This is a genomic window from Ruficoccus amylovorans, from assembly GCF_014230085.1.
Lineage (GTDB): Bacteria > Verrucomicrobiota > Verrucomicrobiia > Opitutales > Cerasicoccaceae > Ruficoccus > Ruficoccus amylovorans.
On the sequence record NZ_JACHVB010000020.1, the window covers coordinates 346,029 to 437,272 of the forward strand.

Consider the following 91,244-nt stretch of genomic DNA (forward strand, 5'->3'; position numbering starts at 1 on the left):
CCAGCTCACAGGTCGGGATGCCGCGCGGTTTGAAGACCGTTTCTCTCAGTTCGCAGCGGATGCAACGGTGTTTTTTCGGACGCATGAGACGGCTTTCGTATCGGCAGTCAATTAGTGTTCATTATCCAATAAATCCCTGGCATCAGGAAATGTTGCTTGACCTTTATCAAGCCGCCTTTTATGAGCATATGCTCAATTCTTTCAAGTCAAAACCATGAACATCTGCCTGCCGGTTCTCGAAAATAACGGCCTCCTGAGCGCGGTTTCGCCGCACTTTGGCCAAGCCCCCGCTCATCTGGTCATCTCCCCTGAGGGAGAAATCGTCCACTACGCGGAGAAAACCGCCTGCGGCCACGCGGGCTGTACCCCGGTCGATATTCTCGCCGCGCACGCCGTCAAGGCCATCGTCTGCCAGGGACTCGGACGCGGGGCCTTTTTCCGACTGCGAGAGCTTGGGATCGACGTTTTCCAGACCGACTGCGAGACAGTCGATGAGGCACTGGTCGCCTATCGCCGTCACACACTCGCCCCCATGAGCGAAGACGGCCTTTGCCAGGGACACGAGCACAGTGACCACGACCACGACGGCCATCCCCACGAGCACGGACACAATCACTGCCACTGAAAACCAGCCGTACCGCGCACAGCCGGAGACATCCATCATGGCCGAAATCCGCCTCACCCTGTTGACTGAAAACACCGCCAAGGGACGAAAAATCCTCGGCGAACACGGGCTGGCCTACTGGATCGAAACCCCGGCGGGAAACGTGCTCTTTGACACCGGGCAGGGGCAGACGCTTTTTCACAACGCGGCCCTCTGCGGGGCCGACCTCGCCCAAACGGCGGCGGTCGTGCTCAGCCACGGCCACTTCGACCATACGGGCGGTCTGGAGCAGGTTCTTGACGCCGCCCCGGCGGCCAGCGTCTATTTCCACCCCGACGCGATCCTGCCCCGCTATTCTGCTGCTCCCGCCGGCGGCACCCGCACCGTCGCCGTCCCTTTTATGCACAACGGGGGTGTTTTAAAAAAGGCCGCCACCGTGCGCTACACCCGTCAGCCCACCCCGATCCTGGGCGGGCTCGTCGCCACCGGCGAAGTCCCCCGCCACTACGCCGACGAGGACACGGGCGGAGACTTTTTCCTTGATGCCGACGGCCACCGGCGCGACCCCATCAACGACGACCAGTCACTCTACTTTGAAAGCACCGAAGGGCTCGTGCTCATCCTCGGCTGCGCCCACGCCGGAGTTGTCAATACCCTGCACCACGTGGCCAGGCTGACCGGCACGCAGCGTATCCACGCCGTCATCGGCGGAATGCACCTGCTCTATGCTGATCCGGCCCGGTTGGAGCGCACCTATGCCGCGTTCCGCGACTACGACGTGCGCCTCATCGCGCCCTGCCACTGCACCGGTATCCGGGCCGTGGCCGGGTTCTGGAACCACTTCCCCGAGCGCTGCGCCGAGGCGCACGCCGGTAAACGCTTCACCTTCCGCCTGCCATGAAAACGAGCATCGACTGTTTCAGTTGCTTCATCCGCCAAGGGCTGCGGGCGGCCCGGCTGGCAGGCGCGTCCGAGAAGCAGCAAGACCTCGTGGTGCGCGCCATTATGGGGCACCTGCTCGGCGGCAACCCCGACGAGTCCCCCGTCGAGCTGGCCCGCTCTGTTCAGCAGATCGTGAGCGAGATAACCGGCCAGAGCGACCCTTACGGCGACCTCAAATCCCTCAGTAACGCCCAGGCTGCCGCATGGGTCGAAAACCTCAAAAACACCCCGAGCACGCCTCAGACCGACCCGCTCGATCATGCCGTCCGGCTGGCGGTGGCCGGGAACGTCATCGACTACGGCCCGCAAACCCCCTTCAACCTGGAGAGCACGCTCGAACGCTGCCTGCGCGAGCCCTTTGCCATCGACCACCTGCCCTTGCTCCGGGAGCGCCTTCAAAGCGCCCGCACCCTCGCCTACCTGGCCGACAACGCGGGCGAAATCATCTTCGACCGCGTGCTGCTGGGCGAGTTGCTGGCCCGTTTCGGGCTGGAGAAAATCCTTTTCGTCGTGCGCGAGGAAGCATTCCTCAACGACGCTCTGGCTGAAGATGCCGAAACCGCCGGCATCCTTGAGCTCGACCAGGTCGAACTCGTTCGTATGGGCCCCGGCATCCCCGCCCCCGGCACGCCGGGCCGGGCCGTCTGGGAACAGGTCCGGCGCTGCGATGTGCGCCTGGCCAAGGGGCAGGCCAACGCCGAATGCTTCGACACCGAACCCGATTTTTTCCTCCTTTTCATGGTCAAGTGCGAGATGGTCATGCGGGCGCTGGAGGAAAAGGGGCTGGGCACGACCCGGTTGGGAGACATTGTGTTGACCCACAGCGGATATTGAGCCACATTGGGCGCTTTGACACCGCTCCCGCGCCAACGCGGGACACCGCTTTCCCACCCCGGTAGCGGATTTTTTTTACGAACCAATTGCGTTGTCGGGTTACCCCTTATACCTTGTTTAACTGCGAATTTGAGTATGAGGCTACGCTTGATCATCCTGTCAGTTCTCTGCGGACTGACCTCCCTGCACGCGTTCGAACGCCGCGAAGTCAATCTGGACTACGTCACCGGACTGGCCCGCGAACTGGCCGCCCAGCCCTACGTCCCGGCCAAACCTGAGCTTCCGCCTGAACTGGCTGCGCTGGATTTCGACGGCTACCGCAAGATCCGCTTCAACAAGGACAAGGCCCTCTGGAAAACCGCCAATCTGCCCTTCCAGGTCGATTTTTTCCACAACGGGTACATTTTTCCGGAAACCGTTGAGATATTCGAATACAGTAACACGCACACCCAGCAGATTCCCTACGTCAAGGACTTCTTCAACTTCGACATCAACGGCATCAACCCCGACGAATGGGACCTACAGGGCTACGCCGGACTGCGCGTGCGCACCCCGCTGAACAAGCCCGATGTCTTCGACGATGTGCTCGTCTTTCAGGGAGCCTCGTATTTCCGCGCCCTCGGCCGGGACCAGTACTACGGCCTCTCCGCCCGCGGACTGGCCATCGGCACTGGCGGCCCCAATGAGGAATTTCCCCGCTTCAGCCGCTTCTGGCTGAAAAAACCCGCTTCCGATGCCCGCTCGCTGGAAATCCTTGCCCTGCTGGAGGGCCAGAGCGTGACCGGGGCCTACCGCTTTGTTCTCACTCCCGGCGAAAATACCCAGGTCGAAGTCACGGCCCGCGTCTTCCGCCGCGAGGGAGCCCGCGGTGACATCTACTTCGCCCCGCTCACGAGCATGTTCTGGTACGGCGAGGCCCGCGACAACCACATGGGCGACTGGCGACCCGAGATCCACGACTCTGACGGCCTGCTCATCCACAACGGTGACACCTGGACCTGGCGCCCCCTCACCAACTACCCCGGCAACCACCTGACCGCCTTTCCCGTCGAGCAGCTCCACGGCTTCGGCCTGCTCCAGCGCGACCGCGACTTTAACAACTATCAAGACCTCAGCGAGCACTACCACCGCCGTCCCTCGGCCTGGATACAGACCCGCGGACAATGGCCCACGGGCGAAGTCGTCCTCTTTGAATTCCATCAGGACACGGAAACCGTCGATAACATGGGCGCGTTCTTCCGCCCCGACACGGCCCCCGAAGCAGGCCAACCCTACGAAATCGCCTACACGGTCAATTTCCAGCTGGCCGATCCCGACAAGTCGCTTAACCGGGTCGAAGCCACCCGGATCGGCAGTTCCTGGCAGTACGAGGGAGCCACCCGGTTCATTATCGATTTTTCCGCGCCCGAGAACTTCAAACCCGTGGAAATCCGCGACCTGCAAGCCAACCTGAGCGTGGAAGGAGCCGAGATCATCCAACAGGCGCACATCATTTACAATACCGTCACCTCCGGCCTGCGCGTGCACTTCGACTTGCGCGCCGATCCCGACACCGAACTGGCGAATCTTAAACTCCAACTGACAAAGGCCGACAAGCCGCTCAGCGAGACCTGGGTCTATCAATGGCGACCGTGAACCAGCCCGAGCACGACCTCGAAGCCTGGGACCGCGCCTATCGTAAAGTCGCCTCCCTGCTTCGCGCCTATCAGGTCCGCAATGCCTACCTGCGTCACGAACTGGCGCGCGACATCGTACGTGAGTCGCTCCAGTTTTACCTGGAGGGGCAGGAACCGGAAGCCCTCGCGGTCGAGAACCTGCGCCACCGGCTCTCGCTCTGGCTCAAGCGGCTCAACGACGCCACCTCCGAGCCGGGCCGCAACGGCTACACCGAGGCCCGCATGCTGACCATTGTGCAGGCCTCCCGCATCATCCAGCGCTGGCCCCGACAGTTTCTCTACACCGGCGAGTTCGAGCCCGCGCTGCTGGAAGCCGTCAAGAAAGCCCGCATCATCGGCGTGCCCAACCTGCATCGAGCCTCCATCGGCGTGCCGCAGATCCAGTTCGAAACCGTCAGCGACATGGCCGAAGGCACCCGTCGCCTGTTCAGCAACTCGATCCTGCGCATCTGCCTTTTCACCGCCGCCGTCCTCGCAGGGATACTCACCGTCATCAGCCTGGCCCGATGAGCAACGCCCCCCAACCATCCACCACTCCCGCCGGAGGCTGCACACGGCTCGTTTTTTTCGCACTGCACGGGCTGCTGACCATCGCCGCCGGGGCCATTTTCTGGGATCTGCTCAACCGCACCGGTTTCACCGTGACCAGCTTTCTCCTGCTGGTGCTTTTCGTCATCCTTTTCGCGCACATCGCCTTCGGTTTTCTTCAGCCGCTCTTCGGGCTGTTTGTCGCACTGCGCCGGGACGATCCGCGCCGCATCACCCGCACGATCGATCTCGACCAGGACCCGGCCTCGATCAAGCTCGCCAGCCGCACGGCTCTGATTTTCCCCATCTACAACGAAGACCCGGAGCGCTTTTTCGCCGGGGTGGAAACGGTCTATTCCCGCCTCAAACAACTCGGCCAGATTGAGCATTACGATGTCTTTGTCCTGAGCGACTCGACCGACGCCGACAACTGGATCGCTGAGGAAATCGCCTGGAACGAAACCGCCCTGCGCCTCGGCGCGCACGGCAAGCTTTTCTACCGCCGCCGCCGCAACAACATCAACCAGAAGTCCGGCAACGTGGCCGACTTCTGCCGCCGCTGGGGCGGCTCCTACGACTACATGCTCTGCTTCGACGCAGACAGCCTGATGAGCGGCGAGTGCATCGTGCGCATGACCGAGATGATGGAGCGCAACCCGACCGTTGGCATCCTCCAGACCATGCCCGGCCTCTTCAACGGTCGAACCCTGCTGGCGCGGCTCCAGCAGTTCACCAACCGGGTGCACGGCTATCTCTCCGGCGCGGGTCTCAACGCCTGGCAGCAGGACTACGGCAACTACTGGGGCCACAACGCCATCATTCGCCTGAAGCCGTTTCTGAAATACTGCACGCTGCCGGAACTTCCCGGCGTGGAGCCGCTGGGCGGACGCGTGCTCAGCCATGACTTCGTCGAAGCCGTGCTCATGCACAAGGCCGGTTACGAGGTCTGGCTCGCCTACGACCTGGAGGGCAGTTACGAGGAGATGCCCCCCACCCTGATCGACCTGGCCAAGCGTGACCGCCGCTGGTGCCAGGGCAATCTCCAGCACGCCTGGCTGGTGCTCTTTGGAAACATTCCCAACCAGAGCCGTATCCACATGATCAATGGCATCATGGGCTACCTGTCCTCGCCGTTGTGGCTGCTTTTCATCGGGCTGACCACGCTGGGCACCTACCGCTGGGTCGGCAGCGACCTGACTCTTGTCGTGCGCGGCAGCAGCCTGCCGTGCATGCCCCAGTCGCTGGCCGATCAGGGGCTTCTTCTGCTGGGGCTGACCGCTGTCATGATCTTCGGCCCCAAGCTCATGACCATTCTCTGGCTTGCCCTGCGCCCGCAGCGGGCAAAGGGCTTTGGCGGGTGGTTCCGAGCCACGGCCTCGATCCTGCTGGAGGTTTTCGTTTTCACACTCATCGCCCCAGCCATGATGCTTTTTCACAGCGGGTTCGTCGTCACCATTTTACTTGGACAAAAGGTCCGCTGGGCCACCCAGGTCCGCAACTCCGGCGACGGGACTTCGCCCGAACAGGCAATCTCCGCTCACGGCGGTCACCTGACGGTCGGCCTGCTCTGGGGCGTGCTGGCCTGGACGATCAGCCCGGTACTATTCTGGTGGATGAGCCCGGTGCTGCTGGGCTGGGTACTCGCCATTCCGCTCTCCATCTACACCAGCCGTGAGAGCGTGGGTCGGTGGTTCCGGGCGCGGGGGCTGCTCCTGACACCGGAGGAAACCCGACCGCCGCGTGAGGTCCGCACCCTGCGCGCGCTTGCCCGCGACAGCGAAAAGCTTCCCGACTCGGTTGAAAGGTTTGAAGACATCGGACTGCTCGGCGTCGTGCTAGACCCGTACATTAACGCCCTCCACGGCCTGCTCCTGCGCGAGAAATCCCAACCCGACCCGACGGTGCGCGAGGTCCTGCTGAAGCTCGAAGACAAGCTCCTGCAGGAAGGAGCCGAGTCCCTCAGTAACGCCGAAAAAATGCGTCTGCTCCTGGACTACGAATCCAGCGTCCGCCTGCACAAGCAGGTCTGGTCTCAGCCCGACAATAAACTCAGCCCCTGGTGGCGGCAGGCCAGTAGGAGCTTCAATTACCGCAGCCTCTTTCACCACCGCAGCGAATAGCCACCGCAGGACAACGGCGGCAATCAGGGCACGGAAGTCTCTCACGCAAGGGGAGCTGCGCGCGAGCCAACGTATCCACTTTCCGATACACAGGCTCAGACATTCCCGGCGCTGTCATGGTTTTCTCGGTCCATGCGGGCGCTTGTGTGTCTAAATTTTCACACACCCTTCAGTCAGCCGTCCTGCCCACCCCGGCTCCATCCGAAGCAGCAGGCCTTGCGAGCGTCTTTCTTATCGTATCCATAAGTCAATACACTGGTTACAGTCAGAAGGCATTCGTGGCGGAGCGTGCGGGAACGACGCGCCACTTTAACGCGAATTCCTTGCATTATTAACGCAAACTCCATCTGTGGGTAGCATCGTGCGTTTAGTATTAGCAGCGAGCCGGGGCGGGTAAGCTCCGGCGCTCCAACGCCTATCATTCCTTAACCCATATTAGCGAATACCATGTACACCAAACAGCTGCTTCTGGGGCTACTCTGCTCGACCGCCGCGCTACAGGCGGAAGTCAGCCTCAACTGGATCGGGGGAGACAACACAGTTCACGCCGAGTTCAACTACTACTCGACCTTCTCCTCTAACGGCACCGCCACGGGAGCCGATTCCTACGTCGTCAAGGACAACGACGGCAACGTCGTCTCCGGCGGCCTCGCCGGGCTTGACGGCCCCGACATCATGAGTCTCAACGGCAAGACCCAACGCTTTAGCGATGGGTCCGACCACTGGCTCGAAACCACCGCGAACTGGGACCTGAGCATCTGGATGCCCGGCATCTCCGGCTATGAGACGCAGGAGTTCTGCGTGCAGATCTCGTACTTCGCCTACTTCGATGGCTCCAGCTATGACTACGCCTGGCGGCAGAACTACGACCTGGGTATCAGCACCTACAACCTCGACGCCGACACCGCCAGCTCGATCCTTGGCACCATCCACAGTGACAGCTTCGTCGATACCGATAACGGCATCGTAACCGAAGTCTTCACCTTCACCGTGGGCAACGCCGCCGATGGCGTTTTTATCGACATCGGCGCCACCCCCGGCCTGAGCGTGGACAACCCGTCCTACATCACCTGGATCGAGATCGATTCGGTTTCCTACGACGCCGTCCCCGAGCCCTCCACCTACGGCATGCTCACCGGCCTGGCCGTGATCGCGCTGCTGGTTTTCCGCCGCCGTCGCCACGCCGCCGCCTGAGCCTTTTCCGCGCTTTTTAGTTCTGCTTGCAGAGCTATTCCAGAACACCATCCTAACTGTTAAGTCACGCTATGAACAAGTTCTTCCAAACCTGCGCGATTGCCGGCCTGACCGCCGCTGCCGCGTTCACCGCCACGAGCCTTGAGGCTCGTCCCAGCCGTGCCACCACCGGCGCGAAGTACATCATCTTCCTCATCGGCGACGGCATGTCGTCTGTCCAGGTCCAGGCTACCGAAGCCTTCCTCGCCGCCAACAACGGGCTCGACCCGAATGTGGCCACCGAAATGGACAATGCGGAAAACCTCCTCAACATGAACCTGCTGCCCGTGCGCGGCATCAACACCACCTACGCCTCCAACCGCTTCATCACCGACTCGGCGGCAGCGGGCACCGCGCTGGCCACGGGCTCGAAGACCAACTACGGCGTCATCGGCAAGGACACCAGCCTGACCCAGTCCTACATGAGCATCGCCGAGATGGCGCAGGAAAAGAACTACAAGGTCGGCATCGTCAGCAGCGTCTCGCTCGACCACGCCACACCCGGCGCCTTCTACGCCAACGTGGACTCGCGCAACTCCTACGAACTGATCGCCGTGCAGGCTGCCCAGTCGGGCTTCAACTTCTTCGGCGGCGGCGGCTGGCGACGTGCCTCGAACAACGCCTACCCCGCCGCTTTCCCGGCCATGAGCGGTAATACGCTGACCGAGATGTTCACGCTCGCCGGCTACTCCATGCTCAACGACGAGACCTCGATCCGCGCCCTCAAGTCCGCCCCGCAGGACATGGTCGTGTGCACCGTCCCGGTCCTTCAAAGCAGCGACGCCATGCCCTACGAGATTGACCGCGCTCCGGGCGCCATCTCCCTGGCCGAAATGACCGAGATTGCCATCGACTGCCTCTACGCCAACAACACCACGGGCTTCTTCCTCATGGTCGAAGGCGGCAAGATCGACTGGGCCTGCCACGCCAACGACCCGATGGGCACCATCGGCGACATGGTTGACTTCGACAACGCCGTGGGCAAGGCCATCGAGTTCTACAACCAGCACCCGGACGAGACCCTGATCGTCGTCACCGGCGACCACGAAACCGGCGGCCTCACCATCGGCTTCTCCGGCACCGGCTACGAAACCTCCTTCGCCAACCTGCTCAACCAGGCCAGCTCCTATGAAGCCTTCGGTGCCGTCCTTGCCGCCTACAAGACCAACCGCAGCTTCTCCGATCCCTACGACCCGGTCTCAGAAAACATCGACTCGGCGATGAAGACCCAGATCGTCGACTCCTTTGGCATCGACTACGACAGCCTCAGCGCCTACCGCCAGCAGCGCCTCGAAGACGCCTTCGACCGCAGCATGGGCGGAGTGCCGCTCACCGGCACCAGCGCCCCCTCCGGCTACGTCGGCGGCAGCACCACCATCGACTCGCTCAACTACGGCGGCTACGACGCGCTCACGATGGAGCTTTGCCACCAGTTCAGCCAGGACACCGGTCTGGGCTGGACCAGCTACGCCCACACCGCCGTGCCGATCCCTGTCATGGCGATGGGCTTTGACGACTACCGCTTCGCCGGTTTCTACGACAACACCGACATCGCCAAGAGCATTGCCGCCGCCATGCGTGTCTCGCACGACCTGCCGCACGTCGTCGCGGTCGAGGACTGATTCCCGCCACCTGTACTGCTGCATCAACCATCAAGGTTACCGCAAAAAAACACGGCGTGGCGGGTTCATCCCCGCCACGCCCTTTTTGCATGAATGATTACGGGCTTACGTAGCCCGCCCCTGTCTTCAAAACCAAACACTCACCGCATGCCCACGCCGCTCCATAAAAAACTGCTCAGCCGCGACGCGCTCTTCTGCGCCTTTTTCGCCGTGCTGTGCCTCGTGCTGTGTTTCGTCGATCTGAACCACTTCCGCGACGACGAGGCGCAAAGTAACCTGCGTCACCACCGCGCACGTGTCCTCGAGGCCGACGATTCCGGCATGCGCGTCAACCTCATGCTGCGCTCCGGAGCGCAGCGGCTCCAGGTCGAGCTTTTGAACGGCCCGAACAAGGGCGAGATCATCACCGCCGACAACATGCTCACCGGGCAGCTCGCGCTCGACGAGTACTTCCAGCCCGGCGACGACCTGCTTCTGCAATACACACTCGGCCCTGATGGCAAGGCTCGCGCCGGAGTCGCCCGCGGCCACTACCGCGTGCGCGGCGAACTGCTGATGTGCGCGCTCTTTGTCGCGTTGCTGCTGGCCGTGGCCGGGAGCACCGGGGCCAAGGCGCTGCTCTCGTTCGCCTTCTCCGCGCTCATGATCTGGAAGGTGATGATCCCGCTCTTTCTCGACGGCAAGAACCCGGTCCTCATCGGCATGGCCGTCGTCCTCGTCCTGACTGCGTGCATCTGCTTCCTCGTCGGCGGGCTCAGCCGCCGGGGCTTGGCCTCCTTTCTGGGGGCCGTGCTCGGGCTGGCCGTGACTTGTGTACTGGCGCTGTTTTTCACCGACGCCTTTCGTATCAGCGGCGCGGTTCGCCCGTTCAGCGAGACGCTTCTCTACTCGGGTTTTTACGACCTGAAGCTGACTCCGATCTTCATCGCCTCCATCGTCATCGGCTGCTCCGGGGCGATGATGGACCTGTCGATGGACATCGCCAGCGCGATGCACGAGATCAAGGACAAGAGCCCTGCGCTGGGCCTGTGGGAGCACATCAAGTCCGGCCTCTCCGTCGGACGGGCCGTCACCGGCACGATGACAACGACCCTCCTGCTCGCCTACTCCAGCAGTTACATCACCATGCTGATGCTTTTCGCCTCGCAGGGGATGCCCCTGGCCCGCATCGCCAACATCAACTACGTCGCGGCGGAGTTTCTCAACATCATGGTCGGCAGTTTCGGCCTCGTGACTGTCGCTCCGTTCACCGCGCTAGTCAGCGGTCTTATCTGGCGAAACGGCCCCGCTTCTAACCCCAACACCACTCCTCCCGCCACCGGCCAGCAGCCCGCCTGAGCGGAATATCTCTCCGGCCTTTATGTGAAACGGGTTCGAAGAAGCGCTGCCGGCCTGATGTTAGATATATTTTGCATACGCCCAAAAAGGACAGCTTGACCGATACGCACATTCGGGCGTAATTATAGGTGCTTTTCAGGGGTAAAGCATGAGATTTCCAACCTTCCGGCCTCGACTGGTCGAGTGCCTCCACGGGTACAACTTCGGACAATTCAGGACAGACCTGATCGCCGGCATCACAGTTGGCATTGTCGCCCTGCCGCTGGCCATGGCCTTCGCCATCGCTTCGGGCGTGCCCCCGCAGGCGGGTATTTTTACCGCCGTCATCGCGGGCTTCATCATCTCGGCCTTCGGCGGCTCACGGGTACAGATCGGCGGGCCGACCGGCGCGTTCATCGTCATCGTCTATGGCATCCTGACCGAGTACGGCGCGGCCAACCTCGCCCTGTGCACGATCATGGCGGGGGTCATCCTGCTCATCATGGGCTTTGCCGGACTGGGACAGGCCATTAAATTCATCCCCTATCCGGTCACGGTCGGGTTCACCTCCGGGATCGCGGTGCTGATCCTGAGCACGCAGATCAAAGACTTCCTCGGGCTCGACCTGGCCAGCGTGCCCTCGGGCTTTCTCGATAAGTGCGCCGCCCTCGGCGGAGCCATCGGCACCACCCACCTGCCCACGGCAATACTGGCCACGGCCTCCCTGCTGCTGATCATTTTCTGGCCCAAGGCCTGGACCCGTATCGTGCCCGGTTCGGTCGTCGCCCTCGTGCTCGGGACGGTCGCGGTGGCGCTTTTCGAGCTCCCGGTCGAGACCATCGGCTCGCGCTTCGGCGGCATCCCCGAAGGGCTCCCGCCCTTGCAGGTGCCGGAGTTTTCCTTCTCCGGACTGACCGCCCTCATCCAGCCCGCCACGACCATTGCGCTGCTCGCCGCCATCGAGTCCCTGCTCTCCGCCGTCGTCGCCGACGGTATGATCGACGACCGTCACGACTCCAACCAGGAGCTCAAGGCCCAGGGCCTGGCCAACATCATCTGCCCGCTTTTCGGCGGGATCGCCGCTACCGGCGCCATCGCCCGCACCGCCACCAACGTCCGCAGCGGCGGGCGCACACCGATTGCCGGGATGACGCACGCCGTCACCCTGCTGCTGATCCTTCTCGTGGCCGCCCCGCTGGCCAAGTCCGTGCCGCTGGCCACGCTGGGCGCGGTGCTCGTCATGGTGGCCTACAACATGGGCGAATGGCACCAGTTCAAGCGCCTGCTCAAGTGGCCCCGTAGCGATGCCGCCGTGTTTTTGACCACTTTCGCGCTGACGGTGCTCTTTGACCTCACGCTGGCGGTCGAGGTCGGGATGGTGCTCGCTGCCATGCTCTTTATCAAGCGCGTGGCCGACACTTCGCAGATCACCCCGGTCAGCCCGGAAACGGACACCGAAGGCGTGCAGCACAGCCTGCAAGGCAAAGACGTGCCCGACGAGGTGCAGGTCTTCCGTATCCTCGGGCCGTTCTTCTTCGGCGTGGCCGACCGGCTGGAAACCGCGCTCAAGCGCGCCCAGCGCGAACCGCAGGTCGTCATCCTGCGCATGCGCAAAGTCACCGCGATGGACGCGACCGGTCTCAACGCGCTGGAAAATCTTTACGAGAAGCTGACCCAAAAACACCGGCATCTCGTCATCAGCGCGCTCCAGCCCCAGCCCTACCGGGCGATCAAGAAAGGCGGTCTGCTCGACCGGCTCGGCCCGGAAAACGTCTGCCCGGACATCGACGCCGCTCTCGCCCGCGCCAAGGCCATTCTCAGCCAAAAGTAGGCGGCTTTAGACCGGTTCCAGGTAGCTTTGAGGGTTATGTGAAAGGGTGTCTTCTTCAAAGACACGCTCTCACCCACTCTCCAAAAAAATTTGAGACGGAACTTTGTTCCTTCGCAAGAGCGAGTGACCTTCGACTCCGGAAAGAATCGGTATTACCCGCCTGGCGGGAGACGCAAATCAGGATAAGAAATCCATCCCGATCAAGCCGCAGTCGTTGCGTGATTTGAACATCAAAAAGGCCGTCTCACAATGGAGACGGCCTTAATGGTATGGGGTGTGGGCTTGAGAAAATGATAGAACTTTTATTCGCGTAGCATTCGCATCAAGTGCGAGAATTAAGGTCAGTGTACATCCCGGACTGGCCTTGCCAAGTGTTTTTTCCCGGTTTTTCAAATTTTTATCGAAAAACCGGGAACACACTTAAATTCAGCCCTCGGACTTGGTCTGGGCCGCAGCGGCTTCGACCAGCTTGGCGAAAGACTTGGCTTCGAGAGCCGCCCCGCCAATGAGGCCGCCATCGATATCCTTTTCGGCCAGCAGTTCCGCGGCGTTGGCGGGCTTCATGGAGCCGCCATAGAGCAGGCGGATCTTGTCGGCCGCTTCGGCGCCGAGTACGTCAGCCAGCATCTTGCGGATGGCGGCGTGGACTTCCTGCGCCATTTCCGGCGTGGCGGTCTTGCCCGTGCCGATGGCCCAAACAGGCTCGTAGGCCACGACGATGCTCTCGGCGTGCTTCTTGTCCACCCCGGCGAGGCCGCCCTTGACCTGCTCCTCGATCACGGCGAGGGTCTGGCCAGCTTCGCGCTGCTCGATGGTTTCACCGACGCAGAGGATGGGCTTGAGGTTATTTTCCAGCGAGGCGAGGACCTTCTGGTTGATGAAGGCGTCGGTTTCGCCAAAGTACTGGCGCCGCTCGCTGTGGCCAAGGATGACGTAGCTCACGTAGAAAGTCCGCAGCATGGAGGCGGAGATTTCGCCCGTGTAGGCACCGTCGGGTTCGGGGTGCATGTTCTGCGCGCCGAGCTGGATGTTGTTGGCTTCGGACAGGGCCTTGGCCGCGCTTTCGAGCGCGGTGAAGGGGGGGCAGATCGCCACTCCCACCTCGGTCTGTGTGCCGATTTCAGCGAGGATGCCTTTGATGAGTTCCACGCCGTCGGGCGCGGTCTTGTTCATCTTCCAGTTCCCCGCGATCAGATATTTACGCTTTGTAGCCATAATGTTTTGAATTGGGTAAAAATTTAAGCCTGCTCAAGAGCGGCCACGCCCGGCAAGGTTTTTCCTTCCAGGAATTCGAGGCTGGCGCCGCCGCCGGTGCTGATGAAGGAGACCTTGTCCCCGTAACCGCTCTTCTTGATCGCCTTGACGGAGTCGCCCCCGCCGATGATCGAGATGGCGTCGGCTTCGGCCACGGCCTCGGCCACGGCGAAGGTGCCCTTGGCGCATTCCTTGATCTCGAAGACGCCCATCGGGCCGTTCCAGAGGATGGTCTTGGCCTTGGCCACTTCGCTCTTGTAAAGCTCGATGGTCTTCGGGCCGATGTCCACACCCTGCCAGCCGTCGGGGATGTCCCCCTCGACGATCTTGGTTTCGCCGACCTGGGCGTTGCCGAAGTCGAGTTTGTCGGTGACGAGCGTATCGACGGGCAGCAGGAAGTTCACGCCCTTGGCTTCGGCCTTGGCCAGGCAAGCCTTGGCGGTCTCGATCTTGTCGGGCTCGGACAGGCTGTCGCCGACCTTCTTGCCCTGCGCGAGCGCGAAGGTGTAGGCCATGGCACCGCCGATGAGCATGGTGTCGCACTTTTCGAGCAGCGCCTCGATGACGGTGATCTTGTCAGAGACTTTGGCCCCGCCGAGGATGACGGCGAAGGGGCGCTCGGGCTTGGCGGTCTTTTCGCCGAGGAAGTCCAGTTCCTTCTCGATGAGGAAGCCGGAGACCTTCGGGCCGGAAATGTACTTGGTGATCCCTTCGGTGGTGGCGTGGGCGCGGTGGGCCGTGCCGAAAGCGTCGTTGACGTAGGCGTCGGCCAGCTTGGCCAGGGCCTGGCAAAACTCGGGGTCGTTCTTTTCCTCGCCCTTGTAGAAGCGGGCGTTCTCCAGCAGGATGACACCGCCGTCGGCCAGCTCATTGGCGGCCTTTTCGGCTTCCGGTCCGATGCAGTCGGGGACGAAGAGCACGGGCTGTCCGAGGCGCTCGGAAAGGGCCTTGGCTACGGGGGCCAGCGTGTACTTCAGATTCTTTTCACCCTTGGGGCGACCCAGGTGGCTGGCCAGGATGACCTTGGCGCCTTGATCGACCAGGTGCTTGATGGTCGGCAGCGCGCCCACGATGCGGGTGTCGTCGGAGATGTTGCCCTGCGCGTCGAAGGGAACATTGAAGTCCACGCGCACGAACACGCGCTTACCGGCGAGGTTGACGTCCTTGATGGTTTTGACGGAAGCCATGATGAAAATCAGGTTTGAGAGTTTGAGCGTTTGAAAGTTTGAAAGTCTTTCCCAAAAGGCGATGCGCGGCCTGACAAATGCAGGCGTCCGGATGGACCGACAATCGTCCTGCTTCCGGGAAAGCGAGGCCGCCCACATATGTGGGCGGCCCGCCGGAAAATCCGTTAGCGGATTGGCTTAGAGGAACTTGCTGACCTTTTGCAGCAGTTCGACGCAACGGTTGGAGTAACCCCATTCGTTGTCGTACCAGGAAACCAGCTTCACGAAGTTATCGTTGAGCGAGATACCGCTGGTGGCGTCGAAGATCGAGCTCAAGCCGCAGTGGATGAAGTCGCTGCTGACCACTTCGTCTTCGGTGTAGCCGAGGATGCCCTTGAGGGAGCCTTCGGAGGCTTCCTTCATCTTGGCGCAGATGGCTTCGTAGGAAGCGGGCTTTTCGAGGCGGACGGTGAGGTCAACCACCGAAACGGTCGGGGTCGGCACGCGGAAGGACATCCCGGTCAGCTTGCCCTTGACCTCGGGGAGGACGAGGCCGACAGCCTTGGCGGCGCCGGTGCTGGAGGGGATGATGTTGATCGCGGCGCTGCGGCCACCCTTCCAGTCCTTGCGGCTGGGACCGTCCACGGTCTTCTGGGTCGCGGTGTAGCTGTGGACCGTGGTCATGAGGCCTTCGACGATGCCGTAGTTATCGAGGATAACCTTGGTGATCGGGGCCAGACAGTTGGTCGTGCAGGAGGCGTTGGAGATGATGTTGTCCTCGGCGGTCAGGGTGTCGCAGTTGACACCCAGCACGACGGTCTTCACGCCGTCACCCTTGCCGGGGGCGGAGATGATGACCTTCTTGGCGCCGGCGTCGAGGTGGCCCTGGGCCTTCTTGTCCTCGACGAACAAACCGGTGGATTCGATCACGACGTCCACGCCGAGTTCCTTCCACGGCAGGGCGGCGGGGCCTTCCTTGACCGAGAGGGACTTGATCGTGTGGCCGTTGACGATGAGCGTGTCTTCGTCCGGAGCTTCCACAGTGCCGTTGAAGCGGCCCTGAATCGAGTCGTACTTGAGGAGGTACGCGAGGTTGTCGGCGGGCACGAGGTCGTTAATCGCGACGACTTCGATTTCGCTGCCGAGCAGACCCTTGTCCACCAGCGCTCTGAACACCAGCCGTCCGATGCGGCCGAATCCGTTGATACCTACTTTGATTGCCATAATTAAACCGTTTAGTATATGTGTGTGTTCGTAGCCGGGGCGCTGTTGGCCCCTTTCCGAAAAGCAGACAGACCATTAAGCGCCCAGTTCCATGCAAGGCAAGCGTTAAGCCGGAGTTTTCGCAATCCTGAAATAAATAAAGCTAATGCTAATCCGGTTCCCCCGCCCCGCTTATAAAGCGCATAACCATCAAGGTTACAGGCCCGAAACACTCCCCATTATATCATCAGGGGAAGCCCCGCCCGCGTCAAGCGTTTCTGATGGGTAGAAACGTTCAATCCGAACGCTACTCAAACAAAAATAAGACCGAAAGCACCGAACATTAGAAAAAGAAGTAATCCATATAGCCAGAAATGCATACTGTAGCGGAATCGAATCCAAAAACGACGGCCCTTTGACAACTTATACGCATCGGTCATCCACACCATAGCCATTTCAAAATCAATCGTCATATGGTTTTCATGTGCGCCAAGGATCGAATCATAATCCTTAATCACCCTGAGATATGATTTACCGTGCGTGTCATTTGGTTGCGAATAATAATGTAAAACCCTATAACATAAACGATTGATATCGAGAGCACATCTATGCATACGCTCAGCCCTTCCACTATAGTCATTTGCACTCATTTGAAGTGAGACAATTAGTACAAACAAGGCCAATACAATCTGCACAAACTGCTGCTGCTCAAAGGTCATACTTGCGGTGATTCCAATAAGGGGCATTATCGACAAAGCAATTAGGCCCGCTGAGTAGATCGATAAGCTCCATGTTGAGAACCGGTGATGGTACATCAAGCGATTCGATGCATTAAACCGCGATGTGGCAGTTTTCTTCATCTTTCGATGAAGAACCATTAATGGTGAAATACTAAAATCATCCCGCGACGCATCTTCCATCAAGGAATACTACAAAAGGCACAAAAAAATCCAATAAAACAATTTCCGCCCCACCCTACTTTTTAATCCACAAGGCGCAACTGAGCGGCGGGAGATGCAGACAACCGTCTTCCCAGCGAACGAGGCCGCTGCGGAGGCCTTTTTCCTCGAAGCGTTCGTGGTCGGCGAGTTGGGAAAACTGCTTCGGGTCCAGGCCCGGCACCGGCAGCGGATGCCCGTCGAAGTGCGGGTTGGCCACGAAGAGGATTTGCTCCGAGCCATTGGTGTGGTCGGCGTTGTAGAGGACGCCGATGGCCGAGGTATCGCCGTCCTCGAAGAATTTTAAATAGCCCGCGCTCTGACGGCCGTTGAGCCGGAACAGCCGCCCGGCGTGCGAGCGGCGGAAGGCGATCCAGCGGCGGAAATAATCGGCGGTCGAGGGGTACTGGCGCTGGCGCGAGTAGTCGAGCGCGTTGAGGTCGCCGCGCTGGTAGGAGTTATTCACCCCCTGCTTCGAGCGCAGGAGGTCCTGCCCCTGCGCCAGCATGGGAATGCCCAGCGAGACCATCAACAGGGCGCACATCAGGTGCGTGCGGCGGCGGTCGTTAGCGGTAGGCCAGGTGCCGTTGTGGTCGGCGTTTTCGGTGATTTTGTCCAGCCAGCAAAGGTCGTCGTGCGAGGCGGCGTAGTTGACCGTCTGCGCCGGGAACATGGCAAAGTAGTGCGGCGAGCCGGACACGAAATAGCGGAACTGGTCACGGTTGGCCTCGCCCCGCACGTAGCGCCCCACGAAATCGCGGTAGCCATCGTTCCAGGAGGAGTAACCGGTGTGGCGCAGGGCCTGCGCGATGTGCCCGCGAAAGCTCCACGGCTCGGCGATGAGGATGATGGAGGGCTTGACCGCCTTGAGCGCCTTTTCCACGTCGCGCAGGACATCGACCCCGATCAGCTCGGCCAGGTCGAAGCGGAAGCCGTCCACATCGTAGGTTTTCACGAAATGCACGAGGCTGTCGATAATCAGCCGGCGGCCCATCGGCGTGTGCGCGCTGAAGTCGTTGCCGCAGCCGCTCCAGTTCATGAGGTTGCCCTTGTGGTCGGTCTCGAAGTAATAGAGCTTGTCGATAAAGAGCAGGTGCGCGGGCTCGCCGACGTGGTTGTAAACCACGTCGAGGATGACGGCCATCCCCTGCTCGTGAAAGGCGTCCACCATGTCCTTAAACTCGTGGATCTGCGAAGCCTTCTCCGGCTCGGTCCCGTAGGAGCTTTCCGGGGAGAAGTAGTTGCAGGTCATGTAGCCCCAGTGGTACTGGTCGCGGCTGCGGGCGTCGTTCTCCTGCACGGGCTGGAGTTCAACCGCGTTGATGCCGGTCTCCTTCAGGTAGCACTGGCCGGAGCGCAGCCACTTGGTCAGCCCGGCGAAGCCCTCCCGCTCGGTCGGGGCCAGGTCGATCTCGGCCTTGGCCAACAGGTCGCGCACGTGCGTCTCCATGATGACCAGGTCATGCCAGGCCGGGGGCGTGAACCTCCGGTGCGGGCGCGGAAGCTTTTCCGGGTCGTAGATGATGCCCGGCCCCACGTGGCTGACCGCGGCCAGCGCGTAAGGGTCGAGTATCTTGAAGTCCGGGTCGAAATGGCTGAAATTGCTGTCGCGCTGCCCGTCCACGCTGTAGTGGTAATACCAGCCGTGCAGGTTGCCGGGGTGGACGCGCTCCCAAATGTTGTCGTTGACGCGGACGAGGTCGTGGCTCTGCGCGTCGGAGGCGTCGAGATTTTTATAAACGACCACCGTGACCCGTGTCGCCCGCGGCGCGAAAATGCGGAAAATGGTCTTCCCGGCGGCCATGAGAACCCCGAGTTGCGCATCCGTCCCGAGGGCCAACAGGAGGTGGCCGTAGTCAACGGGGCACTCCTGACGGGTGTTTTTGTCCTTCCAGAGCAGCTTCTCGTGGCCGAGGATGTGGTGCTGCTGCGGAGGCTCGAAGTAGAAAACGTGCTGGCCGGTGCGCTTGGGATCGAGAAGAAAGGGGTGTGTACCGTCGCCATTGACCTCACGGTTGGGGGCGTCGAGCGGGGTCATCTGCCACTCGTTGTCACCCGTCACGAACTTGAACCGCACGGCTTCGCCGGGGCAGACTTTGCTGAGGGGGACGCTCAGCGTGAAGCACAGGCGACCCTGATAACGGTCACGCTGCATCTGCCAGGTCTTTTTGCCGATGGCCTTCTCCCAACCGTTGAACTCGCCCGCGACGTAAAAGCTTTTCTCCTGCCAGTCGAGGTTCGGAAAATGCTCGGGCCAGAGAAAAAAGACGACTCTCTTGCCCTCGGTGTAATAGCCGGAAAGCTTGGCGTACTCCTGCGGCGCGGCCCGTTCGATTTTCTTGAGCGACTGCCTGCCGGGATTGAGAAACAGCGGCGGCATCTCCGTGCCGGTCCAGTCTTCATTTAAAAACACAATTCCGCGCTGATGGTTCTCCCACCGGGCTTCAAAAAATACGTCCGCGCACATAAGATCGGCTCAAGCTAGCCATTAGGGGCCCCCTTGACACGCAAAAACTGGGAAGAGAGTGGGAATAGTTGAGATGTGGAAGGGGTAAATGGTCAAATGGCTGAATGGCTAAATGGTTGATTGTTGAGACGAGATGCGTTCGCGGGAAGAAATCCGGGCGATAACGGCATTGGCTGGGAGGAAAGGGGGACGTTTGCGCAAAGGGCCGTCTGCCCACTCCATCAACTGAGCCTCAACAATCAACCATTCAGCCATTTGACCATTTAACAATCCATTAGCCATTTCCAAAAAAATATGCCTGTATGCCCCGATGGCGAAAATCCTGGTAGCCCTTTCTGGCGGCGTTGACAGCGCGGTGGCCGCGCTCCTGCTCAAGCAGCAGGGGCACGACGTGTCTGCCGCCTACATGCGCACCTGGATGAACGAGGAAGGCAGCGCCATCCTGGCCGATTGCCCCTGGGAGGAGGACATCCGCCAGGCCAAGGCCGTCGCCGCGCACCTGGATATCCCCTTTGAGGTTATCAACCTGATCGAGGACTACCGCCAGCACGTGGTCGATTATCTGATACGCGGCTACAGGAGCGGCGTCACCCCGAACCCCGACATGATGTGCAACCGCGAAATGAAGTTCGGTGTCTTCGCCCGCTACGCCCGCGAGCACGGTTTCGAGTCGGTGGCGACGGGGCACTACTGCCGCCTGCGCGAAGCCCCCGACGGCACCCGCCAGATCCTGCGCGGGCTGGACCGCAACAAGGACCAGTCGTACTTCCTCGCCCTCGTCCGTCAGGAACAGTTGAAAATGGCCCGCTTCCCCATCGGTGAGCTGGCCAAGCCCCGCGTGCGCGAACTCGCCCGCGAGCACAACCTGCCCAACGCCGCCCGCAAGGACAGCCAGGGCATCTGCTTTCTGGGCAAGGTGGACATCAACGCCTTTCTGGGCGCGTACATCCAGGACCGCCCCGGTCAAATCGTCCGCGCCATCGACGGCACCGTGCTGGGCGAACACGCCGGGCTGCACCACTTCACGCTCGGCCAGCGCAAGGGGCTGGGCATCCCCAGCAACACCGACTTCAAGAACTATGTCGTCGTGGGCAAGGACTTTGAAAAAAACCGCCTGCTGGTCGCCTTTGACGAGCCCGACGCCCCGGGCCTCTACGCGACGGATTTCACCCTGCGCGAACTAAGCTGGACCGGCCACCCCGTCAGTGCGGCGGGCCAGATCGACATCATGCCCCGCTACCGCGACCCCCTCATGCGGGCTGACTTCGAGCCCCTGCCCGACGGCACCGCGCACATCCGCTTCCACGAGCGCCAGCGCGCCCTGGCCCCCGGCCAGATCGCCGCCCTCTACGACGACGAAGCCCTCCTCGGCGGCGGCTTCTACGCCTGAGCGCCACTCTACCGCCCACCCCCGGTTCGCCTCTGGGGTGAAAAACCTGAAAAAACACTAGATTTTACAGCACGGGGCCTCTAGCCTATGGCTCACTTCGGCACCGACGCCGATTCCGTTACCCCGACACTCCGAAGCATGACCCTGAACGAGTTACAGCGCTGGATTCTCAACAACAGCCAGGAAGACACCTGGTGGGTCGCCATCGACGGCGATGTGCTTGACAACCTGATGGCGCTCCCGGACGTGGGCAAGGTCAAGGACCAGAACCCGGACCGCGAAATCTCTGTCCTGCACGCCAGCAAGGCCGAGGACGAAGACGCCGAGTGGATCATTTTCGAGAAAGAGGTCGCGCAGAAGTTTCGGGTCATCTCAGAGAAGAAAATCGCCAGCGGCTTCCAGGTTTCTTCCAGCGCTCCCGTCAAGGAGGCCCCCGAGCCCGCCAAAGCCGAGCCGGAGCCCCAACCTGTCGAAGCCGAACCAGCCACCGCCTCCCCCACCCCGGCAGCCTCCGCGCGCCCCGACAGTGAGCAGTTCACCCTCTACAAGGCCGAACTGGACGCGCTCAAGCTCGCCGTGGCCAAGCTGAGCGAGGAGGTTGCCTCCCTGAAAAACCTGGCCAAAGAGGTCAAGGCCCCGCTGGCCGAGGCCAAGGCCATCCTCGAAGAGCGCGAGCAGTTTCTGGAAATGAGCGAAAACTCGCTCTTTGAAAAAGCCCAGACGCAGGAAGTGATGCAGAACGAGCTGGAGCAACTGCGCGAGGAGCTTCAGGACAAGGAGCGCAACCTCAAGGCCCGCGAACAGGCCCTGGCCGAAAAAGAAACCGCCTCCTGAGCGGGTTTCGCTTTTCTTCACTGGTGCGGCCATCATCCGCGACGCACATCCCCCTCCACACGATAGTTTTTACCCCTCATGTGATAATTCGTCATAGCCAGCCTCATCGCCATGAAAAACAACCTCCTCCCGTTCATCCTTGCCCTGCTCTCCTTCTTCGTCGCTTCCCACCTCTCCGCCGCTGATGGCCTCAGCGTAACCGGTAAAAGCATCGGAACGGACGGCAACGGCACCCTGAATCCCGAACGCTGGACACTCGACGCCGACAAGGGAACGGTCACCGCTTTGCACGAACTCCCCTTTACCTGGAGCCCCGGCAACGGCGACGAGACAGAGCTGGTCGTGGGCCTCAGCGTTACCTACGAGAAACGCGACGGGCAGCTTTACCTCGAAGTCACCCACACGGAATTTCAAGGCTTCATCGAGATCGCGCCGAAAAAGTTCACCCCGCTCATTAATGCGGCTCAAGCCAAGCTCGTCCTGCCCACCCCCGACGGTGAACCAGTCACGGTCAAGCTCGACGGCCAGGAGGAAATTGTCTTCCGCTGGAGCGAAAACGCCGATCCGCGACGAGTCGATTGGTAAGGCCGGGAGGCTTTAGCCAGTCAGTCGGAGCGATGCTCAAACACGGAAGTGGCGTCGGCGGAACCAGAACGCGAGGTTGACCAGCGCGATCATGACCGGGACTTCGACCAGCGGGCCGATGACAGCGGCGAAGGCCACCCCGGAGCCTATCCCGAAGACCGCGACCGCCACCGCGATGGCCAGTTCGAAGTTGTTGCTCGCGGCGGTAAAGCTCAGGGTGACGCTCTGCCGGTAATCCGCCCCCACCCACTTGCCCATGAGGAAGCTGACCACGAACATGACGCCAAAGTAAATGGTCAACGGCACGGCGATCAGGAGCACGTCAAAGGGCAACGCCAGAATTTGATCCCCCTTGAAGCTGAACATCAGGACGATGGTGAACAGCAAAGCAATCAGGGTGATCGGGCTGATCCGTGGGATAAAACGCTCCTCGTACCAGACGCGCCCCTTGAGCTTTACGCCGATGAAGCGCGTCAGCATGCCGCCGAAAAACGGAATCCCCAGGTAGATGAGCACGCTTTGGGCGACTTCGCCCATGCTGATCGCCACCACGCTGCCCTCCAGCCCGAAAATACCTGGCAGCCAGGTGATGAAAACCCAGGCGTAGAGGCTGAAAAAGACGACCTGGAAAACGCTGTTGAAGGCGACCAGCCCGGCGGCGTATTCGCTGTCTCCCTCGGCCAGTTCGTTCCAGACGATGACCATGGCAATACACCGGGCCAGCCCGATCAGGATCACGCCCGTCATGTACTCGGGGTGATTGGGCAGAAACACAATCGCCAGCACGAACATCAGCACCGGGCCGATGAGCCAGTTCTGCACCAGCGAAAGCGCCAGCACCTTGACGTTGCGGAACACCCGGTGCATTTCCTCGTAGCGGACCTTGGCCAGTGGCGGGTACATCATCAGGATCAGGCCCACCGCGATGGGGATGTTGGTCGTGCCGACCTGGAAGCGGTTCAGGAAATCGTCCGCCCCGCTCCAGAGTGCGCCGATGGCCACCCCGGCCGTCATGGCCAGGAAAATCCACAGGGTCAGAAAACGGTCAAGGAAGCCCAGCTTTTTCTTGCAGGGCGGGCAGACGGGAAGCGTTTGAGTGTTGTCCATGATAGCAAGTGTTGCGGGGATCAGCGTGAAGTCGCCAGCGCCTGCCGGTAACCGCTGGCGTAGGCGGAAAAAACGTTGCGAATCTCGTCGCGGATACGGCGGAAGGCATCCAGTTCGCTCTCACCTGGGCGAACGGCCTTGGGCGGGTCTTCAAAGCCCCAGTGGTAGCGCGTGACCTGGCCGGGAAACAGAGGGCAGTCCTGGTCGGCGTTTGCGCATACCGTGATAACGGTGTCGATCCCGGCTTCCATAAATAGCGCGAGGGGTTTGGAGGTGTGCGCGGAAATATCGATCCCGATCTCCCCGAGCGCCTCGATGGCAAGCGGATGGACGTACCCGGCAGGTTTCGAGCCCGCACTGAAGACCTCGAACAAGTCCCCGGCGATATGCCGGAGAATACCCTCGGCCATATGACTGCGGCAGGAATTACCCGTACACAGGATCAGAACTTTCGGCTTACTCATGACCATGAACGCAAAGATGACGCCAACGAACATGCGAAATCAAGCATATTCCATTAAAAGAATATAAAAATCAAAAACCATCACCCGCTACATCGGGTAAAGCTACCCCTCAAAACCAAAACCACGGAGACTCTCTCCCTTTGCGTCTTTGCGCCTTTGCGGTTAATCAAATAAAATCCATCCCCTCGTCATCCAACGCCGACGACCGCTTAACCGTAACCATTGCCTCTCCAACCCCCAAAAGCCCGCGGCCAACCCTTCGCCGCGTTCAGCGGTCGATCATGCGGAAGGTGTACTTGATCGTCTCGGCCCGGCCCGTGGGAGAGCCGCCGATATTGCGGGCGTTTTTGACGGCGGCCAGGATCGAGTTGTCAAACGCCCGGTCGCCGCTGGGCGTGACCAGCACGACGGGTCGGAGGGTGCCATTGGGCTGCACCGTGACCTGCACCACGGCAAAGGTGTCCCTCCCCGTTGCAGCCTCGGGCTTGTTCCAGGCCAGTTCGATCTGGCGGCGCAGTTGGGCGATAAAATTCTGGAGGGCCTGTTGTTCGGCCGCGCTGGATTGCCGCGACGAGGTACTGGGGCCGGTAACAACCACGTCGGAGACGTTGATCTTCGGGGCCGGGGTCGGAGCCGTGTTGCGCTTGGGCGGCGTGGGCGTGGGCTGGCCGTGCTGCTTGCGAAAGTCATCAATCGACATCGGCTTGGCCTTCGGCTGCTCCTTGGGCTTGGGAGCCGGTTCCTGCTTCGGCGTCGGAGTCGGCGTCGGAGTCGGTGTCGGCGCGGGCGGAGGCGGCGCGGGCTCGGGTTCCGGCTCAGGGATGTTGATATCGGGAATTGTCACCGGCTCGGAGGGCGCGATCTGCGGCGCGTCGATGGAGGGGATTTCGGGCGCGGGGTCAGGCTCCGGGGTGGGCGGCGTTTCCTGCACCTGAGAGGGTTGCTCGGACGGCACCTCGACCAGTTCAAAGATGACCGGCTCAGGCTCGCGGTGCAGACGGTTCCAGGCGATCATGAGCAGCACCGCGCCGAAAAAGAGCACGTGAACCGTGACCGATCCCCAGAAGCCGCGTGTGGTGTTGCCCTTTCTCATTTCACCTGCGTGTCCAGATTGAGGCGGGAAAGTTTGTGCTCCTTGATCAGGTTGACCACGTCAATCACCTTCTGGTAGCGGATGGTGCGGTCAGCGCGGAGGCTGATCACGGGCGGGTTCGGTTCGGCGGCAAGGCTGGCCAGCAAGTCGTTGAGCTTGGGCATGCTGACCGGGTCCTGCCCCCAGAAGACCTGTCCGGCGCCGTCGATGGAAATCACCTGGAACTGCACGTCCTCGCGTGAAACCTGGGGCCGCTGCGACTCCACCGGCAACTCCAGCGGGATGGTCTGCTCCAGCAGTGGCGTGGTTATCATGAAGATAATCAGCAACGAAAAGGCCAGGTCGATGAGCGGAGTCACGTTGATCTCCGAGACCGCCGTCATGCTTTTCCTGCGCCTGAAAGTCCGTGCCATCTTGTCTGTTTCTGTGAAGCGTTACCGCGTTTAAATTATTCGTTGGTGTCCGCGCGGGGGCTTAGAATCCGCTGCCAGGCCGGGGCGACGAAGGCCGTTCGTCCTCGTCGGAGGCGGCGTCCTGTTCGAGAGCGACCTCGACCTCAAGTTCGATCCGGTCGGCCAGCGAACTGGCGAAGTTTTCCAGCTCCGTGATAAGGAGCTTGCACTGGGTGAGGAGGAAGTTGTACCCGAAGACCGAGGGGATGGCCACGAGCAACCCGGCCACCGTGGTCAGCAGCGCGCCGGAGACACCGGGAGCGAGGTTTTGCAGGGTGGCGCTGGCTTGCAGGGCCATCGAGCCAAAGGCATCCATCACGCCCCAGACCGTCCCGAGCAGCCCGAGAAACGGCGCCCCCGTCACAATCGACCCCAGCAGGATCATTTTCGATTCGTACTTGATCGTCTGCTGGGCGACGCCGCGCTGAAGCGCGTTCTCCACGTGGCCCATCCGCACGCGCAGGCTGCGCTCGCTGCCAGCCCCCTCGTAGCGGTGAAAGGCGTCCACCGCGCTCTCCACCAGCACGGCGTAGGGGCCGAGGGCTTCGGACTTGCGCCCGAGGTTGAGCTTGAGCAGGCCCTTGCTCTGCGCCAGCCGCGATTCGAAGCTCAGGTTGAGCGAGCGCAGGCGCGAAAGGTCGAGGTACTTGCCGATCATGACCGTCCACGCGATCAGGCTGAAGACCACCAACGCGATCACGATGGCCTTGCCCGCGACGTTGGACTCGCCGAAATAGGTAAAAATGGTGGGCTCCTCGACTTGCGCCAGCAGGAGCCATGCGGTGGGTAAATTCATGGCTGGAGAGAATCAGGGGCCGCCGATCGACCCGCTCACATAAGGGAAAAGCGAAAATGCCGAAGGTTTCAAGCAATCCCTCGTTTACGGCAAATTAATCTCCCCCATCCCCACCAAAATCCCTAACAGGGATATAATCGCTTACGTATTGCGTGAAGGTTCCGCCACTTTCTATAAATCCAAGGCTCGGACCCCGTCCGCCTCCGGTCATGCCCTGCCCGACCGTGCTAAAGATTTAGCCGGGCCGGTGCGAAGTGCTTGCTTTTGCCGGGCCGGTGTCGCAATTTGCCTGCGCACAGACTATGGATTACCTCGAAAAAACCTTGAAAGAACTGGCCGACAAGGCCGCTTCCGCTTCCTCACGCCATGCCGTTGTCGGCTTCGACGGTTTCGTGGACAAGATCGTCCACCCGGTGGACCAGCGCTTCGGCCCCGGTGACGATTACCAGGCCATCGAGACCATCGCCGAATTCGGCAGCCGCATCTCGGCCGCCGCCGGCAAGAGCGCCAACATCGAGATGTACCAGGAAATGGAAAAGCTCGGCGGCAACGGCCCGATCATGGCCAACGCCGTGCTCAGCGCCGGATTCCAGACCCGCTACATCGGCGCGCTGGGCAAGCTGGCCATTCACCCGGTTTTCGAGGAGTTCGCGAAAAAGACCGAAGCGGTCTCAATCACTGATCCGGGCATCACTACCGCCGCCGAGTTCAAGGACGGCAAGATCATGCTCGGCAACATGGCCGCGCTCGACGAAGTCACCTACCCGAACATGGTCGCCGCCATGGGCGAAGGCCCGCTGTTGGACATGTTCTCCCGCGCCGACCTCATCGCCATGGTCAACTGGACCATGCTGCCCTACCTGACCAACGCCTTTAACGACCTGCTCGAAAAGGTCTTCCCGAACCTCGGGCCGCACGAGAACCGCCGCTTCTTCTTCGACCTGGCCGACCCGGCCAAGCGCTCCGAAGGCGACATTCGCACCGTCATCAAGATCATCAGCCGCTATCAGGCCCACGGGGCTGTCACCCTCGGACTCAATCTGAGCGAGGCGCAGCAGATTTTCAAGGTCCTCAGCCACTCCAAGGTCGGCACCGACGAGCGCGACCTCAAGCTCATGGCCCAGACCATCCGCCAGGAGCTGGACATTTCCTGCGTCGTCGTCCACCCGACCCGCTGCGCGGCCTGCGCCACCCGCGACGGCCTCTACTTCGTCGAAGGCCCGTACTGCGAGCACCCGAAGATCACCACCGGCGCGGGCGACCACTTCAACGCCGGGTTCTGCGTCAGCCAGGTGCTCGGCCTCTCGCCCGAAGCCTGCCTGACCGTCGCGGTCAGCTTCTCGGGCTCCTATGTGCGCACCGCCAAGAGCCCCAGCCTGAGCGACGTTGCCAACTTCATCCACGGCTGGGCCAGTCACGAATAATCGTGAGCGGACGCTTCATCACCTTCGAGGGCACGGAGGGCTGCGGTAAATCCACCCAGCTCTCCCTGCTCGCGGGGCGGCTCCGTGCCGGGGGCGCGGAGGTGCTCGAAACCCGCGAGCCCGGCGGCACCCCGCTGGGGGAAGACATCCGCCACCTGCTCATCCACGCCGCTTCCGGCCAGGGTATGTGCCCGCAGGCCGAAGTCCTGCTCTTCGCCGCCAGCCGCGCCCAGCATGTGCGCGAGGTCATCCGGCCCGCCCTCGCGGAGGGCAAGACCGTCCTGTGCGACCGTTTCCTGGACTCGACCACCGTCTATCAGGGCGCGGCCCGCCAGCTCCCGTCCAAAGAGGTCAACGCGCTCAACGCCTTTGCCGTGGACGGCTGTCTGCCGGACCTGACCCTCGTGCTGGACATCCCCGCCGAGGTCGGCCTCCAGCGCGCCCGCCAACGCGCCTCCGACGCCCCCGACCGCATGGAGCAGGAGGAGCTTGCCTTCTACCAGGCCGTGCGGCAGGGTTTTCTGGACTTGGCCCGCGCCGAGCCGGAGCGCTTCGCTGTCATCGACGGCACCTCCAGCGTTGAGGCCGTGACCACCGCCATCCAATCCGTAATCGCCGAAAGATTCCCCGAAAAATGAGCATCCTCGCCGACCTCCCGCCCGAACTGGCCGAAAGCCGCCCGGCCGGAGTCCTGCGCCAGTCGCTCGAACGCGGACGCCTCCCCCACGCCATCCTCCTGCAAGGCGCTTCGCTGGAGGGCCTGGAGGCGATTTGCCTGGCCTTCGCCGGGGAGCTTCTCCAGAGCGAACACCCGCAGCGGCACCCGGACTTTTTCAGCATTCGCCCGGCCAACAAGATGCGCCAGATCAACGCCGAAGGCACCCGCGCCCTGATCCGCGACATCCAGCACTCCTCCAATCAGGGCGGGCGCAAGGTGGCCGCCGTTTACGAGGCCGACCGGATGAACACCGCCGCCGCCAACGCCTTTCTCAAGACGCTGGAGGAGCCGCCCGCCGACACCACGATTTTCCTCCTCTCGACCCGCCCCTACGACCTGCTGCCAACCATCCGCAGCCGCTGCGTCTCCCTGCGCCTGCCGCTGGAGCTAGACCGCGTGAGCGCCCCCGACTGGCAGCAATGGCTGGCCGACTACACCGAGTGGCTGGATATGGTCAGTTCGGGCCACGCGGCCCGGGGCGGAGCCGCCGAGTGCCTGATCGCCGCCTACGGGCTGGTCACGCGCTTCAGTGGGATCTTGCAGCAAATGTCCACCGAAGCGTGGAAGCAATACCGGGAAACCCTCCCCGACGGCCTGACCGACGAGCAGGTGACCGCGCTGGAAACCGGCTACCTCAAGGGCCTGCGGGGCCGCCTGCTGGCCGAAATCGAGACCCAGACCCGGCACTTTGCCCTGAAGAAGCCTTCAGAAATCCCTTCGGTCAAGCTCGCCCAAAGCGTCGCCGCCCTGGAAAAAGCCGCCGGACTGCTCGAACTCAACTTCAACGAATCCGCCGCCATCGAAGCGTTTCTGCTCCAGTCCCTGCGCCTCTGGGCCAGAGCCTAGTGTGGCGTTAGCTTAGTATCTTGCACTAATTTTTGGGGGCTGTGCGCCCCCAAACCCCGCAGCAGGCATAGCCTGCACTTTCGATGCTACGCATCGCGTCAGGGATTACGGCTTTCAGTTTCACTGAAAGCCGTAATCCCTGAGAGGCATCCAAACTGAGTTGCACCCCCCAATTTATGCCAGGAACTTGGCTAACACCACACGAGGGTCTATTTAAAAATTCCTTTTCGCGGCGGCATCGGTTTCACCGGTACCGGAACCAATCCCGTACAATCATCAGCACCGTCCGCAGCGCGAACCACAACCCCGGCATGAGCAGCAGGATGGTGAGCGGATTCGGCAAACGGGCCAGGCTCCGCCAGCGGGCATCATTAAAGACGATCAGCAGAAACACCCCGATGAGCGCGGTCACAGCCCCGCAGAATCCGTAAAGCATAATCGGGGCGTTGAGGACAAAGCCCGGCCCGCCCTCGAAACGCTCCGGCGGCAGTGTGACAAGCACGCGGTAAGCGGTATAAGTCACCACGCACGCCCCGAACGACACCCCCGCCACCGCCAGACACACACAGCGCAGCAGAAAAGCGGAGAAATCATCAATCGGGGGCGGCCTTCTCACAGCAAGAGTTTGCGCAGATAAGCCGCCCCGCGCAAGCCCATCCGGCCGCTCCGGGCAAATCGGCGTTCCATTCAGCCAATATCAAAACGCGATCCGTCTTTCGGGACAGGAGCCTTTCTCGACTCCCTCAGGGCGATTGCGGGTCCAATCGCCCCACCCTTTACCTGCCTACGCTGGCTACCCGCCGGCGAACCGTTTGTCACGCGCCCGCGGGGGCGCTTCGGCGGGCCGGGACCGGTTCAATGGTGCCTTCGGCGCGTTCGGTCTGGAGCCGGAGCTGGCCGCAGGCCGCGTTGATGTCGTGGCCCTTCTCACGCCGGATCGTGACCGAGACCCGCGCCTGCCGCAAAACGTCCGCGAAGGCGTCCTGCCGGGGGATTTCGGGGCGCACCCAGGGCAGGCCCTCCACCTTATTGTAAGGGATGAGATTGACGTGGGCGTGCAGGTCGCGGGCGATCCGGGCCAGCGCCCGCGCCTGCTCCAGCGTGTCGTTGATCTCGCGGATGAGGATAAACTCCAGCGTAATCATGCGCCCGTGCCGCTCGGCAAAAGCCTTGGCGGCGGGCAAGAGCTTTTCCAGCGGGTACTTGCGGTTGACCGGCATGATCTGCTGGCGCACCTCGTCCGTCGCCCCGTGCAGGCTGATGGCCAGCCGCAGCCCGATGGGCTCCTCGGACAAGCGGACGATCTGCGGGGCCAGGCCGCTGGTCGAGACCGTGATGCGCCGCGCCCCGACGTTGAGCCCCCACTCGGCGTTGACGATGCCCAGCGCGCGCAGGAGATTGTCGTAGTTGGCCAGTGGTTCGCCCATGCCCATGACCACGATATTGTCAAAAGAGGCCAGTTCCTCGCTGGCGCGGGGGGTGTCCGGGTCCTCCTGATGGCAGACCTGGATCAACTGATGGACAATCTCCCCGGCCGACAGGTCGCGCTTCCAGCCCGCCAGGCCCGAGGCGCAGAACTTGCAGCCATAGGCGCAGCCGACCTGAGTCGAAATACAGACCGTCTTGCGCGAGCGGTCCTGCCCCACCCCTTCCTGCGGGGCGCGGATGATGACCGTCTCGATGAGCGAATGATCCCGCAGGCGCAGCAGGAACTTGTCCGTCACGTCGGAGGACGTTTTCGCGCCCAGCCGCGAGGTCGGGGCGAAGTCGTAGGTCTCCTCCAGCCAGGTGCGCAGGGGCTTGGACAGGTTGGTCATTTCCTGCGGCCCGGCAGCGCGTTTTTTATACAGCCAATCAAGGATCTGCCGGGCACGGAACGGCTTCTCGCCGCGTTCGGCCAGGGTGGCGGCGAGCGAGTCGAGCGTCTCGCCGTGAATCGGCGGTTTCCCGGTAAATCCCTTCATCCGCCTATCAAGAGCGCATCGCCCGCCGGGGCGCAATAACGAATGAACCCGCCCCCGCGCAAAAGCCGCGCTTAACCCCTGCTGCAAGCCCCCTAATAGCGTCTGCAACAGCTTCCCGCGCTGTCGCCGTGGCATTTTTCCTGCTAATTTTCAGACGAGCCAGGCCAGATGCGATCTGGGATTATTGGCAGGTACAACCGAAGACCGGGACACCTTTAAACGCTACGCGATATGTCCAAAGCAAACGTGGAAAAACTCCTGACAGACGGCTGGACCGACAAGGCCCTCCGCGCCAAGTACAATGTCATCGAGACGAAAGAAGATTTCGTCGCCTCGGCCAATACCGACGGCTACGACTTCACCCTTGAGGAACTCGACGCCGTGCTCAAAGAGGAAGAACTCGACTTCTCCTCCTCCGGCAACCCGCGCTCCCGCGCCATCTGGCTGCACTGACCGGGCCGACTCAGTCCAGCCAGCGACGAAGGCTGCGCTTCTCCTCCGGGGTGCAGTGACTGAGGAGTTCGCCCACCTGCGCGAGGAAGTCCTCCGGCTCGTAGTTGGCGGTGCGCAGCAGGTACAGCAGCACGCCCTCGCGGTGGATCTGGTAACGCTGGCGTTTCTCATGGCGGAGTCCGGCCCGGCCGTTGGCGGTGTGTCCGAGGATTTTCTGGTTCAGGAAGCAGTCCCGCACAAACTGGTCGGTCTTGCCGATAACGGCGGCCACCTCTTTGGGGCTGAACCATTCCTGCCCCGGCGGCAGCAGGCGCTCGAAGTGCGCGTTCATTCTCATGGCGGGACGGACTTAAAGGACACGGGAAAAGCCTGCCCGCGGCCTGCGCCGCTGCCGGGCATCGCGGTAGCCCTGCTGGTAGGCTTCGCGGCGGGCCTGTTCGACGGCATCGCCGAGACGCTCGCCGAGGCGGTTGGCCATCATCTGGGCGTGAAAGACATCGCTGCAAAAGACCTTGGCGTAGGCTTGCCAGGTCTTGCCGCTGCGTAGCGGCAGTCCGGTGTCGATCACCAGTTCGGCACAGCGGCCATCGGGCTGCACCCGGATCAGCGGAGTGGCTCCGGCGCGAGGATCGGCGGGAGCGGGAAAAGTGGCCGCAAAGGCCCGGGAAGTAGATTCGGTCGTGGTCATATTTTTTCCTGGTTGAGGATGACTGGTCAGTGTTTGGTCGGATAGCGGGAAGCAGCACGCATCAGTGGCGCGGGACGGGTACGCAGTCGGTTTCGGCGTCGAGGTAACCCTCGCTGCGGAGGTGTTTTTTCAGGGCGCAAGCCACAAGGCTTGAGACCGAACGGTTGTCGTCAAAAGCCGCCTGGCGGGCGATCTCCCGCAAGTGTGGAGGCAGGCTCACTGAGACGTTGACAGTCGATATGGTTTTCACTTTCATAGTGAACATAAGATCACTCAAACACCCTCCATTCGCAAGTTGATTTTCAGCTTTTTACTATTTTACTATTATTTATTATTCATCGCCATTTATCAGCCACTTAGCCGTTCCATCCATGTCAGAAGACCAGAAACACAAAACCGTGGGCGTCAGCTTTCCGCCCGAACTGCGCCAGCGCGCCTCCGAACGGGCTCGGGGGCTGGGCTTGTCTTTTTCCAAGTACGTGACGCTCTGTGTCGAGGCCGAAGTCAGCGGCAAGCCGCCCCAACTGGTCATGGAAAACCTGCTCCCGGCGGGCGCGCCCCCGCTCAACCTTGAAGCGGCCCTCGAAGAAGGCTCCGACTACGGCGCGATGAAAGCGGCCTCCATCGGCTTCGAGGACGATATAGAGGAAATCCTGCGCCAGGAGGACATCTGCTACAGCCGTTTCGCCCAGGTGGCGCATCTGCGCACGGACTTCCTCGTCCAGCACGTGGACCCGGCCACGGGCCGCAACCTGCGCATCGCTCTGGAGTGCAAATACAATGTGCGCAAGCGCGCGACCGTCACCCTCGGCCAGTGCATTATCCTCAAAAGCCTGCCCGGCGTGGATGCCGTCATGCTGTGCGTGCCGTACCTGAAGCACTTTGACCCGCACCTGAGCGACACCTTTGCCCAGCAGGGCATCCCCATCGTCACCCCCGACTCACTCAACCCCGGACTCGAATCGCTGCTGGCCAGTCTCGCCCCGGCTTGATTCGCCTCTGGCGAGCCAGAGGGCTTACGGCTGGGCTGGCATCGCCATTCCGTTGGAGTAATAGAACAGAAAAAGCGGCACGAAAACAACCAGCCCGAGCACAAAAGACAGGCCGCTCACAATGAGGTTGACGAGCAGCCCCTTGGCAAAGCCGATCGGATGGTGGTTGCGCGTGAACCAGATCCCAAACAAGTAGGAGTACAGCAACAGCCAGATCAGGAAACTCAGCGGAGCCGTCACATAGACCAGGGAATCGCTCAATTGAGCCAGTTGCCCCAAAATCACGTTAATCACCGTTCCGATCAGCGTGATTTTGAACACGATAACATATGCTTTACCGTAGGCGGGCATGCGCCTGACCACGATCTTCATGGCCCACTGCGCGAACAGGGCAGTCATAAGGCAGACCAAGGCGCAAATACCGACCGCAATCAACAGCCCGAGAATCAATCCTATCGCTTCCATCGAAAAAGAACGTCCATCTGAATAGGCAATTCTCCCTATTTACAAGCTGTAAATTCACTCTTTTACTCCGTGCTTAAATACCCTCCACCCCCAGGAAAAGCCCGCAACATCAAGAGGGCCCAGTGACAGATACTCCGCTTACCTCACGGCATCATACATAGCCTTATCTTCGTGTCCGGCCAGAAGTTCACCACGGGCGAGAAGATCATCCCGGCACGAGCTGACTGTTTTCGCAAAATAAAATTGCCCCGCCGGGGTGGTTCGGTGTTGCTTGTGCGGCATCCATGCCGGTCAAAATCCACGACACCCTCAGCAAGACCAAACAACCGCTGGCCCCCGCCGACGGCCAAACTTTCCGTTTCTACTGCTGCGGACCGACCGTTTACGGCCCGGCCCACATCGGCAACTTCCGCACCTTCCTCGTGCAGGACGTCCTGCGCCGCACCCTGGAGGTTGACGGGCTGAGCCTGCGCCACGTGCGCAATATCACCGACGTGGACGACAAGACTATCCGCCAGAGCCAGGCCGAAGGCCGCACCCTGTCCGAGTTCACCACGCACTGGACGGACAAGTTTCATGCTGACTGCTCCGCGCTCAACCTCCTGCCCCCGCACGAGGAGCCCCGTGCCACCGCCCACATCGCCGAACAGATCGCCATGATCGAGCAGCTCGTCGCCGGGGGCCACGCCTACGCCGCAGCCGACGGCTCGGTGTACTTCAAGGTCTGCTCCTGCGAGCACTACGGCGAACTCTCCGGCCTCGACCGCTCCAGCCTGCGCACGCAGCATGTCAACAGCGCGGGCGACGCCAACGACGCCGACGAGTACGACCGCGAGAGCGTGAGCGACTTTGCCCTCTGGAAGGCCCGCAAGCCCGAGGACGGTGAGAATTTCTGGTCCAGCCCCTGGGGCGAAGGCCGCCCCGGCTGGCACATCGAGTGCTCGGCCATGAGCGTAAAGTACCTCGGCGAGGGCTTCGACCTGCATGGCGGCGGGATCGATTTGTGCTTCCCGCACCACGAGAACGAGATCGCCCAGAGCGAGTGCGCCACCGGCACCCGGCCCTTTGCCCGCCTGTGGTTCCACAGCGCGCACCTCATGGTCGAGGGCAGCAAGATGTCCAAAAGCCTCGGCAACCTCTACACGCTCGAAGACCTCTTGCAAAAGGGCTTCCGGCCGATGGATATCCGCTACGCGCTGATCTCCGGCCACTACCGCCAGCAGCTCAACTTCACGCTCAACGGCCTGAAGGCCGGCCGTTCCGCGCTGGAGAAGATGGAAAAAACCCTCCGTCCGATCCTCGGCCGCCTCGGGGTTTCCGAAGAAGACTTCCGCCACTGGATCAAGCCCTCCCCGCTCGTCACGACGGGGATGTTTGCCCGGGCCTGGGAGAAGCTTTCAGACGACCTCAATGTGCCCGCCGCCCTTGGGGAAATCTTTTCCGTGCTCGGCGACCTGGCCGACCCGACGCTCGACTCCGCCGCCGTCGCCGGGCAGGTGGAGTCCTTCGGGGCGCTGCTCTACGCGCTCGGGCTCGATCTCTTCACCGCGCAGGATGCCCCCGCCGCCGCCGACATCCCCGAGTCCGTGGCCAACCTGGCCGAGGCCCGCTGGGAAGCAAAAAAAGCCCGCGACTGGGCCAACGCCGACGGCCTGCGCGACGAGCTTCTCCAGCTCGGCTGGAAGATCCTCGACCGCAAGGACGGCTACGATCTGGAAAAGGTGTAGCACGCGCGCGCTTTATCCAGGGGCCGCCCTGAAGAGCATTGAGAAGGCCCGCGGAAACTGACCCGCCGATACAAAAAAGACCGGGCATGCGCCCGGTCTCTACCTTTTTCAGGTGATTTGACAGCGGTAGTATATCGAAAGTCAGCGGCTCAGACGGCGGCGGGCAAAAGCCCAGGCGAACACCAAGAGGCCCAATCCGAGAGCCACGGTTGAGGGCTCGGGAACTGGCGTGAGGTCGGCGGTGGCGAAAGTCACACCGTCCGACTGAATGGCCTGAAGCACAAGCCATTGGTCGTCGATCTGTTGCGCGTTAAGCCTGACCGTCGTACCCGGCGTTCCGCCCGCGTAGCGTCCGGTGATAACCAGCGCGAAACCGTCCTCGGTCCCGGCCGGGGAGGATATCTGAGTGGTCGTAGTGGAGCTTCCGCTGTGGTTGGTTCCCATCCAGAAGCCCGCGAATTGGCCGTTGTAGGAGGAGACGATGACCGCCACCTCTTCAAGCGCGATGTTGGTATTGGTGATGCTGAACGCGTCCAGGCTGCTCAGGTAGAACTGCCCCGCCCCGGACTGGGCGAAGTCCGCCGTATCCACCGTAAAGGCGTAGCTGCCGCTGGTCGAGGACGGGGCGTACGAAGCGTACTGAACGGAGAAATCCCCGTAAAAAGTGCCCGAAATCTGGACCAGCTCAGCCCGTGAGGACACGGCTAAACCGCTCATGACCAGCCCCGCCAGGGCCAGTGTTTTTAAACGCACAGAGAGTCGCTGCATAGTTGTTAGCAAGGGAGGATACGGAAGCGGCCGAAAACACCTTGTCTCCGGTCGGAGTGAGAAGGGCCGCATTATACCCGTAAACGCCGCGCATGACTATGGGCAATATTACCACCACCGAGCAGTTCGGGGATCGTCAGCCAGGGCGCGTAGCGGGCGATGACCCGCGTACGGCAGTCGATCCCGAGCTTTGTCAGGACCGCGCTGACGAACTTGTCCACCGTCCGGGTGGAGACGCCCATGCGGGTCGAAATCTCCGCGTTGCTCATCCCCTGGCAGATCCATTCGAGCGTCTCGAATTCCCGTCCTGTGAGCTGGCGGCGCAGCCGGGCGCTGACCGCTTCGGCCTCCCGGAACAGCGCGTTGTAGCGGTTCTGCATGGCGTGATACTTCGCCACCAGATGCGCGCGCACGATAGACGCCTTCAGGCACTCAAGCTCGGAAAAGGGCCGGTCGGAGTGGAAAACGAGCATAATGCCGTTGCCCTCTTCCACGATGATCTGCATGACCAACTGGTCTTCGATCCCGAGCTTCGATCCGACCTCCTGGTAAAAGGGCGATTGGTGATACTCCTCCGGCGTAATGAAGTCGAGCGTGCGCTCGATCCCTCCGAAGCGCCGCACCTGTCCGGTCTCGAAATCCACACACCGCCCGAAAAGCGGATGCGTCGGCAAGGTGCGGTTAAGGCTCTCCACCAGCGGTTTCACCCGGTTATCGAACTCGGGCGAATTGACCACCTCCAGCATGACCATCCCGGGGTCGTGGAGATTCCAGCTCGCGAAGCGCGCCCCGATAAAACGCGTGACCGGCCCCAGCACGAAATCCTCGAACTCGCCGCCCGATTCGATCTCGTGCAGTTCCCGCGTCAGCTCGTCAAGCTGTGCCCAGTCTTCCTGCAGTAGCATATGCTCAAGTCCTTGAAAATCCAACCCTTCACGAGCGTCGGAATACGCCTGTCCTTTTCACATAAGAATCTGCCTGAGACGTTCAAGTCCACCGTTGGCTTAAGTCAATCTTTTACAGTCGATTAGCGAAGCAACCATACTCCATGTTTGCGGGCGAAAAAACATTGCCCGGACATCGGGGGCGAACCGGCACCTTTTTCCCCCTTCAAGAACGCCTACCCCGCTGCAGAGATGCAGGTTTCCTTTTGACACTGGGTCTAAAAACGGCACGATGATCCGTTTTCGGATACGGCATTTCCGCCCCCCGAAGCCCAGATTTTGCCATGAAAGCGATGACTCCGCTCGAAGAACTCCGCCACTCCACCTCACACGTGCTGGCCACGGCCGTGCTGCGTCTCTTCCCCGAGACCAAGCTCGACATCGGCCCCCCCACTGACAGCGGCTTTTACTACGACTTCGACCTGGAGCACAAGTTCACCGCCGAGGACCTCGAAGCCCTCGAAGCGGAGATGAAAAAGGTCATCAAGGAAAACCAGCGGTTCGAGCGCATGGAGTGCTCGCGCGAGGAGGCCGAGAAGATCATCCGCGACTTCGGCCAGGCCGAGTACAAGCTCGGACGCCTCGCCGACATCCCCGAGGGCGAAGCCATCTCGTTCTACAAGAACGGCGACTTCATCGACCTGTGCGCGGGCACGCACGTCAACTATACCAAGAAGATCAAGGCCTTTAAACTGCTCAGCGTGGCCGGGGCCTACCACCGCGGCGACGAGAACAACAAGCAGCTCCAGCGCATTTACGGCACCGCCTTCGAGACGAAGGACGAGCTGGAACAGTACCTCAAGAACCTCGAAGAAGCCCGCAAGCGCGATCACCGCAAGGTCGGACGCGAGATGGGGCTGTTCGAGATCAGCGAAGCCGTCGGCCAGGGCCTGATCCTGTGGAAACCGGCGGGCGCGGTCATCCGCCAGGAGCTTCAGGACTTTATCTCCGAGGAGCTGCGCAAGGGCGGCTACAGCCAGGTCTTCACGCCGCATATCGGTCGCCTCGGCCTTTACCGCACCAGCGGGCACTTCCCGTACTACCAGGACTCGCAGTTCACCCCGCTGGTGGACCGCGAGGAGATGGAGCACCTCGGCCACGAGGGCTGCTCCTGCGCCGAGCTTTCCAACAAGCTCAACGAAGGCGAGGCTGACGGCTACCTGCTCAAGCCGATGAACTGCCCGATGCACATCGAGATTTTCAAGAGCAGCCCCCACAGCTACCGCGACCTGCCGGTGCGCCTGGCCGAGTTCGGCACGGTGTACCGCTGGGAAAAGTCCGGCGAGCTCAACGGCATGACCCGCGTGCGCGGCTTCACCCAGGACGACGCCCATATCTTCTGTACCGAGGACCAGGTCCGCGACGAAATCCTCTCCTGTCTCGACCTGGTGAAGACGGTCTTTAACACACTCGGAATGAAGGACTACCGCGTGCGCGTCGGCCTGCGCGACCCCGACAGCAGCAAATACGTTGGCGAGGCCGACAAGTGGGACAAGGCCGAGAACGCCCTGCGCGAAGTCGCCCAGACCCTGGGCGTGCCCTTCACCGAGGAGCAGGGCGAAGCCGCCTTCTACGGCCCGAAGATCGACTTCGTGGTCAAGGACGTGATCGGGCGCGAGTGGCAACTCGGCACCGTGCAGGTGGACTACAACCTGCCCGAACGCTTCAAGATCGAGTACACCGGCGCGGACAACCAACCGCACCGCCCCGTCATGCTCCACCGCGCCCCCTTCGGCTCGATGGAACGCTTTGTCGGGGTGCTGATCGAACACTTCGGCGGAAACTTCCCGCTCTGGCTAGCCCCGGAGCAGGTGCGCGTGCTGCCGATCTCGGAAAAGGTCAACGACTACGCCAACGAGGTCGTCAACCAGCTCAAGGCCGCCGGGATGCGCGCCGGGCTCGACCGCCACGACGAAAAGCTCGGCGCCAAGATCCGCCGGGCCGAACTGGACAAGGTGCCCGTCATGCTCATCTGCGGTGAAAAGGAAGCCGAAGCCGGCCAGGTCTCACTCCGCTCGCGTGTGGGCAAGGACCTCGAAGGCACCGCCTCCGTCGCCGACACCGTGGCCAAGCTCAAGGCCGAGATTGACGCCAAGTCTCTTCCGCGGGCTTAGGATCTGTTTTGAAAATCCCTTTCCGGGGCTGCACGCCCCGGAAAGGCGGCAGGCAAATTGCTGGTCCATCCGCTTGACAGGGACGCGCTTTGCCTTTCCCTGAACGCCATGTGTCCGGTAAAAGCCATTCACCGCCTGCGCGTCGTGGGTCTGATCGAAGGAATCTCCTTTCTCGTCCTGCTGGGGATCGCCATGCCCCTTAAATATTTCGGTGACATGCCGGAGGCGGTCAAGGTCGTGGGCTGGGCGCACGGGCTGCTTTTCATCGGGTTTGTGGCCCTGCTGCTGACGGCGATGATCCTCGCTGAGTGGAGCCTGCGGCGGGCGGCGGTATTCTTCGCCGCCGCGCTGGTGCCCTTTGGCCCCTTTCTGGTGGACAAGCACCTGCGCCGCTGCGCCGAACAAGCCGGAGCGGCTACCGCCCAGGCCTGAGCCACAGGGGTTTTAAAAACCGGGTCAGCCGGCCCGTGACAGGACATAATAAGACTTCCCCAGCCAAGGGAAAACTGTATATCGTGGGCGCATGTCAGAAAACGCATCCCCTCAACCTCCTGTGCTGAAGTTCCTCGGGCTCGACCCCGAAAAATCCCAGAAATACGCCGGTTGGCTGAAGTTCGAGGCCATCCTGTTCATCATTCTCGGCGTGGCGGCCATTATGCTGCCGGGGCTGTTTTCGTTGGGGCTGAGCCTGTTTCTGGGCTGGCTGTTCCTGTTCGGAGGCATTTTCGCGACGGTGGGAGCCTTCCAGGCCGCCAAATCGAAGGGCTTCTTCTGGCGGCTGGCCTCGGGCGTGCTGACCGTGGTGGTCGGGGTCATGGTCATTTCCAAGCCGATGGAGTGGATGGCCATTCTCACGCTGATCGTGGCCGGGTTCTTCCTCGTGGACGGGATTTTTAAAATCATCTACGGGTTCCAGTCGATGGGCGTCCCCGGCGCGGGCATGGCTATCGTGAATGGCATTTTCGGCCTCATCATCGCCTGGATCGTGTATTCGCGCTGGCCGCTGTCCTCGGAGTGGTTCCTCGGGCTGCTCATTGGGATCAATCTGCTCATGGCGGGGCTTTTCCTGCTGCGCGTCTCCGGCGGCATCAACAAGCACGTCTCCCAGTAAACCTTTTTTTTTTCGCCGGGCCGGGTCGCAAAACCCGGCCTTTTTTGTTGCCCGCGAAACCACGCGAAGGAGCGCGAAGAGGATGAAGAGAGGACGAAGAGATTTAACAGGAAGGCCGCAAAGGGCAGAAAGAAATACCGATAAAAACGTTTCCCATAAAAAACCAGTGTTACGTTACTCTTTAACCACGGATTTCACGGATGAGCGCACATTCTTTATAATACAGATGCCCGTGTTTGCCCGGCCTTCCTTCACGTGGCCTAATCTACCGCTCTTTCCGGCCTTCCTGTTAAATCTCTCATCCTCTTCGCGTTTCTTCGCGTGACTTCGCGGGTAAACCTCTTCCCAAATATTTTTGGCCCATCGGGCGTCGCTTTTTTGTTAAAATCGCCAGTTTTTAGAGTTTTTCGGTGATTTTTGGCCATTTTCAAGGCTCAAACGGGCAAAACCGAGGTCAGCAGGGCTTGGGGAGACGGGGCTGCACCGAACATTGACGTCGGGCGGTTGGACCGTCACGCTGGAAGAGAATGAACTTTTTGCATTCGTATTGGCGCATGCCCTACATCGAGGTTCCCAAGCCGGAAGGCGGGGAGCACAATCCTTTCGTGTCGATCCCACTGGAGGAGGACGACCGCAAGGTCTTGATCGTGCTCCGCTCCAGCCTGTGCTATCTGGTGTTGAACAAATTCCCCTACAATGCCGGGCACCTGCTGGTGGTCCCGTACCGGGAAGTCAGCCGTCTGGATGAATTGACAGCGGAGGAAAAAGCGGATTTCTTCGAGACCATCATCAAGGGGCAGCAGATACTCGAACAAGCCATCCGCCCGGACGGCTTCAACGTGGGCTTCAACCTCGGCCGCGCCGCGGGCGCGGGCATCCCCTCGCACATCCATTGCCACATCGTTCCGCGCTGGAACGGGGACACCAATTTCATGCCCGTTCTGGGAGAGACCAAGGTTTTACCCGAATCGCTCGACGCCATGTGGCAGCGTCTGCGGCAATTCGTCACCGAGTAATGCGCGCTGTCCGACACGGCATCCGCCCTGCTTACACCACCCGAGAGACTCACGCGCGCACGCATTTCGTGTATGGCCACTGAAACCCTCACTTTCCCGAGCCCGCGGCATCTGGCCCAGCTCTACTGCTCCAACGACGAAAACCTCGCCAAGGCCGAACGGGCGCTCGACGTGACCCTGGTCTCCCGCGAGGACTGGCTCAAGATCGAGGGCGAGGAGGCCGCAGTGGCCGCCGCCGTCGAGCTGTTCCAGCTCCTGGACAAGCTCCGCGGTCAGGGCATCCAGATCGGTCGCTCGGACTTCGACAACATGCTCTCCGCCATCGCCCGGGGCGAGGCCGACGACATGCGCGAGGTTTTCAATAACCCGCTCGTGATCCAGTTGCGCCGCAAGAGCATCGTCCCCAAGACGATCAACCAGAAGCGCTACCTCCAGTTTATCAACAAGAACGACATCGTCTTCGGGATCGGCCCCGCCGGCACCGGCAAGACCTATCTGGCGATGGCCGCCGCCCTCCAGGCCCTACAGGAGAAAAAAGTCCAGAAGCTCATCATCACCCGGCCCGCCGTCGAGGCCGGGGAGGCCCTGGGCTTCCTGCCCGGCGACCTCAAGGAAAAGCTCCTGCCCTACCTGCGCCCCATTTACGACGCGCTCAACGAGATGGTCGGCCCCGAAGAGACCGAGCGCATGGCCGAAAAAGGCCTGATCGAAATCGCCCCGCTGGCCTACATGCGCGGGCGCACGCTTTCCAACGCCTACATCATCCTCGACGAGGCCCAGAATACCTCGCCCGAGCAGATGATGATGTTCCTCACGCGCCTGGGCGACAGCAGCCGGATGATCGTCACCGGCGACATCACCCAGGTGGACCTGCCCCGCGCCCAGCAATCCGGGCTCAAGCAGGCCGTCGAAATCCTCGCCTCGGTGGAGGGGATCAAGCTCTTCTACTTCGACCATGCCGACGTGGTTCGGCACCCGCTGGTCAGCCGGATCATCCATGCTTACGAAAAGCATCTGAACGACGACCGTCCAAAGAAGTCCAAGTAATTCAGCTTAGAGATCAATAAGGGCTCGCCCGCCCCAGGCGACCCGAGCCTTTTCCATTATGGTATTCAAGAAAAAGACCAAGAAGGAGCAGACCGTAGAAGCCCGGCGTCGTCGCCGGGACGAGGCCCGCCCCACCAACGTCCGCGAAGCCATCGACTCGAACCAATGGGTCGCCACCGGGCTGATGGTCGCCCTGACCCTGGCCATCGTGCTCATCTGTTTCGTGGGCCGCTCGCCGACGGGGCCGCGCGTCCTGCCCGGCCAGACGGCGCGTATCCGGGTCACAGCCGAGATCCCGTTCACCTACACCAGCCAGATCCAGACCAACCGCCTGATCGAACAGCGCAAGCTCCAGATCGGTCCCTATTACCAGATCAACCCGGATGTTTTCCAAAGCTTCAGCCAGCGTATCGACCAGCTCGAAACCGGCATCAAGGAAGAACTGCTGCCCGAGTTGCAGGAGCTTCCCGCCGAGGACCGCAAGCTCGCCATCGACACCTTTACCCAGCAGTTCAACCAGTTGACCGGGATGGGCGTGAGCAGCGAGGACATCACCCTGCTCATTGACCGCTGCACCCCCGAGCAGCTCACCCGCTACCTCAACGAGGGCAAGCTCATCCTGCGCGACATTCTGCGCGACGGTATTTACCAGCCCAGCCTGCTCCAGCCGTCCACCACGAACGCGGACGGAATCGTCTCCTACGAGATCATCGAGCGGGCACAGGGCACACGGCTCCAGTCCGAGGAGGACGCCGGACGCCTCCTGCGCATCAATCTCGCCGGACTTGATGCGGACACCGGGCTCTCGCGGGCGCTTTACCGGATTTTCAGCAAGGGTCTGCGCCCCAACCTCGAATACGACGAAAAGCGCACCTCCGAACGCAAGGAAGCCGCCGCCGCCAAGGTGCAGCCGGTCGTGATCAAATTCGCCGCCGGAGACGTGCTGACCGAGCCGGGCACGAAGCTGACCGCCGAACAGGTCGAGGCGCTCAACGCCTACCGTCAGGCCCTGAGCAAGAGCGAGCGCATGATCTGGGGCTTCAACCTCACGCTGGCCGAGCAGACCGGCCTGACCTTTATCCTCATCCTGGCCACCATGATCTACATCCAGGTGGCCATGCCCGAGTTCCGCCGCTCCAACCGCCGTATCCTGCTCACCGCCCTGATCCTGCTGGTTAACCTGGTCCTGATCCGCATTGTCAACATGATCGGCGACCTCGACTTCCTCAGCCGCAGCCCGACCATCCAGGCCACCGTCACCTACCTGGCCCCCGTGGCCTTCGCCGGGATCGTCCTTTCCATGCTGATTGGGGCGCGCGCCGCCGTCATGGTGTCACTGCTCATTTCCGCGCTCTTCGGCATGATGGAGGGTAACTCCATGGAGGCGTTCCTGATCTCCATGCTTTCGTCACTGGCCGGGATTCACTACTGCCGGGATATCCGCCTGCGGGCCAAGGTCGTCAAGGCCGGGGCTATGGCCGGGGTGGCCGTCGCCGTCGGCGCGCTTTTCTTCGGGCTGATGGACGACCTGAGTACCCGCACCCTTATCCAGCAGGCGGTGGCCGCGTGTCTGGTCGGCGTGCTTACCGGGATGCTCGCCATCGGCGTCTTACCGCTGCTGGAGCATACCTTCCGCTTTACCACGGACATCACGCTGCTGGAGATGACGGACTTCAACCACCCGCTCCTGCGCAAGCTCCAGATCGAGGCCCCCGGCACCTATCACCACAGCCTCATGGTGGCCAACCTCTCCGAGCGTGCCGCTCTGGAGATCGGGGTCAACCCGCTGCTTTGCCGGGCGACCTGCCTCTTTCACGACATCGGCAAGATAGCCAAGCCGGAGTACTTCGTCGAGAACCAGCAGGATGGGTACAACCCGCACGATGACCGCAACCCGACCATGTCCGCGCTCATCATCAAGAACCACGTCAAGGAAGGCGCGGAAATGGCCCGCGAGGCGAAACTGCCCGCCGTTTTTCTCGACGTGATCCGCCAGCACCACGGCACCACGCTGATCAAGTTTTTTTACAACAAGGCGCTCAACCAGAAGCAGCAACCCTCGCTCCCGCTGGGCGGCGGCAGCAACCCGCCCATGCCCGATCCGACCGAGATCGACGAGAGCAGCTTCCGCTATGACGGCCCCCGCCCCCGCAGCAAGGAGGCGACGATCATCTTCTTCGCCGACGCCATTGAGGCCGCCTCGCGCAGCCTGAAAAAAGTCACCCCGCAGAACGTCGAGGACCTCGTCAACGCGATCATCAACGAGCGCATCGAAGACGGCCAGCTCGACGAGTCCCCGCTCACCCTGCAAGAGATCAGCCGCATCCGTGACAGCTTCATTTTCACCATCCTGAACATGCTCCACAGCCGGGTCGAGTACCCGAAAATGGCCAAAAAAGAGGCCCCCCGGCGCGATTCCCACACCCAGCCACCCATTCCGCCACGCGATGCCAAGACAGATCCAGCTAAGTCAGCCTTCGTCTGAACTGCTAACTTATGACGAAGAGGCCGTCGCCGGCCTCTTCCACCGTCTGGATCAATGGCCCGCCCACCGGGTCCCCGACGGTGAGATTTCCGTCGCCTTTCTGGAGCACACGGCCATGGCCGAGGTCCACGGGCAGTTCCTCGACGACGCCACTCCGACCGACGTGATTACCTTTGACGGCGACCCGGAAATGGACTTCGGCGGCGAGATCTGCGTCGGTGCCGAGCAGGCTATGGAAACCGGCCCCGAGCACGGGAACACGCTTTCGCAAGAGCTGTCCCTCTACCTCGTCCACGGCTGGCTGCACCTGGCCGGGCTCGACGACCGCAACGAAGCAGACCGCGCCCAAATGCGCCTGGCCGAGAGCCAGGCCCTCGCTTACCTGGAGTCCACCGGCGGGCTGCCGGAGTTCAGGCCCATTCTTTAGCACCCATTCATGTACCGTCGCTTACGCAATTCTTTTATCGCAGGCCTTGTCCTGCTGGCCCCGCTCGGAGTCACGCTTTTTGTGCTGGATTTCCTGCGCTCGAAAATCGGCTCCCGCGTCACCGCGATGATCCCCGCGAACATCCTGCCCCCGGAAATCCGGCGGCTGCCCATCGTGGACTTCGGACTGGATATGGCGGCGGTTGTCATCGTCGTGCTGGCCATCACCCTGCTGGGGCTTTTCTCCAACTACTTTTTGGGCAAGGTCTTGATTATCGGCACCGAGCGGGTGATCGACCGCGTGCCCTTCGTCAACACCGTGTACCGCACGGTCAAGCAGATCGTCGAGACCTTCAGCAAGCAGCAGAAGGCGGTTTTCCAAAAGGTCGTCTTGACCGAATACCCGCGCAAGGGCGTTTACGTACTGGGCTTTGTCACCAGCGTGGCCAAAGGCGAGGTGCAGGACAAAACCGGGGCCGAAGTCATCAATGTCTTTGTGCCAACGACACCGAATCCGACCAGCGGCTTTCTGCTCATGGTGCCCAAGGACGAGATCATCGAGCTGAACATGACCGTAGCCGACGGGATGAAGCTCATCGTCTCCGGCGGCGCGGTCATCCCCAACCACACCCAGCGCCCTCCGCAGATCGCCGCCGAGCCGGTCACCATCAGCAACCCCCGCGCCGCGGACATCCCACCCGCCTCTGGCGATGCCGGCTGAGAGCGTTCAGTTGGAGGCGCTCGTGCTCGGGCGCGAGCAAACCGGTGAGAACCACCTGCGCTTCTCCCTGCTGGACCCCGAATCTGGCCGTCGCGAAGCCTTTTACCGACAGACACAAGCGGGCAAAGGCACCCCGCCCGACCTCTTCGACCGGGGGGAGTTCCACCTGGAGGCCGCCCGCAGCGGCAACGCCTGGTTCGTGCGCGAGTTCCGGCTCCGGCAGCGTCTCAGCGGCATCAGCCGCCACTACGCCAATTTTCAGGCCGCTGCCGAGTGGGCACTGTTTTTGCGCCACAACGCCGTCCACTGCCACATGCCCGCCACCGTCTTCGACATCGCCCAAAAAACCTTTTCAGCCCTCGAAAACACCGCCCAACCCGAGGCCGCACTGCTGAAGGGCTTCTATCTTTTCGCCCGCCAGGAGGGGTGGCCCGTGCGCGAGGAGTGGCTGCGCAACCTCCCCACCACCGAACGCGACAGTGCCGCCCACATCCTCAACTCTCCGCTTGAGGTGCTTGCCGCCAGCCCCGAAACCGCCCGCCGGCTCGCCCGCACACTCAAGAATTGGCTCGCCGCCCGCGACGAGGTGCGCCTAAGTTAACCGACATGCTGCCGGCCTTTTCATCCGCGTCCCGGACTGCCCGGTGGGCCGCGTTTTTGCTCGCTTCGTTCGCGGCGGGATGGCCGTTTGCGAACGGGATCGAAGGCGAAAGTAATGCGCGCGACACGGCCAGCGCAGCCAACGCCCCCGACCCGCGTCTGGTCGAGCCCATCCCCGCCGCCACCGACGCGGGTTCGCGCAAGGTTATTGAATACCACTTGAAAGCCCTCGGTGGGCAGGAAGCGCTTGAAGCCATCCACGCCGTCCGCACCGTCCAGCAGATCAGCACGGGACGGCAGGAGTTCGAGCTGGAAACGGTCGAGGCCGCCCACCCGCACCGCTTTTACGCCAAACGCTCGCAAACCCTTCTGGGCAAAACCACCAGCAGCTTCGAGGGCTTTGACGGGGAAACCTACTGGACCCGCGAGAGCGAACAGAAAAACGTACGCCCCGTAGCCGTCACCGGGGAAAAGCCCGCCCGCGCCCGCGAATCCTTTTTCCTGGACCCATGCCTGGACTGGGAGGCCAACGGCTACACCTTCGAGTATCAGGGCGAGGCCAAGTCCAAAGGCCGCAAGCACTACCTGCTCAAGCTCTACTACCCCTCCGGGCTCACGGCCTACCTGTACTTCGACGCCAAGACCCTGATGATTACGCGCCTGAGTTCGGAAATCGTGCTCAAGGGCACCATCGTGGAGATGGACATTTACAACACCGGCTTTGAGAAGGTTGACGGCGTGTGGTTTCCCACCGCACTGGAGACCTGGATCGGCGGGCAGAAGCTGGGCGAGGCGAAAACCTCGCTCGTCGAGTTCAACCCGCCGGTCGAACCCGGCCTGTTTGAGATGCCCAAGGTCACGGAGCGCTGGCTGCGCCAGCAACAGTAAGTCATGCGCGCAGGGGTATCGGGGGGCAAGCAGTCATGATGGTGCACGAGGAAGAGCGGCGCGCCAGCCTTGGCATATCCGAATTTGCGCAGTTCCGGCTGGGCCCGCGCGGCAACCGCGCCGGAGCCGGGGGCCTGTGGCGCATGCGCACCGGCCTGACCTGGCACCAGAATATCCAGCAGGCAGATGAAGCCGCCCGCTCCGGTGTCAGCTCGGAGATCGCAATCTCGGGCCTTTGGATGCAGGACGGCTGGACGCTCCACCTGCACGGGCGTATCGACCAGGTGGAGGAGACAATGGTGGGCTGGACCCTGCGCGAGATAAAAACCCTCGAAAGCCGCCTCCCCCAGCCCGCCGCCGACCTGCGCGAGCGTTACCCGGCCTACTTCTGCCAACTCGCCGCCTACGTACGGCTGGCCCGCGTGCTGCCGGAGTTCCGGGGGCTGCCCGTCAAGGGTGAGCTGGTCTTCGTCGAGATCAGCGAAGGGCTGCGCCAGGTCGTCCCGCTCGAAGGCCACGACGAGGGCATCTTTGATCGGCAGGTCGAGACCGTCTGCGCCTTCCTCAACGAGCGCCGCGAATCCGCCCGCCGTCGTCACAGCCTGAGCTTCGCGCCCGCCTTCGAGACTTTCCGGCCCGAGCAGGTCCGCGCCCTCGACACCCTCAGCGCAAAGGCCGCCAGCGCCCGCACGCTTTTATTGGAGGCCCCCACCGGCTTCGGCAAGACCGGGCTCGTACTCCAGTACGCGCTGGGCCAGCTCCGCGACGGCCTTTTTGACAAGGTCATTTACTGCACCGGCAAATCCACCGGCCAACTCCAGGTGGACCGCCAACTGCGCCGCATGGCGCAGGACCCGGAAGCGTTGCGAACGCTCGTCTTCCGCAACCGCTCCGAGCACGCCATCGCCACCGCCCGGCACACCTGCGACGCCACCGGCGGCAGTTGTCACGAGGGTATCGAGGAGGCCTGGGCCGCCAGCGGCATTGTCCCGTGGGAACTCTGGGCCGAGGGCCAGCCCGACCTCGAACGGGTCCGGCTGCTGGGGGCGCGCACCGGCGTCTGCCCCTACGAAATCTCCAAAAGCCTCCTGCCCCACGCCGATGTCTGGGTGGGTGACTACAATTACGTTTTCTCACCTTGGCACCAGCAGGTTTTCCTCGAAAGCGCGGGCTTCGACCCCGCTCGCACCCTGCTCATCGTGGACGAGGCCCACAACCTCGCCTCCCGCGTGTCCGCGCTGTTTTCCTTTGGCGAAACTGCCGCCGGGGCGCGTTACCAGTTCGACAGCCTGCGCTACCTCGACTGCTCGGCCCGCTTTCTGGCCCAGTGCGAGGAGTGGGTCGATCTGCTCGACAGCCTGCGCCCGCGCGACGCGCTCGACATCAGCACCGAGTACGAGATCGCGGACCAGCTTGAGCGCCTCGCCCGCAGCGTCTATAGCGAACGCCTCCCCTGGGACGACCTGAGCCCGGCGCTGGCCGAGTCCCTGCACCGACTCCCGCGCCTGCACGCCATTATCAGCTCAGAGGGGCTTGACCGGCTCTGCTGGTCGCCCGCCCGGGGCGAGCTACGCGTCTCCTGCCTCGACGCCGCCGGGGAAATCGCCGCCCGGCTGGAGAGCTTCGGCCAAAGCCTGCTCATGTCGGCCACCCTCAGCCCGCTGGAGGATTTTTGCGCGGAAACCGGACTGGAACCGTCGGCGGTAACGGCTATCCGTGCCGACGCCCCCTGGCGCGACCACGCCTACCGCGTGGCCGTCGATGCCCGCGTCGATACCCGCCTGAATACCCGTGGCCGTCACATGACAACCACCGCCACCACCATCGACGCGCTCTGCGCCGCCGACTCGCGCCCGACCGCAGTGTTTTTTCCCAGCTACCAGTACGCCGAAACCATCCGCGCCTACCTGGAGCAAATCAACCCGCAACGGGTCGTGGCCATGCAGCCGCGCGGGATCGACCTGGACGGCCAACTCCACTTCATCGAGGAAAGCCTCCTGTGCGCCCATGCCGTGTTTTTCGTGCTCGGGAGCGGATTCAGCGAAGGCATCGACGAGCTTGGGGGCCGCATCGGACAAGCCATGATTGTCGGCCCCGCCCTGCCCGAGGTCAACGCCGAGCAAAAGGCCCGCCTGGCCCGCTTCGAGCACCTGGGTAGGCCGGAGGCGTTCCGGCGCGTTTACCAGCTCCCGGCCATGCGCAAAATCAACCAGGCGCTCGGGCGACTCGTGCGCGGCCCCGGCCAGCAAGCCCGCGTGCTCCTGCACTGCCGCCGCTTCGCCGACTCCTCCTACCAGCGACTGCTGGACCCGGTTTTTATACCCGAGGAGACACTCAACACCGACCAGGCCCTGCGCGAGTGGATCGAAACCACTTCGATGGCCTGAAAAGCTTACGCGCGAAACACATCACCAAAGGGCAAAAAAACATCGTCTCCGAGTGGTAATCTTCCCCGGACTGCCTAAGATAAGTCCCGACTCCCGTTTTCACGGCAGCACACATGAGAAATTTCCCCATCTATTTTGCCTTCGTCGCGGTCACACTTGGCGGCGGCCTCCTCATCGGCTACGCCTGCCGCCCCGGCGAATGGTACGACCAACTGGAGAAGCCTTCGTTCAACCCGCCGGGTTGGGTTTTCGCACCGGTATGGAGCCTCCTTTACATCTTGATCGGAGTGGCCGGAGCGCGTGTGTTCCTGCGACCGGGGTTGACTGCGGCCCGCGCGCTCTGGGTCGGGCTGCTGATTCTGAATTTCCTGTGGACACCGACCTTCTTCGGTCTGAACTGGCCCGGCGTTTCCCTCGGCATCACGGTACTGATGGTCGCGGGCATCCTGCTCTTCATCGCTGCCTGCTGGGGCCGCGAACGTCCCAGCTCCTGGCTTTTCGCCCCCTACGCACTGTGGACGTCCTTCGCGTTTGTGCTAAACGGAGCTATCGTCCACCTGAATCCCTGATTCCGGCCTTGTCTGCCCACTTTCCTCGTGGGGAAACCCACGGACCGGGTTAAAAAATAATGGAGCCATCCATCGGACTCGAACCGACGACCTGCTCATTACGAGTGAGCTGCTCTACCAACTGAGCTAGGATGGCCCGTTTAAAGAACGGGTAATCAAACGCTCCCGGCGCAGGCGTGCAAGCCCTTTTTCATAAAGAATGCCGGGAGTTATCATTAGGCCTGCCCTCCGTCAACCCGCCTTGCAAGTCTGACGGGCGAGCCATGACAACCGTGGGAATCAACCGCCGGGTACGCCTCCCCGAACTCCTTCTCCCCTCTCCCCGATTCCAAACAAAATGACGCCGGCTGCACGAGGGCGAACCGGCGTCACTTGTCTGGGGTAAAGTTTGCTAAAACCTAGATAGCCTTGCCGAAGAAATGGCGGATGCGCGCCCCCGCGTAGTCGCGGTTCATCTTGGCGATGAAGTCGAGTGTGATCTCCTTCGGGCAAACGGCCTGACACTCACCGTAGTTCGTGCAGTTGCCGAAGCCTTCGGCGTCCATGGCCTTGACCATGGCCAGGGTACGGCGATCCTTCTCCGGCTGGCCTTGCGGAAGCAAGTTGAGCTGCGAACACTTGGCCGAGGTGAAGAGCATGGCCGCACCGTTCGGGCAAGCCGCCACGCACGCGCCACAACCGATGCAGGCCGCCGCGTCCATCGCCTTGTCCGCAATGGGCTTGGAGATGAGCTGCTGGTTGGCGTCCTGCGCGCTGCCGGTACGGGCCGTGATGAAGCCACCCGCCTGGATGATGTGGTCGAAGGCGGTACGGTCCACGATCAGGTCCTTCACGACCGGGAACGGCTTGGCGCGCCAGGGCTCGATCGTGATGGTGTCGCCGTCACTGTAGTGGCGCATGTGCAATTGGCAGACCGTGGTGGCCCGCTCGGGACCGTGGGCCATGCCATTGATGACGAGCGAGCACATCCCGCAGATACCTTCACGGCAGTCGTGGTCGAAGGCCACCGGCTCATCGCCCTGCTCGATCAGTTGCTCGTTGAGGATGTCGAGCATCTCCAAAAACGAAGAATCCTCGCTCACGCCCTTAAGCTCGTAATTGGCGAACTTACCGGGCTCGTCGCTGTTTTTCTGTCTCCAGACTCTCAGGTGCAGATCCATAGCTAAATACTTGGCTGATGATTAATGCCTTACTTGTACGAGCGGGTCGTGAACTTCACTTCCTCGTAAACGAGTTCTTCCTTGTGCAGGGCCGGGGCTTTATTGTCGCCCTGGTATTCCCACACACCGACAAAGGCGAACTTGTCGTCGTCGCGGACGGCCTCGCCCTCTTCGCTCTGGTGCTCGGTGCGGAAGTGGCCGCCGCAGGACTCGTCGCGCATCAGCGCGTCGCGGCACATCAGTTCCCCGAATTCGAGGAAGTCCGCCACACGGCCCGCGCGTTCCAGCTCCTGATTGAGCTCGGCCTCGCCACCGACAACCTTGACGTTGGCCCAGAACTCTTCGCGCAACTGCGGGATAAGCTCGATGGCCTTTTCCAGTCCGGCCTTGTCGCGAGCCATACCGCAGTGGTCCCACATGATGTGGCCCAGGCGCTGGTGGAAGCTGCGCGGGCTTTCCTTGCCCTTGATGCTCATCAGGCGCTGGATGCGGTCCGTGACTTCCTGCTCAGCCTCGGCAAAACCGGAGGCGTCGCTCTTGATCGTGCCGGCGGAGTGGATGCCGCAGCGGCCCAGGTAGTCGCCCACCGTGTAGGGCAGGACGAAGTAACCGTCGGCCAGGCCCTGCATGAGGGCGGAGGCCCCGAGGCGGTTCGCACCGTGGTCGGAGAAGTTCGCTTCACCGCCGACGAAGAGGCCGGGGATATTGCTCTCAAGGTTGTAGTCTACCCAGAGGCCGCCCATCGTGTAGTGAACGGCCGGGTAAATCATCATCGGCGTCTTGTACGGGTTGGCCGCAGTGATGCGGTTGTACATGTCGAAGAGATTGCCGTAGCGCTCGGCGATGACGTTCTCGCCCAGACGGTTGATGGCGTCACGGAAGTCCAGGAACACACCCAGACCGCTGCCGGGGGCGATCCCGCGTCCGTCGTCGCAGGCTTCCTTGGCCGAGCGCGAGGAGATGTCGCGCGGGGCGAGGTTACCGAAACTCGGGTACTTGCGCTCGAGGTAGTAGTCGCGTTCCTCCTCGGGGATGGCGTTCGGGTCGAGCTGGCCGGTGCGTACCTTTTCGGCGGCATCCTTGCTCTTGGGCACCCAGATGCGGCCATCGTTGCGGAGCGACTCGGACATCAGGGTCAGCTTGCTCTGCTGGTCGCCGTGGACCGGGATGCAGGTCGGGTGGATCTGCGTGTAGCAGGGGTTGGCGAAACCGGCGCCACGCTTGTAGGCGCGGTAGGCGGCGGTGACGTTGCAACCCTGCGCGTTGGTCGAGAGGAAGAAAACGTTACCGTAACCGCCCGTGCACAGGACCACGCAATCGGCCGCCCAGCGGTCGATCTTGCCGTTGACCATGTTGCGGGTGATGATGCCCTTGGCGTGCCCGTCCACGAGCACGAGGTCGAGCATTTCGTGGCGGTTGTACATCTTGACCTGCCCCAGGCCGATCTGCTTGCTCAACTGCTGGTAAGCACCGAGCAGAAGCTGCTGGCCGGTCTGGCCGCGGGCATAGAAGGTACGCGAGACCTGCGCGCCCCCGAAGGAGCGGTTGTCCAGCATGCCGCCGTATTCGCGGGCAAAGGGAACGCCCTGCGCCACCATCTGGTCGATGATGTTGTTGCTGACTTCGGCCAGGCGATAGACGTTGGCTTCGCGGGCGCGGTAGTCGCCACCCTTGATCGTGTCGTAAAAGAGCCGGAAGACGCTGTCGCCGTCGTTCTGGTAGTTCTTGGCGGCGTTGATCCCGCCCTGGGCGGCGATAGAGTGCGCGCGGCGCGGGCTGTCCTGGTAGCAGAAGCAGGAAACCTGATAGCCCTGCTCACCCAGCGAGGCGGCGGCGGAAGCGCCCGCCAGGCCGGAACCGACCACGATGACGTGGTATTTACGACGGTTGGCCGGGTTGACCAGCTTCAGGTTATGCCCCTTGTGGTTGGTCCACTTTTCACTGAGCGGACCCTCGGGAGTTTTTGAATCGAGCTTCATGCTTAGCGTCCTTCGTTCAAAGTTACGAACTGCGTGTTGGCGGCCTGCGCGTCATTGACGGAGACCTCAACCGGGGCCTTGGCCCACTCGGCTTCCTTCTCGGCCAGGTAAGCCTTTCCGTGGCCGAAGAAGAGCACGGAGGCCGGGATCGAGGCGAAACCGATAAAAATGAACAGCCCGTAGGCCGAGGCGAGGCACTTGAGGCGACCGCGCCAGACTTCGTTGCGGAAGCCCAGGGACTGGAACATGCTCGTGACCCCGTGGGTCAGGTGCATGCACAGCAGGCCGACGGCGATGATGTAGAAGATGGAGACCACCGGACTGGAAAAGCCCTTGGCCATCATCGCGTAAACGTCAAAGTACTCCAGATGCACGTGGGAGACCTCGATCGGGGCCTGCCCGATGGTTTCGTTGTAGTGCTCGGGCACTACGCGGGCCGTGTACTGCAGGATGTGGAAGATGATAAAGGCCAGGATAATCAGCCCGCTCATCGGCATCGTACGCGCGGCGTAGTCGGTTTCACGGAAACCCTGCTTGGCGTAGTTTTGGGGGCGGGCTTCCCGGTTTTCCTTCACCAGCAGGACTGCCATGGCAATGTGGACGACCACACACGCGAGCAGGAAAAGCCGGATCAGCCACAGCGTGACCGGCGCTCCGGGCAGGTGATGCAGATGGTAGGCATAGGCGTTGATCATTTCCGGGGGACCGAAGAATTGCAGGTTGCCCAGCATGTGTCCGAGGACGAACAACACCAATATGATGCCTGATCCAGCCATCAGGTATTTTTTGACCAGTGAAGGGAGAATTACTTTCTTGGCAGCACTCATGGTTCTCGCGACGGCCATGGGCGCATCCCATAACCTTTGCTTATGCTGCAACTTGAACGACACATCCAGTGGATGCAACTGTACTCAAGCAATCAGGTTCGGTATAAGTTTATAATTTTCACAGGATTAGATACGTTAATCAAAACCCAGCATTAGAAACGCGAATGGGTCTCAATTCTATCTTCACCCGACTCCCGGCGAAGCAAATTCCCGTGCGGGGTGGACAGCGGTCAGCCGCAAAAAATCCTGAAAAAGACATGCCGTTCAGATGAACTCGATCCGCCCTCGTCCCCGATATATAATAAGCAAACGCGATAATCGCCCCGTCAAATGAAGCTTGAAAAATTCTAATATTACGCAGCAATTCGGAACACAACAAATGTCCGTTATTCCGGCTTCACCGACTTCGCATCCACGCGATCCAAAGAAGCGTCAAAAATCCGGCCGCAAAAAACGGCAACTACGCTTGTCAGCAAAAAACACGTCAGGATGGCTGAAAGTTCAAAACGAATGCCAGCTCACGGGCATTTTCAGCGACGTTTCATGGCTCTGGCACTCTCCCCCGAGAGGGTGGATGAATCTTCGAAGCTGGCCACCTTCCAGGCGGAGTTGACCTTCATCAGCGTGACGTAATGCCGGTCGCGGCGGTCCTCCTTCCCCCAGTACGTGTCCTCACCTTCGGGATCAACCCGCACATGGCACAAAACCACGAGCTGCACGGTTTTGCCATCCGGCGACTCTTTACGGCTGATGAACTCGTACCAGATCAGTCGGGGTGTCCCGCCCAGGTGCTGCATGCGCTCAGCATGCGTATCGAAAGCGCGCAAGGCCTCATCATTGACAATATCCCCCCGCGCCTGCGAACGGTCCCCTTCGATCAGTGCGGAGACGTAGCTCTTGTAAGCCAGCGCCGGTTGGCTGAAATGTGTCGTGACGTAGCCATAAAACAAGTAGCATGTCGCCCCAAGCAGGAGCAGGAGTATCAGGGTCTTGAGTTTCATTGGGGTATTCAGGCAGGCATCTCTAAAATAGCATTTTTTTGGGAAAAATGCCTATCGGGACTATTAGCGACAACTGCCGGTATTATCCGTTAGGCGTCGCGGGGGCAAACCACCTAAAATTAGTAGTCAAAAATCCGTACCCTTACAAGCCACAACATCCCCGATGTGTAGCCGCAGCAAGTCGCGCGGAGCTACGCACGACGGAAGCGGAAGGTGTGAAAACCGCCCCGTCTCTCAGCCCTGAAGCATGCGGCTGGCGGCTTCGTCCGCAGTAAGGAGGCTCTCCTCGCCGCTGACCAGGTCACGCAGCTTGAGCTTGCCTTCGGCAACTTCCACCTCGCCGTAAATCAGCGCGAAGCGGGCCCCGGACTGTCCGGCCGTTTTGAACTGCTTACCGAAGCCTTGCTGCTTGAGCGGGCGGTCGATCTTGAGTCCTTTCGCCCGGAGCGCGGCCACATCGCGAAGCGCAGCGCGGGCCTCGTTCTCACCGCCCGCCACGACCACGTAGCCGTCGAGTTCGGGTTTCGGGTCGGGCAGGAGCTTCTGGTCTTCGAGCAGGTCACGCAGGGTCACGTCGCCCATACCGAAACCCACTGCCGGCATGGCCTGGAAGCCGAGTTTTTCCACCAGGTGGTCGTAGCGTCCGCCGCCGGCCAGTGCCCTGCCCTTGCCCACCGTCTGGAAGGCTTCGAAGACAAAGCCGGTGTAGTAGGCCAGCCCGCGGACAATGCCCAGGTCCACCCGGATAAAGCCGCCCAGTCCCATCGCATGGAGATGACCGAGCAACTCGCGCCACTGATCCAGGCGGGAGGAAACCCGCTCGCCGGTGACGACGTTGTTCTCACGCCCGGCAAAAAAGCTCTCCACCGCTTCGAGCGAGGTGCACTCGACCAGCTTACTGGCATCGGCCAGCACGGCCTCGGCACCGGGGACGTGCTTTTCGCCCATCATCTTGAGCAGCGACTCGGGCGACTCCCGCTCCATCTTGTCGATGACGTTGAGCGCGCCCGTGGCGATGTCGCCCGTCAGCCCGTGCTGTTCCAGCAGCAGCAACCACAGGTCACGGTCGCTCAGGCGCAGGACAAATTCCTTCTCGCTCAGGCCAAAGGAGCACAACGCCGTGATGAGCAGGGCGATGATCTCGGCGTCAGCCGCAGGCGAGGATTCGCCCAAAATGTCGGCGTTGAACTGGTAGTGCGAGCGCAGACGGCCCTTCTGGGGTTTTTCGTAACGGAAATTCTCGGCGATCCCGAACCACTTGACAGGGCGCTTGATGCTTCCGGCCTTGGCGCCGACGAGGCGGGCCAGGGTCGGGGTCAGCTCGGGACGCAGGGTGACGGCGCGGCCGCCCTTGTCCTCGAAGTTGAAGAGCTGGCTGACAATCTCATCGCCGGACTTGGCCGTGATCAGTTCCAGCGGCTCCAGCAGCGGACCGTCGAACTCCTGAAAAGCGAAGCGCAGGGCCGACTGACGCCACTGGCCGAAGATGTAATTGCGGATGGCGCAATCCTCCGGATAAAACTCACGAAAACCGGGCAAGGTCTGAAACATAGCGCTTCAAAGCATGCCGCCACCGAGGGTTTGGCAACGGTAAAAATCGCCCAATCTCAAGCCAACCCACCAATGCCGTTCAGGCAACGTACGCCCTCTACTGTCCTCCTGCGCGCGATCACGCACCACGGACACGGCGGCGCAGCAGGACAACGCGCCCGAGGACGAGTACGCCCAGAATCAGGGCGACGAGCGAAGGCTCGGGCACCATTGGCAGGACAAACATGTCCATGTCGCCGACAAACCACCCGGTATAAGTCACATCGGGATTGGACGTGTGGGCGTCCCCGAGCAGCCAGCCGTTGAAAGAGTTGTCCCAGTACACATCGACGAGGAAGTTGCTCTCGACCCCGGAGTCGGAATCGGAGATCCAGATGCCCGTCAGTGTGTCGTCCACCATCTCGTAGCCCCAGACCGGAATGGCGTGAGCGTCGCCGGCATTGGTAAAGATACCCAGCGCGGCCAGATAATTCATCCCCACCAGGTCGTCCAGCCAGTCGGTGAATAGCGACGCCTCAACCGGCATCTCGTCATTGTAAAGATCCGTGTGGGAGAAAATCTCGTCCTTGTCCAGCCCCAGGTCGATCCAGTAGGCACCGCCGGTCGCGCCCGGTTTCAGTTCCGACGAATCCGCTAAATAGGTGTACGAGTCGGTGTACCACCACTGCATGCCGATGTAGCTCTCGCCGCCAGCATTCGTCCAGTTGTTGACAAAGGTCGCGAACACATCCGTCGAATACGCTATCTGCGTCACCATTCCGTTCGGCGTCCCGGCGGGGATCGTGCCACCGTTTTGCAGCCAGCGGTCCTGCCAGTTCTGGATCAGGTTACTGGCCGTGGCCGCCCAGCACAGATCGTCGTCGTTACCGTCAAAGAGCTTCTGCACCGCATAGCGGGTATCCCCGGCAAAGGTGCTGCTGACTAGATACGTCTCTGCCCGGAGCGCGGGAAGCGCCAACACCCCGATCAGGGCCACCAGAGCAAAACTTCTGACCTTTTTTGCACGCTCAGACATACACATGCGCGAAAATTGAGAAACTTATCCTGCAAAAGCAATGGCAATATCCGTCCCTTGATTTGCGCGTTTGTTTCATGCCACCCAAAGAGCAAACCAGCTTTTGAAACCCAATCTCAATCAACAACTTAATCTACTTCAAACGCAATCGAAATCTTGCCATTGACCTGCCGTGGTTGACAATATCTCTCCATGAAAAAAGCCCTCCGCATCATTATCTCCCTGCTCATTCTTGCCTTTATCGGCATCCAGTTTATCCCGGTCGCCCGGACAAATCCCCCCGTCCAGGTGGAGCCGACCTGGAACTCGCCGCGCACGAAGGAGCTTTTCACCCGCGCATGCGCCGACTGCCACAGCAACGAAACCGTCTGGCCGTGGTATTCGAAAGTTTACCCTGTCTCAGCCTGGATAGCCCACCATGTCGAAGAGGGACGCGAGCATTTCAACATCAATGAAAAGGGCTTCGGGCGCGGCTACGACGAGGCCGCCGAGGCCGTCGAAAAAGGCTGGATGCCCCTCGAAAGCTACCTGCCCATGCACCCCGAGGCCAAGCTGACCCCGGAGGAAAAAGAAGAGCTCGCCGCCGGACTCAAGGCCACCTTCGACCTGCATTAAGAGCCTGAATTTTAAAAGAGTCGTGTCCGCCTCGCCCGGCCCTGTCCGCCTGCCCGTCAAGGTGGTGCCTTCCTCCTCCCGTAACGCACCGGCGGGCTGGCTGGGCGAGTCGTTCAAGATAAAAGTCCAGGCTCTGCCCGAGCGCGGCAAGGCAAACAAGGCGGTAACCACCCTGCTGGCCCAGTGGCTCGGTGTATCCGAATCTTCAATACGCCTGGTCAGCGGCGACACCTCCCCGGCCAAGGTCTTTGAAATCACTGGGCTCACCCCAGAAACGATCCGCCAGCGCCTCGACCAGGCGTAAACGTGGCGGGCGATAAAATACGGTCACAAAGCGCACGAAGGAGACACGCAGCGCACGAAGGCCCGGATGCTAAAGAGATTTAACAGGAAGGCCGGGAAGAGCGGAAATGGCTTTTTTTATGCACTTCGCAGTCAATGCTAATTTGCCTACAAGAATAATAGGCCCTCAGATGAGGTGAGCGGACTTCGTTTGGGTTGGCGACAATCATCGCTGCCCATGCCACTGCCTTAGCGGTGGCATCAGTGATCCGATAGGATCACAGGTGCAGGACCGCGTCCTGCCGCTCCCCCTCTTCGCGTTTCTTCGCGTGACTTCGCGGGCAAGTTCTTACTCAAAGAAACTTCGTGCTCTTCGTGTCTCCTTCGTGCCCTTTGTGACCGCATTCAAACCAGGTCCACCGGGTCCACGTCGAGCACATCGACGACATCCTCGTCCATCGGGAAGTCTTTGCGCAGGGCGACGATGTCGGGCAGGATACGCGAGACGTTGCCGACAAAATACCAGAGGTGGAAGCGGTAGGTGTCCTTGATTTTTTCCAGCGGGGCGGCCACGGGGCCGCGGATTTCGACGTTGTGGCCGAGTTTTTCCAGCCGCTCCTCCAACTGCCGGGACCATTGCTCGGCGAAGAAGGCGACCTTTTCCGGGTTGCGCCCTCGAAACAAGTGCCGCACCAGGTGCCGGAACGGCGGGTAGTGAAACTCGCGGCGCTGCTCCAGTTCCTCCTGTAAAAAGCCCTCGAAATCAGCCCGCCGCGCGTACTGGATCGGCGGGCTGTGCGGCATAAAAGTCTGCACCACGACCTCCCCCGCCTTGTCGCCGCGTCCGGCGCGCCCGGCCACCTGCACGAGCAACTGAAAAGTCCGCTCGGCGGCCCGGAAGTCTGGCACATGCAGCGCAATGTCCGCATCGACCATGCCCACGAGCGTGACGTTGGGGAAGTCCAGTCCCTTGGCCAACATCTGCGTGCCCACGAGAATATCGAGCTTGCCGGTGCGGAAGTCGGAGAGGATTTTCCGAAACAGGTGCTTCTTGCTCATCGTGTCCGTGTCCAGTCGCATGATGCGGGCGCGGGGGACGATTTTCTGCACCGTCTCCTCGATCCGCTGCGTGCCGAAGCCGATGCCCCGGTACTTGGCCGAGCCGCACTTGGGGCAGCCCTTGGTCGGTCGCTCCTGATAGCCGCAGATGTGGCACTTCAGGCGATTGTCGGTGCGGTGGTAAGTCAGCGTCACGCTGCAATGCGGGCACTCCGCCACGTAGCTGCAATCCGGGCAAATCATGCGCGTAGAGTAGCCGCGGCGGTTGAGAAAGAGGATCGACTGCTCCTGCTTCTCGAAGCGCTCCAGCAGCTTGTCCGCGAGAATGCTGGAAATCGTGGCCGCTCCCTGCGGGCTGAGGCGTTCGCGCTTCATGTCCACGATGTGGACGCTGGGAAGCTGGCGGTCGTCCACGCGCTTGCTCAGGCGGTTGAGCCGGTAGCTCTTGGTCTCGACGTTGTAGAGCGACTCCAGGGCGGGCGTGGCCGAGCCCAGCAGACAGACTGCCCCGCACAGCATCGAACGATAAACAGCCACGTCGCGGCCGTGGTAGCGTGGCGACTCGGCCTGCTTGTAGGCGGGCTCGTGCTCCTCGTCCACGATGATGAGTTTCAAATTTTTCAACGGAGCGAAAATCGCCGAACGCGCTCCGACCACCACCCTCGCCTCCCCCCGGGCCATAGCCATCCAGCCGTCAGCCCTCTCGCCCGCGCTCAAGTGGCTGTGCCAGACGACAACACGCTCCCCGCGCTTGCTCAGACGCGAGCGCAGCCGCCCGACCGTCTGCGGGGTCAGGGCCACCTCGGGCACCAGAAAGATCACGCTCCCGCCCTCGTCCACCACCCGCTCCAGCGCGCGCAGGTAAATCTCCGTCTTGCCCGAGCCGGTGACGCCGTGGATCAGGTGCGGGCGGAACTCGTTCGCGTCGAGGCTCAGCTCAATGTCGGCCAGCGCCGCCGCCTGCTCCTCGGTCAAGGTGACTTCCTTTGTCGGCAGTGCCTCCTCCTCGCCAAGATCGTCCGTATAGACCTCCCTCGCATCCTCCTGCACCACCTCCTTGAGCAGGCCCTTTTTCACCAGTGCATCGCAGGAGGGAGAAGAAAGTTTCAGGCGGCTCATCAGCAGCGAACGCGGAACCGGCCCCTGCTGCTGCTCCAGAAAGCGCACGAGGTCGGCCTGGCGTGGAGCGCGGCGCACGAGCGCATCCATTTCCTCCGGCGTCGGCGTGTGGGCCAGCGCGAGCAGGCGGGTCGTTCTCGGGGCCATGATGGCCCGCACCGGCGCGGGCACAATCGTCTCCAGCACGCTTTCCAGGCTGGCCGCGTAGTAACGCGAGAGCCAGAGCGCGAGCTTGAGCAGGTCCGGCGAAACTACCGGCTCGTCGTAAAGCGCGTCGTGGACGAACTTGAGCCGGGCCGGGTCAATCTCTTCGCTCAGTCCCTCGCAAACCAGACCGAGACGAGAGCGGTTTAGCAGTGGGACGCGGACCAACGCGCCGGGAGCCGTGCAACCCTTAAGCCGGGCCGGGACCGCGTAGGCGAGCGGTTTTTCCGGGCCTCCGATGGGCAGGACTTCGATGATGTGGGCGGAGGCCTCGGGCATAGCACACCATGAATGGACGGCAGGCGGGTCTTCAACCCTATTCCTTGGCGGAACGCTTTCACCGGCGCGAATCTTCTCATTCCGGCTACGAGTCGCATTGAGGGTTATGCGAGAGGGTGATTTTTGAAAAAAAAGAGCCCGCACAGTTGTGCGGGCTCTCGGAAACTTGGGTGACGTTCGATCTTAGTAGATCGTGGTCGATTCCTGGTCGAGGATCGGGTCGTCGCGGAAGTTGGTCATGGTTTCCACCTTCGTGGTGACCGTTCCGGCGCTGACAGCCTGGACCGTGATCGAGCGGGTGACTTCCTTACCCGGGGCCAGGGAGACCTGCGGGAAGGTGACCGTCTGACCGGAGATGACACCGCCGGCGCTGACCGAGATGATCTTCAGCTGGCTCGGGATGCTAACCTTCTGGCTGGTGACGCTGAAGGTCTCATACGAGGACTGGTTCAGGGCGTTCAGCGTGTAGGTGGTTTCCTGGCCGACCTGGATCGGGTCGATCGAGTCACGGATGGAGCTGTGGATACCCGGGACAGCGCGCCACACGGTGACGGCCTGAGCGGATTCCTTGATCTCGCCGGTGCTGGCGGTCACGTTGTTGGTCGTGGTGATCGGACGGGTGGCATAGCCATTGACCGTGAAGCTCTTGGAAGCTCCGGGGGCCAGGGTGTCGATGGTCCACTCAATCACGTCAGCCGAGTCGTCGGTCTGCGGATTGGTGCTGCCCGGGCGCCAGTAGCCCCAGACATTGCGGGTCGGGTCCATCGAGGGGACGATCGTGCGGCCGCCATTGTCAATGTCCTTGACGGTGGCGCTCTTGGCGAGCTGACCTTCGATGACGAAGCTGTCGGTCGGCAGCGTGTCAACCACGAGGATGTTGTTCAGCGTGGTGTCGCCGTCGTTGGTGACGGTGATGGTGTACGGCACGTCAGAGAAGATGTAGCCGTTAGCCGGGCCGGTCTTGGTGACCTTGAGGCTGGACTGCTGGACGAGAACCGGAGCGGTGGCCACGACGGGTTCGCCCTGGGCGAAGGTCGAGGTCGCGGTGTTGACGAACTTGCCGGGCTTGGTAGCGGTGGCAACAACGGTCATGGTGGCGGTCTGACCCGGGTCGAGGCTGCCGACGTTCTTGGAAAGCGGGCTCTTGGCGGTCCAGCCTTCGGGCAGCTTGTCGGTGATCACGACATTGTCAGCGTAGGCATTACCGGTGTTCTTGGCGGTAATGGTCCAGCTGGCGTCCTTGCCGAGTTCAACCGCGGCGGGACCAACCTTGGCCAGCGTGATTTCCGGCTTGCCGACGAAAATCGGCAGGCAGACCATCGGGTCGGCGCGGACGACGCTGCACACTTCGAAGTTGCCGATCTTGGAGGGAACCACCGTGACGGTGATGTCCTTCTGATCGCCAGCCTTCATGGCTTCGAGATCCCAGGAGGGCATCCCGAACTGGTCCATGCTGGCCTTCGGGTCGGAGCTCTGGAACTTGATCTCAGCCGGGAGCATTTCGCTCACCACGACATTGGTGACGGGCTGCTTGGCCTTGACGTTGATCTTGTAGGTGAAAGGCGAACCGGCCATGGAACCGGACAGGTACTGTTTGCTGACAACGACGAGGTCATCTTCGTAGATGATCGACTTGTCGGCAGCCTTGGAGCTGTCGGCCTTGGTTTGGACAGCCTTGCCCTCGACTTGGGAATAGCCGTGGACATTACCTTCGGGACCGGCGGAAGCCTCAGGACCCGAAACGGTCTTGGTGGATTCGCAACCAGTAAGGAGAAGTGCGGCTGACAGTACCCCGGGAACCCAGAGGGACTTCAGCAGTGTGAGTGACAATTTCATCGCGATCTTGGTTTGATTTAGGATTAGGTTTAAAGAAGCCTGAGCGCTAGACATAGCACACGGCTACGTAATTAGCAATCAAGCCCTTGATAACTAGGACTGTCAACTCCCAAAATGATGATGCATAGTGGCCTGCAGCATCCAGGGAGCGACAAAACGGGGAATCAATCGGCCGGAACCCCACACGCTTAATTCCTGAACGTCAGAAAAAAAACATCGCACAGGCCAATTACCGTTTGACCCACCCCCGCGCCTGTGTCAATTTAGTCTCATTTAAAAAAGATGACCGTGCTAAACGAGCAAACCGTCGAAATCGAGAACCCCCGGGATACCTTTAAAAAGTTCCTGGTCAGCAAGGGCTTACGCGTCACCAATCAGCGTATGGCGATTTTTGATGCCGCCTTCGAGTTGAATGACCACTTCACGGCGGAGGATCTGCTCGACCGTTCCCGGCAGCTTGACGATTCGGTCTCGCGGGCCACGGTTTACCGTTCGTTGCCCATCTTGACCGAGAGCGGATTGATCCGTGAAATCGACGTGGGCCACGATAATAAATACTATCACTCCAACCGTCAGGCCCGTACTTTTCAGGCCCAGGTGATTTGTGAAGATTGTGGTAAAATTTTCGAAGTGGACGCGCCATTCATGGAATGGTACGGCAAAACCGTCTGTGACAAGCTCAACATGAAGCCCGAGTCACAGCGCCTTCAGGTCAACGCCCACTGCCTGTTTCGCGCCGAAACCGGCGTCTGCGAACGCGCCGCCAAGTAAGCAGGGCCCCCTGCCCGCTTGCCGATATTTATTCTCTCCCGGTATTGACTGCACACCGGCGCTGACAAATCTTTACCTATGAGCGCGACGCTTGACTTCCAACCGATGACCATGCCTTCGCTTGACGGGCCCGAGGAGCCCTTGAGCGCGATCCAGGAGGAAATCCTGGCGCTGAAGAAGGAACGCAACGCCGTCATCCTCGTCCACAACTACCAGGTGGACGCCATTCAGCGCGTGGGCGACTACGTGGGCGACTCCCTCGGCCTGGCCTACAACGCCGCCGAAACCGACGCCGACGTGATCGTCTTCTGCGGCGTGCACTTCATGGCCGAGACGGCCAAGATCGTCAACCCGTCCAAGACCGTGCTCCTGCCGGAAATGGACGCGGGCTGTTCGCTCTCGGACTCGTGCCCGGCGGAAAAACTCGCCGCCTACCGCGAGGCCAACCCCGACCTTTACGTCGTCGCGTACATCAACTGCTCCGCCGCCGTCAAGGCGCTCAGCGACGTTATCTGCACCTCGGGCAACGCCGTCAAAATCGTCGAGCAGGTGCCCGCCGACCGGGAAATCCTTTTCGTCCCCGACCAGAACCTCGGCCAATGGGTCGCCCGCCAGACGGGCCGCCAGATGCGCTTGTGGCCGGGCAGTTGCTACGCGCATGTACTCTTCACCGCCCGCGCGCTGGAGAAAGTCAAGGCGCAGTACCCGGGCGCGCCCGTGGTCGCCCACCCCGAGTGTGTCGAGGCGGTACGCGACATGGCCGACGAGGTTTGCAGTACCGAGAAAATGATCGGCTTTTGCAAGACCCACCCCTCGCGCGAAATCATCGTCGCCACCGAGACGGGCATGCTGAACCGCCTTCGCCGCGAGATCCCCGGCAAGGTCTTCATCGCCGGGCCGACCGAAACCTGCGCCTGCAACGACTGCCGCTACATGAAGATGAACACGGTGGAAAAACTTCGCAACTGCCTCCGCGACATGAAGCCCGAGATCACCATGGACGAAGCCATTCGCCAGAAGGCTTACGCCCCGATCAAGCGCATGCTCGACTGGTCCCGCACCTAATCCGGGTTGCACCCGGTGGCATTGAAGGGCTACGCCCCTACGCGGCCAGAAAGGCCGCTACCCCGAGCAGTGGTGCCGCAGCCCAGGGGCGATAATTACTCCTGTGCGACAACGAACGGGGCCAGCGGCAGGCCGTCGGTATTGAAGACGCTGGCCAAGGGTTTCGCCCACGGGGTGTAGAGGTAACGCACGCCGGTAAACTTGCCGCTGACTTCCGGGCGCACGATCACGGAATCTCCTGAAACCTCCGCGTGAGCGGGTTTCCACGTGCCATCGGCGGCGAGGACTTCAAAGCCTGTCGCGGCGGAAACCGGGCGCAGGTGCGAACCGTCGAGGTCGAAAGCCAGCACCGCCGTTTTTCCCTGAAAATCCACCTCCTCGATCAAGGGGCCGTAGGCGTTGATGTCGGTGCGGCCATAGACATCCTTCAACGCGATCCGCTCCATGCGCCGCCCCACAACGGTTTTGTTCTTCGGGTGAATGTCCTTCTCCTCGCCTTCGTCGATGAGGACGACCATCCCGATATGCTCACCGTTCTGAAAGACCGCTGTCTGCTTCTGGCGCACCTCTTCCCACTCCGACGAATCGTACGAAGGCAATTGCGCGAAAATAAACGGCAGGGACTCGTCCCCCCAGGCACGCCGCCATGCCCCGATCAGACCCTTCAACTGCGCGTCAAAGGTTGCCGATGAGGGGGCCTTGGCGTCATTTTCCCCCTGGTACCAGAGGAAGCCCCGGACGGTGTAGCCTGCGGCCGGGGCCACTTTCCCGTTGAACAGGTAAGCGGGCGTGCGGAAGGCATCCGGGCTGTCCGGCCAGGGCTTGTGCAGTTCGGAGATCGAGAACGGCCTCGGGGGAAGCGGTTTACCCGCGGCCTTGGCAGCGGCCACCTTTGCTTCGTAGTCGGCACGGGTGCGCTCCACCTGCTTCAGCGCGGCCTCATAGTCGTAGGCATCACGGCGCTTGAGAAAGTCTTCCCAGATAGCCCGAAAATCTTCCGACTCCGATACGGTCTGCTGATCGACCCAGGCCCGCATCGGCGTGCCGCCGTGCGCGCTCGAAATCATCCCCACCGGCGTATCGAGGTCCTTCATCAGCGCCTCGGCGAAATACACCGCGACAGAGTGAAAACGGTACTTTTCCAGATTTTCCGGCGTGCAGACCAGCCATTTGCTTTCGGGGTTGAAGTCCTCCTGCGGTTCAGCCGCCACCGTCGTGCGCGGTTGCCAGAAGTAGCGAATCAGCGGATAATCTCCCTCTGTCTTGATTCGTTGCCAGTCGGAGGTCGATGGGATACCCAACTCCATGTTCGACTGCCCGCCGGTCATCCAGACTTCGCCCACCAGGACATTGGCGATCTCAACCCCCGTCTCGCCATTTTCGTCAATACGCATGACCGCGGGAGCCTTGCTCGCGGTAAGCGGCCCCAACTCGACGCTCCACCGGCCCTCGTCATCGGCCACGGCGGACGCCTCGTCTTCCCCCAAGCGGACGCTTATCCCGGCTCCGGCAGTTGCACGGCCCCAGATTTTAACAGGTTCGCCGGCCTGGAGCACCATGTTGTCCGAAAAAATACGCGGCAGCTTGAGCACCGCGTGCGCACTGGCACCGCAAACACAAATCAGGAGCAGGCTAATCAGTTTCTTCATGTTTCTTGTCGCTGAATATCAAAAGCCGGGTTCTGCGCGGCACCGTTCGGCCATGTTGCCATTCCAATGCAGCGTAATAACACTAAGCCGCCCCAACTCATGCTTTAAAAGCAAAAAATCAAAATAACAGAGCCGGGCAATCATCTCTCCTGCCGCCCCCCCGCGAGCCACTTTCTTGCATTCCGCATTGCCGGGCGGATACAGGTGTGCCAGCATGACCGGTTGATTCAACCCTGATCCGCCATGCCTGCCGAGCCCATTCCCGCCCCCCTGCCCATTGACGGGGCGGACCGGGAAGCGGCCAGGCAGACGTATTTCTACGACCGCTGGCGGGGCTTTTTCTACGGGCTGCTGGAGCCGGGCTGGGTGACGTTTTCGCTCATCATCGCGATCCGGCATTTCGACATGCCCGACTACCTCAAGGCGCTGCTGCCGGCGGCGGCCTTTATCGGGCTGTTTTTCAACATACTCACGGTTTCGGCCTGCGGGCGTACGCAGAAAAACGCTTCACGCCTGATCTCGTACATCATGCTGACCTGCGCGGCCTGCATCACCGGGGCGATGCTCTCACCCTCGCTGGCGCTGTTTCTGGGCTTCTTCATCGCGGCCAATATCATGTATGTGCAAAACCCCCCGCTGCTGATCCAGATCTACTCGGCCAACTACCGACCCGGCGAGCGCGGCGGCAAAGTCTCCACCGTGTTGATCCTGCTTTCGCTGGGCGGGATCACTGCGGGTTGGCTCGGAGGCAAGGCACTCGACCACGACATTACGATTTATCCGTTCATTCTGGCGGGGATGGCGGCGGCATGCGTAATCAGCGCGGCCATCGTGCGCCGTATCCCTTCCCAGCAGCTCGACCCAAAGTCCAACGCCAACCCGATCAAAAGCCTGTCCGTCATATGGCAGGACAAGCTCTTCGGCTGGCTGCTGCTGTGCTGGATGCTGATGGGCGCGACCAACCTGATGACGATCCCGGTGCGCATCGAGTACATGGCCGATCCCAAGTACGGCATCAACGCAAGCAACTTCGAGATCTCGCTCATCACGTTCATCGTCCCGATGACCTCCCGCATGCTCAGCACCAAGGTCTGGGGCTTCCTCTTCGACCGGATGAACTTCATCTCCTGGCGTATCCTGATCAACTGCTGCTTCATGGCCTCGTTCCTGATCTACTACAACAGCCATTCGCTGTTTTTCCTCGGGCTGGGCATGGCCTTTATCGGGATGGCCATGGGCGGGGGCAACATCGCCTGGACCCTCTGGGTAACGAAGCTCGCCCCAACCAACAAGGTCTCCACCTACATGAGTGCCCACACCGCCCTGACCGGCGTTCGCGGCACGGCGGCTCCCTTCATCGGCTACTGGGTGCTGGCGCATTTTACCGCGCCCGGCATCGGCCTGCTCTGCGCCGGGCTCATGGTGCTGGCCAGCTTCATGTTCGCCGCCGCCTGGAAATCGCCCCGTATGCGCGGAAATTGAGCCGGGCAAAAAAGCGAGCCTCATTCATGAGGCTGGCCATCCGCAGCGGCGTGCATCTGCCGACACGGGCCCTGCCGGCGCTTCGCAACCCAGGCATTGACCGTCTTGTAAAACACGACTGGCAGGACAAACGGAAGCAGGTGGGCAATCAACCGCCAGATCCCGATGTCCTCCGCTTTTAGAGGACGCTCTTTAATCGTGAGCTGAATCAGCAGAATGAACAGCGCCAGAGACACGAAGAAAAGGTACTCTTTGGTCATCAAGTCAATCAGTCCCACCCGCGTGCCGGTTTCCCGGTTGATGAGAGTTTTACAGCAGAAAAGGTAACCCGCCAGAAACACCCCCATGCTCAAGGCCAACGCGAGCATCGGCCCACCGCCCAGCGTAAAAAATGCCTTCGAGAAACTCCCGATCGTCCAAAAAATCCCCGTGTAAGCCAGGACACCGACGGTCCATTTGATGTTGTCCGGTTGCGGACGCTTCAACAGGCGAACCGCATAGACAAGCCCAACGGCCATCGGGACCGCGAATAAAAGAGGGGCCAAAGACAACAACAGCGCCTCAAATTCGAGCCCCTGACTCAACAGCGTATGGACGATCCCGAACAAGACCAGCGCCAGCCAACAGCCGTTTAAGGCAATGGCAAGCCAGGCAACGTAAAACGAAATCGAACGGGCTCTCATTGGGCCCTTTTACCATTAACGATGATGACGCCAGGATTCAATATAATTCACTATTCCCTCCCACAGTCCCGAACTGCTGGCAGACATCCAATAGATACGTCTTTTCTGTCCCCGCATCAGCGAAAGCCGAAGATCAACTGGAGGCTGTTCTTGAGGCCGGAGCCGAGCGAGGGCTTGCCGTTTTTAATGAGGAGGGTGTCGCGGTTGTTGTGGGAGAGGGCTTCCTCGTTGTAATTGAGCAGGGCGATGTCGCCCTCTCGGCGGGTGCCGACATCTTCCGACGTGAGCGGTGTCCAGCGGATCGGCATGCCTTCGGAGGTGTAGTCGATCTCCCATCCGGTCAGGCCCTGTGCCGGGATGGGCTGAGTCAGCAGCGCCGGGTAGCGCGTGATAAAGTCCGGTGCCTGCCGGGTTGAAACCTGCAAGGTAAAGGCCACCGGCTGCGACTGGATCAGCTCGCGCATGCTGGTGAGCCGTCCGGTGCGCGCCCGCTCGAAGAACCGCAGCGGGTCCATGCCGGTGAGGTTGATGCCGTTGTAGTTGCCGTGCTGGTTTTTGCCGCCGTAGCGCTTGTAGTTATAAAAATCCTGAAAGCGGTTCGAGTCGCGCAGGCCAATCTCAAAGTGCAGGTGCGAGCGGCTCTTGGGGATGGAATAGCCCCCGGCAGAGCGCCCCATCCGGCCCAGCCGCCCTCCGGCCTCGACCTGGACCCCGGCCTGAATCCGCGAGTCGATGTCGGCCATGTGCGCGTAAAGGGTGTAAACGGGCACATCCAGCTGCGTATGCTCGATCACGACATAACGGCCGTAGCCGCTGTTCCCGGCGATGCGGTTAACATAGGCCACGCGCCCGGCCATCGCGGCGTAGATCGGGTCGGTGGCCTCGCCGTTGCGGTCGCGGCCCATCGGTTTGAGGTCGATCCCCTCGTGGAAGCGCGTGCCTCCGTTGCGCACGAGCCCGTAAAGGCCGCTCTCGGGACGGCCCGATGCGGTCGGCTGAAGCAGCGGCATGATGTCGCCGGTCTGAAAATACTCCCCGTCCGGCGTCGGCCAATAGACGGGAATCAGGTTCCCCTGCTGCGCCCAGGCACTGCCGCAGGCCAGCAGGAACAGGAGCGCGAAACCGGCCCGGAGGCGCTTGTCCATCCCCATGATTCGGATCAGTCCCGCTTCATCTGGTTAATCTTTTTGATGGCCTCCTGCATCTTGGGCAGCAGCTCCATCGCCTCCTCGTCTGTCAGTTCCGTGAAGGTGTAGAAAAGCCCGCCCTGCATGGGACCGTCGATCTGGCGGGCACCGATGGGTTTGCCGTCGATCACCGTGACGATCATGCGCCCCATGTTGGTGACGGAGGTGCGGTACAGTTCGCGCTGCCCCTCGTCGTCGAAGTAAAAGCGGAAGGCCAGCTTGCCCGAATCGACCTTGACCAGTTCGGCATTGAGCACGTTCCAGGGTTGGATGATCGGCTGGGCGAAGACCGTGTAGCGCAGGCCGCTCTTGTCGAGCGACATTTCCATGCCCTTGTCCAGCGTGTTGTAGGAGTTCCCCATCTCCAGGTAAAAGCTGGGGGCACCCTCGACGTTCTCATCGCAGGCGGCGATGAAAACAAAAGGCACGAGCAGGAGCGCGCGTAAAAGGAAGCGGCGGACAGAGCGTTTTGACATAACCCCATGCTTTGCGCGGCAGCGGCGGCAGGCAAGGCGATTTTCAAGAAAGCCCGCAACCAGACAGAAAGGGGTTCGCTTTTTCCGCGAGGGGCTTGGCCCTTTCCGGCACACGGGTAAAAAATTGGAGGTGCGGGGCGGAATCGAACCGCCGTATAGGAGTTTTGCAGACTCCGGCCTTACCACTTGGCTACCGCACCCCGTGCGAAAAACAGGTTAGTCTGCGTAAACATCGCAACCTTTCAAGCGGTTTTTCACCGAAACGAGCAAAATGTTTGCCAAGGGGCGGTTTCAGCCAGAATCTGGCCCCACTAATTTCCCCCTCCGATATGAGCTGTACCGTATTTTCCATCGCCAACCAGAAAGGCGGAGTCGGCAAGACCACCACCGCGATCAATCTCGGCTGGGCCCTGGCCGAACGCAAAGTCCCCACCCTGCTGATCGACCTCGACCCGCAGGCCAACGCCACCAGCGCTCTGGGCTTCGAGAAGACGCCCGGCTCCAGCCTCTACGGCGCGCTGCACGGGGACGGAGCCGCCGAAGAGCGCGTTATCGAGACCCGCCAGAAAGATCTTTTCCTCATCGGCAGCGAGGTGGACCTCGCCGCCATCGAGATCGAACTGGGACAGCAGGAGGACTACCTCGTACGCCTGCGCGAAGTCCTCAAGCCCCTGCGCGAGAGCGGCAAGTACCGCGCCATCATCCTGGACTGCCCGCCCGCCCTGGGCATGATTTCCATGAACGGTCTGGCCGCCGCCGACTACCTGCTGGTCGCGCTCCAGTGCGAGTACCTAGCGATGGAGGGCCTCGGGCAGATCATGGGCGTGGTTGACCAACTCACCAGCGCGGGCGTCAACCCCAACCTGGCCGTGGGCGGCATCCTCATGACCATGTACGACAAGCGCACCAACCTCTCCCGCCAGGTCGTGCAGGAAGTCAAGGAACACCTGGGCGAACTGGTCTTCGACACCCACATCCCGCGCACCGTCCGCCTCTCCGAGGCCCCCAGCTTCGGGCAGTCGATCTTCGAGTACGAACGCCTCGGAGCCGGTTCGCACGCCTACAAGAAATTCGCCAAGGAGTTTATCAAGCGCTTCGGGCTAAAGTGAGTTTTCTTGATTTAAACCACAGGGGACACAGAGAACACAGAGGAAGAAAAGGGTTAATGGTTGAAGCGAGGAAGGATGCGGCCATTAAACAATGAACCATTTAACAATTCAGCCTCTGCGGTTAATCCAAGTGAGCTAAATCCCCATGTCCGACGACCTCCAACACTTCCAGGAACGCATCGGTTATCACTTCCGTGATACCGGGCTGCTGGAGCGTGCGCTGACCCACCCTTCGCTGCTGGCGGACGGCTCCGGCTGGCACAACCAGCGACTGGAGTTCCTCGGGGACTCGGTGTTGGCGCTGGTCCTGGCCGAACAGTTGTTCAAGCTCTTCCCCGGCGAACGCGAAGGCCACCTGGCGCGGGCACGTTCGGCGCTGGCCAAGGGCGAGCACCTGGCGGCGATTGCTCGCGAACTGGGCCTGCACGAGGTCCTGCGCCTGAGCGAGCAGGAGGAGAAAGCCGGGGGCCGCGAACGTATCTCCAGCCTAGAGGACGCGCTGGAGGCCGTGGTGGCGGCGATCTACCTGGACAGCGATTTCCAGACCGCCCGGCGCACCGTCCTGCCCTGGTATGGCGATGTCAAAGCCCGCACCGAGGAACTCCTCTCTGACGACAACCCCAAGGGCCGGTTGCAGGAACACATCCAGCGGGAAAACCCGGACACGCCCATCGAGTACGACCTGGTCCACGCCGAGGGCCCCGACCACAGCAAAACCTTTATCATGGAACTGCGCATCGGGGGCCGGGTCTTCGGCATGGGCCGGGGCCGCTCCAAAAAGGACGCCGAGGAAAACGCCGCCCGCGAAGCCCTGCAAAAGCTGGTAAAAACGCCCGCCGAACCGGTTTCGTAGCTGGACTCTTGCCCCAATGAACGCACGATGGGAGGGATGACTGGTCTCATCCGCAGACAGGCGTCCCGACGGAACGGACGCTTAACGCTCCCATCACCAGCATCATGACCCACGCCCGCACATCCGTTTTTTGTTATAAAAAGCTGTCGCTGACCGCCGTAGCCCTCGCCTCTGCTAGCCTTTTCGCCACTCCCTCCGCGCACGCGAAGACCAGCTACAACATCCCTGTTTTCACCCAGCAACTCGTAATCGAGGGCGGGCCGGACAGGGTCGAGATCGCACCGGTCTTCGGGGACAAGGCCTGGGCCTTCACCGCCCGCTGGGACGACAACAACGCCAACAGCCTGAATATGCACGCCGCCGTGGCCGACATCGAGATGCCCGCTGCCGGTTCCTTAACGATCGCCAGTGGCTTCCCCGTGATTTTCGCCGCCGTGGATGGCGAGGAGGTCAAACTCTCCGGCGGCCAAACGCCGCCGTTCACCGCTGGTCAACACCGCGTGCTCATGGTCTTCGACACTGAGGGCAAGCACGCCTTCAGCCGGGAGTTCCCGCAAGCCCTACGGTTCACCGTCGAAGACCAGCCCGTCACCTGGCTGCCCGCTCCCGCCATTGAATGAAGCCCGTCTGCCTGCCCGATTCCCTTAAAACCCTGCTTGTCACCGGCGCGGCGGATGCCGCCGTGCCCGCGCTGACCGAGGAGTTGCTGGCCCGCGACCCGGTCCCCGTTACCGTCCTGCTCGCCCACGAATGGCGGGCGATTGAAAGCTGGATGGACGCGCTGGAGCTGTTTGCCAAGTGGAGCGGGCGCCCCGCACCCCGGCTGGAGCGCCTGCCCGACCTCGGAGGCCTGGAAGACGACGACCCGCGCGCCTTTGAACTGCGCTGCGACGTGATCGCCGCCCTCACCTCCCTGCGCGAAGCCGCCCCGCGCCAAAACCCGCTGGAGGAACCGGCCAGCCCCATCGTAATCGCGGCTACCCCCGCGGCGCTGCTCCAGGCCTGCCCCGACCCCAAGGCAATGGCCCGGGGCCAAATTAAGCTCCGGCCCGGCCAGCGCGTCTCTCTGACCGGCCTGGCCGAGCGGCTCGGCGCCGAGCTGGGCTACGACTCCGAAGCCATCTGCGAAACGCCGGGGCAGTTTTCCGTTCGCGGCGGATTGATCGACATTTACCCGCTCAACGCCACCGCCCCGCTGCGAATCGACTTCTTCGGGGACGAGATCGAGTCCATCCGCACCTTTGACCCGACCACCCAGCGCTCCGAGGAAACGGTGCCGAGCCTCGTCATCGCCTCGGCCCAGGCCGGACTCGACACGCACCGCAAGGGCACCTTGCTCGACTACCTGCCGGCCCGCGTCCGCTGGATACTGCGCCAGCCCGACAAGCTGGAGAGCGCCTTTGCCGACCTGTTCCAGATCCCGGAAAACATCGCCGCGCCCGCCCGCAGTTTCCAGACCGTGATCAAGCGCCGCGCCGGGCAGGACGACGAGTGGCTCGGCCTGACCGACGTGGAGGCCCGCCAGAACCTTTTTCCGGAAAGCACCCCCACCCGCGCCGTCGCCTCGGAGTCGCTGGAGGGCTACCGGACCTTTGCCGACACGGACAAGCTCGGCGTTGTCCGCCTGGAGGCCGGGAACACGTCCCGGGAAAAATTCCTTGCCCAAATCACCGACTGGCAGACCCAGGGCCACCGGGTGCATTTCGTTTGTCGCACCGAGGGCGAGGAAACCCGCCTGCGGGAAATTCTGGCCGAGTCGCCCACCGCGAAAAGGATCAAGGCCGACTTTTTACAAGGGAACCTGCCCGAAGGCTTCCGGCTGGCCGACGGCGAGGAAAAGCACGTCTATGCGACCGAATCCGAGATCGCGGGCCGCCAGCGGCTCTACGTCAGCCGCCGCCGCCGCAAGCTGCCCGAGCGCCAGCAGGTGGACCAGTTGCTGGACTTCTCGGAGCTGGCCAACGGCGACTACCTCGTGCACCTCCAGCACGGTGTCTGCATTTTCCGGGGCCTGCAACGGCTCAACACCGGGAGCAAGGAAGAGGAAGTCATCTCGCTGGAGTTTGACGAGGGGATCACCCTGCACGTGCGCCTGCACGAGAGCCACCTGCTCAGCCGCTATGTCGGCCTGACCAAGCGCTCTCCCAAACTTGGTCGCCTCGGCACTAACGCCTGGGACAAAACCCGCCGCGCCGCCGAACGCGCCACCCTCGACCTCGCCGCCCAATTACTCTCGCTCCAGGCCGAGCGCAATTCGCGGCCCGGCTACGCCTTTTCCTCCGACCAGCCCTGGCAGCACGCCTTTGAGGACGCCTTCCCTTTCCGCGAGACGCCCGATCAGCTCACCGCCATCGACCAGACCAAGGCCGACATGGAAAAGCCCTTGCCGATGGACCGCCTCATCTGCGGCGACGTCGGTTTCGGCAAAACCGAGGTGGCCCTGCGCGCCGCCATGAAGGCCGTGCTCGACGGCAAACAGGTCGCCGTCATGCTCCCGACCACGGTGCTGTGCCAGCAGATGTTCACCAACTTCAAGGAGCGCTTCGCCGACTACCCGATCGCGGTCGAAATGCTCAGCAGCTTCCGCACCGCCCGGCAACAGAGCGAAATCAAACGCCAGCTCAAGCAGGGCGACATCGACATCGTGGTCGGCACCCACAGCCTGCTCGGTAGTTCCGTAAAATTCCGCGACCTCGGACTGCTCGTGATCGACGAGGAGCACCGCTTCGGCGTGCGCCAGAAGGAGAAGCTCAAGATCATGCGGCACGACATCGACGTGCTCAGCATGAGCGCCACCCCCATCCCGCGCACCCTCTACTTCGCGCTGGTCGGAGCCCGCGAAATGAGCGTGATCGAGACGCCCCCACGCGACCGCCTGCCCATCCAGACCATTGTCAAAGCCTACGACCCCAAGCTGGTTCAGGAGGCCATCGAGTTCGAGGTCCGGCGCGGCGGCCAGGTCTTTTACCTCCACAACCGCGTCACCACCATCGACGTGGTGGCCCGCCGCCTGCAGGAGATGATGCCCGACCTGCGCATCGGCGTCGGCCACGGCCAGATGGAGCAAGGCGAACTGGAAAAGGTCATGACGCGCTTCGTGGCGGGCGAGTTCGACGTGCTCGTCTCCACCACCATTATCGAGTCCGGCCTCGATATCCCCAACTCCAACACCATCATCATCGAGGGGGCGGACCGCTTCGGGCTCTCGCAGCTTTACCAGCTCCGGGGGCGCGTCGGGCGCTTTAACCGCCAGGCCTACGCCTACCTCCTGCTCCACCGCCACACCCGTCTGCTCGACGTGGCCCGCAAGCGCCTCGGCGCGATCCGGCAGTTCAACCAGCTCGGGGCCGGGTTCCGCATCGCCATGCGCGACCTGGAGCTGCGCGGCGCGGGCAACATCCTCGGCGCCCAGCAGAGCGGCCACATCGCCGGGGTCGGGTTTGATTTATACTGCCAACTGCTGCGCCAGAGCGTGGCCCGGCTCAAGGGCGACAGCACCGCCGCCCTCATCCGCGCCAACGTACGGCTCGACTTCGTGCTCGTGGGCGAGTACCGCGACGGCGAGGACCCAGCCGAGACACCCGACCGCTTTCACGCGCTCAAGGCCGACGAGCTGGCCGATCAGCGCGGCGAAGTCGTCGAGGCCTTCATCCCCGTCAGCTACATCGGGGAGGCACGCCTGCGCATCGACTTCTACCGCCGCCTCGCCCTGGCTTCCAGCCTGGAGCAGATCTCCGAGGCCGCCGCCGAGATGAAGGACCGCTTCGGCCCCGTGCCCGCGAGCGTGGACTACCTGCTCAAAATGACGGAAATTCGCTGCCTGGCTGAACGAAAAGGCATCAGCCTCGTCGAAACAGAAGGGAACCGCCTCAAATGCCGCCTGGCGGGTTCGCGTGAACCGGCTTTTGTAAAAGTCGGTAACCGCTTTCCCCGCTTGACCGCGAAAAAACCGCTCCCTAAGTTGAACGAAATTAGAACATTTCTTAAAACCTGCCAGCTTACCTGACTGGCCTGTAACTTTCCCGGCACGATTGCCATTTCCCAACCGATGAAAATTTCCACCCTCACCCTTGGCGCCTGCCTCATGTTAACGGCGCTCGGGCTGCACGCGCAATTGATCGCCCCCCAAAAGAAGGAGTGGGACGTCCAGTTCACCAACGGCATCGCCGCTCAGGTCGAAGACAAGATCATCACCCTGGAGGAACTGCGTAAGGAGGTCACCCCGCTCATCCCGCAGATCCGGATGAATTCGCGTACGCGCACCGACTTCGATAAAAACATCGCCGTCGTCACCCGCGAAATCCTCCAGAACCTCGTGGACCGCATCCTCATCATCCGCGACTTCTACGACAAGGGTGCCCACATCCCCGACACTTACCTGCAAAAGGAGTTCGACGACTACATCACCAAGGAGTTCAACGGCGACCGCTCGGCCTTCCTTGAGTTCCTCCGCCTTCAGGGCAAGAGTGAGATGGACTTCCGCGACGAGTTGAAGGACGACATCATCGTCTCCTACATGCGCATGCAGTCCCTGCCATCGCAGACCGCCGTCAGCCCCCGCAAGATCGAGGAGTATTACCAGAAGAACAAGAGCCGCTACTTCGAGGAGGAAGGCGTCAACCTGGGCTTGATCATGCTCGTGCCCATCGCCGACGAAAACCCCGACCTGCTCAACCAGACCGCCAACGAGATCGTTCAGAAGCTCGAAGCGGGCGAGTCGTTCTCCGAACTGGCCAAGACCTACAGCCAGGACGACAAGCGGGACGAGGGCGGCGACTGGGGTTGGATCAGCCGCGACGACCTTATCCCGGCCCTGGCCGAACAGGCCTTCGCGCTTGAGGAGGGCCAGCACTCCCAGCCCATCGCGGTCGGCGACTACATTTACATCCTGGAGGTGAAGGAAAAACGCACCGCCGGGATCAAGGAGCTGGAAAAAGTCCGCGGCGAAATCGAACAGGAAATCACCGCGCAGCTCTCCCGCCAGGCCCAGCAACGCTGGATCGAACGCCTGCGCAAGAACGCCTATATCAAGTACTTCCTCAAGGAAGCCGGCGGCATGAAGAGCTCCCCCGGCACCATGCAGATGAAGCTCGGTGCCAACGAAAGCGACAGCTAAGCCGCACCTGTCCCCCCAGGCTTTTCGCCGCAATATTCGCGGGCTTACGCAGCCCGCACCCGCGGTGCGTGTCCGCACTCGACATTTTTGCTGCGCATCGTGTCAGCGATTACTGAAAACAGAGCCTCTGTTTTCAGTAATCGCTGAGCAAAGCATCAAAACTGGGCCAGCCAATGATGGTTTTGCCCTTTGTGGCAGGAAAGGCATGCAACGAAGGCACAAAAAACCGGCGTCGTTCACACTGACGCCGGTTGAAAAGAGATTTTGAAAAGGGACGCAAATCACGAGCAAAGCTGCTGCCGCCCGCAGGGTCTTATTCAAAAATCGGGTCGCCGCCAAAGAAGCGTTCGATTTCGGCTTCCGCCGCCTCGGGGCTGTCGGAGGCGTGGACGAGATTGAACATCTTGTCCGCACCCATATCGCCGCGGATGGTGCCAGCCGGGGCAGCTTTGGAGTCGGTCGGCCCGAGGATAGAACGCACACGGCTGATCGCTTCGGGTCCCTTCAGAATCATGGCGATCACGGGACGCGAGCTCATGAAGTTCTCAATTTCCGGGAAAAACGGCTTGTCCGCGATATGGGAGTAGTGCTCGCGCAGGACGGCCTGGTCCAGCTTCATCATTTTGCAGGCGACGATATCGAGATCCACCTTGGCGAAACGGTCCAGCACGATGCCCCAGAGCTTGCGCTCCATGCAGTCGGGTTTCAGAATAATCAGGGTCTTTTGCATAGTTTTACAATATGGCTATCCCGCCGTGTATGGGCAAAAGCAGGCCCCTTGACAAGCCCTTATGTCCTTTAAATACGCACCCTCGCCCAACTGTCACCGGAAGGAAACATTACTGGCGGATCAATAGACTCCGGCCAGGGCAGTCTCGTCGCGTAAATTTTCTGACTGAGTTCTTTAATATTCTTCGCAGGCTTTGCCTTGACCTTCGGCCCAACACTCCTCATACGTGTTCTCTTTCATTCGTGGGGCCGTAGCTCAGTTGGAAGAGCGCGTCGTTCGCAATGACGAGGTCGTCGGTTCGATCCCGATCGGCTCCACCATCACTTTTCGCCCTCCCTGCCCGGGAGGGCTTTTTTATGCCTTAATCGCAAGCGCCCATTGAGCATCCCTCTTGATTTCGATTGGTAATGTTCGGCATCTCTCGTTGGTTACCATTGGGGCTTCTCGCTGGTAACGATTGGGGTTTATGATGGTGACCATTTTGCTGGTGACAGAGCACTGATGTCGTCCTGATTGGTCATGTTTGGGAGGCGTGAGAGGACGTCGGGTTCGATGTTGTGGCGCTGGCAGAAGACGACGATGGAGTAGATGATGGCGGAGCGTTGGCCGGCCTCTGGGTGACCGATGAAGAATGTGGCCGAGACTTTTTCCTGGCGGTAAAGCGGCTGGTGCTGCACGTATTTGCTCAAAACGATCCAGGCCAACAGGCCCGCCGAGGCGTAGCTGCCGTTCATCAGCATCGTAAGCGCCGCCGGGGTGATCGCCAGCTTGCTCGAGTCGCTGCCGATCGGCCAGCTCAGCCGCCCCTGCTCGATGCGCTTGGCAAACACCCACACCCCTGTCCTGTCAAAGTACAGCAGTTTTAGGCGGTTGCGCGTCTTGTTCGAACAGCGCCCCGCCTTTGGGGTCTTCGCCCAAGTGATCCCGCGCCACCGCCCACAGCCCGTCACACTGCTTGCGCATGTCCGCCGGCTCCACCGCCGCGAAGACACGAAGCTGATGGGGCAGGCTCAGCATCGCAACGCCTTGACCAACGCCGCCAGCGACTGCGCATCGCCCCCGCGCAAGACCAGCCCGTCCGGCAAACACACCTCCTGCAAAGAGGCGGCACAGGTCGGCACCGTCACCTCATCGAAAAGAGGTTTAGACTCGCCGCCTCCACCTGCCTGACTGCGCTCGCGACGCTGCTTGAGCCAGTACACAAGCGTGTTATAGGCCACTCCCTCGCGCCGGGCAAAGCCCTTCCGCGTCAACCCGCTCCCATCGTAGCTCGCAAGCAAGCGATCACGGTAAGGTTAACGGAAGTGGCCTAAACTCAATCAGGATGCTTATCCCCTCCCGTCCGTGTGGCAACGGCCTCGTCGAGGTTCTGATGGCCGACCACGGTCCCGTCATCGAGTTCGTTTACGACTTGTGTTTTCAGATGCTGAAAGAGCCGAAAAATATCGCGCGTGCCGCCCCAGGTAAACCAAACCGCCGTAACCAGTGACATGACCACCGGGATGCCGATCCCGACCACGTGCCAGAACGTTTTCCAGGTCTCCACGGACCAGGGATCGAGCAGGTTCCAGGTGATCCCCACGGCGAAGATGGCGAACCAGATCACGCCCCACAGCAGCAGGCTCACGGCGATCCACTTGTCCCCACGGGTGAAGTTCTCGTCGATACCAACGGCGCGGGCCAGCAGGCCGCGGGGGCGATTGGGCGTGCTGGCACGGGTTTCGCCGACCTTTTCCCCCAGCTGCTCGTACGCCCCGCGGTGGAGCATCCGCTCCATATTGTAGTCCTCTTGGCACGTCAGCAGTGAGACCACCACATACACCCCGATGGCGATCAGGCTGGAGGAAAAGGAAATCTGCATCCCGTTGAGCGGAAAGTCCCCCTGGAGCACCGTGCGGGTAATGATCCCCCCCACACTCAGGGTCGACCCGGTGAGCAGGGCCGCCCAGGCGCCCGCCGTCGTTCCCTTTTTCCAGTAGAGCCCGCCGATGATGACGGCTCCGGCCCCGCCGACATAGATCGCCATCGTGATCGACCACCACATCACGATGAACTCCGTCTGCGGAAAGACCGCGCCGAAGATGAAGACAAACACCGCCACCGCCGCGATGGAGCGGCGCAACACCCGGATGTGCTGCTTCGGGCCGAAGGGCCGCTTGCGCAAAGGGACGAGCACATCCTGCACGAACAGACTCCCCCAGGAGTGCAGGTGGGTTGAGTCGCAGCCGAAGATGCCCATGATCAATATCGCGCAGAAGGCGCCCTTGACCCCGACGGGCAGCATGTGCGAAACTGCCAGCGGGATGCGCATCTGCGATTGCGACTGCTCTCCGGGGATGAGCGAGAGCTCGTGCATGACCTGCCGGGCCTGCTCGGCGAAGTCCGGGTGCAGCAGGTATGTCATCGCGCAGATGGCCAACAGGTACACCAGCGCCTGCTTCCCGTACTCGCGCCAGCGCCCCAGGATATTGCCCATGCGGTTCTCGTGCGGCGTCAGTCCGGCGGAGTTGTATGCGCTTTGGTTCTGCCAGGCCATCGTCCCGTACACGCTGGTAAAGGCTGCCATCAGGACGTACCAGAGGTTGAAGTCCTCCAGGCTCATCGAGTCGAAGGGGTTCAGCAGCGAGTGACCGGCGGGCCGGTCTGCCAGCACGTCCGTAATCTCCGACCAACTGAACATGTAAATCAGGCTGCCGATGATGAGCAGGTAGAGTACCTGCGAGAGCATGCCCTCGATACAGTCCGTCACCATGACCGTGATCTGTCCCCCGGCCAAGGTCAGAAACAATGTGATGGACAATAGCAACGCCATCACCAGCAGGTGCGTTCCGACCTCAAGCCCCATGAAAGGCATCACCGGCGGCAGTCCCACGTACGTCGTGATAAACCTTGCTCCGATCACCGGGATGATTCCGAAATTGATCAGCCCGGCAAAAAAGCCCAAAAAACCGGTAAAAACCCGGAAGCGCTTGCTATAACGGATTTCAAAAAACTGGGCCAGCGTCATCGCCCGCGTCTCGCGGTAGCGGTACACGACAAAGCCTGTCGTCGCCACCAGCAGGCCCACCGGGATGTTGATCCACTGCCACCAGGTCCAGGTAAAGCCCGCCCGGGCAATGACCTCGAAGCTCGCGGCGAAAACGACGGCCCCGGCCTGCATCTCACCCTTGGAGACAGCCAGCAGATAACGGCCCGCCACACGCCCGCCGGACATGAAGTCCGCCACACTGCGCATGTAACGTTGGGTAAAAATGCCAATCCCCAAAACAATCAACAAGGAGATGGTAACAAAAATCCAATCAATCGTGTGCATCGCTTACTTTCCATACCCCGGACGCGCCCCTGAACGGGAAATGCATCCAAGGTATTTAAATAATTTAAGTCATTTTATCTTATTAATATCATCCATGGCGACGAAATCGTCTCTGCGCCCGCAATGAGATCAAGCTAACAGGCTGCGACAGGGATATCTTCCAGCAAAACGCCGTCTGAGATCAGCGCACGCTGGAGCCGCTCGATCTCCACGCGGTTGAGGTCGCCGCCGTTCTCGAGACTGAGGGCCGCGGCGGTACCGACCCCCTGCCCCATCATCATGCAGTGCGTTTGGAGGCGCACCGAGGCATGCCCTTCGTGGGTAGAGGAGGCACAGCGTCCGGCCACGGCGAGGTTTTCAAAGCGGTCGTTCAGGCACATCCCAAAGGGGACGTGATAGCTCTTGCCAGCGGGCACATGGTGCGAGTGGTCGCCCTCGGACCAGGTCGTGTAGCCGGTGCCCTTGGGGTCGTGGATATCGATCATCCACACACCGTGGCCGATCGCGTCGGGCTGTTTCCGGGCACCGAGTACCATCTCGCGATCGAGGGTGGAGCGGCCCTGGATGCGGCGGCTCTCGCGCACACCCAGGCACGCCGCCGTCTGCTCAATCTGTGCGTGCGCATAGCCGGGGATGCACGCACGCCATCGCTCAAGGTAGCGCGGCAGAAAGGCCCGCGCACGCATCATCATGTGGGTGAGTTCCTCCTCGTCCACGGGGTTCCCAGCCGCCGGTGCGATGTTAAAGGGATAGTGGTTGCCCGCGTGCCCGGCGAGGTTGATCTCGAGCACCTTGTTGTTAAAAGGCGGGAAGCGCCCCTGCGCCGCCTCCAGCTCCATGTGCCGGACCTCACGCGCGATCCGAACCGGGTCGGCGCGGCGGTTCGCCTCCACGTCCACCCCCTCCAGCGTGAACATCAGCGTGGCCCCCTGCACACAGCCATCTTCCGGACGTCCATAGTGGTAAGGCACGCCGGCGTTGGCCGCGATGTCGCCGTCGCCGCTGGCATCGACAAAGACTTGCCCGAGCACGGCTCGCCGGCCGCGCTTGGTATCGACGAGCACGGCCTGTACGCGTCCTGCCTCGACCACGGTCTCCACCGGCATGACATTGCAGACGACACGCACCCCCGCTTCACGCAAGGCGGATTCAAAAACGAGCCGCATCACCTCGGGGTCAAACCAGTGGGTGTCCGGACGGTCGGGAAAATCTTCATAGCGGTGCACGCCCTCGCCCCCGCGCTCGATCATCTCCTGTACCAGTCCGAAGATGACCTGCCGGGTGCAGTCGCTGGTGTGCCAGATATTGACGAGCCCGTTCGTGGCCATGCCGCCGACCGTCGGCATCTTCTCCAGCAGGAGGACATCTGCGCCGTGGCGCGCCGCCGAGATGGCCGCAGTGATACCGGCGACGCCTCCGCCGCAGACAACGACATCGGCCTGCGTCCAAACCGGGACACGCGAGGCAGGGATATTCAGATGTTTCATAGGGACACTTTTCATGGATTCAGGGAGCGAGACCGCGGTTTCCGTCGTGCGTGGGCTGTTCCTGCACCGTCACTTCATCCCCCCTCAATGACCTCGCCACCCGAACCCCATGCGCAGCCGTCATGCTCGGACGGATACATCATAAAACGGTTCAGCGGTAATGGCACAGGGGTATCACGCGGAAATGAGGTTAAAGAACGCGACCGACGGCCGTTCACGCATCATAATCTTCCATCCTGCTCCGCTCTAGTCTGCACCCATCGGGCTTTTAGTCGGATTTCAACATCCATTGAGCATTTACCGGTATCCCCTCCCGGCAACGGGTGCGTCGCCCTGCGCCCCCGACACACGCGCATAGAGGGGCTCCCCGCGAGGCCTCCTCACCGTCCATGCTCAGTACAGCCCAGGCGACGACAAGGGGGGCCTAGAGGCTGTTGACGTGGCTCAGCAAGGGAGTGGAGAGGCTCAGGCTGACGGGCGGCTCTCCGGCCCGGCAGTGCTCGCGGAAGGCATTCGGGGTCATGCCGACGAAATGCCGAAAAACCTTGCCGAAGTGACTCTGGTCCTGAAACCCGACGAAATAGCAGATCTCTCCCACACTGAAACGGTCCATGATCAGGAGCTGAATGGCGTGGTCAATACGCACACGCTTGATGTACTCAGCCAGGCCGAAGCCGACGTTTTCCTTAAACGTCCGGCTGAGGTAGGTCGGGTGGCACTTGAGGCTCTGCGCGATCCCCTCCACCGAGAGCTCATCCTCGTAGTGCCGGTGCACATGGCGCATGGCCGACTGCACGAGCGGGGAGAAGGAATGGTGGTTGTTGAGAAACTGCGTGTTCATCTCCGTGCGGTAGCGCGACAGGGGCAGCCCGCTGGCCTTGACCGTACTGAGGGTGAAATCACAGACCAGTCGCAGTCTTTCCCGATAAACCGGCACACTCTCGGGCGTAATCTCCGGCAGGTGGTTAAGCTCGTGAAGGTAGGCGTCGGGAGAGAACTGCCGGCGCTGGCAATACTTCATAATCCGGCGGCGGGCCAGCTCACGGGTCCCCCGGAGCAGCACGGAGCCGTAGTAAAAGACGCCCATCAGCCGGTCGCAGAAAAACAGGGGCTCGACCATATCGGTGACGCCCAGGTGGCACTGGCCGACGAAGCCCTGCCCACGCTTACGCGCCAGCGTGTTGGTCAGGATTTTGTTCTTGATGCAGTCGGCGTGGCTTTGGCGCGTATGCCGGGCCTGATTGCAGAACGCGCAGTTATGCATCCGGAAGCGCGAGGTCAGGCGCAGTTCCGGGATGTCGAATGTGATCCCGGTGAGGTCCTCGAAATTAAGCCGGAGCACCCCGGCATCCTCGACGAGCACACAGAGCCGCTCCAGCAGGGACTCTCCCGCAGCCAACTTGGACTGGCGTTTATCGGTGGTATCTGAGGTCGGACTCACAGCAAGCAGAGACTAATAAGGGGAAATTTACAGACTATCTGAATCGGGGTGGCCGGTGTAAAGTCTAAAGGCATGCCGCAGCACAAGCAGAGCCTGAAGACTGACGTTCTCGTCGCCGGCGGAGGCTGTGCCGGCTTGGCCGCCGCCCTCGCCGCCGCCCGTAAAGGTTGCGACGTGATTTTGGTCGAGCGAGCGCCTTTCGCGGGGGGGATTGTCACCGCCGTGGGTCTGCCCTACCTCGACGGGCTTGTCGATCCGGACAGCGGCGCGATCGTCACGCGTGGCATCCCCGTGGAAATACTCAGCCGCATGGGGGGCTGCGCCCCCGACGCGCAACGGGCGACGGACATATCCCCCCGCTTACGCGAAGAGCACTCCCCAGCCGCCGTGCTGATCCCCAGCACCGAGCAGTTCAAGCGAGTGGCCGATGCCATGCTGACCGAATGTGGCCCGCGTCTGCGCATCCTCTACACCGGCACGGTCTGTGACGCAACCGTGCGCGAAGGCCGTATTGCCCGTGTATCCGTCGCCGCCAAGACTGGGCTGTATCCGATTGAGGCGCGGAGCTATATCGACGCCACGGGGGACGCCGACCTGGCCTGGCTCGCGGAGTGCGCGGTGGAAAAATCCACGCCGCTGATGCCAATGACCCTGCACTTTCGCATCGGCAACGTACACCCCCACCCCAGCATGAAAGCGCAGATGCAGACTGTCTGTGAGCAGGCGGCCCGGTCCGGGGAACTCAAGGCCTTTTACGGCCCGCACTTCGAGTGCCACTACGCCCCGGACGAGATCGACGTGCATGCCATTCGCATCAACGGCGATGCCAGCGATGCTTTTGACCTCAGCCGGGCCGAGATCGAAGGTCGCCGCGACAGTTGGCTCATGTTTGAGCGCTGGAAAAAAGACGTCCCCGGTTTCGAGGATGCGTACTTCGTCACCTCCGGTCCCTTCATCGGTGTGCGCGAAACCCGGCGCCTGCAAGGCCGCTACCGTCTGCACGAGGACGATATCCTCGGGCACACCGTTTTCGACGATGCCGTGGCGACGGGCACCTGGTACATGGACGTGCATCCAAACTCCGCCACCCCCGGCGATTTCCAGGACTACAAGCCCTACTGGCCGGGCCCCTACCAGATCCCCTACCGCAGCCTGCTTCCAATTGAAGTCAACAATCTTCTGGTCGCCGGGCGCTGCCACTCCGCCACCCGCCAGGCGGCGGCCTCCAGCCGTGTTACCGCCACCGCCATGTCCATGGGGCAAGCTGCCGGGCACGCCGCAGCCCTCGCCCAGAGTCGCCGCCAAGACGTCGGTGACCTGCACGGGGAGACCGTGGGTAACGCGCTTGCCGAGAACGGCGCGGGCATCTACATTCCGGAGCGCCGCCCCGCCGGCACCCGTTAGAAAACGACCAGCCAAGCCCGTCCGTTACCGCCTATGCGCCCCGACGCCCCGAACATCCTTTTCATCACCTGTGACCAACTGCGCAGGGACGCGCTCGGCTGCTACGGCAACCCGGTCATCCGCACGCCCAACATCGACCGCCTGGCGGCGCAGTCGATCCAGCTCGACGACATGCACGTGGCCTGCCCCGTCTGCGCGCCCAACCGCGCCAGTTGGGCTACCGGGCGCATGCCCTCGGCCCACGGGTTGAAAGCCAACGGCACGGTTCTGCCTCTGCACGAGTTGACCTTTATGGAGGTCCTGCGGCGCAACGGCTACCACACGGGCGCGGCGGGCAAACTCCACTTTCGCCCCCAGTGGAACTACCGCCCCGGCGACAAGGCTGGCGTGCTCAAAGCCGCCTCGGGCGAAGGTGCCGCCGATCCGCAGCCGCCCCTGTGGGAGCTGCCGTTCTACGGGCTGGAGAGCTGCATGCTCGTCGAGGATCATAACGCAGGCCCCTACGGCGAAATGCTCCGCGCCCACGGCTTCGACCCTTGGGAGGATCCGCACAGCTTCACCTACCCGCAGCACACCACCCGGCAGTCCCGTTACCCCGCTCACCTGAGCAAGACGAGCTGGATCACAGATCGCTCGCTGGAGTTTCTGGATCGGCAGGACGCAGTCCGTCCGTTTTTCCTGTGGACCTCGTACGTCCACCCGCATCATCCCTTCGTCGTGCCCGCGCCCTTTGACACGCTCTACGATCCGGCCGAGATGCCGCTGCCACAGTGGCGCCCGGGCATGGACGCGGACTTCCCCGAGCGCTACCGGCGTAAGTATCTCGCCGAAGGCGCCTCACACGAGGCCATCGGCATGCACAAGCTCAGCGACGAAGACTGGCAGCGCATCAAGGCCTACTATTACGGCATGATCAGCCACATCGATGAGCAGGTCGGCCGTTTGCTCGATTGGCTGAAGGAGCATGACCAACTCGAGCGCACCTTGGTCGTTTTCTCTTCCGACCATGGAGAGCTTTTGGGCGACTACCACCTGCTATTCAAGGCCACTCATCACGGCTGCGTCACCTCCGTGCCCTGCCTGTGGAAACTGCCCGGCGCGCCCGCCAGCAACCGCCGGCTTGAGGCCTTGGGCAGCTGCACCGACCTGATGCCGACCCTGCTCGACCTCGCGGGCATGGACATCCCGGAGGGCGTGCAGGGGCGCAGCCTGCGCCCGCTCTTCGCAGACGGCAGCGCGCCGACACGCGAGGAACTTCTGATCGAGGACCAGACCCACCTGCGCACCCTGCTGACCCGACGCTGGCGCTTCACCTGGCACGGCCACGGCGAGCGCGGAGAGCTATTCGACCGCCAGAGCGACCCCCACGAACTGCACAATCGCTGGGACGACCCGGAGCACGCAGCCACCCGCCGCGAGCTGACCGCCCGCCTCATGGACACCCTCATCGCCAATCTCGACCCCCTCCCGCCCAAGACCGCCTTATGCTGACCCGCTTACACGTCGCCTGCTTTTTCCTGGCCCTGCTCACACCTGCTTTCGAGCCTCTGTATGCTTCGAGCGAGGCCGATGAAGCCCGCATCCGCCACCATAGCTTCACCAGCCGGGCGCTGGACAAAAGCATGGCCTACACGGCCATCGTCCCGGAGGGCTATGACGAGAGCCGCGGCGATTGGCCCGTCCTCTTTTTCCTCCACGGACTGGGCCGTAACGAAAACAGCCTGACCGATGACCCCACCTGCCGCCAGTTACTGTTGAGGCAACCCTACGTGATCATCCTTCCGCGCGGTGAAGGTGGCTGGTACATCAACTCCCCTGTCAATCCCGCGGCTCGTTACGCCGACTACCTGGACGAGGTGTTTAAACGTACGGCGAAGGATTACCGCCTCTCCACCGATCCGGCCCGGCGCGGCATCGGCGGCTGGTCAGCGGGCGGCTACGGCAGTGTGCAGACCGTGCTGCGGCATCCGGGTGCATTCACCGCACTGGCCACGATCATCGGTGTGGTCGATTACCCGCGCGAAGACACGCCGGAAAATCCGCTCAAGTTCGCTGTCATCACCGGCGTGTTCGGGACAGACCCGGAGCTTTGGCAAGCATACAACCCTCTGCTTAGTGCGAAGGAGCTCCAGAACGTCGATGTGCTTGTCGTGATCGGCGACCGCGCCTTTGACCGGGAGATGAACGAGCGCTTTGTCGCCGAGCTGGAGGCCGCGGATGTTCCTGTGACGGTCGCCCACGTCCCCCCAGGGCACACCTTCGCCGCCATTGAGCAGGGGCTTCCCTACGTGCTGAACTTCATGCGCGCGCACATCACGGCGGATCGCAATTAGCAACTCATCCCCTTTCGCCTTAGAAATGAGAGGTTTACTTTTATCCACAGATGACACAGATGGGCACAGATTTTTCTGCGTAAAATAATCCGCGTTCATCCGTGGCTAAATAATCACCTCAAAGCAGAGAAGAAGGGGTATCACATCAAGCAGCCCGCCCCCCGTTCTGGGCTGAGCGCAGCCCCTTTCTGACCCAGGAGGGGGCCCAGCCGAACGGCCAGCCGCTCCGCGATCACCGCCTGCCCCAGGTCCGTGGGGTGCAGCAGGTCGGCCTTCAGCAACGACAGCTCGGGCAGTAGCTCTCGGCCCTCGATCAGCACGACGCCCTCAGCGTCAAACTCACGCGCGAGTCCGTGCAGACAGGCATTGTAGGCCAGCTCGCGACGCCCCAGCTCGGGCTCGGCACCGGGCAGGCAAGCACCGTTCGGCAGGATCGTGATCAGCACCACGGGCTTTCCCCTGCCCGCCGTCACGCATGTTTCAATAAACGCACGGCTGCGCCGGGCGAACTCGTCTGCGCCGAAGTGGCCGCGCATGTTGATGCCCAGTTCGAGCGTCAACAGGCCCCAGTGGCAGTTTTCGCAGAAGCACCGCGCCAGCGCAGGCTCGGCGAAGCATCCTCCGCTCAGCCCCTTGTTTTGTACATCGACAGCAAGCCGTCGCCCAGCCTGCGCCGGATAGCCGGCCAACGAGGAATGGGTGATGGACGATCCGTAGGCCAACCATTGCCAGGCAGGCTTTTCGGCGGCGACCGGGGGGCGAACCTCGCCCCCAAGACTGTCGAAATCATGCAGGACGATGCGGGCTCGCCCGAAGATCACGCGCCAGAGCGACGCGGCAAAAACGCGCCCGCTGATCTTCTCGGCCTCGCGCAGTTGCCCGACGCGTTCTTCCTCCACCAACTCCAACGTCTGAACCGTTCCCGCCCTCAACAGGCAGGAGCGGACGAAATAATCCCCCCGGTACAGATGGACCTCTGTGTCGGCCTCGAGCGACTGGAGGCGCAGGTGGACCCGAGCGTCATGGGCCACAAAACGCAGCTCACCGCCGGTGGCCTCTTCGGCGGCGGCCCGTCCGTTATCGGTCAGGTAATGGCGGACGGAAGCGGGCAGGCGCGGCAGCAACCAACCCCCGAAAGGCCAGGGCTCCGGAAAAAGATTATGAAACTCGCAACATCCGAAAAAGTCCATCAGCGCGTACGCGGCAGCTTCAGCAGCGCCGGCCCCTGGTCGATATGGATGCGGCTTTTGCCCGCGCCCTCGGTCACCGGCAGCCTCGCCCCGGAGAAGAGTTCACGCGCCTGGGAATAGCTGCCATCAAGCTCGACCGTGACATCGCTCGACCACGGATCGACAAAGACGTAGAGAAACTCTTCCGACTCGCGCAGCGCAGCCTGGCGCGGGCTCAACTCGCCCTCTGCCGACAGATAGCGCACACGCGGCGCATCCGCGGCGGCAAGTTTTTCTCCAATATCCTTGAGCGCAGGCGAGAGTGCTAACGCGGCCCAGTTAAAGGGCCAGGCGGCCGACTTCACCGTCATCCCCTTGCGCAGGACGCGCAGGGCCTCGGCATCGAAACGCTGTACATGCGGGTTGTTCTTCAGCCAAGCCAAGTCCGCCTGCGAACGCGTCCGCCCATAGCGGTCGTAGCGGGCAAAGTCCGGCGGCACGAGCAGGGTTCCTCCGCGCTGGACAAAGTCCTTGGCCGAGGCCAACGCACGATCATCCACGGCCACGACACCGGGCGCAAAGAGCACCTGAACCTGCGCCGGGACGCCCTCACGCAGCTGGCGGTCGGCATAGACATCGTAGAGCCGCTGCAGGCGCGTCAGCGCGGCCACCCCGACCTGCACCTCCTGCAGGTACGACTCGGGCGAGCCGCTGAGCGCATCGTTGAGGTAGAGCGTGTCGAGCGAGTACCACAAGGCCACCCCGTCGCTGACCGGGGACGACGCGTGCTGGAGGTCCTCGTCATCCATCGCACGGATGACCTCAAAGATCTTTTCCGAGCCGCGGGCGGGCACATCATGCACATCGCCGAAAAGCCAGAAGGATGTGCCGCTGGCCCCGAAGGCGAAACAATACATGGCCACAAATTGACCGGCCTGCGGGTCCAAATAGTTCGTCTCGTGGATAAAGAATTCGCGCCCGTTGGCCGCCCCGCGCAGGATGCCCATGTACGCCTGGAGGAAGTCGAGCACGTAGAAGTCGATCCCGAGCGCGTCGAGACCATCGGAGGTCGTCCAGGCGAACAGGCCCGTGTCGGCGGCGTTGAAAAGGTAATTGTTGATACAGTGGCCGACCACGGCGTTGGTCGTGACGGGCGCTTGCACACCGCCAGCCTTGAGGGCGCGCATGTTCTCGACGAGGAAGTCATTCACGGTCCAGGCCCAGAACTCGGCCCAGTCGG

85 protein-coding genes and 3 tRNA genes (1 of these 88 only partly in view) are annotated in these 91,244 nt (G+C 61.7%); 45 read left to right on the plus strand and 43 right to left on the minus strand.

Annotated elements, in window-relative coordinates:
• Positions 1 to 85 carry the start of a DUF134 domain-containing protein gene (locus H5P28_RS07925; RefSeq protein ID WP_185675170.1) on the minus strand. The gene continues 200 nt to the left of window position 1, outside the view, so the window shows 85 of its 285 coding nt (coding positions 1-85); its start codon is at positions 83 to 85; its stop codon lies beyond the left edge, outside the window.
• A 129-nt stretch (positions 86 to 214) separates the two neighbouring features.
• Here H5P28_RS07925 and H5P28_RS07930 point away from each other — a divergent pair, with 129 nt between their 5' ends.
• The 10 genes from H5P28_RS07930 (at position 215) to H5P28_RS07975 (ending at position 12,707) form a co-directional block, all read left to right on the plus strand.
• Positions 215 to 625 carry a NifB/NifX family molybdenum-iron cluster-binding protein gene (locus H5P28_RS07930; protein ID WP_185675171.1) on the plus strand — a complete coding sequence of 137 codons (411 nt, stop codon included), beginning with the start codon at positions 215 to 217 and terminating at the stop codon, positions 623 to 625.
• 37 nt (positions 626 to 662) lie between these two features.
• A complete protein-coding gene (locus H5P28_RS07935; protein WP_185675172.1) occupies positions 663 to 1,505 on the plus strand; it encodes an MBL fold metallo-hydrolase in 843 nt (280 codons plus the stop codon).
• Positions 1,502 to 2,380, plus strand: a complete 879-nt coding sequence (locus H5P28_RS07940) for a damage-control phosphatase ARMT1 family protein (protein WP_185675173.1) — start codon at positions 1,502 to 1,504, stop codon at positions 2,378 to 2,380. Before H5P28_RS07935 ends, H5P28_RS07940 begins: the two co-directional genes overlap by 4 nt.
• Positions 2,381 to 2,515: 135 nt before the next feature.
• Positions 2,516 to 4,015 carry a glucan biosynthesis protein G gene (locus H5P28_RS07945; RefSeq protein WP_185675174.1) on the plus strand — a complete coding sequence of 500 codons (1,500 nt, stop codon included), beginning with the start codon at positions 2,516 to 2,518 and terminating at the stop codon, positions 4,013 to 4,015.
• Positions 4,003 to 4,566, plus strand: a complete 564-nt coding sequence (locus H5P28_RS07950) for a hypothetical protein (RefSeq protein ID WP_185675175.1) — start codon at positions 4,003 to 4,005, stop codon at positions 4,564 to 4,566. Before H5P28_RS07945 ends, H5P28_RS07950 begins: the two co-directional genes overlap by 13 nt.
• Positions 4,563 to 6,704 carry a glucans biosynthesis glucosyltransferase MdoH gene (gene mdoH / locus H5P28_RS07955; protein WP_185675176.1) on the plus strand — a complete coding sequence of 714 codons (2,142 nt, stop codon included), beginning with the start codon at positions 4,563 to 4,565 and terminating at the stop codon, positions 6,702 to 6,704. Before H5P28_RS07950 ends, mdoH begins: the two co-directional genes overlap by 4 nt.
• A gap of 447 nt (positions 6,705 to 7,151) precedes the next feature.
• Positions 7,152 to 7,898, plus strand: coding sequence for a PEP-CTERM sorting domain-containing protein (locus H5P28_RS07960; RefSeq protein ID WP_185675177.1), 747 nt, complete (start codon positions 7,152 to 7,154; stop codon positions 7,896 to 7,898).
• A 71-nt stretch (positions 7,899 to 7,969) separates the two neighbouring features.
• The gene (locus H5P28_RS07965; RefSeq protein WP_185675178.1) at positions 7,970 to 9,559 is read left to right on the plus strand and encodes an alkaline phosphatase; all 1,590 of its coding nucleotides are present in this window, start codon (positions 7,970 to 7,972) and stop codon (positions 9,557 to 9,559) included.
• 147 nt (positions 9,560 to 9,706) lie between these two features.
• Entirely contained in the window at positions 9,707 to 10,897 is a 1,191-nt protein-coding gene (locus H5P28_RS07970; protein ID WP_185675179.1) for a YibE/F family protein, read from the plus strand.
• A gap of 148 nt (positions 10,898 to 11,045) precedes the next feature.
• The gene (locus H5P28_RS07975) at positions 11,046 to 12,707 is read left to right on the plus strand and encodes a SulP family inorganic anion transporter (RefSeq protein WP_185675180.1); all 1,662 of its coding nucleotides are present in this window, start codon (positions 11,046 to 11,048) and stop codon (positions 12,705 to 12,707) included.
• Positions 12,708 to 13,133: 426 nt separating this feature from the next.
• Here the strand turns inward: H5P28_RS07975 and tpiA are convergent, their stop codons facing one another.
• From tpiA to H5P28_RS08000, 5 genes are all read right to left on the minus strand, one after another.
• Positions 13,134 to 13,922: a triose-phosphate isomerase gene (gene tpiA, locus H5P28_RS07980; protein WP_185675181.1), complete on the minus strand. Its 789-nt coding sequence runs from the start codon at positions 13,920 to 13,922 to the stop codon at positions 13,134 to 13,136.
• A gap of 23 nt (positions 13,923 to 13,945) precedes the next feature.
• Positions 13,946 to 15,148 carry a phosphoglycerate kinase gene (locus tag H5P28_RS07985; protein ID WP_185675182.1) on the minus strand — a complete coding sequence of 401 codons (1,203 nt, stop codon included), beginning with the start codon at positions 15,146 to 15,148 and terminating at the stop codon, positions 13,946 to 13,948.
• Between the two features lie 177 nt (positions 15,149 to 15,325).
• Complete coding sequence (gap, locus tag H5P28_RS07990) at positions 15,326 to 16,351, minus strand: type I glyceraldehyde-3-phosphate dehydrogenase (RefSeq protein WP_185675183.1); 1,026 nt, start codon at positions 16,349 to 16,351, stop codon at positions 15,326 to 15,328.
• 290 nt (positions 16,352 to 16,641) lie between these two features.
• Positions 16,642 to 17,250, minus strand: a complete 609-nt coding sequence (locus H5P28_RS07995; protein ID WP_185675184.1) for an SLATT domain-containing protein — start codon at positions 17,248 to 17,250, stop codon at positions 16,642 to 16,644.
• 55 nt (positions 17,251 to 17,305) lie between these two features.
• Complete coding sequence (locus H5P28_RS08000; protein WP_185675185.1) at positions 17,306 to 19,681, minus strand: alpha-amylase family glycosyl hydrolase; 2,376 nt, start codon at positions 19,679 to 19,681, stop codon at positions 17,306 to 17,308.
• Positions 19,682 to 20,045: 364 nt separating this feature from the next.
• Between H5P28_RS08000 and mnmA the strand changes: the two genes are divergently transcribed.
• The 3 genes from mnmA to H5P28_RS08015 all read left to right on the plus strand — a co-directional run bounded on the left by mnmA (position 20,046) and on the right by H5P28_RS08015 (position 22,544).
• Positions 20,046 to 21,125 (plus strand): tRNA 2-thiouridine(34) synthase MnmA, encoded by a 1,080-nt coding sequence (mnmA, locus tag H5P28_RS08005; RefSeq protein WP_185675186.1) that lies wholly within the window; start codon positions 20,046 to 20,048, stop codon positions 21,123 to 21,125.
• A gap of 138 nt (positions 21,126 to 21,263) precedes the next feature.
• Entirely contained in the window at positions 21,264 to 21,959 is a 696-nt protein-coding gene (locus H5P28_RS08010) for a hypothetical protein (protein ID WP_185675187.1), read from the plus strand.
• 111 nt (positions 21,960 to 22,070) lie between these two features.
• Positions 22,071 to 22,544, plus strand: a complete 474-nt coding sequence (locus tag H5P28_RS08015; protein WP_185675188.1) for a hypothetical protein — start codon at positions 22,071 to 22,073, stop codon at positions 22,542 to 22,544.
• Between the two features lie 36 nt (positions 22,545 to 22,580).
• Here the strand turns inward: H5P28_RS08015 and arsB are convergent, their stop codons facing one another.
• From arsB to H5P28_RS08040, 5 genes are all read right to left on the minus strand, one after another.
• Complete coding sequence (arsB, locus tag H5P28_RS08020) at positions 22,581 to 23,651, minus strand: ACR3 family arsenite efflux transporter (protein WP_185675189.1); 1,071 nt, start codon at positions 23,649 to 23,651, stop codon at positions 22,581 to 22,583.
• A 20-nt stretch (positions 23,652 to 23,671) separates the two neighbouring features.
• Positions 23,672 to 24,115, minus strand: coding sequence for an arsenate reductase ArsC (locus tag H5P28_RS08025; RefSeq protein WP_185675190.1), 444 nt, complete (start codon positions 24,113 to 24,115; stop codon positions 23,672 to 23,674).
• Between the two features lie 268 nt (positions 24,116 to 24,383).
• A complete protein-coding gene (gene tolA, locus H5P28_RS08030) occupies positions 24,384 to 25,208 on the minus strand; it encodes a cell envelope integrity protein TolA (protein ID WP_185675191.1) in 825 nt (274 codons plus the stop codon).
• Entirely contained in the window at positions 25,205 to 25,591 is a 387-nt protein-coding gene (locus tag H5P28_RS08035; RefSeq protein ID WP_185675192.1) for an ExbD/TolR family protein, read from the minus strand. Before H5P28_RS08035 ends, tolA begins: the two co-directional genes overlap by 4 nt.
• A gap of 91 nt (positions 25,592 to 25,682) precedes the next feature.
• Entirely contained in the window at positions 25,683 to 26,456 is a 774-nt protein-coding gene (locus H5P28_RS08040) for a MotA/TolQ/ExbB proton channel family protein (protein WP_185675193.1), read from the minus strand.
• 302 nt (positions 26,457 to 26,758) lie between these two features.
• Between H5P28_RS08040 and H5P28_RS08045 the strand changes: the two genes are divergently transcribed.
• Genes H5P28_RS08045 through H5P28_RS08055 form a run of 3 tightly spaced genes read left to right on the plus strand, consistent with a single transcriptional unit; the run spans position 26,759 to position 29,444 of the window.
• The gene (locus tag H5P28_RS08045) at positions 26,759 to 27,880 is read left to right on the plus strand and encodes a PfkB family carbohydrate kinase (protein WP_185675194.1); all 1,122 of its coding nucleotides are present in this window, start codon (positions 26,759 to 26,761) and stop codon (positions 27,878 to 27,880) included.
• Between the two features lie 2 nt (positions 27,881 to 27,882).
• Positions 27,883 to 28,518, plus strand: coding sequence for a dTMP kinase (tmk, locus tag H5P28_RS08050; protein ID WP_185675195.1), 636 nt, complete (start codon positions 27,883 to 27,885; stop codon positions 28,516 to 28,518).
• Positions 28,515 to 29,444: a DNA polymerase III subunit gamma/tau gene (locus tag H5P28_RS08055; protein ID WP_185675196.1), complete on the plus strand. Its 930-nt coding sequence runs from the start codon at positions 28,515 to 28,517 to the stop codon at positions 29,442 to 29,444. Before tmk ends, H5P28_RS08055 begins: the two co-directional genes overlap by 4 nt.
• Positions 29,445 to 29,688: 244 nt before the next feature.
• Here H5P28_RS08055 and H5P28_RS08060 read toward each other — a convergent pair whose 3' ends face one another.
• A complete protein-coding gene (locus tag H5P28_RS08060) occupies positions 29,689 to 30,060 on the minus strand; it encodes a hypothetical protein (RefSeq protein ID WP_185675197.1) in 372 nt (123 codons plus the stop codon).
• A gap of 199 nt (positions 30,061 to 30,259) precedes the next feature.
• Positions 30,260 to 31,408, minus strand: a complete 1,149-nt coding sequence (gene rlmN / locus H5P28_RS08065) for a dual-specificity RNA methyltransferase RlmN (protein ID WP_185675198.1) — start codon at positions 31,406 to 31,408, stop codon at positions 30,260 to 30,262.
• Between the two features lie 231 nt (positions 31,409 to 31,639).
• Between rlmN and H5P28_RS08070 the strand changes: the two genes are divergently transcribed.
• On the plus strand, positions 31,640 to 31,861 hold the full coding sequence (locus tag H5P28_RS08070; protein WP_185675199.1) for a Nif11-like leader peptide family natural product precursor: 222 nt from the start codon (positions 31,640 to 31,642) through the stop codon (positions 31,859 to 31,861).
• 10 nt (positions 31,862 to 31,871) lie between these two features.
• Here H5P28_RS08070 and H5P28_RS08075 read toward each other — a convergent pair whose 3' ends face one another.
• The 3 genes from H5P28_RS08075 to H5P28_RS08085 form a co-directional block, all read right to left on the minus strand.
• The gene (locus H5P28_RS08075) at positions 31,872 to 32,198 is read right to left on the minus strand and encodes a hypothetical protein (protein ID WP_185675200.1); all 327 of its coding nucleotides are present in this window, start codon (positions 32,196 to 32,198) and stop codon (positions 31,872 to 31,874) included.
• 12 nt (positions 32,199 to 32,210) lie between these two features.
• Complete coding sequence (locus tag H5P28_RS08080; RefSeq protein WP_185675201.1) at positions 32,211 to 32,549, minus strand: hypothetical protein; 339 nt, start codon at positions 32,547 to 32,549, stop codon at positions 32,211 to 32,213.
• 61 nt (positions 32,550 to 32,610) lie between these two features.
• A complete protein-coding gene (locus tag H5P28_RS08085; protein ID WP_185675202.1) occupies positions 32,611 to 32,805 on the minus strand; it encodes a hypothetical protein in 195 nt (64 codons plus the stop codon).
• A gap of 115 nt (positions 32,806 to 32,920) precedes the next feature.
• Here H5P28_RS08085 and H5P28_RS08090 point away from each other — a divergent pair, with 115 nt between their 5' ends.
• Positions 32,921 to 33,541, plus strand: a complete 621-nt coding sequence (locus tag H5P28_RS08090) for a hypothetical protein (RefSeq protein ID WP_185675203.1) — start codon at positions 32,921 to 32,923, stop codon at positions 33,539 to 33,541.
• A 24-nt stretch (positions 33,542 to 33,565) separates the two neighbouring features.
• On the opposite strand, the gene H5P28_RS08095 is transcribed toward H5P28_RS08090, so the two are convergent.
• Complete coding sequence (locus H5P28_RS08095) at positions 33,566 to 34,006, minus strand: hypothetical protein (RefSeq protein ID WP_185675204.1); 441 nt, start codon at positions 34,004 to 34,006, stop codon at positions 33,566 to 33,568.
• A 284-nt stretch (positions 34,007 to 34,290) separates the two neighbouring features.
• On the opposite strand from H5P28_RS08095, the gene cysS reads away from it, so the two are divergent.
• Positions 34,291 to 35,733 (plus strand): cysteine--tRNA ligase, encoded by a 1,443-nt coding sequence (gene cysS, locus H5P28_RS08100; RefSeq protein WP_185675205.1) that lies wholly within the window; start codon positions 34,291 to 34,293, stop codon positions 35,731 to 35,733.
• A 141-nt stretch (positions 35,734 to 35,874) separates the two neighbouring features.
• Here cysS and H5P28_RS08105 read toward each other — a convergent pair whose 3' ends face one another.
• Positions 35,875 to 36,501, minus strand: a complete 627-nt coding sequence (locus tag H5P28_RS08105; RefSeq protein WP_185675206.1) for a PEP-CTERM sorting domain-containing protein — start codon at positions 36,499 to 36,501, stop codon at positions 35,875 to 35,877.
• A gap of 71 nt (positions 36,502 to 36,572) precedes the next feature.
• A complete protein-coding gene (locus tag H5P28_RS08110; protein ID WP_185675207.1) occupies positions 36,573 to 37,406 on the minus strand; it encodes a helix-turn-helix transcriptional regulator in 834 nt (277 codons plus the stop codon).
• Positions 37,407 to 37,729: 323 nt separating this feature from the next.
• Between H5P28_RS08110 and thrS the strand changes: the two genes are divergently transcribed.
• From thrS to H5P28_RS08170, 12 genes are all read left to right on the plus strand, one after another.
• Complete coding sequence (gene thrS, locus H5P28_RS08115) at positions 37,730 to 39,559, plus strand: threonine--tRNA ligase (protein WP_185675208.1); 1,830 nt, start codon at positions 37,730 to 37,732, stop codon at positions 39,557 to 39,559.
• Between the two features lie 108 nt (positions 39,560 to 39,667).
• Positions 39,668 to 39,991: a DUF3817 domain-containing protein gene (locus tag H5P28_RS08120; RefSeq protein ID WP_185675209.1), complete on the plus strand. Its 324-nt coding sequence runs from the start codon at positions 39,668 to 39,670 to the stop codon at positions 39,989 to 39,991.
• A gap of 91 nt (positions 39,992 to 40,082) precedes the next feature.
• A complete protein-coding gene (locus tag H5P28_RS08125; RefSeq protein ID WP_185675210.1) occupies positions 40,083 to 40,670 on the plus strand; it encodes an HdeD family acid-resistance protein in 588 nt (195 codons plus the stop codon).
• 527 nt (positions 40,671 to 41,197) lie between these two features.
• Entirely contained in the window at positions 41,198 to 41,686 is a 489-nt protein-coding gene (locus tag H5P28_RS08130) for an HIT family protein (protein ID WP_185675211.1), read from the plus strand.
• 72 nt (positions 41,687 to 41,758) lie between these two features.
• Positions 41,759 to 42,733 (plus strand): PhoH family protein, encoded by a 975-nt coding sequence (locus H5P28_RS08135; protein WP_185675212.1) that lies wholly within the window; start codon positions 41,759 to 41,761, stop codon positions 42,731 to 42,733.
• Between the two features lie 58 nt (positions 42,734 to 42,791).
• Positions 42,792 to 45,218: an HD family phosphohydrolase gene (locus tag H5P28_RS08140; RefSeq protein WP_185675213.1), complete on the plus strand. Its 2,427-nt coding sequence runs from the start codon at positions 42,792 to 42,794 to the stop codon at positions 45,216 to 45,218.
• A complete protein-coding gene (gene ybeY, locus H5P28_RS08145; RefSeq protein WP_185675214.1) occupies positions 45,181 to 45,645 on the plus strand; it encodes an rRNA maturation RNase YbeY in 465 nt (154 codons plus the stop codon). The genes H5P28_RS08140 and ybeY overlap by 38 nt, the downstream gene beginning before the upstream one ends.
• Positions 45,646 to 45,654: 9 nt before the next feature.
• Complete coding sequence (locus tag H5P28_RS08150; RefSeq protein WP_185675215.1) at positions 45,655 to 46,365, plus strand: DUF502 domain-containing protein; 711 nt, start codon at positions 45,655 to 45,657, stop codon at positions 46,363 to 46,365.
• Entirely contained in the window at positions 46,355 to 46,966 is a 612-nt protein-coding gene (locus H5P28_RS08155) for a hypothetical protein (RefSeq protein WP_185675216.1), read from the plus strand. Before H5P28_RS08150 ends, H5P28_RS08155 begins: the two co-directional genes overlap by 11 nt.
• 5 nt (positions 46,967 to 46,971) lie before the next feature.
• Complete coding sequence (locus tag H5P28_RS08160) at positions 46,972 to 47,853, plus strand: LolA-like protein (RefSeq protein WP_185675217.1); 882 nt, start codon at positions 46,972 to 46,974, stop codon at positions 47,851 to 47,853.
• Positions 47,854 to 47,888: 35 nt separating this feature from the next.
• Positions 47,889 to 50,240, plus strand: a complete 2,352-nt coding sequence (locus H5P28_RS08165) for a helicase C-terminal domain-containing protein (protein WP_185675218.1) — start codon at positions 47,889 to 47,891, stop codon at positions 50,238 to 50,240.
• Positions 50,241 to 50,353: 113 nt separating this feature from the next.
• Positions 50,354 to 50,809, plus strand: a complete 456-nt coding sequence (locus tag H5P28_RS08170; protein ID WP_185675219.1) for a TspO/MBR family protein — start codon at positions 50,354 to 50,356, stop codon at positions 50,807 to 50,809.
• 60 nt (positions 50,810 to 50,869) lie between these two features.
• On the opposite strand, the gene H5P28_RS08175 is transcribed toward H5P28_RS08170, so the two are convergent.
• The 7 genes from H5P28_RS08175 to H5P28_RS08205 form a co-directional block, all read right to left on the minus strand.
• Positions 50,870 to 50,945: transfer RNA gene (locus tag H5P28_RS08175), tRNA-Thr, on the minus strand.
• 262 nt (positions 50,946 to 51,207) lie between these two features.
• Positions 51,208 to 51,969, minus strand: a complete 762-nt coding sequence (locus H5P28_RS08180) for a succinate dehydrogenase/fumarate reductase iron-sulfur subunit (RefSeq protein ID WP_185675220.1) — start codon at positions 51,967 to 51,969, stop codon at positions 51,208 to 51,210.
• Positions 51,970 to 51,998: 29 nt separating this feature from the next.
• Positions 51,999 to 53,948: a fumarate reductase/succinate dehydrogenase flavoprotein subunit gene (locus H5P28_RS08185; RefSeq protein ID WP_185675221.1), complete on the minus strand. Its 1,950-nt coding sequence runs from the start codon at positions 53,946 to 53,948 to the stop codon at positions 51,999 to 52,001.
• A 2-nt stretch (positions 53,949 to 53,950) separates the two neighbouring features.
• Complete coding sequence (locus H5P28_RS08190) at positions 53,951 to 54,775, minus strand: succinate dehydrogenase cytochrome b subunit (protein ID WP_185675222.1); 825 nt, start codon at positions 54,773 to 54,775, stop codon at positions 53,951 to 53,953.
• 530 nt (positions 54,776 to 55,305) lie between these two features.
• Entirely contained in the window at positions 55,306 to 55,776 is a 471-nt protein-coding gene (locus H5P28_RS08195; protein WP_185675223.1) for a hypothetical protein, read from the minus strand.
• Between the two features lie 234 nt (positions 55,777 to 56,010).
• On the minus strand, positions 56,011 to 57,327 hold the full coding sequence (hisS, locus tag H5P28_RS08200) for a histidine--tRNA ligase (RefSeq protein ID WP_185675224.1): 1,317 nt from the start codon (positions 57,325 to 57,327) through the stop codon (positions 56,011 to 56,013).
• A 118-nt stretch (positions 57,328 to 57,445) separates the two neighbouring features.
• On the minus strand, positions 57,446 to 58,342 hold the full coding sequence (locus tag H5P28_RS08205; RefSeq protein WP_185675225.1) for a hypothetical protein: 897 nt from the start codon (positions 58,340 to 58,342) through the stop codon (positions 57,446 to 57,448).
• Between the two features lie 192 nt (positions 58,343 to 58,534).
• Here H5P28_RS08205 and H5P28_RS08210 point away from each other — a divergent pair, with 192 nt between their 5' ends.
• Positions 58,535 to 58,957, plus strand: coding sequence for a heme-binding domain-containing protein (locus tag H5P28_RS08210; protein ID WP_185675226.1), 423 nt, complete (start codon positions 58,535 to 58,537; stop codon positions 58,955 to 58,957).
• Positions 58,958 to 58,979: 22 nt separating this feature from the next.
• A complete protein-coding gene (locus tag H5P28_RS08215; protein ID WP_221773380.1) occupies positions 58,980 to 59,261 on the plus strand; it encodes a DUF167 domain-containing protein in 282 nt (93 codons plus the stop codon).
• 383 nt (positions 59,262 to 59,644) lie between these two features.
• Here H5P28_RS08215 and priA read toward each other — a convergent pair whose 3' ends face one another.
• Both priA and H5P28_RS08225 read right to left on the minus strand, forming a co-directional pair.
• The gene (priA, locus tag H5P28_RS08220; protein ID WP_185675227.1) at positions 59,645 to 61,900 is read right to left on the minus strand and encodes a replication restart helicase PriA; all 2,256 of its coding nucleotides are present in this window, start codon (positions 61,898 to 61,900) and stop codon (positions 59,645 to 59,647) included.
• Positions 61,901 to 62,083: 183 nt separating this feature from the next.
• A complete protein-coding gene (locus H5P28_RS08225; protein WP_185675228.1) occupies positions 62,084 to 63,736 on the minus strand; it encodes a DUF7507 domain-containing protein in 1,653 nt (550 codons plus the stop codon).
• Between the two features lie 282 nt (positions 63,737 to 64,018).
• Here H5P28_RS08225 and H5P28_RS08230 point away from each other — a divergent pair, with 282 nt between their 5' ends.
• Both H5P28_RS08230 and nadA read left to right on the plus strand, forming a co-directional pair.
• On the plus strand, positions 64,019 to 64,507 hold the full coding sequence (locus H5P28_RS08230) for a Fur family transcriptional regulator (protein WP_185675229.1): 489 nt from the start codon (positions 64,019 to 64,021) through the stop codon (positions 64,505 to 64,507).
• Positions 64,508 to 64,585: 78 nt separating this feature from the next.
• Complete coding sequence (gene nadA / locus H5P28_RS08235) at positions 64,586 to 65,572, plus strand: quinolinate synthase NadA (RefSeq protein ID WP_185675230.1); 987 nt, start codon at positions 64,586 to 64,588, stop codon at positions 65,570 to 65,572.
• 95 nt (positions 65,573 to 65,667) lie between these two features.
• On the opposite strand, the gene H5P28_RS08240 is transcribed toward nadA, so the two are convergent.
• The gene (locus H5P28_RS08240; RefSeq protein WP_185675231.1) at positions 65,668 to 67,221 is read right to left on the minus strand and encodes a sialate O-acetylesterase; all 1,554 of its coding nucleotides are present in this window, start codon (positions 67,219 to 67,221) and stop codon (positions 65,668 to 65,670) included.
• A gap of 18 nt (positions 67,222 to 67,239) precedes the next feature.
• On the minus strand, positions 67,240 to 67,437 hold the full coding sequence (locus H5P28_RS08245; protein ID WP_185675232.1) for a hypothetical protein: 198 nt from the start codon (positions 67,435 to 67,437) through the stop codon (positions 67,240 to 67,242).
• Between the two features lie 27 nt (positions 67,438 to 67,464).
• On the opposite strand from H5P28_RS08245, the gene H5P28_RS08250 reads away from it, so the two are divergent.
• Positions 67,465 to 68,703, plus strand: coding sequence for an MFS transporter (locus H5P28_RS08250; RefSeq protein WP_185675233.1), 1,239 nt, complete (start codon positions 67,465 to 67,467; stop codon positions 68,701 to 68,703).
• 20 nt (positions 68,704 to 68,723) lie between these two features.
• On the opposite strand, the gene H5P28_RS08255 is transcribed toward H5P28_RS08250, so the two are convergent.
• The 4 genes from H5P28_RS08255 to H5P28_RS08270 form a co-directional block, all read right to left on the minus strand.
• Positions 68,724 to 69,386: a hypothetical protein gene (locus H5P28_RS08255; RefSeq protein WP_185675234.1), complete on the minus strand. Its 663-nt coding sequence runs from the start codon at positions 69,384 to 69,386 to the stop codon at positions 68,724 to 68,726.
• 116 nt (positions 69,387 to 69,502) lie between these two features.
• On the minus strand, positions 69,503 to 70,531 hold the full coding sequence (locus H5P28_RS08260; protein WP_185675235.1) for a M23 family metallopeptidase: 1,029 nt from the start codon (positions 70,529 to 70,531) through the stop codon (positions 69,503 to 69,505).
• Positions 70,532 to 70,545: 14 nt separating this feature from the next.
• Positions 70,546 to 71,049, minus strand: coding sequence for a hypothetical protein (locus H5P28_RS08265; RefSeq protein WP_185675236.1), 504 nt, complete (start codon positions 71,047 to 71,049; stop codon positions 70,546 to 70,548).
• 125 nt (positions 71,050 to 71,174) lie between these two features.
• Positions 71,175 to 71,249 (minus strand) — tRNA-Cys (locus H5P28_RS08270).
• A 129-nt stretch (positions 71,250 to 71,378) separates the two neighbouring features.
• On the opposite strand from H5P28_RS08270, the gene H5P28_RS08275 reads away from it, so the two are divergent.
• From H5P28_RS08275 to H5P28_RS08295, 5 genes are all read left to right on the plus strand, one after another.
• On the plus strand, positions 71,379 to 72,158 hold the full coding sequence (locus tag H5P28_RS08275; RefSeq protein ID WP_185675237.1) for a ParA family protein: 780 nt from the start codon (positions 71,379 to 71,381) through the stop codon (positions 72,156 to 72,158).
• A gap of 145 nt (positions 72,159 to 72,303) precedes the next feature.
• The gene (gene rnc, locus H5P28_RS08280) at positions 72,304 to 73,011 is read left to right on the plus strand and encodes a ribonuclease III (RefSeq protein WP_185675238.1); all 708 of its coding nucleotides are present in this window, start codon (positions 72,304 to 72,306) and stop codon (positions 73,009 to 73,011) included.
• A gap of 104 nt (positions 73,012 to 73,115) precedes the next feature.
• Positions 73,116 to 73,631, plus strand: a complete 516-nt coding sequence (locus H5P28_RS08285) for a hypothetical protein (protein WP_185675239.1) — start codon at positions 73,116 to 73,118, stop codon at positions 73,629 to 73,631.
• Positions 73,628 to 77,017: a transcription-repair coupling factor gene (mfd, locus tag H5P28_RS08290; RefSeq protein WP_185675240.1), complete on the plus strand. Its 3,390-nt coding sequence runs from the start codon at positions 73,628 to 73,630 to the stop codon at positions 77,015 to 77,017. The genes H5P28_RS08285 and mfd overlap by 4 nt, the downstream gene beginning before the upstream one ends.
• 42 nt (positions 77,018 to 77,059) lie before the next feature.
• Entirely contained in the window at positions 77,060 to 78,127 is a 1,068-nt protein-coding gene (locus H5P28_RS08295; protein ID WP_185675241.1) for a peptidylprolyl isomerase, read from the plus strand.
• A 313-nt stretch (positions 78,128 to 78,440) separates the two neighbouring features.
• Here H5P28_RS08295 and H5P28_RS08300 read toward each other — a convergent pair whose 3' ends face one another.
• The gene (locus tag H5P28_RS08300) at positions 78,441 to 78,857 is read right to left on the minus strand and encodes a nucleoside-diphosphate kinase (protein ID WP_185675242.1); all 417 of its coding nucleotides are present in this window, start codon (positions 78,855 to 78,857) and stop codon (positions 78,441 to 78,443) included.
• A 244-nt stretch (positions 78,858 to 79,101) separates the two neighbouring features.
• On the opposite strand from H5P28_RS08300, the gene H5P28_RS08305 reads away from it, so the two are divergent.
• A tRNA-Ala gene (locus H5P28_RS08305) sits at positions 79,102 to 79,177 on the plus strand.
• A 144-nt stretch (positions 79,178 to 79,321) separates the two neighbouring features.
• Here H5P28_RS08305 and H5P28_RS20105 read toward each other — a convergent pair.
• The 6 genes from H5P28_RS20105 to H5P28_RS08330 all read right to left on the minus strand — a co-directional run bounded on the left by H5P28_RS20105 (position 79,322) and on the right by H5P28_RS08330 (position 85,098).
• Positions 79,322 to 79,687: an IS66 family transposase gene (locus tag H5P28_RS20105; RefSeq protein WP_425504448.1), complete on the minus strand. Its 366-nt coding sequence runs from the start codon at positions 79,685 to 79,687 to the stop codon at positions 79,322 to 79,324.
• Between the two features lie 16 nt (positions 79,688 to 79,703).
• Positions 79,704 to 79,874 carry a hypothetical protein gene (locus H5P28_RS19730; RefSeq protein WP_246455934.1) on the minus strand — a complete coding sequence of 57 codons (171 nt, stop codon included), beginning with the start codon at positions 79,872 to 79,874 and terminating at the stop codon, positions 79,704 to 79,706.
• A complete protein-coding gene (gene tnpA / locus H5P28_RS08315; protein ID WP_185675244.1) occupies positions 79,868 to 80,137 on the minus strand; it encodes an IS66 family insertion sequence element accessory protein TnpA in 270 nt (89 codons plus the stop codon). The genes H5P28_RS19730 and tnpA overlap by 7 nt, the downstream gene beginning before the upstream one ends.
• 35 nt (positions 80,138 to 80,172) lie before the next feature.
• Positions 80,173 to 82,170 carry a sodium:solute symporter family protein gene (locus H5P28_RS08320; protein ID WP_185675245.1) on the minus strand — a complete coding sequence of 666 codons (1,998 nt, stop codon included), beginning with the start codon at positions 82,168 to 82,170 and terminating at the stop codon, positions 80,173 to 80,175.
• 134 nt (positions 82,171 to 82,304) lie between these two features.
• A complete protein-coding gene (locus H5P28_RS08325; RefSeq protein ID WP_185675246.1) occupies positions 82,305 to 83,657 on the minus strand; it encodes an FAD-dependent oxidoreductase in 1,353 nt (450 codons plus the stop codon).
• Positions 83,658 to 84,081: 424 nt separating this feature from the next.
• Positions 84,082 to 85,098, minus strand: a complete 1,017-nt coding sequence (locus H5P28_RS08330) for a helix-turn-helix domain-containing protein (RefSeq protein ID WP_185675247.1) — start codon at positions 85,096 to 85,098, stop codon at positions 84,082 to 84,084.
• A 72-nt stretch (positions 85,099 to 85,170) separates the two neighbouring features.
• Between H5P28_RS08330 and H5P28_RS08335 the strand changes: the two genes are divergently transcribed.
• The 3 genes from H5P28_RS08335 to H5P28_RS08345 are packed head-to-tail and all read left to right on the plus strand — an operon-like array spanning position 85,171 to position 88,835.
• Positions 85,171 to 86,502, plus strand: coding sequence for an FAD-dependent oxidoreductase (locus H5P28_RS08335; RefSeq protein ID WP_185675248.1), 1,332 nt, complete (start codon positions 85,171 to 85,173; stop codon positions 86,500 to 86,502).
• Between the two features lie 33 nt (positions 86,503 to 86,535).
• Positions 86,536 to 87,993, plus strand: a complete 1,458-nt coding sequence (locus H5P28_RS08340) for a sulfatase family protein (protein ID WP_185675249.1) — start codon at positions 86,536 to 86,538, stop codon at positions 87,991 to 87,993.
• On the plus strand, positions 87,987 to 88,835 hold the full coding sequence (locus tag H5P28_RS08345; RefSeq protein WP_185675250.1) for an alpha/beta hydrolase: 849 nt from the start codon (positions 87,987 to 87,989) through the stop codon (positions 88,833 to 88,835). The genes H5P28_RS08340 and H5P28_RS08345 overlap by 7 nt, the downstream gene beginning before the upstream one ends.
• Positions 88,836 to 88,975: 140 nt before the next feature.
• Here H5P28_RS08345 and H5P28_RS08350 read toward each other — a convergent pair whose 3' ends face one another.
• Both H5P28_RS08350 and H5P28_RS08355 read right to left on the minus strand, forming a co-directional pair.
• On the minus strand, positions 88,976 to 90,025 hold the full coding sequence (locus H5P28_RS08350) for an SGNH/GDSL hydrolase family protein (RefSeq protein ID WP_185675251.1): 1,050 nt from the start codon (positions 90,023 to 90,025) through the stop codon (positions 88,976 to 88,978).
• The coding region (locus H5P28_RS08355; RefSeq protein ID WP_185675252.1) for a hypothetical protein at positions 90,025 to 91,244 on the minus strand (1,220 nt) is incomplete at its 5' end. The genes H5P28_RS08355 and H5P28_RS08350, both read right to left, overlap by 1 nt.

Excerpts from the sequence above, each read along its gene's own strand:
- mdoH (WP_185675176.1), top strand. The coding sequence starts at position 4,563 with ATGAGCAACGCCCCCCAACCATCCACCACTCCCGCCGGAGGCTGCACA.
- H5P28_RS07965 (WP_185675178.1), top strand. The coding sequence starts at position 7,970 with ATGAACAAGTTCTTCCAAACCTGCGCGATTGCCGGCCTGACCGCCGCT.
- H5P28_RS08240 (WP_185675231.1), bottom strand. The coding sequence starts at position 67,221 with ATGAAGAAACTGATTAGCCTGCTCCTGATTTGTGTTTGCGGTGCCAGT.
- nadA (WP_185675230.1), top strand. The coding sequence starts at position 64,586 with ATGAGCGCGACGCTTGACTTCCAACCGATGACCATGCCTTCGCTTGAC.
- H5P28_RS08110 (WP_185675207.1), bottom strand. The coding sequence starts at position 37,406 with ATGCTACTGCAGGAAGACTGGGCACAGCTTGACGAGCTGACGCGGGAA.
- H5P28_RS08035 (WP_185675192.1), bottom strand. The coding sequence starts at position 25,591 with ATGACGGCGGTCTCGGAGATCAACGTGACTCCGCTCATCGACCTGGCC.
- H5P28_RS07930 (WP_185675171.1), top strand. The coding sequence starts at position 215 with ATGAACATCTGCCTGCCGGTTCTCGAAAATAACGGCCTCCTGAGCGCG.
- H5P28_RS08250 (WP_185675233.1), top strand. The coding sequence starts at position 67,465 with ATGCCTGCCGAGCCCATTCCCGCCCCCCTGCCCATTGACGGGGCGGAC.
- H5P28_RS19730 (WP_246455934.1), bottom strand. The coding sequence starts at position 79,874 with ATGCTGAGCCTGCCCCATCAGCTTCGTGTCTTCGCGGCGGTGGAGCCG.
- H5P28_RS08225 (WP_185675228.1), bottom strand. The coding sequence starts at position 63,736 with ATGAAATTGTCACTCACACTGCTGAAGTCCCTCTGGGTTCCCGGGGTA.
- H5P28_RS07975 (WP_185675180.1), top strand. The coding sequence starts at position 11,046 with ATGAGATTTCCAACCTTCCGGCCTCGACTGGTCGAGTGCCTCCACGGG.
- H5P28_RS08015 (WP_185675188.1), top strand. The coding sequence starts at position 22,071 with ATGAAAAACAACCTCCTCCCGTTCATCCTTGCCCTGCTCTCCTTCTTC.
- tolA (WP_185675191.1), bottom strand. The coding sequence starts at position 25,208 with ATGAGAAAGGGCAACACCACACGCGGCTTCTGGGGATCGGTCACGGTT.
- H5P28_RS08090 (WP_185675203.1), top strand. The coding sequence starts at position 32,921 with ATGTCAGAAGACCAGAAACACAAAACCGTGGGCGTCAGCTTTCCGCCC.
- H5P28_RS08130 (WP_185675211.1), top strand. The coding sequence starts at position 41,198 with ATGAACTTTTTGCATTCGTATTGGCGCATGCCCTACATCGAGGTTCCC.
- H5P28_RS08185 (WP_185675221.1), bottom strand. The coding sequence starts at position 53,948 with ATGAAGCTCGATTCAAAAACTCCCGAGGGTCCGCTCAGTGAAAAGTGG.
- H5P28_RS08260 (WP_185675235.1), bottom strand. The coding sequence starts at position 70,531 with ATGGACAAGCGCCTCCGGGCCGGTTTCGCGCTCCTGTTCCTGCTGGCC.
- H5P28_RS08285 (WP_185675239.1), top strand. The coding sequence starts at position 73,116 with ATGACCCACGCCCGCACATCCGTTTTTTGTTATAAAAAGCTGTCGCTG.
- H5P28_RS08120 (WP_185675209.1), top strand. The coding sequence starts at position 39,668 with ATGTGTCCGGTAAAAGCCATTCACCGCCTGCGCGTCGTGGGTCTGATC.
- H5P28_RS08095 (WP_185675204.1), bottom strand. The coding sequence starts at position 34,006 with ATGGAAGCGATAGGATTGATTCTCGGGCTGTTGATTGCGGTCGGTATT.
- H5P28_RS08195 (WP_185675223.1), bottom strand. The coding sequence starts at position 55,776 with ATGAAACTCAAGACCCTGATACTCCTGCTCCTGCTTGGGGCGACATGC.
- H5P28_RS07985 (WP_185675182.1), bottom strand. The coding sequence starts at position 15,148 with ATGGCTTCCGTCAAAACCATCAAGGACGTCAACCTCGCCGGTAAGCGC.
- H5P28_RS08230 (WP_185675229.1), top strand. The coding sequence starts at position 64,019 with ATGACCGTGCTAAACGAGCAAACCGTCGAAATCGAGAACCCCCGGGAT.
- H5P28_RS08155 (WP_185675216.1), top strand. The coding sequence starts at position 46,355 with ATGCCGGCTGAGAGCGTTCAGTTGGAGGCGCTCGTGCTCGGGCGCGAG.
- H5P28_RS08080 (WP_185675201.1), bottom strand. The coding sequence starts at position 32,549 with ATGACCACGACCGAATCTACTTCCCGGGCCTTTGCGGCCACTTTTCCC.
- rnc (WP_185675238.1), top strand. The coding sequence starts at position 72,304 with ATGTCCGACGACCTCCAACACTTCCAGGAACGCATCGGTTATCACTTC.
- H5P28_RS08325 (WP_185675246.1), bottom strand. The coding sequence starts at position 83,657 with ATGAAACATCTGAATATCCCTGCCTCGCGTGTCCCGGTTTGGACGCAG.
- H5P28_RS08070 (WP_185675199.1), top strand. The coding sequence starts at position 31,640 with ATGTCCAAAGCAAACGTGGAAAAACTCCTGACAGACGGCTGGACCGAC.
- H5P28_RS08340 (WP_185675249.1), top strand. The coding sequence starts at position 86,536 with ATGCGCCCCGACGCCCCGAACATCCTTTTCATCACCTGTGACCAACTG.
- tpiA (WP_185675181.1), bottom strand. The coding sequence starts at position 13,922 with ATGGCTACAAAGCGTAAATATCTGATCGCGGGGAACTGGAAGATGAAC.
- H5P28_RS08265 (WP_185675236.1), bottom strand. The coding sequence starts at position 71,049 with ATGTCAAAACGCTCTGTCCGCCGCTTCCTTTTACGCGCGCTCCTGCTC.
- H5P28_RS08205 (WP_185675225.1), bottom strand. The coding sequence starts at position 58,342 with ATGTCTGAGCGTGCAAAAAAGGTCAGAAGTTTTGCTCTGGTGGCCCTG.
- cysS (WP_185675205.1), top strand. The coding sequence starts at position 34,291 with ATGCCGGTCAAAATCCACGACACCCTCAGCAAGACCAAACAACCGCTG.
- H5P28_RS08335 (WP_185675248.1), top strand. The coding sequence starts at position 85,171 with ATGCCGCAGCACAAGCAGAGCCTGAAGACTGACGTTCTCGTCGCCGGC.
- H5P28_RS07960 (WP_185675177.1), top strand. The coding sequence starts at position 7,152 with ATGTACACCAAACAGCTGCTTCTGGGGCTACTCTGCTCGACCGCCGCG.
- H5P28_RS07935 (WP_185675172.1), top strand. The coding sequence starts at position 663 with ATGGCCGAAATCCGCCTCACCCTGTTGACTGAAAACACCGCCAAGGGA.
- H5P28_RS08190 (WP_185675222.1), bottom strand. The coding sequence starts at position 54,775 with ATGAGTGCTGCCAAGAAAGTAATTCTCCCTTCACTGGTCAAAAAATAC.
- H5P28_RS08245 (WP_185675232.1), bottom strand. The coding sequence starts at position 67,437 with ATGCTGGCACACCTGTATCCGCCCGGCAATGCGGAATGCAAGAAAGTG.
- priA (WP_185675227.1), bottom strand. The coding sequence starts at position 61,900 with ATGCCCGAGGCCTCCGCCCACATCATCGAAGTCCTGCCCATCGGAGGC.
- H5P28_RS08180 (WP_185675220.1), bottom strand. The coding sequence starts at position 51,969 with ATGGATCTGCACCTGAGAGTCTGGAGACAGAAAAACAGCGACGAGCCC.
- hisS (WP_185675224.1), bottom strand. The coding sequence starts at position 57,327 with ATGTTTCAGACCTTGCCCGGTTTTCGTGAGTTTTATCCGGAGGATTGC.
- H5P28_RS08295 (WP_185675241.1), top strand. The coding sequence starts at position 77,060 with ATGAAAATTTCCACCCTCACCCTTGGCGCCTGCCTCATGTTAACGGCG.
- H5P28_RS08350 (WP_185675251.1), bottom strand. The coding sequence starts at position 90,025 with ATGGACTTTTTCGGATGTTGCGAGTTTCATAATCTTTTTCCGGAGCCC.
- H5P28_RS08055 (WP_185675196.1), top strand. The coding sequence starts at position 28,515 with ATGAGCATCCTCGCCGACCTCCCGCCCGAACTGGCCGAAAGCCGCCCG.
- H5P28_RS08140 (WP_185675213.1), top strand. The coding sequence starts at position 42,792 with ATGGTATTCAAGAAAAAGACCAAGAAGGAGCAGACCGTAGAAGCCCGG.
- H5P28_RS08275 (WP_185675237.1), top strand. The coding sequence starts at position 71,379 with ATGAGCTGTACCGTATTTTCCATCGCCAACCAGAAAGGCGGAGTCGGC.
- H5P28_RS08085 (WP_185675202.1), bottom strand. The coding sequence starts at position 32,805 with ATGAAAGTGAAAACCATATCGACTGTCAACGTCTCAGTGAGCCTGCCT.
- H5P28_RS08300 (WP_185675242.1), bottom strand. The coding sequence starts at position 78,857 with ATGCAAAAGACCCTGATTATTCTGAAACCCGACTGCATGGAGCGCAAG.
- H5P28_RS08165 (WP_185675218.1), top strand. The coding sequence starts at position 47,889 with ATGATGGTGCACGAGGAAGAGCGGCGCGCCAGCCTTGGCATATCCGAA.
- H5P28_RS08040 (WP_185675193.1), bottom strand. The coding sequence starts at position 26,456 with ATGAATTTACCCACCGCATGGCTCCTGCTGGCGCAAGTCGAGGAGCCC.
- H5P28_RS07950 (WP_185675175.1), top strand. The coding sequence starts at position 4,003 with ATGGCGACCGTGAACCAGCCCGAGCACGACCTCGAAGCCTGGGACCGC.
- H5P28_RS08045 (WP_185675194.1), top strand. The coding sequence starts at position 26,759 with ATGGATTACCTCGAAAAAACCTTGAAAGAACTGGCCGACAAGGCCGCT.
- rlmN (WP_185675198.1), bottom strand. The coding sequence starts at position 31,408 with ATGAAGGGATTTACCGGGAAACCGCCGATTCACGGCGAGACGCTCGAC.
- thrS (WP_185675208.1), top strand. The coding sequence starts at position 37,730 with ATGAAAGCGATGACTCCGCTCGAAGAACTCCGCCACTCCACCTCACAC.
- H5P28_RS08025 (WP_185675190.1), bottom strand. The coding sequence starts at position 24,115 with ATGAGTAAGCCGAAAGTTCTGATCCTGTGTACGGGTAATTCCTGCCGC.
- ybeY (WP_185675214.1), top strand. The coding sequence starts at position 45,181 with ATGCCAAGACAGATCCAGCTAAGTCAGCCTTCGTCTGAACTGCTAACT.
- H5P28_RS08075 (WP_185675200.1), bottom strand. The coding sequence starts at position 32,198 with ATGAGAATGAACGCGCACTTCGAGCGCCTGCTGCCGCCGGGGCAGGAA.
- H5P28_RS08105 (WP_185675206.1), bottom strand. The coding sequence starts at position 36,501 with ATGCAGCGACTCTCTGTGCGTTTAAAAACACTGGCCCTGGCGGGGCTG.
- H5P28_RS08150 (WP_185675215.1), top strand. The coding sequence starts at position 45,655 with ATGTACCGTCGCTTACGCAATTCTTTTATCGCAGGCCTTGTCCTGCTG.
- H5P28_RS08125 (WP_185675210.1), top strand. The coding sequence starts at position 40,083 with ATGTCAGAAAACGCATCCCCTCAACCTCCTGTGCTGAAGTTCCTCGGG.
- mnmA (WP_185675186.1), top strand. The coding sequence starts at position 20,046 with ATGGCGAAAATCCTGGTAGCCCTTTCTGGCGGCGTTGACAGCGCGGTG.
- H5P28_RS07995 (WP_185675184.1), bottom strand. The coding sequence starts at position 17,250 with ATGGAAGATGCGTCGCGGGATGATTTTAGTATTTCACCATTAATGGTT.
- H5P28_RS08160 (WP_185675217.1), top strand. The coding sequence starts at position 46,972 with ATGCTGCCGGCCTTTTCATCCGCGTCCCGGACTGCCCGGTGGGCCGCG.
- H5P28_RS08135 (WP_185675212.1), top strand. The coding sequence starts at position 41,759 with ATGGCCACTGAAACCCTCACTTTCCCGAGCCCGCGGCATCTGGCCCAG.
- H5P28_RS08010 (WP_185675187.1), top strand. The coding sequence starts at position 21,264 with ATGACCCTGAACGAGTTACAGCGCTGGATTCTCAACAACAGCCAGGAA.
- H5P28_RS08255 (WP_185675234.1), bottom strand. The coding sequence starts at position 69,386 with ATGAGAGCCCGTTCGATTTCGTTTTACGTTGCCTGGCTTGCCATTGCC.
- mfd (WP_185675240.1), top strand. The coding sequence starts at position 73,628 with ATGAAGCCCGTCTGCCTGCCCGATTCCCTTAAAACCCTGCTTGTCACC.
- H5P28_RS08320 (WP_185675245.1), bottom strand. The coding sequence starts at position 82,170 with ATGCACACGATTGATTGGATTTTTGTTACCATCTCCTTGTTGATTGTT.
- H5P28_RS07940 (WP_185675173.1), top strand. The coding sequence starts at position 1,502 with ATGAAAACGAGCATCGACTGTTTCAGTTGCTTCATCCGCCAAGGGCTG.
- arsB (WP_185675189.1), bottom strand. The coding sequence starts at position 23,651 with ATGGACAACACTCAAACGCTTCCCGTCTGCCCGCCCTGCAAGAAAAAG.
- H5P28_RS07970 (WP_185675179.1), top strand. The coding sequence starts at position 9,707 with ATGCCCACGCCGCTCCATAAAAAACTGCTCAGCCGCGACGCGCTCTTC.
- H5P28_RS07945 (WP_185675174.1), top strand. The coding sequence starts at position 2,516 with ATGAGGCTACGCTTGATCATCCTGTCAGTTCTCTGCGGACTGACCTCC.
- gap (WP_185675183.1), bottom strand. The coding sequence starts at position 16,351 with ATGGCAATCAAAGTAGGTATCAACGGATTCGGCCGCATCGGACGGCTG.
- H5P28_RS08345 (WP_185675250.1), top strand. The coding sequence starts at position 87,987 with ATGCTGACCCGCTTACACGTCGCCTGCTTTTTCCTGGCCCTGCTCACA.
- H5P28_RS08210 (WP_185675226.1), top strand. The coding sequence starts at position 58,535 with ATGAAAAAAGCCCTCCGCATCATTATCTCCCTGCTCATTCTTGCCTTT.
- H5P28_RS08170 (WP_185675219.1), top strand. The coding sequence starts at position 50,354 with ATGAGAAATTTCCCCATCTATTTTGCCTTCGTCGCGGTCACACTTGGC.